This is a genomic window from Streptomyces sp. NPDC020742 (genome assembly GCF_040641675.1).
Lineage (GTDB): Bacteria > Actinomycetota > Actinomycetes > Streptomycetales > Streptomycetaceae > Streptomyces.
On the sequence record NZ_JBFAEA010000023.1, the window covers coordinates 1 to 110697 of the forward strand.

105 protein-coding genes, 1 tRNA gene and 5 pseudogenes are annotated in these 110697 nt (G+C 70.2%); 56 read left to right on the forward strand and 55 right to left on the reverse strand.

Going from position 1 to position 110697, the window contains the following annotated elements; genetic code table 11:
* Nucleotides 1–119: 119 nt before the first annotated feature.
* Together AB0G84_RS28835 and AB0G84_RS28840 are read right to left on the reverse strand one after the other, a co-directional pair.
* Entirely contained in the window at nucleotides 120–533 is a 414-nt protein-coding gene (locus tag AB0G84_RS28835) for a hypothetical protein (RefSeq protein ID WP_361326950.1), read from the reverse strand.
* Nucleotides 534–764: 231 nt separating this feature from the next.
* Nucleotides 765–1052 (reverse strand): hypothetical protein, encoded by a 288-nt coding sequence (locus AB0G84_RS28840; protein WP_361326954.1) that lies wholly within the window; start codon nucleotides 1050–1052, stop codon nucleotides 765–767.
* 118 nt (nucleotides 1053–1170) lie between these two features.
* Between AB0G84_RS28840 and AB0G84_RS28845 the strand changes: the two genes are divergently transcribed.
* The 3 genes from AB0G84_RS28845 (at nucleotide 1171) to AB0G84_RS28855 (ending at nucleotide 4768) form a co-directional block, all read left to right on the forward strand.
* Nucleotides 1171–2319, forward strand: coding sequence for a site-2 protease family protein (locus AB0G84_RS28845; RefSeq protein WP_361327232.1), 1149 nt, complete (start codon nucleotides 1171–1173; stop codon nucleotides 2317–2319).
* Nucleotides 2320–2334: 15 nt separating this feature from the next.
* Entirely contained in the window at nucleotides 2335–3075 is a 741-nt protein-coding gene (locus AB0G84_RS28850; protein ID WP_361326957.1) for a PP2C family serine/threonine-protein phosphatase, read from the forward strand.
* A 220-nt stretch (nucleotides 3076–3295) separates the two neighbouring features.
* Nucleotides 3296–4768 (forward strand): protein kinase, encoded by a 1473-nt coding sequence (locus AB0G84_RS28855; protein ID WP_361326960.1) that lies wholly within the window; start codon nucleotides 3296–3298, stop codon nucleotides 4766–4768.
* A 60-nt stretch (nucleotides 4769–4828) separates the two neighbouring features.
* Here AB0G84_RS28855 and AB0G84_RS28860 read toward each other — a convergent pair whose 3' ends face one another.
* From AB0G84_RS28860 to AB0G84_RS28870, 3 genes are all read right to left on the reverse strand, one after another.
* Nucleotides 4829–6127 (reverse strand): HAMP domain-containing sensor histidine kinase, encoded by a 1299-nt coding sequence (locus tag AB0G84_RS28860; protein ID WP_361326963.1) that lies wholly within the window; start codon nucleotides 6125–6127, stop codon nucleotides 4829–4831.
* A complete protein-coding gene (locus tag AB0G84_RS28865; protein WP_361326966.1) occupies nucleotides 6124–6834 on the reverse strand; it encodes a hypothetical protein in 711 nt (236 codons plus the stop codon). Before AB0G84_RS28865 ends, AB0G84_RS28860 begins: the two co-directional genes overlap by 4 nt.
* Before the next feature lie 114 nt (nucleotides 6835–6948).
* Nucleotides 6949–8484 carry a nitrilase-related carbon-nitrogen hydrolase gene (locus AB0G84_RS28870; protein ID WP_361326968.1) on the reverse strand — a complete coding sequence of 512 codons (1536 nt, stop codon included), beginning with the start codon at nucleotides 8482–8484 and terminating at the stop codon, nucleotides 6949–6951.
* A gap of 172 nt (nucleotides 8485–8656) precedes the next feature.
* Here AB0G84_RS28870 and AB0G84_RS28875 point away from each other — a divergent pair, with 172 nt between their 5' ends.
* A complete protein-coding gene (locus AB0G84_RS28875) occupies nucleotides 8657–9868 on the forward strand; it encodes a sensor histidine kinase (RefSeq protein WP_361326971.1) in 1212 nt (403 codons plus the stop codon).
* On the forward strand, nucleotides 9865–10593 hold the full coding sequence (locus AB0G84_RS28880; protein WP_361326974.1) for a response regulator transcription factor: 729 nt from the start codon (nucleotides 9865–9867) through the stop codon (nucleotides 10591–10593). Before AB0G84_RS28875 ends, AB0G84_RS28880 begins: the two co-directional genes overlap by 4 nt.
* An 87-nt stretch (nucleotides 10594–10680) precedes the next feature.
* Here AB0G84_RS28880 and AB0G84_RS28885 read toward each other — a convergent pair whose 3' ends face one another.
* Together AB0G84_RS28885 and AB0G84_RS28890 are read right to left on the reverse strand one after the other, a co-directional pair.
* Nucleotides 10681–12204 (reverse strand): serine/threonine-protein kinase, encoded by a 1524-nt coding sequence (locus AB0G84_RS28885; protein ID WP_361326977.1) that lies wholly within the window; start codon nucleotides 12202–12204, stop codon nucleotides 10681–10683.
* A gap of 520 nt (nucleotides 12205–12724) precedes the next feature.
* Nucleotides 12725–13807: a hypothetical protein gene (locus tag AB0G84_RS28890; protein WP_361326980.1), complete on the reverse strand. Its 1083-nt coding sequence runs from the start codon at nucleotides 13805–13807 to the stop codon at nucleotides 12725–12727.
* Nucleotides 13808–14214: 407 nt separating this feature from the next.
* On the opposite strand from AB0G84_RS28890, the gene AB0G84_RS28895 reads away from it, so the two are divergent.
* From AB0G84_RS28895 to AB0G84_RS28915, 5 genes are all read left to right on the forward strand, one after another.
* Nucleotides 14215–14685, forward strand: a complete 471-nt coding sequence (locus AB0G84_RS28895; protein ID WP_361326983.1) for an Hsp20/alpha crystallin family protein — start codon at nucleotides 14215–14217, stop codon at nucleotides 14683–14685.
* 208 nt (nucleotides 14686–14893) lie between these two features.
* A complete protein-coding gene (gene ftsH / locus AB0G84_RS28900; protein WP_361326986.1) occupies nucleotides 14894–16849 on the forward strand; it encodes an ATP-dependent zinc metalloprotease FtsH in 1956 nt (651 codons plus the stop codon).
* A 271-nt stretch (nucleotides 16850–17120) separates the two neighbouring features.
* Nucleotides 17121–17357, forward strand: a complete 237-nt coding sequence (locus AB0G84_RS28905; protein WP_361326989.1) for a DUF1918 domain-containing protein — start codon at nucleotides 17121–17123, stop codon at nucleotides 17355–17357.
* 418 nt (nucleotides 17358–17775) lie between these two features.
* Complete coding sequence (locus AB0G84_RS28910) at nucleotides 17776–18279, forward strand: DUF6153 family protein (RefSeq protein WP_361326992.1); 504 nt, start codon at nucleotides 17776–17778, stop codon at nucleotides 18277–18279.
* Between the two features lie 155 nt (nucleotides 18280–18434).
* Nucleotides 18435–19157 (forward strand): DUF305 domain-containing protein, encoded by a 723-nt coding sequence (locus AB0G84_RS28915; RefSeq protein WP_361326995.1) that lies wholly within the window; start codon nucleotides 18435–18437, stop codon nucleotides 19155–19157.
* A 190-nt stretch (nucleotides 19158–19347) separates the two neighbouring features.
* Here AB0G84_RS28915 and AB0G84_RS28920 read toward each other — a convergent pair whose 3' ends face one another.
* On the reverse strand, nucleotides 19348–19983 hold the full coding sequence (locus AB0G84_RS28920; RefSeq protein WP_361326998.1) for a TetR family transcriptional regulator: 636 nt from the start codon (nucleotides 19981–19983) through the stop codon (nucleotides 19348–19350).
* A 387-nt stretch (nucleotides 19984–20370) separates the two neighbouring features.
* Between AB0G84_RS28920 and AB0G84_RS28925 the strand changes: the two genes are divergently transcribed.
* A complete protein-coding gene (locus tag AB0G84_RS28925) occupies nucleotides 20371–20673 on the forward strand; it encodes a MoaD/ThiS family protein (protein WP_361327001.1) in 303 nt (100 codons plus the stop codon).
* A gap of 113 nt (nucleotides 20674–20786) precedes the next feature.
* On the forward strand, nucleotides 20787–22175 hold the full coding sequence (locus tag AB0G84_RS28930; protein WP_361327003.1) for an aminotransferase class V-fold PLP-dependent enzyme: 1389 nt from the start codon (nucleotides 20787–20789) through the stop codon (nucleotides 22173–22175).
* A gap of 61 nt (nucleotides 22176–22236) precedes the next feature.
* Here AB0G84_RS28930 and AB0G84_RS28935 read toward each other — a convergent pair whose 3' ends face one another.
* From AB0G84_RS28935 to AB0G84_RS28950, 4 genes are all read right to left on the reverse strand, one after another.
* On the reverse strand, nucleotides 22237–23196 hold the full coding sequence (locus AB0G84_RS28935) for a LysR substrate-binding domain-containing protein (protein ID WP_361327006.1): 960 nt from the start codon (nucleotides 23194–23196) through the stop codon (nucleotides 22237–22239).
* 238 nt (nucleotides 23197–23434) lie between these two features.
* On the reverse strand, nucleotides 23435–23767 hold the full coding sequence (locus AB0G84_RS28940) for a hypothetical protein (protein WP_361327009.1): 333 nt from the start codon (nucleotides 23765–23767) through the stop codon (nucleotides 23435–23437).
* 3 nt (nucleotides 23768–23770) lie between these two features.
* Nucleotides 23771–24481 carry a hypothetical protein gene (locus AB0G84_RS28945; protein WP_361327012.1) on the reverse strand — a complete coding sequence of 237 codons (711 nt, stop codon included), beginning with the start codon at nucleotides 24479–24481 and terminating at the stop codon, nucleotides 23771–23773.
* A gap of 28 nt (nucleotides 24482–24509) precedes the next feature.
* Nucleotides 24510–24815 (reverse strand): hypothetical protein, encoded by a 306-nt coding sequence (locus AB0G84_RS28950; protein ID WP_361327015.1) that lies wholly within the window; start codon nucleotides 24813–24815, stop codon nucleotides 24510–24512.
* A gap of 644 nt (nucleotides 24816–25459) precedes the next feature.
* Here AB0G84_RS28950 and AB0G84_RS28955 point away from each other — a divergent pair.
* Nucleotides 25460–27031 carry an IPT/TIG domain-containing protein gene (locus AB0G84_RS28955; RefSeq protein ID WP_361327018.1) on the forward strand — a complete coding sequence of 524 codons (1572 nt, stop codon included), beginning with the start codon at nucleotides 25460–25462 and terminating at the stop codon, nucleotides 27029–27031.
* 262 nt (nucleotides 27032–27293) lie between these two features.
* On the opposite strand, the gene AB0G84_RS28960 is transcribed toward AB0G84_RS28955, so the two are convergent.
* From AB0G84_RS28960 to AB0G84_RS28980, 5 genes are all read right to left on the reverse strand, one after another.
* Entirely contained in the window at nucleotides 27294–27638 is a 345-nt protein-coding gene (locus tag AB0G84_RS28960) for a hypothetical protein (RefSeq protein ID WP_361327234.1), read from the reverse strand.
* A 293-nt stretch (nucleotides 27639–27931) separates the two neighbouring features.
* Nucleotides 27932–28576 (reverse strand): hypothetical protein, encoded by a 645-nt coding sequence (locus AB0G84_RS28965; protein ID WP_361327021.1) that lies wholly within the window; start codon nucleotides 28574–28576, stop codon nucleotides 27932–27934.
* A gap of 149 nt (nucleotides 28577–28725) precedes the next feature.
* Nucleotides 28726–29358 (reverse strand): hypothetical protein, encoded by a 633-nt coding sequence (locus AB0G84_RS28970; RefSeq protein WP_361327024.1) that lies wholly within the window; start codon nucleotides 29356–29358, stop codon nucleotides 28726–28728.
* 380 nt (nucleotides 29359–29738) lie between these two features.
* The gene (locus AB0G84_RS28975) at nucleotides 29739–30941 is read right to left on the reverse strand and encodes a hypothetical protein (RefSeq protein ID WP_361327027.1); all 1203 of its coding nucleotides are present in this window, start codon (nucleotides 30939–30941) and stop codon (nucleotides 29739–29741) included.
* A 560-nt stretch (nucleotides 30942–31501) separates the two neighbouring features.
* Entirely contained in the window at nucleotides 31502–32014 is a 513-nt protein-coding gene (locus AB0G84_RS28980) for a MarR family transcriptional regulator (RefSeq protein WP_361327030.1), read from the reverse strand.
* 114 nt (nucleotides 32015–32128) lie between these two features.
* Between AB0G84_RS28980 and AB0G84_RS28985 the strand changes: the two genes are divergently transcribed.
* The gene (locus AB0G84_RS28985; RefSeq protein WP_361327033.1) at nucleotides 32129–32506 is read left to right on the forward strand and encodes a DoxX family protein; all 378 of its coding nucleotides are present in this window, start codon (nucleotides 32129–32131) and stop codon (nucleotides 32504–32506) included.
* Nucleotides 32507–32749: 243 nt separating this feature from the next.
* Here AB0G84_RS28985 and AB0G84_RS28990 read toward each other — a convergent pair whose 3' ends face one another.
* Together AB0G84_RS28990 and AB0G84_RS28995 are read right to left on the reverse strand one after the other, a co-directional pair.
* Nucleotides 32750–33427, reverse strand: coding sequence for a response regulator transcription factor (locus AB0G84_RS28990; protein ID WP_361327036.1), 678 nt, complete (start codon nucleotides 33425–33427; stop codon nucleotides 32750–32752).
* Nucleotides 33424–34737: a sensor histidine kinase gene (locus tag AB0G84_RS28995; protein WP_361327039.1), complete on the reverse strand. Its 1314-nt coding sequence runs from the start codon at nucleotides 34735–34737 to the stop codon at nucleotides 33424–33426. Before AB0G84_RS28995 ends, AB0G84_RS28990 begins: the two co-directional genes overlap by 4 nt.
* Nucleotides 34738–34920: 183 nt before the next feature.
* Here AB0G84_RS28995 and AB0G84_RS29000 point away from each other — a divergent pair, with 183 nt between their 5' ends.
* A complete protein-coding gene (locus AB0G84_RS29000) occupies nucleotides 34921–35496 on the forward strand; it encodes a hypothetical protein (protein WP_361327041.1) in 576 nt (191 codons plus the stop codon).
* Nucleotides 35497–35611: 115 nt separating this feature from the next.
* On the opposite strand, the gene AB0G84_RS29005 is transcribed toward AB0G84_RS29000, so the two are convergent.
* Nucleotides 35612–36691, reverse strand: a complete 1080-nt coding sequence (locus AB0G84_RS29005; RefSeq protein WP_361327043.1) for an amidohydrolase family protein — start codon at nucleotides 36689–36691, stop codon at nucleotides 35612–35614.
* A gap of 98 nt (nucleotides 36692–36789) precedes the next feature.
* On the opposite strand from AB0G84_RS29005, the gene AB0G84_RS29010 reads away from it, so the two are divergent.
* Nucleotides 36790–37461: a TetR/AcrR family transcriptional regulator gene (locus AB0G84_RS29010; RefSeq protein WP_361327045.1), complete on the forward strand. Its 672-nt coding sequence runs from the start codon at nucleotides 36790–36792 to the stop codon at nucleotides 37459–37461.
* A 29-nt stretch (nucleotides 37462–37490) separates the two neighbouring features.
* Here AB0G84_RS29010 and AB0G84_RS29015 read toward each other — a convergent pair whose 3' ends face one another.
* The 3 genes from AB0G84_RS29015 to AB0G84_RS29025 form a co-directional block, all read right to left on the reverse strand.
* Nucleotides 37491–37805: a transcriptional regulator gene (locus AB0G84_RS29015; protein ID WP_361327048.1), complete on the reverse strand. Its 315-nt coding sequence runs from the start codon at nucleotides 37803–37805 to the stop codon at nucleotides 37491–37493.
* The gene (locus AB0G84_RS29020; RefSeq protein ID WP_361327051.1) at nucleotides 37792–37989 is read right to left on the reverse strand and encodes a hypothetical protein; all 198 of its coding nucleotides are present in this window, start codon (nucleotides 37987–37989) and stop codon (nucleotides 37792–37794) included. The genes AB0G84_RS29015 and AB0G84_RS29020 overlap by 14 nt, the downstream gene beginning before the upstream one ends.
* A 172-nt stretch (nucleotides 37990–38161) precedes the next feature.
* Nucleotides 38162–38638, reverse strand: a complete 477-nt coding sequence (locus AB0G84_RS29025; protein ID WP_361327054.1) for an ArsI/CadI family heavy metal resistance metalloenzyme — start codon at nucleotides 38636–38638, stop codon at nucleotides 38162–38164.
* A gap of 79 nt (nucleotides 38639–38717) precedes the next feature.
* Between AB0G84_RS29025 and AB0G84_RS29030 the strand changes: the two genes are divergently transcribed.
* From AB0G84_RS29030 to AB0G84_RS29045, 4 genes are all read left to right on the forward strand, one after another.
* Nucleotides 38718–39125, forward strand: coding sequence for a metalloregulator ArsR/SmtB family transcription factor (locus AB0G84_RS29030; protein ID WP_361327057.1), 408 nt, complete (start codon nucleotides 38718–38720; stop codon nucleotides 39123–39125).
* The gene (arsB, locus tag AB0G84_RS29035; protein WP_361327060.1) at nucleotides 39122–40252 is read left to right on the forward strand and encodes an ACR3 family arsenite efflux transporter; all 1131 of its coding nucleotides are present in this window, start codon (nucleotides 39122–39124) and stop codon (nucleotides 40250–40252) included. The genes AB0G84_RS29030 and arsB overlap by 4 nt, the downstream gene beginning before the upstream one ends.
* Nucleotides 40245–40664 carry an arsenate reductase ArsC gene (locus tag AB0G84_RS29040; RefSeq protein ID WP_361327063.1) on the forward strand — a complete coding sequence of 140 codons (420 nt, stop codon included), beginning with the start codon at nucleotides 40245–40247 and terminating at the stop codon, nucleotides 40662–40664. The genes arsB and AB0G84_RS29040 overlap by 8 nt, the downstream gene beginning before the upstream one ends.
* 272 nt (nucleotides 40665–40936) lie before the next feature.
* Nucleotides 40937–41515 carry a VC0807 family protein gene (locus tag AB0G84_RS29045; RefSeq protein WP_361327066.1) on the forward strand — a complete coding sequence of 193 codons (579 nt, stop codon included), beginning with the start codon at nucleotides 40937–40939 and terminating at the stop codon, nucleotides 41513–41515.
* Between the two features lie 174 nt (nucleotides 41516–41689).
* Here the strand turns inward: AB0G84_RS29045 and AB0G84_RS29050 are convergent, their stop codons facing one another.
* The 3 genes from AB0G84_RS29050 to AB0G84_RS29060 all read right to left on the reverse strand — a co-directional run bounded on the left by AB0G84_RS29050 (nucleotide 41690) and on the right by AB0G84_RS29060 (nucleotide 43988).
* On the reverse strand, nucleotides 41690–42157 hold the full coding sequence (locus AB0G84_RS29050; protein ID WP_361327069.1) for a hypothetical protein: 468 nt from the start codon (nucleotides 42155–42157) through the stop codon (nucleotides 41690–41692).
* Nucleotides 42158–42614: 457 nt separating this feature from the next.
* Nucleotides 42615–43484: a hypothetical protein gene (locus AB0G84_RS29055; protein WP_361327072.1), complete on the reverse strand. Its 870-nt coding sequence runs from the start codon at nucleotides 43482–43484 to the stop codon at nucleotides 42615–42617.
* Between the two features lie 129 nt (nucleotides 43485–43613).
* The gene (locus AB0G84_RS29060) at nucleotides 43614–43988 is read right to left on the reverse strand and encodes a peptidase inhibitor family I36 protein (RefSeq protein WP_361327075.1); all 375 of its coding nucleotides are present in this window, start codon (nucleotides 43986–43988) and stop codon (nucleotides 43614–43616) included.
* A gap of 171 nt (nucleotides 43989–44159) precedes the next feature.
* Between AB0G84_RS29060 and AB0G84_RS29065 the strand changes: the two are divergent.
* The 8 genes and pseudogenes from AB0G84_RS29065 to AB0G84_RS29100 form a co-directional block, all read left to right on the forward strand.
* Nucleotides 44160–44390, forward strand: a pseudogene (locus AB0G84_RS29065) (site-specific integrase); the annotation flags it as partial.
* A 258-nt stretch (nucleotides 44391–44648) separates the two neighbouring features.
* Nucleotides 44649–46268, forward strand: a complete 1620-nt coding sequence (locus tag AB0G84_RS29070; RefSeq protein ID WP_361327078.1) for a histidine kinase — start codon at nucleotides 44649–44651, stop codon at nucleotides 46266–46268.
* Nucleotides 46261–46959: a response regulator transcription factor gene (locus tag AB0G84_RS29075; protein ID WP_361327081.1), complete on the forward strand. Its 699-nt coding sequence runs from the start codon at nucleotides 46261–46263 to the stop codon at nucleotides 46957–46959. The genes AB0G84_RS29070 and AB0G84_RS29075 overlap by 8 nt, the downstream gene beginning before the upstream one ends.
* A gap of 187 nt (nucleotides 46960–47146) precedes the next feature.
* Nucleotides 47147–47929 carry an ABC transporter ATP-binding protein gene (locus AB0G84_RS29080; RefSeq protein WP_361327084.1) on the forward strand — a complete coding sequence of 261 codons (783 nt, stop codon included), beginning with the start codon at nucleotides 47147–47149 and terminating at the stop codon, nucleotides 47927–47929.
* Between the two features lie 124 nt (nucleotides 47930–48053).
* Nucleotides 48054–50621, forward strand: coding sequence for an FtsX-like permease family protein (locus tag AB0G84_RS29085; protein ID WP_361327087.1), 2568 nt, complete (start codon nucleotides 48054–48056; stop codon nucleotides 50619–50621).
* 157 nt (nucleotides 50622–50778) lie between these two features.
* Nucleotides 50779–50940: pseudogene (locus AB0G84_RS29090) on the forward strand (site-specific integrase); the annotation flags it as partial.
* Between the two features lie 147 nt (nucleotides 50941–51087).
* The gene (locus AB0G84_RS29095) at nucleotides 51088–52149 is read left to right on the forward strand and encodes a peptidase inhibitor family I36 protein (RefSeq protein WP_361327090.1); all 1062 of its coding nucleotides are present in this window, start codon (nucleotides 51088–51090) and stop codon (nucleotides 52147–52149) included.
* A gap of 101 nt (nucleotides 52150–52250) precedes the next feature.
* Nucleotides 52251–52634: a hypothetical protein gene (locus AB0G84_RS29100; RefSeq protein ID WP_361327093.1), complete on the forward strand. Its 384-nt coding sequence runs from the start codon at nucleotides 52251–52253 to the stop codon at nucleotides 52632–52634.
* 1051 nt (nucleotides 52635–53685) lie between these two features.
* Here the strand turns inward: AB0G84_RS29100 and AB0G84_RS29105 are convergent.
* Together AB0G84_RS29105 and AB0G84_RS29110 are read right to left on the reverse strand one after the other, a co-directional pair.
* Complete coding sequence (locus tag AB0G84_RS29105; RefSeq protein WP_361327096.1) at nucleotides 53686–53919, reverse strand: hypothetical protein; 234 nt, start codon at nucleotides 53917–53919, stop codon at nucleotides 53686–53688.
* Nucleotides 53920–54162: 243 nt separating this feature from the next.
* A complete protein-coding gene (locus tag AB0G84_RS29110) occupies nucleotides 54163–54774 on the reverse strand; it encodes a UTRA domain-containing protein (protein WP_361327099.1) in 612 nt (203 codons plus the stop codon).
* Here AB0G84_RS29110 and AB0G84_RS29115 point away from each other — a divergent pair.
* Nucleotides 54716–55507: pseudogene (locus AB0G84_RS29115) on the forward strand (FtsK/SpoIIIE domain-containing protein); the annotation flags it as partial. The gene AB0G84_RS29110 and the pseudogene AB0G84_RS29115 overlap by 59 nt on opposite strands.
* Nucleotides 55506–55799 (forward strand): annotated as a pseudogene (locus AB0G84_RS29120) (site-specific integrase); the annotation flags it as partial. The pseudogenes AB0G84_RS29115 and AB0G84_RS29120, both read left to right, overlap by 2 nt.
* Before the next feature lie 398 nt (nucleotides 55800–56197).
* Here AB0G84_RS29120 and AB0G84_RS29125 read toward each other — a convergent pair.
* Nucleotides 56198–56896 (reverse strand): tectonin domain-containing protein, encoded by a 699-nt coding sequence (locus AB0G84_RS29125; protein ID WP_361327102.1) that lies wholly within the window; start codon nucleotides 56894–56896, stop codon nucleotides 56198–56200.
* A complete protein-coding gene (locus AB0G84_RS29130) occupies nucleotides 56889–57494 on the reverse strand; it encodes a serine hydrolase domain-containing protein (RefSeq protein ID WP_361327105.1) in 606 nt (201 codons plus the stop codon). The genes AB0G84_RS29125 and AB0G84_RS29130 overlap by 8 nt, the downstream gene beginning before the upstream one ends.
* A gap of 345 nt (nucleotides 57495–57839) precedes the next feature.
* Here AB0G84_RS29130 and AB0G84_RS29135 point away from each other — a divergent pair, with 345 nt between their 5' ends.
* Nucleotides 57840–58331, forward strand: coding sequence for an SMI1/KNR4 family protein (locus AB0G84_RS29135; protein ID WP_361327108.1), 492 nt, complete (start codon nucleotides 57840–57842; stop codon nucleotides 58329–58331).
* A gap of 83 nt (nucleotides 58332–58414) precedes the next feature.
* A pseudogene (locus AB0G84_RS29140) lies at nucleotides 58415–58752 on the forward strand (IS5 family transposase); the annotation flags it as partial.
* Between the two features lie 473 nt (nucleotides 58753–59225).
* On the opposite strand, the gene AB0G84_RS29145 reads toward AB0G84_RS29140, so the two are convergent.
* The 9 genes from AB0G84_RS29145 to AB0G84_RS29185 all read right to left on the reverse strand — a co-directional run bounded on the left by AB0G84_RS29145 (nucleotide 59226) and on the right by AB0G84_RS29185 (nucleotide 67557).
* Nucleotides 59226–60359, reverse strand: a complete 1134-nt coding sequence (locus AB0G84_RS29145) for a hypothetical protein (protein WP_361327111.1) — start codon at nucleotides 60357–60359, stop codon at nucleotides 59226–59228.
* A 4-nt stretch (nucleotides 60360–60363) separates the two neighbouring features.
* Nucleotides 60364–60867 (reverse strand): DUF4365 domain-containing protein, encoded by a 504-nt coding sequence (locus tag AB0G84_RS29150; protein ID WP_361327114.1) that lies wholly within the window; start codon nucleotides 60865–60867, stop codon nucleotides 60364–60366.
* Between the two features lie 1248 nt (nucleotides 60868–62115).
* Nucleotides 62116–62712, reverse strand: coding sequence for an ATP-binding protein (locus AB0G84_RS29155; RefSeq protein ID WP_361327117.1), 597 nt, complete (start codon nucleotides 62710–62712; stop codon nucleotides 62116–62118).
* Nucleotides 62713–62925: 213 nt separating this feature from the next.
* The gene (locus AB0G84_RS29160) at nucleotides 62926–63663 is read right to left on the reverse strand and encodes a methyltransferase domain-containing protein (RefSeq protein ID WP_361327120.1); all 738 of its coding nucleotides are present in this window, start codon (nucleotides 63661–63663) and stop codon (nucleotides 62926–62928) included.
* 58 nt (nucleotides 63664–63721) lie between these two features.
* Nucleotides 63722–65113 (reverse strand): hypothetical protein, encoded by a 1392-nt coding sequence (locus tag AB0G84_RS29165; RefSeq protein ID WP_361327236.1) that lies wholly within the window; start codon nucleotides 65111–65113, stop codon nucleotides 63722–63724.
* A gap of 2 nt (nucleotides 65114–65115) precedes the next feature.
* Entirely contained in the window at nucleotides 65116–65880 is a 765-nt protein-coding gene (locus tag AB0G84_RS29170) for an HD domain-containing protein (protein ID WP_361327123.1), read from the reverse strand.
* A 40-nt stretch (nucleotides 65881–65920) separates the two neighbouring features.
* Entirely contained in the window at nucleotides 65921–66505 is a 585-nt protein-coding gene (locus AB0G84_RS29175; protein ID WP_361327126.1) for a hypothetical protein, read from the reverse strand.
* Nucleotides 66506–66668: 163 nt separating this feature from the next.
* Nucleotides 66669–66968 (reverse strand): hypothetical protein, encoded by a 300-nt coding sequence (locus tag AB0G84_RS29180; protein WP_018088334.1) that lies wholly within the window; start codon nucleotides 66966–66968, stop codon nucleotides 66669–66671.
* A 79-nt stretch (nucleotides 66969–67047) separates the two neighbouring features.
* Nucleotides 67048–67557 carry a nucleoside-diphosphate kinase gene (locus AB0G84_RS29185; RefSeq protein WP_361327129.1) on the reverse strand — a complete coding sequence of 170 codons (510 nt, stop codon included), beginning with the start codon at nucleotides 67555–67557 and terminating at the stop codon, nucleotides 67048–67050.
* Nucleotides 67558–67959: 402 nt separating this feature from the next.
* Here AB0G84_RS29185 and AB0G84_RS29190 point away from each other — a divergent pair, with 402 nt between their 5' ends.
* The 3 genes from AB0G84_RS29190 to AB0G84_RS29200 all read left to right on the forward strand — a co-directional run bounded on the left by AB0G84_RS29190 (nucleotide 67960) and on the right by AB0G84_RS29200 (nucleotide 69725).
* Complete coding sequence (locus AB0G84_RS29190) at nucleotides 67960–68619, forward strand: NUDIX hydrolase (protein ID WP_361327132.1); 660 nt, start codon at nucleotides 67960–67962, stop codon at nucleotides 68617–68619.
* On the forward strand, nucleotides 68616–69029 hold the full coding sequence (locus AB0G84_RS29195) for an NUDIX hydrolase (protein ID WP_361327135.1): 414 nt from the start codon (nucleotides 68616–68618) through the stop codon (nucleotides 69027–69029). Before AB0G84_RS29190 ends, AB0G84_RS29195 begins: the two co-directional genes overlap by 4 nt.
* 138 nt (nucleotides 69030–69167) lie before the next feature.
* Nucleotides 69168–69725 carry a flavoprotein gene (locus AB0G84_RS29200; protein WP_361327138.1) on the forward strand — a complete coding sequence of 186 codons (558 nt, stop codon included), beginning with the start codon at nucleotides 69168–69170 and terminating at the stop codon, nucleotides 69723–69725.
* Between the two features lie 235 nt (nucleotides 69726–69960).
* On the opposite strand, the gene AB0G84_RS29205 is transcribed toward AB0G84_RS29200, so the two are convergent.
* The gene (locus AB0G84_RS29205) at nucleotides 69961–70962 is read right to left on the reverse strand and encodes a tyrosine-type recombinase/integrase (protein WP_361327141.1); all 1002 of its coding nucleotides are present in this window, start codon (nucleotides 70960–70962) and stop codon (nucleotides 69961–69963) included.
* 720 nt (nucleotides 70963–71682) lie between these two features.
* Between AB0G84_RS29205 and AB0G84_RS29210 the strand changes: the two genes are divergently transcribed.
* Complete coding sequence (locus tag AB0G84_RS29210) at nucleotides 71683–72465, forward strand: hypothetical protein (RefSeq protein WP_361327144.1); 783 nt, start codon at nucleotides 71683–71685, stop codon at nucleotides 72463–72465.
* A gap of 204 nt (nucleotides 72466–72669) precedes the next feature.
* Nucleotides 72670–73467 (forward strand): TetR/AcrR family transcriptional regulator, encoded by a 798-nt coding sequence (locus tag AB0G84_RS29215; RefSeq protein ID WP_361327147.1) that lies wholly within the window; start codon nucleotides 72670–72672, stop codon nucleotides 73465–73467.
* Nucleotides 73468–73508: 41 nt separating this feature from the next.
* Here the strand turns inward: AB0G84_RS29215 and AB0G84_RS29220 are convergent, their stop codons facing one another.
* The 4 genes from AB0G84_RS29220 to AB0G84_RS29235 all read right to left on the reverse strand — a co-directional run bounded on the left by AB0G84_RS29220 (nucleotide 73509) and on the right by AB0G84_RS29235 (nucleotide 78511).
* The gene (locus AB0G84_RS29220) at nucleotides 73509–75218 is read right to left on the reverse strand and encodes a mobilization protein (protein WP_361327150.1); all 1710 of its coding nucleotides are present in this window, start codon (nucleotides 75216–75218) and stop codon (nucleotides 73509–73511) included.
* On the reverse strand, nucleotides 75215–75556 hold the full coding sequence (locus tag AB0G84_RS29225) for a plasmid mobilization relaxosome protein MobC (protein WP_361327239.1): 342 nt from the start codon (nucleotides 75554–75556) through the stop codon (nucleotides 75215–75217). Before AB0G84_RS29225 ends, AB0G84_RS29220 begins: the two co-directional genes overlap by 4 nt.
* Before the next feature lie 385 nt (nucleotides 75557–75941).
* The gene (locus tag AB0G84_RS29230; RefSeq protein ID WP_361327153.1) at nucleotides 75942–76790 is read right to left on the reverse strand and encodes a DUF2637 domain-containing protein; all 849 of its coding nucleotides are present in this window, start codon (nucleotides 76788–76790) and stop codon (nucleotides 75942–75944) included.
* Between the two features lie 260 nt (nucleotides 76791–77050).
* Complete coding sequence (locus tag AB0G84_RS29235) at nucleotides 77051–78511, reverse strand: DnaB-like helicase N-terminal domain-containing protein (protein WP_361327242.1); 1461 nt, start codon at nucleotides 78509–78511, stop codon at nucleotides 77051–77053.
* Between the two features lie 361 nt (nucleotides 78512–78872).
* Here AB0G84_RS29235 and AB0G84_RS29240 point away from each other — a divergent pair, with 361 nt between their 5' ends.
* The 3 genes from AB0G84_RS29240 (at nucleotide 78873) to AB0G84_RS29250 (ending at nucleotide 80966) form a co-directional block, all read left to right on the forward strand.
* Nucleotides 78873–79391, forward strand: coding sequence for a helix-turn-helix transcriptional regulator (locus AB0G84_RS29240; RefSeq protein WP_361327156.1), 519 nt, complete (start codon nucleotides 78873–78875; stop codon nucleotides 79389–79391).
* Between the two features lie 199 nt (nucleotides 79392–79590).
* Complete coding sequence (locus AB0G84_RS29245) at nucleotides 79591–79815, forward strand: excisionase family DNA-binding protein (protein WP_361327159.1); 225 nt, start codon at nucleotides 79591–79593, stop codon at nucleotides 79813–79815.
* Complete coding sequence (locus AB0G84_RS29250; protein ID WP_361327161.1) at nucleotides 79815–80966, forward strand: site-specific integrase; 1152 nt, start codon at nucleotides 79815–79817, stop codon at nucleotides 80964–80966. Before AB0G84_RS29245 ends, AB0G84_RS29250 begins: the two co-directional genes overlap by 1 nt.
* Nucleotides 80967–81015: 49 nt before the next feature.
* Here AB0G84_RS29250 and AB0G84_RS29255 read toward each other — a convergent pair whose 3' ends face one another.
* The 3 genes from AB0G84_RS29255 to AB0G84_RS29265 all read right to left on the reverse strand — a co-directional run bounded on the left by AB0G84_RS29255 (nucleotide 81016) and on the right by AB0G84_RS29265 (nucleotide 84375).
* Complete coding sequence (locus tag AB0G84_RS29255) at nucleotides 81016–83664, reverse strand: serine protease (RefSeq protein ID WP_361327164.1); 2649 nt, start codon at nucleotides 83662–83664, stop codon at nucleotides 81016–81018.
* An 8-nt stretch (nucleotides 83665–83672) separates the two neighbouring features.
* A complete protein-coding gene (locus AB0G84_RS29260) occupies nucleotides 83673–83999 on the reverse strand; it encodes a trypco2 family protein (RefSeq protein WP_109890824.1) in 327 nt (108 codons plus the stop codon).
* Between the two features lie 302 nt (nucleotides 84000–84301).
* A tRNA-Gly gene (locus AB0G84_RS29265) sits at nucleotides 84302–84375 on the reverse strand.
* 644 nt (nucleotides 84376–85019) lie between these two features.
* Between AB0G84_RS29265 and dcd the strand changes: the two genes are divergently transcribed.
* Complete coding sequence (gene dcd / locus AB0G84_RS29270; RefSeq protein WP_361327168.1) at nucleotides 85020–85595, forward strand: dCTP deaminase; 576 nt, start codon at nucleotides 85020–85022, stop codon at nucleotides 85593–85595.
* A gap of 65 nt (nucleotides 85596–85660) precedes the next feature.
* Nucleotides 85661–86158 carry a phosphoribosyltransferase gene (locus AB0G84_RS29275; RefSeq protein WP_361327170.1) on the forward strand — a complete coding sequence of 166 codons (498 nt, stop codon included), beginning with the start codon at nucleotides 85661–85663 and terminating at the stop codon, nucleotides 86156–86158.
* A 464-nt stretch (nucleotides 86159–86622) separates the two neighbouring features.
* Here AB0G84_RS29275 and AB0G84_RS29280 read toward each other — a convergent pair whose 3' ends face one another.
* The 3 genes from AB0G84_RS29280 to AB0G84_RS29290 form a co-directional block, all read right to left on the reverse strand.
* Complete coding sequence (locus tag AB0G84_RS29280) at nucleotides 86623–87546, reverse strand: Yip1 family protein (RefSeq protein WP_361327245.1); 924 nt, start codon at nucleotides 87544–87546, stop codon at nucleotides 86623–86625.
* A 99-nt stretch (nucleotides 87547–87645) separates the two neighbouring features.
* Nucleotides 87646–88158: a GNAT family N-acetyltransferase gene (locus AB0G84_RS29285; protein ID WP_361327173.1), complete on the reverse strand. Its 513-nt coding sequence runs from the start codon at nucleotides 88156–88158 to the stop codon at nucleotides 87646–87648.
* 241 nt (nucleotides 88159–88399) lie between these two features.
* Nucleotides 88400–90667, reverse strand: a complete 2268-nt coding sequence (locus AB0G84_RS29290) for a (Fe-S)-binding protein (protein WP_361327176.1) — start codon at nucleotides 90665–90667, stop codon at nucleotides 88400–88402.
* A gap of 289 nt (nucleotides 90668–90956) precedes the next feature.
* Between AB0G84_RS29290 and dnaK the strand changes: the two genes are divergently transcribed.
* From dnaK to AB0G84_RS29310, 4 genes are read left to right on the forward strand one after another with little or no spacing between them, the layout of a single operon-like run.
* Nucleotides 90957–92819, forward strand: a complete 1863-nt coding sequence (dnaK, locus tag AB0G84_RS29295) for a molecular chaperone DnaK (protein WP_361327179.1) — start codon at nucleotides 90957–90959, stop codon at nucleotides 92817–92819.
* Nucleotides 92816–93466: a nucleotide exchange factor GrpE gene (grpE, locus tag AB0G84_RS29300; RefSeq protein ID WP_361327182.1), complete on the forward strand. Its 651-nt coding sequence runs from the start codon at nucleotides 92816–92818 to the stop codon at nucleotides 93464–93466. Before dnaK ends, grpE begins: the two co-directional genes overlap by 4 nt.
* A gap of 45 nt (nucleotides 93467–93511) precedes the next feature.
* A complete protein-coding gene (dnaJ, locus tag AB0G84_RS29305) occupies nucleotides 93512–94681 on the forward strand; it encodes a molecular chaperone DnaJ (protein WP_361327184.1) in 1170 nt (389 codons plus the stop codon).
* Nucleotide 94682: 1 nt separating this feature from the next.
* Nucleotides 94683–95135, forward strand: a complete 453-nt coding sequence (locus AB0G84_RS29310; RefSeq protein ID WP_361327187.1) for a helix-turn-helix domain-containing protein — start codon at nucleotides 94683–94685, stop codon at nucleotides 95133–95135.
* 77 nt (nucleotides 95136–95212) lie between these two features.
* Here AB0G84_RS29310 and AB0G84_RS29315 read toward each other — a convergent pair whose 3' ends face one another.
* The 4 genes from AB0G84_RS29315 to AB0G84_RS29330 all read right to left on the reverse strand — a co-directional run bounded on the left by AB0G84_RS29315 (nucleotide 95213) and on the right by AB0G84_RS29330 (nucleotide 96982).
* Nucleotides 95213–95617 (reverse strand): hypothetical protein, encoded by a 405-nt coding sequence (locus AB0G84_RS29315; protein ID WP_361327190.1) that lies wholly within the window; start codon nucleotides 95615–95617, stop codon nucleotides 95213–95215.
* Between the two features lie 488 nt (nucleotides 95618–96105).
* Nucleotides 96106–96510, reverse strand: a complete 405-nt coding sequence (locus AB0G84_RS29320) for a pyridoxamine 5'-phosphate oxidase family protein (RefSeq protein WP_361327193.1) — start codon at nucleotides 96508–96510, stop codon at nucleotides 96106–96108.
* A gap of 29 nt (nucleotides 96511–96539) precedes the next feature.
* Nucleotides 96540–96860 (reverse strand): Uma2 family endonuclease, encoded by a 321-nt coding sequence (locus tag AB0G84_RS29325; protein ID WP_361327196.1) that lies wholly within the window; start codon nucleotides 96858–96860, stop codon nucleotides 96540–96542.
* The gene (locus AB0G84_RS29330; RefSeq protein WP_361327199.1) at nucleotides 96857–96982 is read right to left on the reverse strand and encodes a hypothetical protein; all 126 of its coding nucleotides are present in this window, start codon (nucleotides 96980–96982) and stop codon (nucleotides 96857–96859) included. Before AB0G84_RS29330 ends, AB0G84_RS29325 begins: the two co-directional genes overlap by 4 nt.
* Before the next feature lie 219 nt (nucleotides 96983–97201).
* On the opposite strand from AB0G84_RS29330, the gene clpB reads away from it, so the two are divergent.
* Nucleotides 97202–99841: an ATP-dependent chaperone ClpB gene (clpB, locus tag AB0G84_RS29335; protein ID WP_361327202.1), complete on the forward strand. Its 2640-nt coding sequence runs from the start codon at nucleotides 97202–97204 to the stop codon at nucleotides 99839–99841.
* Nucleotides 99842–99981: 140 nt separating this feature from the next.
* On the forward strand, nucleotides 99982–100512 hold the full coding sequence (locus AB0G84_RS29340) for a YbjN domain-containing protein (protein ID WP_361327205.1): 531 nt from the start codon (nucleotides 99982–99984) through the stop codon (nucleotides 100510–100512).
* Between the two features lie 95 nt (nucleotides 100513–100607).
* Here AB0G84_RS29340 and AB0G84_RS29345 read toward each other — a convergent pair whose 3' ends face one another.
* The gene (locus tag AB0G84_RS29345; RefSeq protein ID WP_361327208.1) at nucleotides 100608–101795 is read right to left on the reverse strand and encodes a pyridoxal phosphate-dependent aminotransferase; all 1188 of its coding nucleotides are present in this window, start codon (nucleotides 101793–101795) and stop codon (nucleotides 100608–100610) included.
* A gap of 233 nt (nucleotides 101796–102028) precedes the next feature.
* Between AB0G84_RS29345 and AB0G84_RS29350 the strand changes: the two genes are divergently transcribed.
* The 8 genes from AB0G84_RS29350 (at nucleotide 102029) to AB0G84_RS29385 (ending at nucleotide 110566) form a co-directional block, all read left to right on the forward strand.
* On the forward strand, nucleotides 102029–102319 hold the full coding sequence (locus tag AB0G84_RS29350; protein WP_361327211.1) for a hypothetical protein: 291 nt from the start codon (nucleotides 102029–102031) through the stop codon (nucleotides 102317–102319).
* Nucleotides 102320–102683: 364 nt separating this feature from the next.
* Nucleotides 102684–103205, forward strand: coding sequence for a DUF2617 family protein (locus AB0G84_RS29355; protein WP_361327214.1), 522 nt, complete (start codon nucleotides 102684–102686; stop codon nucleotides 103203–103205).
* 333 nt (nucleotides 103206–103538) lie between these two features.
* Complete coding sequence (locus tag AB0G84_RS29360) at nucleotides 103539–105203, forward strand: polyamine aminopropyltransferase (RefSeq protein ID WP_361327248.1); 1665 nt, start codon at nucleotides 103539–103541, stop codon at nucleotides 105201–105203.
* A gap of 89 nt (nucleotides 105204–105292) precedes the next feature.
* The gene (locus AB0G84_RS29365) at nucleotides 105293–106162 is read left to right on the forward strand and encodes an SRPBCC domain-containing protein (protein ID WP_361327217.1); all 870 of its coding nucleotides are present in this window, start codon (nucleotides 105293–105295) and stop codon (nucleotides 106160–106162) included.
* Between the two features lie 68 nt (nucleotides 106163–106230).
* The gene (locus tag AB0G84_RS29370) at nucleotides 106231–107073 is read left to right on the forward strand and encodes an aldose 1-epimerase (RefSeq protein WP_361327220.1); all 843 of its coding nucleotides are present in this window, start codon (nucleotides 106231–106233) and stop codon (nucleotides 107071–107073) included.
* Nucleotides 107074–107184: 111 nt separating this feature from the next.
* A complete protein-coding gene (gene pyrE / locus AB0G84_RS29375) occupies nucleotides 107185–107727 on the forward strand; it encodes an orotate phosphoribosyltransferase (RefSeq protein ID WP_361327223.1) in 543 nt (180 codons plus the stop codon).
* A 219-nt stretch (nucleotides 107728–107946) separates the two neighbouring features.
* Nucleotides 107947–108969 (forward strand): class II fructose-bisphosphate aldolase, encoded by a 1023-nt coding sequence (gene fbaA / locus AB0G84_RS29380; RefSeq protein ID WP_361327226.1) that lies wholly within the window; start codon nucleotides 107947–107949, stop codon nucleotides 108967–108969.
* Nucleotides 108970–109057: 88 nt separating this feature from the next.
* Nucleotides 109058–110566, forward strand: a complete 1509-nt coding sequence (locus AB0G84_RS29385; protein WP_361327229.1) for an MFS transporter — start codon at nucleotides 109058–109060, stop codon at nucleotides 110564–110566.
* The last annotated feature ends 131 nt before the right edge of the window (nucleotides 110567–110697 follow it).

Sequence of the window (110697 nt, forward strand, 5' to 3'; positions counted from 1 at the left end):
GCCCCGCCGGGCGGGGCCCCCCCCCCGCCGGCCCCCCCGCGGGGGGGGGGGGGGGGGGGGGGGGGGGGGGGGGGGGGGGCGGGGGGGGGGGGGGGCGGGGCCCGCGGCGGTGGGGCGGCTCAGTAGAGGCCCAGGCCCCGGAAGATCCCCTGGATGTTGTTGCTGCTGCCCACCGACGAGCCGGAAGCGGAATTGGCGCTGTTGGTGGAGCCGTTGGTGCTGGAGAGGTTGCCGCTGTTGTTCGGGTTGCCGTGGTTGATGAAGTTGCCGCTGTTCAGGCTGTTGCCGCTGCGTACCGGACCGTTGATGCACGGGTGCGGCGACTTGAAGACCGGGGACTTGTAATTGAAGTCCGCCAGGCGGTTGTTGCAGACCACACCGGAGACCATGCCGGTGATGTCGCCGACGTCCGCGCCCACGGCGGCCGACAGCAGGGACTCGCCCGGAACGGTCACCGCCTGCGCGACCCCGGTACTGAGCAGCACCAGCCCGCACGCTCCGATCACACTTCCTGCCTGCGCAATTCTTCTCACGATGCTCCTCGCCTGTTCATCGTTCCGATGCCAGACGTATCGTGCTGCCGTTGGCCATCCGCGACGTCGTTCAACCCGCAGGGAGTAAAACGCCGGGCGGCCAGAATCAGCCGGGTGGCCCAACAACCCGTGAGCCCCCGGGCCGTTGGTGCCACGGCTGCGCAGGCGGACCGGAGAGCACCTCCGGGTGGTGGCCGGCGCCCCCGCGGGGCAGGAGCGCGGCCCCGGTCGTCACAGCACCAGCCGCTCCGGCATCGGCTGCTCCACACCGTCCAGCTCCAGCGTGCAGCGCGGCACGGAGGGCACCAGGCGTGGCTGGCGCAGCAGCACGCGGAACGGGTGCGCGGGCTGGTCGGGCAGCTCGCCGGTCAGGACGTTCATCCCCGGCTCGTGCTCCTTGCGGTACGCGACGACCTTGCCGTTGACCAGGAGCTCGATCTCGCCGTCCCGCCCGGGGCCGACGTTCACGGTGATCGAATGGCCGCCCTGATCCAGGTGGAAGTGGTGGCTGTGTCCCATGGCGCGCCTCCGTACTCCAGCGATCCCCCGTACTCCAGCCGTCCCCCGTACTCCAGCGGTCCCTCACTACCTCCAGCGTAGATTCCGCGAGCGACAATTGGGGTGGATGGCGACGACGATGAACGGATCATTCCGTGTGGGACAGGTTGTCGGGGTGCCGCTGCGGATGCACTGGAGCGTGCCCCTGCTGGTCGGCCTGTTCGCATTCGGGCTCGGCCGGCAGGCGCTGCCCGTCTGGACCCCGGGGCGCTCGTCCGCCGTCTACGCCCTGGCCGGGGTGGTGGGGGCCGCACTGCTGACCGGCAGCCTGCTGCTGCACGAGGCCGCCCATGCGGCGACCGCCCGCAGGAAGCAGATCCCGGTCGAGGACGTCACGCTGTGGGCGCTGGGCGGGATCACCCGGATGGGCCGGCCGCAGAGCGCGGGGGCGGCCTTCGCTGTGGCCGTCAGCGGCCCGCTGACCAGCCTGTTCCTGGGCGGCGCCGTGCTGGGTGCCGGCCTTGGGCTGGCACGGCTGGCCGGCTGGGCGGAGATCCCGGCCGTGGTCCTGGTGTGGCTGGGGTGGGCCAACCTCTTCCTCGGGGTCTTCAACCTGCTGCCCGCCGCTCCGCTCGACGGCGGCCGGGTGGTGCTGGCGCTGTGGTGGTGGCGTACCGGGGACCGTGAGCGGGCCGAGCTGGTGGCCTCCCGCAGCGGCCAGGTCATGGGCGTCCTGCTGGTCGCCGTCGGCTGGATCTCGGTGCTGCGCGGGTCTCCGGGCGGGTTGTGGATCGTCTTCGTCGGCCTCTTCATCATGGTCGTCGCCGGGGCGGAGCGGCGCCGGGCCTCGCTGCGCACCTCACTGCGGGGCGTCCGGGTCGCCGACGCGATGACCAGCCCGGTGATCACCGGAGCCGACTGGCTCACCGTCCGGCGCTTCATCGACGAGGTGGCGCTGCCCGCCCACCACTCCGCCCTCCCGCTGCTCGACTTCGAGGGCCGCCCCAGCGGTCTGGTCCAGCTCAGCCGGCTGGCGTCGGTACCGGGGCCGAGCCGGGAGACGCTGCGGGTGCGGGAGGCGGCGACCCCGCTGTCCCAGTGCGCCGTCGCCGCGCCCGACGAGTTGCTGAGCGACGCCCTCGACCGGCTCACCCTGCGCTCGGGCCCCCGTCTCCTCGTCGTGGACGCGGGCCGGCTGGTGGGGATCGTCACCGGTACGGACGTCTCCCGGCTGATGCGGCGGCGCAGCCTGAGTTCGAGCGGAACCGATGCCAGGACCGACGACTGAGAGAGGCGGACCCCCATGCCGTACATCACCGTGAGCGCCCTGAGCCATCCCGGTCTGCTGCGCGACCACAACGAGGACAGCCTGGTGGCCGGTCCGTGGACGCTGTGCGGGACGGTGACCGAGAACCCGCAGACGCTGGTCTTCCCGCTCGGCACCCCGCTCGTCGTGGCGGTCGCCGACGGCATCGGCGGCCAGCCGGCCGGCGAGGTGGCCAGCGCGCTGACCGTACGGCAGCTGGCCGCGGTCGGGCCGTCCCTGGACAGCGAGCAGGCCGTCCGGGAGGCCCTCGCGCTGTGCAACCGCGCGGTGTACGCGGCCGCCGGGCACGACCCCGACCTGCAGACGATGGGCACCACGGTCGCCGGCGCCGTCGTCCTCGCCGAGTCGCTGCTGGTCTTCAACGTCGGCGACAGCCGGGTGCTGAACGTCACCGGGGACGACCTGCGGCAGGTCAGTGTCGACGACAGCCCGCCGCTGGAGCCGGGCCGCCGCACCACCTCCCTGGTCACTCAGGCGCTCGGCGGCGCCCCGGAGTTCAGCGCCATCACCCCGCACGTCTCCAGCGCACCGCTCACCCCCGGCGACCGCTATCTGATCTGCACCGACGGCCTGACCGACCCGGTGCCCGAGGACGCCCTGGACACGCTGCTGCGGGCCCATGACACCGGCCGGGCCGCCTTCGAGCTCTGGCGCTGTGCCATCGAAGCCGGCGGCCCGGACAACATCACACTGGCGTTGGTCGGCATCGGGGACTGAGTCGGCCGGCATCGGGACTGAGGCGCGTCCGGGGCTGCGGGGGCGTCTGGGGCGTCTGGGGCGACAGCGGCGGCAGAGGCGGCCGGGACGGCGGGGGCGTCCGGCAACTGTGGGGGACTCCGGGGCTGGTGGGGTGCCCAGGACCGGTGGGGCAGGGGAACCCTGGTGGGCCGCACGACGTCTTCCGGCGTGTTGGTGTCGGCGGTCCGTGGAGGAACCGGTGGAGAGCAGAATATTGGGGGGCCGCTACGAGCTGGTGCAGCAGCTCGGGCACGGTGGGATGGGGACGGTCCACCGGGCCGTCGACCGCCGGCTACGCCGGACCGTCGCGGTGAAGACGCTCTCCGCCGAACTGGCGCTGCAGCCCGAGTTCCTCGCCCGGTTCCAGCGTGAGGCGCATGCCGCCGCCGCGCTCAACCACCCCGGCGTGGCCACCGTGCACGACGTCGGCGAGGACGCCGGCGGCGGGGCCGCCGAGCCCTACCTGGTGATGGAGTACGTCGAGGGCCGGCCGCTCAGCCAGGTGCTGCGGGAGGGCCGGCTGTCGGTCGACCGGGCGGCCGACGTCGTGGGGCAGGTGCTGGACGCGCTGGACCACAGCCACCGGCACGCCATCGTGCACCGGGACATCAAGCCCGCCAATGTGATGCTCACCGGCGCCGGCACGGTCAAGGTGGTCGACTTCGGCATCGCCAAGGCGCTCAGCGAGGTCGCCACCCGGCTGACCGGCACCGGGGTCGCGGTCGGCACGCCCGCCTACCTGGCCCCGGAGCAGATCAACGGCGCCGAGACCGACCACCGCACGGACCTGTACGCGGTGGGCTGTCTGCTCTACGAGCTGCTGACCGGGCGTCCCCCGTACACCGGGGACTCCCCGTTCTCGGTGATGCACCAGCACCTGTCCGCGGAACCGGTGCCGCCCTCGCGGCTGCGCCCGGAACTGCCGCCCGCGGTGGACGAGGTGATCCGGCGGGCACTGAGCAAGGACCGGGCGGAGCGGTTCGCCGATGCGGGCGCGATGCGCGCGGCGCTCGCGGAGGCGGCCCGGCCCGCGCCGGCCCCGACGCCCACCGCCCTCGACCCCCGGGCCGCGGCCCCGCAGCAGCCCCTGGCCCCGCAGCCGCCGCCGGCCGTGCAGCGCGCCCGCCGGCGGCCGGCCGGGGTGGTGTTCCGCCCCACGGCCGAGGGCGCGATCGCGCTGCTGGGCTGTCTGCTGTGCCTGGTGATCTCCCGCAGCGAGGTGATCGAGGTCGGTCAGTTCTCCCGGGTGGCGCTGCTGGCCGGGGTGGTCGGGGCGGTACTGCTGCTGTGGTCGGCGCGGCTGGCCTGTGCGGTGGTGTGGGGCCCGGTCGCCGAGGGGGTGGCCGTCTGGTCCGAGATGGCCCGCGGCTACGTCGGCTGGGACACCCACTACGTCGTGATCGCCCTGCTCCTGGCGGTGGTCTCCGCGCTCTGCTTCGTCGCCGGCTACCGGGACACCCGCTCCGGCGGCTTCGCGCTGGTGGCGTTCTGGTGCACCGGGCTCGGGGCGGTCTGGTTCTTCCTCGACGACCTGCGCAAGATCGGCGTCTTCTACGTCCTGCTGCTGGGCGTCACGCTCGCCATCGGCGCCCAGGTCCTCAAGGCCCGCACCCGGCTGTCGCAGGCCAGGGCACGGATGCCGGTACCGGGCACGGCGGCCGGGACGGACTGACCGCCGGGCAGGGGACGGCCGGCGCCCCGCCCGGCCGCCCGTTCGCCCCCGGAAAACCGCCTACTCCCCGGTCCCGGACCCGGCGTCGTCCGCTCCGGTGAGGCGGAGGGCGGCGACCGCCCCGCCCTCGGGGGCGTTGGAGAACCGCAGGGCTGCGCCGAGGACCCGGGCCTGCCCCATGGCGATGGTCAGCCCCAGGCCGTGCCCGGTCTTGCGGCCCTTGCCCGGATCGGTCTTGAAGCGCTGCGGGCCCTGGTCGAGGAGGTAGCCGGGGAATCCGTCGCCGTGGTCCCGGACGGTGATCAACGGCCCGTCGACGGTCAGCACCACCGGCGCCCGGCCGTGCTTGTGGGCGTTGGCGACGAGGTTGCCCAGGACCCGCTCCAGCCGGCGCTGGTCGGTCTCCACCCGGGCGTCGCGGACGATGCGGACCTCGGTGACGGTGCCGGTGGCCCGCACCGCGCGCTCGGCCAGCGGCCCCAGCGGGTGGAGGTCGAGCTCGGCCCGTTCGACCTGGGCATCGAGCCGGGAGATCTCCAGCAGGTCCTCGGTCAGCCGGCGCATGGTCGCGACCCGCTCCTGCACCATCTCGGTCGGGCGGCCGGGCGGCAACAGCTCGGCCGCGGCGTGCAGCCCGGTGAGCGGGGTGCGCAGCTCGTGGGAGACATCGGCGGTGAAGCGCTGCTCGCTGTGCAGCTTGGCCTGCAGGGTGGCGGCCATCGCATCGAGCGCCGCCGCCACCGCCGCGGCCTCGTCCTGGGCGTGCCCGGGTTGCCGCGCACGGGGGTCGCTCACCCGGGCGTCGAGGTCGCCGGTGCTGATCCGGCGCGCCACCCGGGCGGTGTGGTGCAGCCGGCGGGTGATGCGGGAGACCCCGACCAGCCCGACGAGCAGGGTCACGCCGATCGCGGCGGCCGAGGAGCCGATGATGGCCCGGTCAAGGCCCCGGGTGGCGGCGGCCCGGTCGCTGTAGTCGAGGCGTACGGCCAGCGCCCGGCCGCCGTCGACCGGCGCCACCGCCCACATCGTCGGCCGGCCGTGGTGGTCGGCGAGCTGGGTGCCGCGCTCCTTGTGCCGGGCCATCTCCCGCAGGGCGCGGGGCAGGTCCGGCGGGTCCACCGCGGTGTCGCGGCCCAGCGGTTCACCGGCGACGTAGGTGGCCACCGCGTTGTCCAGGTGGTCCAGCACCGCGCCGCGCGCCTGGCTCTCGGTCTGCCGGCCGACCAGCACGTGCACCAGGACGCCGAGCAGCGCGGCGAGGGTGCAGCACATGACGGTGATGAAGACGGCGAACTTCCAGTAGAGGGTCGCCGTCCAGGCGGGCAGCCGCAGCGCGGCCCGCGGCCGGGCGGCGCTCACCGCGTGCGCTCCGGCGACGGCGAGGAGACCGCGTGGTCGAACTCCACCGCCCGGATCTCCATCGTCCGCCGTCTCGCGTCCCAGGCGTAGACCGTGCGCATCTCGTACCCGGGCGAGCCGGTGGGCTCCCGCATGAGCACTTCGCCGTCCGCCACCTCCACCGACAGCGGGGTGCCGGCGGTGTCCAGGATCCGGTTCACCACCCCGTCGCGCAGCGTGTAGGCCCATATGGCCAGGGTGTGGCCGGTTCCCTCGATACCGACGATCAGCTCCGGCTTCCCGTCGTGCGTCAGGTCCTGGTACTCGGGGGCCCGCACCGGGCAGTGCACCCCCGCGGTGGTGCAGGCGTCGATCTTCCGCTCGGTGGCCCGGGAGAAGGCCGGCTCGTCTGCGCGACGGTCCGCGGTGTTCTGCGCCCGGACGACGGAGAGCACGTCGAGTTTCCGGATGTTCCCGGACCCCTCCCGGTGCAGCCCCGGGACCGGCGAGGGCCCGTCCTGGCCGCTCTTGTCCGTCGGGGGCTGCGGGGCGGGCGGCCGGTCGGGCCACAGCCGGGCCGGGGACGAGGCGACCTTGGTGGGACCGGCGTTCTCGGGCCGCCCGGTGCCCGTACACCCCGCCAGCGCCAGTGCCGCCCCCGCCACCGCGAGGACCAGCGAGGCGGCCCGGACCGGGCCGGGGACGGGCAGGGGGCGGGGGTGGGGCACGGGTACTTCCAGGGGCGCAGCCGGCAGGGTATGCGGATGATGATGCTTCCTGCCCCGTATTACAGCAATCCGGCGGTTGCGTTACGACCGGCCATAAGGAGGCGAACAGTGCCTTTACGCCGGTCCGTCGTGCGGGGCGGGGGCCGGTCGGCGCCCGGCCCTTCGCCGCGCCCGGGGAGCCGCTCCGGCGACGGCGCACGCGCCGACGGCGGCCAGGCACAGCCAGGCGAAGGCGTCGCCGATCCGGTCGTAGACGGTGGTGGTGCCGCGGACCGGCACCGCGGCCACCATCGTCTGCCGGCCGCTGGTGAAGTAGTCGGCGGACGCCAGCGGGCGGCCCTGCGCGTCGAAGGCGGCCGACAGCCCCTCGGAGTCCTGGCGCACCACCGCATAGCCGCCCTCGATGGCCCGCAGCGCGGCCTTCTGGGTGTGGGCGCGCCCGTACTCCTGCCAGTCGTGCGAGGGGACGAGCAGGATGTCGGCGGGCACCCGCATCAGGGCGGGGAAGTCGGCGTCGTAGCAGATGACGTTCGCCAGCCGGCCGTACGGCGTGCCGACGACGGGGACCTTGCCGTCACCGGGGACGAAGGGCTCCGAGCCGGGGATGGGGTGGGCCTTCTGGTAGGTCCACCGCACGGTGCCGGAGGGGTCGATCAGGAGCGCCTCGTCGCGGCCGGGACCGGTGGTGTCGTAGACCTCGACGCCGATTTCCAGGTAGATGCCCGAACGGCGGGCCTGGTGCCGGGCCGCGGCGAGGGTGGCGCGCTCGTCCGCCGCGAGCGTCTTGACGGCCTCCTCGGGCCAGACCACGATCTTCGCCCCGGCCTTCGCCTCCCGCGCGGTGGCGGCCAGCAGGCTGTCCCGTACCGCGGTCAGGGCCGGGCGGAGCGCGGCGGGGGAGGCGGCGCTCGCCCGGCGCCCGCCGGGTATCCGGGCGAGCGCCGCCTTCTGGGCGCGGATCGTCGCCGCGTCGGCGGTGACCCCGGCGATCCGCACGGTCGGTGCGTCGGGCGGGAAGAGGGCCAGCCGGGCCCCGCCGCCGAGCACGACCGCCAGCAGCGCCGCGGCACAGGTGGTGACGCCGGCCCGCGCCGCCCGCCACGAGCCGGTCTCCCAGAGCCGGTTGGCCGCGCCGGCGCACCAGCCGATCAGGAACCCGATCCCGTAGCAGCCGGTGACCGAGACGATCTGGAGCAGCGGCAGAGCGCCGTACTGGGTGGCCGCCAGGGCGCCGTAGGCGGTGCCGAACGGGGACAGCAGGGTGATCAGGAACTCCGCCCCGGCCACCGCGGAGGGGAAGAGGAGCATCGCCGCCCACGGGCGCAGCCGCCCCACCAGCAGCCGGTCCAGCAGGAACGGCAGGGTCAGCAGGGCGGCCAGGGCCACCGCCCCGCCCAGGGTGACGGGGCTGAACCCCATCGCCGACTCGAAGAGCCAGCACACCGCCGCCGCGGTCTGGGTCGCCCAGATCCACAGGGCGCCCGACCACGGGCGGGTGAGGCGGGTGAAGCGCAGCAGGAGGACCGGGAAGATCCAGGCCGCGGCGGCGATGTCCCAGCGGCCGCCGACCGCGAAGAAGTGCCCGGCGGTACCCAGCGCCAGCAGTGCGAAGCGCCGCCAACCAGGCGCCGGGGAACGGTCGTTGGCCATGGTGTGCATCGAACCCTTCGGTGTGGGGTGTCCGTTGGGGTCCGACGCTAGGAGCGCGCCCGCCCCCGGTCCGTCGTCCCGGGGGCCGATCCGCCGGGGGCCCGCGCACCCATGGATGCGTCCTCGGGGAGGAGTACGCCCCGCCCGGGGGTCGCTAGCCTTTCGGCCGGAGATGAACACACACCCGATGGCCGCCCTGCGCGGCGCCCGCCGCCGCCTGGCCGGCCGCCCGTGGGCCGCCGACCTGGCCCTCGGCGTCGGACTGACCGCCTTCGACGTGGTGACGCTGCTGCTCAGGGATCCGGCACCGGGCCCGGCCGGTGCGCTGCTCTGGGGGCTGCAGACCGTTCCGCTGTGCTGGCGGCGCAGCCGTCCGTGCGCGGTCCTGGGCGCGATGACCGCCGTCTTCGTCCTGTTCGAGGTGCTCGACCCGGTGCCGGGCAAGTTCCCCGGCCCCTACCTGCTGAGCCTCGCGGTGTTCGCGGTGGCCCGCTGCACGCCTTGGGCGGTGAGCCTGCCGGGCGCGGCGCTGTCGCTCCTCGTGGCGGTGGCGACGGACCTGCTGTGCGGACGCTCCGGGCCGCCCCATCCCGGTTCGCTGGAGCCGGTCACCGCCACCACCTTCGTCGCGTTCTACGGCGTCGCCTGGCTGCTGGGGTACGGACGGCGCCGGATCGGGCTCCAGGCGGGCCGGCTGAGCGAGCTCAACGCCCGGCTGCGCGCCGAACAGGAGACCAATGCGCGACAGGCCGTCATCGCCGAACGCGCCAGGATCGCCCGCGATCTGCACGATGTGGTCGCCCACCACGTCAGCGCCATCGCCCTGACCGCGCGGTCGACCGGGGAGGCGCTCGGCGACGGCCCTCCGGAGGGTCGGCAGGGGGTGGCGCGGATCGCCGAGACCGCCGACACCGCGCTGGTCGAGATGCACCGCATCCTCGGCCTGCTGGCGGCCGGTCGCGAGGACCTCGCGCCGGAGCCGTCACCGGCGGACCTCGGCCCGCTGGTCGACGCGGCGACCGCAGCCGGCTGCCGGGTGACCACCACCGTGGACGACGCGGTCGGCGGTCTGCCGCCCGCGGTCCGGGTGTCGGCCTACCGCATCGTCCAGGAGGCCCTGACCAATGTGCGCAAGCACGCCGGCCCCACCGACGTGGTGATCACCCTGCGCCGGGACGCGGCGGCGCTGACCATCGAGGCGGTGAACGGGCCGCCGGCCGCCGGGCACCGCCCGGTGCCCGGCTCGGGCCGCGGGCTGCTCGGCATCCGCGAACGCGTTGCGGCCTTCGACGGCACCGTGCACACCGGCCCGCATCCGCACGGCGGTTGGCAGGTCCGTGCGACCCTTCCGCTCGTCCCGGTGCCGGGAAGGGGGCCACTGTGACCATCGAGGTGCTGCTCGTCGACGACCAGGAGATGGTCCGGGACGCGCTGCGGGCGGTCGTCGAGCGCCGGGCGGACTTCCGGGTGGTGGGCGCAGCGGGCGACGGTGAACGGGCGGTGGCCCTGGCCCGTGAGCTCCGGCCCGACGTGGTGCTGATGGACGTCCGGATGCCGGGCATGACCGGTGTCGAGGCCACCCGGCGCATCCTCAGCGGCTGGCCGCATCCCGGGCCCCCGCCGCGGATCCTGGTCCTGACCACCTTCGACCTGGACGAGTATGTGCACTCCGCGCTGCGGGCCGGCGCCTGCGGCTTCCTGCTGAAGAACAGCCCGCCGGACCAACTCGCCCATGCCATCCGGGTGGTGGCCGCCGGCGGGGCCATGCTCGCCCCCAGCGTCACCCACCGGCTGATCGGCACCTTCACCGCGCTGCCCGCCGCACTGGTCCCCGGCACGCCGCCGGCGCCGGCCGGCCGCAGCCCGCTCCTGGACGTCCTCACCACCCGGGAACTGCAGGTCCTGGTCCTGGTCGGGCGGGGGCTCTCCAACCGGCAGATCGCCGATGAGCTCGGCCTGACCCAGGTCACGGTGAAGAGCCGGGTCCACCGCCTCCTGACCCGCCTCGGCCTGGACAACCGCGTCCAGGCCGCGCTCCTGGCCCACGAGGAGGGGCTGCTCGCGGACGGGGCGAGTCAGGGGCTTCACGGAGGGGACCTCTCAGGGTGACCTCTGCGGGGCAACGGGCCGTAGGTGCCGAAGAGTTGGCGGTGGTGGCACCGGGGTGGGGCCGCTCAGGGCCGCCGGTCCACAGCCCTACCGGCCGCTGAGGCGGATCCCCTTCACCGCGGTGTCGAAGGCCGGCCGGTACTGGTTCCACTGCGCGTCCGGCGCGGAGAGGTAGACCACGTACTGGGTGCCGTCCTGCCCGGAGAAGGCCAGCTCCACCGCCCGGTACCGGCGCTCCCGGCCGTTGAAGGTGAACTCCCAGTAGCCCGCGGGCCGTCCGCGGAACGTGGTGCGGCTCATCCGCACCCGCTCGTACCCCGGGTTGTCCCGGCGGGTCTGGGCTTCCTCGGTCTCCCGCCAGTGCCGGAGCGGATCGGACGCGGCGAACTCCACGACGTCGATCCGCAGGCCCACCAGCTTGCTCGGGTCGACGTACGCGACCTCGCTGCCGGGCGGATCCCGGCGGGTCCAGCCGTCCTGCACGGGGAGTGCGAAGCCCTGCCCCTCCTTCTCCAGGTGATAGCCGGCGGGCAGCGGTGGCGGTGGGGACGGGCTGGCGGACGGCCGGTTCCCGGCGGAGCGGGTCGTCGAAGGCCGGGCGTCCGCCGTGGCGCCGTCGCCGGTGAGCCACAGCAGCACGGCGCCCGTCGCGGCGGCGCCGGCGGCGGCCACCGCCGCCACCGGCACCAGCCAGCGGGCCCTGCGGCGCCCGGGCCGGTCCGGGCGCGCCTCGCGCACGGTGTCCGGCACCCGTTCCTGTCGGGTGAGTTCCTCGGTGGGGGCGCCACCCGCACCGGCCGCCCGCTCCAGGAGACGGCCGACCTCGGGGGCGTCCATGCGCTGCGTGGGGTCCTTGACCAGCAGCCCCTCGATCACCGGGCCCAGGGCGCCGGCGTCGCGCGGCGGGGGGTGGTCCTCGGCGGCGATGGCGTACGCCGTCTCGATCGCGGTGTCCCGGCGGAACGGCGGGCGCCCCTCGACCGCCTGGTACAGCGTTGCTCCCAGGGACCACAGGTCGCTGGCCGGACCGGGCTCGCCCATCGAGCTGCGCAGGCGCTCCGGTGCGAGGTACTGGATCGAGCCGACCAGCTCTCCGGTCCGGGTCAGCGACGGCGTCCCGGGCTCCACGGCGATCCCGAAGTCGGTGAGGACGATCCGGCCGTCGTGCCCCAGGAGGACGTTGGCGGGCTTGACGTCGCGGTGCAGCACCCCGGCGTCGTGCGCGGCGCGCAGCGCCGCGGCCATCGCGCCGCCGATCCGGGCCGCCTCCTGCGGCGGCAGCGCACCCTGCCGCTTGAGGAGGTCGCTCAGGGTCAGCGAGGGGACGTACTCCATGACGATGCACGGCAGGCCCTCGTCGTCGACCACGTCGTGCACCACGATCACATGGGGGTGGGTGATCCGGGCCGCACTGCGCGCCTCGCGCCGGGTCCGCTCGTGGAGGGTGCGTACCTCGTCGTCCTGGAGGTGCGGCGGCACATGGAGCTTCTTCACGGCGACATGGCGCCCGAGGACCTCGTCCTCGGCCCGCCAGACGGTGCCCATACCGCCCTTTCCCAGCCGCTCGACCAGCCGGTACCGCTGGGCTATGAGCCGCCCCGGTTCGGACACCGCCGGACCTCCTTCTCGGCGCGCCGCGCCAACAGATTGCGGGAGCACCTTAGCTCCTGCCCATGAAGGGCCGGCACACCGGATTTACCGGTTCCGCATGGCCCGCCGGGCGGGGGAAGGCCGGGCCCCGCCGTGGTCGGCCGGCGCCGTGCGGGACCGTACGGGGCCTCGCCCGGGCGGCGGAGGCGGTCCGTCCGGTTCGGCGGAGGTGCGGGGCGCGCCCGGCCGCCAGGGTCGGAGTGGAGCAACGTCCCGTGGGGGTACCGGACTTCCCGCGTACGGCCTGGACCTCTCGTCCGGGGGACGGCGGGGGACGCTGTCACGAGGCATGGCGCGCCGGCCGCCGACGGGCCGGTGGCCGAGGGCGGTTACCGGCTGCCGGGCGAGGGCTCGCCGTACTGAACGGCTGGTGCCGCAGGGGCCAGGGACATCGCAGGTGCAGCTGGTTTCACAGGTGCAGCCGGTGTCACACGTGTAGCTGGTGTCACTGGTGCAGCCGGTGTCACAGGTGCCGCGGGTGTCACGGGACGCAGACAAGTCCCAGCAGGCACACCTGATTCGGGTCCGACGGCTGTCCGGCCGCCGGCGGCGTCTGTGCCGGCTGCGTGGCGGGCGCCGACGTGTCACCGGAGGACCCCGACGACCCCGACGACCCGGAGGAGCCCGAGGAGCCGGAACCCGAGGAGGGGGCCTGCGAGCGGGACCCGCCGGTGGAGGTGGAGCCGCTCGAACGCGGCGCCGCGGCGGGGGCGGTGTCGTGGTGCGCCGTGGCGGCCGGTGCGGACGCGGTGTGCGGGGCCGCCGCCGGCGCCGTGGAGGGGTGGGCCGGGGCGGCGGACTGCGGCGTCCGGCCGGCCGCGGCCGCCGGGGCGGTGACGGCGCGCTCGTGCTGCCGGCCGGCCTCCGACGGGCGGGAGTCGAGGTGCCGGGAGGCCCGGGAGTCCGGGCGGTCCGAGGCCGCCCCGGAGTACGGGGTCCGCGGTGTGCCGGAGAGTTCGGGGTCGGGCGCCGCGGCCGCATGGGTCTGGCCGGTGGACGGCTTGGACGGCAGCAGCGACACCGTCAGGGCGCCGCCGGCCAGCGCGAAGGCCGTGGCCGCTGCGGCCCGACGCCGGTGCTTCTTCCACCGCGCCAGTTGCCGGCGGCGGGCCGCCCGGCCCTGCCCGGTGGCCGAGCCGTCCCGGGAGCCGGCGGCGGCGACCACGGTGGCGTCGGCGTCGGGGCCCTCGGCGGGATCGGCGGCACGCTCCGCCGCGGCTCCCGCGGCTCCCGCGGCTCCCGCAGCTCCCGCGGCGCCGACGGGGGCCGCCGGTGCGTCGAAGTCGGGGGCGTCCGTGTCGTACGGGGCACCGGTGGCGAAGGTCCCCGCCGTGGACCAGGGGTCCCACCCGGCAAGGGCATCGGCCGCGGTCCCGGCCGTGGTGCCAGCCGTGGCGCCGGTCGGGGTGCCAGCCGCGGTGTCGGTCGTGGCAGTGGCCGAGGCCGCGGACGTGGCGCCGCGCCGGTGGCGGCCGAAGGGGGTGATATCCGGGGCGTAATCGCCACATCCCGGGCAGACCAGGGCCCCGTTGAGGTTCCGGTGGCACGAAGAGCAGTAGTCCATCTGCGATCTTTCTCTGCTGACCGCGCCCCCAGGGGCGCCGGAGACCTGTTCACATTCGCACGAGCGAACGAGCGGCCAGCAACGTTAACGGCACGGACCGAAGGCATCGAGCAGAGCATGTGAGGCTTCCGTGCAGATTCCCCGACCCCGGCCCCGTGCGCTCCCGACATGTCGCCACGAATGCCGGGATGCTCCGCCGGGCTTCGGGACGGCCCGCCCGCTCCGTGCGGCGGTGCACCGGCCTCGGTGTCCCGTCCGCGCCAGCACAGGGCGGATACGGGGGGTACGGCTCCGGCCACGGTGGGTGCGCGTCAGGGCCCCGCGCCGTCGAGTCGCCGGGGGCGCCGACGGTGGCCAGCATGGAAGGAGCAGAAGCGTTCTGCTACCTGTCCGGGAGGTGACGTGTGATGACCCTGCCCATACGCCGGCACGGGAATCCCGCGGAGCGCGGACTCCGCTGGCCCGAGCCGATGGCGGCCGACTTCGAGGACCTCTTCGACCGGATGAACCGGTTCCTGGAGTCCGCCTCGATCCCGCCGTCCCTGACCGAGGCGACGACCTGGGCCCCGCTGGCGGACCTGCACGAGACCGACGAGGCGTACCGGGTCGAGTGCGAACTGCCCGGCCTGCGCCGCGAGGACATCGATGTCGAGGTCGGCGAGCACGAGCTGAGCATCTCCGGAGACCTGAAGGAGCGCGAGCGGGAAGGCGTGCTGCGCCGCCGCGGCCGCCCCACCGGGCGCTTCGTCTACCGGGCCCTGCTGCCCATGGACGTCAAGGCCGACGAGGTCACCGCGCAGCTCTCCGACGGAGTGCTCACCGTGACCATTCCGAAGGCGCAGACGGCCAAGCCGCGCCACATCGAGATCCAGGGCTGACCCGTCGGGCGGCCGCTCGACGGCCGGGCCGCTCACCGGCCGGAGCCGCTCACCGCCGTACGGGGCGCGTACCGGCCGTACGGGCCGCTCACCGGCCACCCGGCCCGCTCACCGGCCGCCCAGCCCCTCGCCCGGCTCGGGCACGGGCGCCGCCGCCGGGGGAGGGCACCGGCGCCCGACGGGCCGCCCCGCGCCAAGGGAGCCGTCAGTGATCACCGCAGTCCGCCTGCCGGCGCGGCACGCCACCCGCTCGGCGAAGCCGGGGCCCCCGCGCGAGCCGCCCAAGCCCTCCACCACACCGCCCCGCCCCGGGTGGCGGCCCTGGCTGCTGCCGCTCGCCCTGCTGATCATGTTCGTGATCATCCTCGGCAGGTCCCAGACCCCGCCCGGAACCGCCTTCTCCTACAGTCACTTCCTCGGCAAGGTGGACACCGGCCAGGTCAGGACGGTCGACATCAACGACAAGGGGAACGTCAGCGGCACCCTCAAGGACGGCCGGAAGTTCACCACCCGCATCCCGACCGCACTGGACAACGGCGGCCTCGAACAGGAGCTGCGCGCCCAGAAGGTGGACATCACCGCGTCCGGCGGCGGGGGCGGCAGCTGGCCGGTGACGCTGCTGGCGGTGCTGCTGCCCTTGGTGCTGCTCGGTGCGCTGTTCCTGTGGACCGGACGGCAGGCGGCGCGCACGCTCTCCGGCGGGCTCACCGGGATCGGCCGCTCCCGGGCCAAGATCATCGAGGCCGAGCGCCCGACCACCCGCTTCCCTGATGTCGCCGGGTACGAGGGCGTCAAACAGGAGATCAGCGAGGTCGTGGACTTCCTGCGGCACCCCGAGCGGTACGCGGTGGTCGGTGCCAAGGGCCCGCGCGGGGTGCTGATGGTCGGCCCGCCGGGCACCGGCAAGACCCTGCTCGCCCGGGCGGTTGCCGGTGAGGCCGAGGTGCCGTTCTTGTCGGTGACCGGATCGGGGTTCGTGGAGATGTTCGTCGGGGTCGGCGCCTCCCGGGTGCGTGACCTGTTCGCCGAGGCCCGCAAGCGCGCTCCCTCGATCATCTTCATCGACGAGATCGACGCCGTCGGCAGCCGCCGCGGCGGGGTGCGGCTGGGCGGCAACGACGAGCGCGAGCAGACCCTCAACCAACTCCTCGCCGAGATGGACGGCTTCGACCAGAGCAGCGGCATCGTCGTGCTCGCCGCGACCAACCGTCCCGAGGCGCTCGACACGGCGCTGCTGCGGCCCGGCCGCTTCGACCGGCATGTGACCGTACCGCTGCCCAACCAGACCGAGCGCGCAGCGATCCTGAACGTCCACGCCCGCGGCAAGAAGCTGTCGTCCGACGTCGAATGGGGCGTCATCGCACGGGCCACCCCGGGCTTCTCCGGCGCGGACCTCGCCAACCTCGTCAACGAGGCCGCCATCCACGCGGTGCGCTCCGGCGGCTCGGTGATCACCGCCCGCGACCTGGACGACGCCCGGGACCGGGTGCTGCTCGGGCGGCGGGAGACCTCCAACGCGCTGCTCCCCGAGGAGCGGCACGCGGTCGCCGTCCACGAGTCCGGCCACGCGCTGGTCGCCGCCCTGTGCGAGCACGCCGACCCAGTGGCCAAGGTGACGATCCTGCCCTCCGGCCCCGCCCTGGGCGCCACCGAGCAGCTCCCCGAGGCCGAGCGCCACCTCTACAGCGAGGGCTATCTGACCGATCTGCTGACCGTCCGCCTGGGCGGCCGGGCCGCCGAACTCGTCGCCCTGGGCGAGGGCTCAACCGGTGCCGCCGACGATCTGGCCGGCGCCACCCAGATCGCCGGCCGGATGGTCCGCGACTTCGGGTTGTCGCCCGCCCTCGGCCCGGTCGGTTACGCATCGGGCGCCCCGCGTCACCTCGGCGAGGAGCCCCCGGGCGACACCCTGCACCGGCCCTACTCGGAGCAGACCCAGCGGCTGATCGACGAGGAGGTCGCCCGCCTGGTCCGGCAGGCCGAGCAGCGCGCGCTCGGCCTGCTGCGCGACCACCGGACGGCCCTGGAGAGGCTCGCCGAGCTGCTGACCACCCGCGAGACCGTCGGGGGCTCCGTCGTCCTGGACGTCCTGCGGGAGCACCCCGGGTCGGCCGCGGGGGAGGGCCCGGCGGCGGACGGTCCTCCCACCGCGCCGGCGCCGTAACCGGGGGCTCCGGGCGTACGTCGGGCACCGGGCGGCCGGTGGGCTCCGGGCGTACGTCGGACACGGGGCGGCCGGTGGGTACCGGGCGCGCGGTGGGCACCCGGGCGGTCGCCGGGCACGAGGCACCCGGTGGGCCCCGGCCCCCCCGCGGGACCGCCCGGCGGGACCCGCAAGATCGTCATGCGGTCCCGGCGGGTGCCCGCACACTGGAAGCAGAGGCCGAAAGGCGTGTGCGAGGGAACACCGACGTGGCAGGGAAGGGTGAGCGGCGATGCAGGTAAAGGCGGGCGACGTCCTGCGGTTCACCGGACGGGTGGTCGGAACGCCGGAGCACCGGGCCGTCGTGCTGGAAGTGCTCGGGCCGCACGGGGAACCCCCGTACCGGGTGCGCTACGACGACGGCCATGAGACGGAGATCTTCCCCGGCCCCGGCTGCGTGCTCGACACCGATGCGGCGGCGCACCCGGCCGAACGCACCCACCGCGCACACCGCGAACACACGGTGTAGAGCCGATGGGACGGCGTACGGCGGCGGCCCGGCACCAGGGCCCGTCCACCGAACCCGGCACGCCCGGACCGGCTGCGGCATCCCGTGCCCCCGGCCCGTCCGGACAACCCGTGCACCCCAACGGCCGCCCCGGCGGACGGCTACCGCCCCACAAAAAGGAGCCCAAGCGCCCCGTCCGGACCATCCGCGTCCGCAGCCTCTTCGGCTGACGGCCCACCGGACTCCCCCTGGCCGTACGGCGATCCACCCGCGCCGCCCCGCCCGGCTCGGCGCCGACCTGCTGCGCGCCGCCCCGCCTCGCTCGGCCCCGTCGTGCTGCGCGCCGCCCCGCTCCGTGCCGACTGCTCCGTGCCGACTCGCTCCGGCGGCCCGCATGCTGCCCGCGGGCCCGGCCGTTGACACGCCTACCATGTGACCCGTGAGCATCCGCCGGCACACCTCGCCCCCGCAGCCGAGGCTGCGGCCGAAGGTGCTGCTCGTACTCACCGTGCTGGCCGGTCTGTTGGGCATGCACGGCGTGGGCAACGCCAGCCCCCTGCCGTCCGCCCACCCCACGACGCACAGCGCCCACCAGCTCGGTACGGCGGGTCCCGAAGGGTGCCATGGAATCCCGGCCGCCCGGGGCGAGGCCAAGAGCCACACCAAGGGCCACACCACAGGCCACGCCGCGGCCCCCAGCAAGGGGCACGGGGGTCGCCTCGGCGACGGTCACGGAGACAGCCCTGGCGGCGGTCACGGCAGTCACGCCGATCCGACCTGCGCCTCCGGTGCGATTCCCGGTAGCCCCGCCTCCCCCGTATTGGCCGCTTCCCTGACCGGCCAGGCCGACACCGTGGCGCGGCCCACGGGCCGGGCGGCACCCGAGGCGGCCGGTGCCCGTGCCCCGCCCACCCTCGCCCAGCTCCAGATCCTGCGGATATAGGAAGACGCCCCCGCGGCGCAGCACCCCTGCCTGCCCGGCACGTCCGTCCCCTGCCTTCCTGCCCGACCCGGCGCAGCCCAGCAGGTACGGACGGTCCGCGTCGCGGCCACGTATGCCGTCATTCCCTGATCCAACGATCCCAGGAGCACTGCGTCATGCACGCATCCCGTACCCGTACGCGTACCCGCACCCGCATCCGTACCCGTGCCGCCCGTGCCTTCCCGTCCGCCCGTCCCGCCCGAACGGCCTTCCCCCGACGGGCCGTTCTGGCCGCTGCCCTGACCGCTGCGGCGCTCACGCTCACCGCCTGTGGCGGCAGCGGCAGCGCGGACCACGCCTCCCCCGGCCACGGCGCCTCCGCAACGGCGGGTGCCACCGCGGGCAAGCACAACGCGGCCGACGTCTCCTTCGCCCAGCAGATGATCCCGCACCACCGCCAGGCCGTGGCGATGGCCGAACTGGCCGCCACCCGCGCCGGGTCCGGTGAGGTCAGGTCCCTCGCCGCCGCGATCAAGAAGGCCCAGGACCCGGAGATCAACACCATGTCCGGCTGGTTGAAGTCCTGGGGCGAAACGGTCCCCCAGGACCACGGCACGGAGGGCATGCCGGGCATGGAGGGCATGCATCACGGCAGTGGTGCGGCGATGCCCGGCATGATGGACGACCAGGAGATGACCCGGCTGAAGAACGCCTCCGGCAAGGCCTTCGACACCCAGTTCCTGACCTTGATGATCAAGCATCACGAGGGCGCGGTGACGATGGCCGCGGCCGAGCAGAAGCGGGGTGCCTACGGCCCGGCCAAGAAGCTCGCCGGTGACATCAGCACCGCCCAGAAGGCGGAGATCGCCACGATGCGGAAGCTGGCCGGAACCCACTGACCCACCGCCGCGGCGCCACACCGTACGACGGGGCGGGCACCCCAACCCCTGGGGCGCCCGCTCCCCTCGGCCGGCGCGCCCTCCGTTCCCCGGCCGGCGCCCTCCGCTCCCTTCGACGCCGCCTTCGACGCCCCGCCTGGCACCCCGTGCACCCCATATCCCGACCGATGAAACCCGTCGCCGGGGGTGGTCAGGCCACGGCGTAGTCCGCAAGGGACGGCTCCATCAGGTCAAAGACCCGGGTGGCCTCGTCGGCGACCCGTCCGGCGATGGCGTCGTTGCCGTGGCCGGCCAGAGTGAGCGCCTGGATGCGCTCGAAGAGCAGCCGGTACGCGGAGCCGAGCTGGGCCGCCGCGGCGGCCGGGGTGATGTCCTCGGCGTCCGCTCCGGTGGCCTCCCGGAGCGCCCGGGTCAGGGCCTCCTGCCGTAGATCGTGCAGATCGCGCAGCCGGGCGGTGAGCGTCGGGCTGTCGGCGACCATGCGGCTGAAGTCGGGTCCGGCGAAGCCGGCCACCGGGCTGCGCCGCGCCACATCCTCCGTGAACGCCCGGCGCAGTGCGGACAGCGCGGACTCACCCGGCGCGCGCCCGGACACCGTGCCGGCGAGCGCCGCAACGAACTCCTCCTGGTGGTCGAGGGCCAGGTCCTCCTTGCGCGCGAAGTAGTTGGTCACCGTCTTCTTCGCCACCCGGGCCGCGCCGGCGATCTCCGAGATCGTCGTGGCCTCGAAGCCCTGGGCCATGAAGAGCCTGGTCGCGTGGTCGGAGATCAGCTGCCTGGTCTCCTGCTTCTTGGCCTCACGGAGGCCGGTCGTCCTCGTACCCATGACGAAAAGTTACCACCGACGTAAAAATTTCCTTGACGCGCAATGTAGGACCGACATACTTTTACGCCCGACGTATCTTTCGGGTTCTTTGAGGGTGCCCCGTGAAGAGCCCTGGGGCGAACGCCTCTTCCAGACGACCGACCCCAACGGCGTCGTGGTCGAACTCGTTGCCTGGTCCGCCCCGGCCACCGGCTGACCACGCAGAGGTGCGCGGTGGGCCTCGCACCGTTCCCCCGCGGTTCTTCGCCCAGTGCCGAAGGCGCCGCCCGCGCTCCGGAGAATTGTGGCGGCCCGGGCGATAAATCATGCCCGTATTGGACTTTCCCCTGCTTTGCCCACCCGTCGTACGGTCGACAGCACACTGCATCGAGGGGAGAACGGATAACCATGTCCGTAACCGTGCGTATACCGACCATCCTGCGCAGCCACACCGCCGGCGCCGCCGAGGTGACCGCATCCGGCGCCACGGTCGCGGAGGTGCTGGAGTCGCTGGAGGGCCGGTTCCCGGGTATCCGCGAGCGGGTCACCGAGGAGGACGGCGAGATCCGCCGGTTCATGAACGTCTACGTGGGGGACGACGACATCCGCTTCGCCGATGGGGTCCGTACCGCCGTCACGCCCGGGGCGATCATGTCGGTCATCCCGGCGGTGGCCGGGGGCCAGGAGACCGCCCTGCTGCCGCGTCGGTGAACGGAACGCGGGACGACGGGGAAGCACGCCCCGGGCAGCGCGACGGGGGAAGCGCGACCGGGGATGCGCGACCCGGGCAGCACGACGGGGGAAGCACGACGGGGGATGAACCGATGAGGAAGATGGCACTGGTGGGGGACCGGCAATGGGTGCCCCTGGTGACCGGCGGAGAGGTCCGCCGGCTCGATCTCGACTACGCCGCGACCGCGCCGTGCGCCCTGCAGGTACGTGATGCGGTGGACGAAATACTGCCCTGGTACGGCAGTGTGCACCGGGGGGACGGATTCCCCTCCGCCGTGTGCACCGAACTGCAGGAAGCCTGCCGGGAGTCGGTGCGCGCCTTCACCGGTGCCCGGCCCGACGACACGGTGATCTTCACCCGCAACACCACCGACTCGCTCAACCTGCTGGCCCATGCGCTGCCGGAGGACGGCGAGGTGTTCGGGTTCGCCACCGAGCACCACGCCAATCTCCTGCCGTGGGACCGGCGCACCGTGCACCGCCTGCCGGTGCCCGACAGCCCGGCGCACGCCCTTGAGCTCCTGGACGCCGCGCTGGCCTCGGCGGCGCGGGCTGCCGGCCGGGGCGGCGGCGCCCGCCTGGTGACCCTCGCGGGGGCCTCCAACGTCACCGGTGAGGTCTGGCCGGTCGCCGAACTCGCCGGTGTGGCACGCCGGTTCGGCGCACGGACCGCGGTGGACGCCGCACAGCTCGCGCCGCACCGGCCACTCGACATGGCCGGCTGGGACGTCGACTACGTCGCCTTCTCCGGGCACAAGCTCTACGCCCCCTACGGCGCCGGCGCCCTGGTCGGCCGCCCCGACTGGCTGGACGCCGCGCCGCCCTACCTCGCGGGCGGCGGCGCCACCCGGCAGGTCGACCTGCCGGCGGTGGACTGGGCACCGTCCCCCCAGCGGCACGAGGCCGGGTCGCCCAACTTCCTCGGCAACTACGCACTGGCCACGGCGTGCGAGCTGCTGCACGCTCCGCTCCGCTCCGGCCTCGTCGTACAGGAGCAGCGGCTCGCCGCCCTGCTGGAGCGGGAGCTCGCCCGCATCCCCGGCCTCACCGTCCACCGCATGTGGGACGCACGGCATCCCAAGGTCGGCACCGTGACGTTCAGCGTGCGGGGCGTGGCGTCCGGCCTGCTGTCGGCGGCGCTCTCCGCGGAACACGGCATCGCCGTCCGCACCGGGCGTTTCTGCGCGCACCCGCTGGTCAAGCACCTGCTGGGGGAGGGCCATGCCGACGGTGCCGCGCTCCGGGCCAGCATCGGTGCCGGGATCACCGAGCAGGACATCAGTGATTTCGCCTGGGCGTTGGCCCGTCTCGTCGAGCGCGGTCCGGCGTGGTCCTACCGGAGGGACGGGGCACGGTTCGTACCGGACCCCGATCCCCGGCCGATGCCGGCGCTGAGCCATGGTGCGCGGGTGCAACTGCGTGCCGCCGAACGGCGGGCCGAGGCCCCGCTCGCCCCCGTCGGGGCGGCCTGCGGCGGCTGAGCAGGGGGCGAGGTCGGCCGCCCCACCGCGGCCGACCCCGGGCCGTCGAGGCCGGCCCGGGTCAGCCCACGCGGCCCCGGAGGCTCCGGGTGAGGGTGCCCATCGGATCGGTGATCATGCTCAGGAGGTGCGGCTGGGTACGGCAGACCTGCTGCACCGCCTTGGCGAAGGCCGCCACCGCCGGATTGGTGGCACTGCGCGACCAGGCGAGTGCGACGGTACTGGGGCTCACGCCCTCCACCGGCACGTAGACGATGCCGGAGCGCGGGTAGAAGCGTGCGGCCGCGGCCGGTGTGATGCTGATCGCCCGGCCGGCTGCGACCGCCTGCAACTCGTCGTCCGCACTGGAGACCTCGACCAGCCGCGGCATGTCCAGCCGCCGGCGGTACTCGGCGCACATCCAGTAGTCCGTCCAGACCCGGTCGGGGCTGCGGCGCAGGACGAAGGGCTCGCCGAGCAGTTCGGTGATGTGGACGTGCGGGCGGGTCGCGAAGCGGTGGCGATGCGGCAGCACCGCGACCCGGGGCTCCTCGAACAGCGGCTCCATCTTCAGGTCGCGGGCCTGGAACGGCGGCCGGACGAACGCCGCGTCGACCTCCTGGCCGTTGACGCCCGCCGAGGGATCGTCCCAGTCGTAGCGGCACATCTCGACTTCCACGCCCGGACATCGGCCCTCGAACGCCTCGAGGATCAACGGTGTCAACTCCAGCGCCGCCACTCCTTGGAAGCCCACCTTGAGCCGGGCTCTCAGGCTGCTGGCCGCCTCGCGGGCCTGGCGCAACGCCTCTTGGTGGTGGTGCAGGGCGTGTTCGGCCTCGGCCACGAACCTCTTGCCGGCCTCGGTCAGCTCCACCCGGCGCGTGGTCCGGTGGAAGAGCGCGACACCGAGCTCCGCCTCCATCTCCTTGATCCGTGCCGACAGCGCCGACTGGGCGACATGGAGGCGTTGGGCGGCACGGGTGAAGCTGAGCTCTTCGGCGACGGCTATGGCGTAACGGAAGTGACGCAATTCGATATTCATGTGTCCACCACGGATGAGGAAGGAAAGGTCGGCCGCCCATCGACGGGCGGCCGACCTTCAACGGCCCCAGTTCCCCAGGTGGAAGTTGTGTGCCACCAGACCGGACCCCCCGTACAGCTCAAGCGACGCCCTCACTGTAAACCACCCCCCAAAAATCACCCGATGGTTCAACTTTGGAGGAATACAAGGGTGTTGAGCAGATCAGACGGAAGGTCCGAAGCGGTGGTCCCCGCGGTGGTCACGGCGCGAAGGCGAGCCCTAGCCCGGCGAGCGCCTCCTGGGTGTAACGGCCCTCGACCGTCGCCTCCACGTCGAACGCGCCGTGGACGACGGGTGGATAGCCGATCAGCTCCGCCGCGCGGCCGGGCAGCGGCTGGGCCGCGGCCTCCCGCGACTCCCACAGGAGCACCGCACCCCAGCGGTTCGCGGCCCGGTCGGAGATCCAGGTCTTCAGGCGCAGCCCCGGTACCTCAGTGAAGGCGGCGACGGACTCGTCGCGGAGGTAGGTCCGCAGCGAATCGATGGTCTGGGACGACTCGGCCAGATCCCACCAGGCGATGACGATGTGCATCGTTCACCTCACCCTTTCGATCGGGGGGAGCCGCAGCGCGTCCCCTTCCAGGAGTTCGCCCACGCTGTCGCGCACCCGCAGTGCGAGCGGTGCACAGGCGCCCGGTGCGCCCTCGCCGGGCACGTCGTGCGGCGGCGCCCAGGCGGCCAGGGTCGGCAGCACGACCCCGTCCCGGCCCTCCAGGTAGCAGATCATGTTGATCGGCCAGCGGGTGTTGGCGAACATATGGCGGTCCATCGGCGTCGTCTGCTCACTGATCCGCATGCCGCGCTCGTGTTCCGGGCCGATCCGGTGCCAGTCGGGGTGCAGATGGATGGAGCCGATGATGTCCAGGCCGTCGCGCTGGGCCTCGCGGTCGATGCGCAGGAGGTCACGCGCGTCGCACCAGTAACCACGGCGCTTGTTGTTGTACGCGGCGCCGAAGCAGGGCACGATATTGGCCGCGAATTCCGCCTCGGCGATGACGTCGGACGCCCTGACGTTACGGGCGAACTCCAGCCGGCTGATATGGGCGATGTCGCCGAAGAGGGAGCCGACGAGAACGGCGAAAAAGCCTGGCGGATCCTCTGGAGTGCAGCTCAGGTATTCCTCGGTGCTCAACTCCAGGAAGGTGTCCAGAGACCGTATGTCCATGAGCACCGTGCGCGTATGGGTGCCCTCCAAGGCGAGGAGGGCACCCCCGCCCTGATCTTTTTCGGGCAGGAGTGGTGACATGCGGTGGTTCCCCCGTTTCGATGTCGATTCAGCTGGTGGGCCTCGATCGCGGCGCCGCCGGCCTCATCAGCGGTCCGGCCAGCTTGGTCAGTGCCGGGAAGACGACGTACGTGGCGAGCGGTGCGATGACCGCGACGATGATCAGTACGCGGAGCGGAAGGGCGAGGGCGGCCAGGTCCTTTCCCCAGATCAGCTGGAAGACCGTCAGCATCGGGTAGATGCCGACGAAGGTGAGAATGGTCTGCTTCCAGCGCGGGGGGCGCCCGGGCGGAGTCGGGCGGGCCGGTGCTGCCCGGTGCTGAGTGATCTGCTGCTCTTCCGACGTGGTCGTCACGAATGCTCCCAGGTATTCCATGCGGCCGGGTGTCCGTCCCTATGGAAAGCACCGAGCCGACTCGACGAATCGACGATAATCGCGCCGTAGGTCGGAAGAGAAAGACCAGTTGCGGGCCGATTTATCGCAGCACCGCGCATAATCGGCCGTTTTCCCGTTACCGCGACTCTAGAGCCGTCTCCCGGAGGCAGTAAAAGACCGGAACGGGAAGGATTAATTACCGGAAGGGAAAGAATCCGGCGTCGGTTCGGGACCGCCGGGGGTCCGGGTGCCGGGTGCCGGGGCAGGGAGCGGCTCCGGCGCCCTCGTCCGGCCGGCCCGCTCGCCGTCACCCGCACGTCGGGGAGCGCCGCGGGCGAACGCCCGGGTGTCCCTCGGCCTGATCGGCCCCGACCAGCGGCGCCCGGATGTCGGGGTCGTCGACGCGGTGCCGCCGCCCCCCCGCCCGAGGCTGGGCCATGAGCCTGAAATCCGTCGCTCCGCGGGGCCGCAAGGCTTCGGGAGGCCGCACCGCGAAAAGGGATGAAAGTGACATATCGCTGCTTGAGCGGGGCGCATCCGCCAGCGCGCGGGTCCGGGGCCGAGTGCCCAGGGCCCGTACACAGCTGCCGCGTCCCGCTCCGCTGACATCCCTAGGAGCACCCATGACGACGGCACCCCGGTCGAACGCGACCCCCGCCCAGGTCACCATGACCCTCTCCGCCATCGCCGCCACGGCGGCGACCCCCCGCCCGTCGGGGGAGACCCTGCAGGAGCAGACCCAGCGCGCCCGGCTCGGCATCACCGCACAACTGAACAACGCCGCGCTCGCCACCCGCAGCACCTGGCAGTTGCGGTGGCTGGCGCTCAGCCCGGACAACGCGAACCTGGTCTATCTCGCCTGGAATTCCGACGGCTCGAACCAGATCGCCGTGGCCGTCCGCGGCACGATCGACAATCCGACCGACATGATGGAGGACCTCGACGTCGGCACGGTGGTGCCGTTCAGCGCCGGCGGCTCGGCGAACGTCGCCGTCTCGGCCGGCGCCATGGACGCCTTCACCCAGGTCGTCACCGCGCGCGGCATCACCGCGGCGTCCGGCGAGCAGGCGCCGGACGGCGGGGCCGGCTGGTCCGACGCCCTGGTCCCCGCGGGCGGCACGCTCCCAGAGGTGCTCGCCGCCCTCCTCGGCTACGTGCCGACCACGCCCCAGCCGACGGTCTTCGTGACCGGCCACAGCCTCGGTGGCAGCGTCGCCACCACACTGGCCAGCTACCTTCAGGCCCAGACCTGGCCCACGAACAAGCCGAAGTTCGCACTCGTCACCTTCGCCGCCCCCACCGCCGGCCTGAAGAGCTTCGCCGACAACGTCGACGCCCGGCCGTGGAGCCTGCACGAGCGCTGGGTCAACGCCTACGACGTGGTCCCGCGGGCCTGGTCCGACCTGTCCACGGCCAAGTCGTGGTACCCGGCCCCGGGCCCGACGGCGAACGAGGAGGTGAAGATCCTGCTGTCGGAGATCGACCTGCTCCGCAAGGGCAACGTCTACGTCCAGCCCAACGCCAACAGCCCCAAGACCGTGAACGCGGACTACTCGATGTACGACAAGGACCTGGTCAACGAGACCACCGCTGACTACCTGGGCCAGGTCGCGTTCCAGCACGCCAACGCCACGTACCTGACCCTGCTGGGCGCGCCCGTCGTACCTCCCGGGCCGGTGGTGACCAGGGTGAGCCCCACCGCAGGGCAGGGCGGCACGCTGGTCACGATCACCGGCAGCGGATTCAGCAAGGACAGCGTGGTCGACTTCGGCCCGATCCCGTGCACCGACTTCTCCATCGACACCTCCGGTACGCAGATCAAGGCGACCGCGCCCGAGGGGCACGGCATCGCCGACGTCCGCGTCACCACCATGCTCGGCACCTCGCCCGCCGTTCCGCTGGGGCGGTTCGCGTACGACGGGGGACCCGCGCCCGTGGTGGTCAGCGCGGTCAGCCCGCGCGGTGGGAAGGCCGGAGACCAGATCACCCTCACCGGCTCGGGCTTCGCCTCGGGGGCGGCCGTGCGGATCAAGGACACCGCCCTGACCTCGGTCACCGTGGTCTCCCCGACCCAGATCACGGCCAAGGTGCCGCTGCGGCGGCCGGAGTGGCCGAAGACGGTGGACGTCACCGTGACGGTCGGCGTCGCCACCTCACCCACCGGCCCGGCCGACGAGTTCACCTACGCGGGGTGAGCCAGGGCGAGCCGGCCGGGCCCCTCCGGGGGCACCGTCCCGCCCACGGGTCCCCTTCGTAGGCGGACGGCAGAGCGGGAGCCGGCCGGGGGCCCGGAGAAGCGAGCCCAAAGGACGTGACCGGTGCGCGAACGGCCCCGCCTCGGGGACCTGCTCGCGCACCGGCCACGTATCCGCGCCGCACACCGGCTGTGTATGCGTGCCGCGCACCGGCTGCGCCTCCCCCCACCGGCCGCGTATCCAGGCTCCGGCCCGAATCCGGTCAGAGGCGGCGTACTCGTGCGGCGGTCCCATGGCCGAGCAGAAGGTAAATCACGGCGGGCAGACCGTAATTGAGGAAAACGCGCAGACCCTCGGTGTTCATGGTGAAGATGTCCTGCGACCAGCCGGCGAGCCAGTCGGCCACGCCGTGCACAAAGCCGACGAAGACATTTCCCTGGTTCGCCTCCAGCAGATACAGCAGGATCCACAGGCCGAGAAATCCTGCGGCGATGTCCGCGATCGTGTGGATGATCAGCGCTGCCCGGTTTGCTCCTTCACCGTCCCGGTTGCGCCTATAGGCGTCCTGGTTACGGTCATAGGGGTGGTAGGGGTCGTTTACGGGCATGGGTTCATGGGGATTGCTCATGCCCTGCTTGCTTGCCTCGCGCGAGTGCGCGAAACCACTTTCAAACCTGCGATTGCATATCGGTTCTGGATCTTGAATGGCGCGCTGCGCACGAGCGGCTGAGGCAGGACGGCATATCCAGCGATTCTGGAGAAAGGCACGGCGGATCACGCACATTCCGGTGTCCGGCACTCGTGGAAAGGGTGTGCAACAGGTGCCGGTTGTGCGAGATTTCGGTGAGGCGTTCCGAAGGAACACCGTACGCCGTCGGGTTCACCGCACAGCCGACGGGCTCACCGCTCCCAGTACTTCGCCACCGCCTGTGCGTACGCCACCCGGTGATCGAGCCGGTCCCCCCGGACCCGGAAGCGGCCGCGTACCGACTCGGTCAGCGTCGCCCGGCCGAACAGCTCTCCCGGCCGCTTCCAGGCCGTCCGCAACGGGGCGGTGATGTCGTCGGTGGGGAGGTCGGTGAGAGCCAGCCCGACCTGGTACACCAGGGCGAAGGGCAGGATCACCAGGCACAGGAGCAGCGACGGCACCGTCCCCTCCCGCCCGCGCAGCACCGTCCCGTCGGGCAGGCGGATCTCGTACGCGGGCCGCCACCGCTTCTTCCGCGGTGGTAGCCGCAGTTCGGCCAGGTGCGCGTGGTCCGGGGTGAGCACGGCGAGGTGACCGCCGTCCTTCCGGACGACCACGGCGAGCGGCGAGGCGCCGGCGGGATCCGCGGCGAGGGTGAAGCGCGCCTTGCACCCCTCGGGCAGCGCGCGGCCGTCGGGGGCGCCACGGCGCACATGGACGGGTGCGGAGCCTCGGGGGCGCAGTTCGTAGCGCTTGGGGTTGCGGTCGCGGGTGAAGGTGAGCGTCATCGAGTGTCCCGTCTCGTCGTGCTGGTCCTGGACGCCGTTGCCGGCGACGGAGCGCAACAGGCGGGACAATCCTCGGTGTTTGGACCCCCATCGCTCAGCTTCACGACGTCCGCGGTTGGAAGGCGCCGACCACCACGACGACGCTCCTGCACGACCAGGCCGTAGTCCGACCAGCGCCTTCTCTTACGGCCTGCGGATACTACTGCGCAGGGGTGTCATCATATCCCGTACGCCACCTTTGGTTCCCGCTCAAGCAGCTTGGCGATGCCCGCCTGTTGCGCCCGCTCGATCCGTGCGGCATCGGCTTGCGCGCGTTTCAGGTCGAGCTTCTTCCAGTTTGCGGGCTGCATGAACAACATGTCATTGCTACCAGGGACGATCAGGACCCCGCCGAAGAGAGGGTCACCGGCGACCCAGGCGCCTTCGTCCTCGGCGCCCTTGGGCCAGCGGCGCACAGCCGATGCGTTGGTTGCGCGCATGTAGGCGGCACCGTGCTGGCCGCGGCTGGAGGCCTTGACCGTGTACACAGTGCCCAGGAGCAGCCACTGCGCCTCTTTCCTGTCCAATCGCGTGCGGTACTCAAGCGGGTAGGCGCATAGGACCTTCTTGCACACGCCCAAGCGCAGACCATTGGCGATTCGGACCACCAGGAAGAAGAGCACCCACAATCCGGCGAGCATGGGGAGCATCAGGAAGAAGGATGGCGTACCCGGTGCCGGCCACACGAAGGGCAGCACGAGCAAGGGGATGCCGATGGCGAGGCGTCCTGCGACATGCTGCTTCAGCAGTTTGGAGTTGTGCTTCAGAACCTGCTCGATATCAGGTGCCACCTGCTTGTTCAACGGGTCCATGACACCATCATCCGAAGACGTTCCTCACTGCCGCAACCACAGAATCGGGTTCCGGCTCCGTGTCCCCTGCACCGCCCTGGCCTGTGACGCGTGCCGGATCGGTGAAGCTCAGCGGGCGGCCTGGGGCGATCGTGCGCCGCTCCTCCTCGGAGAAGAAGGCAAGACCGGCCCGCAGTTGCAACGGCGCGCAGCCTCGTCAGGCGGGTAGCCGGTCGCCCCCGCGATACCGGCGATGACTGTCTTGGCGGTAACTCCGTGCGCCGGCACGGTCGAGAACGTGATGACGGAGGTGGCGGCGCTGCCATCCTCGTCGAGGTGCATGCCGCATCTGCCGGGTAACGGCCGTGCGGAATCCCTGCTGAGGGGCTCTCCCGGTGTCGTCAGCCGCGTCCGGTGAACTGCTGGCCGACCCCGAGTCGGCGCAGGTCGGCGAGGACCTGCGGGTCTTGGGCGTCGAGCCAGTCGCAGAGCTGGCGGAAGGAGACCAGCCGGACGTCCTTGTGCTTCTCGTCGGCGATGTGCTTGACCGCCTCCTCGACGGCGTCCATGTAGATGCCGCCGTTCCACTGCTCGAAGTGGTTGCCGATGAAGAACGGCGCCCGGTTGGTCTCGTAGGCCCGCTGGAAGCCGGCGATGTAGGCGCCGGTGGCCTGCTTGCGCCAGCCCGGGTAGTTGGCCGGCGGGGCCTTGGTGGAGTTCTTCGACTGGTTGGCCAGGATGTTGTAGTCCATCGAGAGGACCGGGAAGGAGTGGCCGGGGAACGGTATCCCCTGGAGCGGGAAGTCCCACAGGCCCTGCTTCTTGGTGGGCCAGACCTGGAGGCCGCCGGGCGAGCTGGCGTCGTACCGCCAGCCGCGCTTGCGTGCCGTGGGCAGCAGGTTCTCCTGGCCGAGCAGGCACGGCGTACGGCCGCCGACGAGTTCCTTGCTGTAGTCGAAGGGCAGCGGTTCGAGGTCGGTGAAGCCGGTGTTGGTCCGCCACTTGGTGACGAAGTCCATGGCCTGCTTGATCTCGTCGTCCCACTGGGCGGGGGTCCAGTGTGCCACCGAGCCCGAGCTGGTGCCGCAGAAGTGGCCGTTGAAGTGGGTGCCTATCTCATGGCCCTCCAGCCATGCCGCGCGCACGTTCTTCAGCGTCTCCTTGATGTGGGCATCGGTGAGGTAGCCGATGTCGGAGGCGCCGACGCGGTTGTTCGGCGGGTGGTACAGGCGCTTCTTCGACTCGGGCAGCAGATACAGCCCGGAGAGGAAGAAGGTCATCGAGGCGTTGTGGTCCTTGGCGAGCTTGCGGAACCGCGGGAAGAGGCCGTTGCCCACCTCGCCCGCCCCGTCCCAGGAGAAGACCACGAACTGCGGTGGCTTCTGGCCCGGTTGCAGCTTCTCCGGTGCGGGCGGCTGGTTGGGTTGCTTCCCGGTGTACGCGGTCGAGCCGTCGCCGATCGGCTTGCCCTTCGGCGCCTTTCCGGGACCGGTTCCGACGGTGTCGGAGGACGACGACCCGGATATCGAGCAGCCGGCGACGGAGAGCGCGGCCGCCGCTCCTACCCCGAGTCCCAATATGCCCCGGCGGCTGAATTCACGCATAACGGTACCCATTGCATTCGTGAGAAGTTCTGGAACAGGGGACGCCCGAAGAAGTGGGACGCCCTGAGAGATGGGGGGCGGGTGCCGAGGCTCGGCTTCGGCCCCGAAGGAGAGTGCACAACGCAGAGCCGCGGGCGATGCATTCTCCGAGGCCATGGCAAAGGCCCCGGGAATCCCGCACTCCGCAGCGAACTACGCGGTGGTCAACCTCGAACAGGAGAAGGCAACCGGCTGCGCTGTCCCGCTGCCGCTCGAGGGACGGTCCACCCCGGTGAGGCACGCATGCTCCATGGCGCATGTCGCCGCAGCCGCAGCCTTCCCGGCCCCACCGCCAGTGACCGGCGTCTTCTTCCGCATAGCGTGCTCCCCGTTTGATGGCGGGCCAGAAAGCTGAAGGCCTCAGCGGACCCCAACCAACCCCTTGGACGGGTACGACTCTCACGGAGAGCGCTAGCGCACCGGTAACGCCTCACTAACAACCGCTGCCAACAACCTTTGCCGCACCGGCTCTACGTTGCGGTTCTCGTGGGCGCCGCCGCCCGCCGGCCTCCGGGACGCGGTTACTTCTCGGGGCGGAGTCGGTCCAGCGTTCCGGTGGCGAGTGGGTGCTGGGGATCGACGGCGCCGACGATGCGGCGGCCGATCGTGGTCAGTTGGCGTACCTGTGCCTTGGTGAGTGCGTCGAAGACGCAGCTGCGTACGGCCGCCACGTGTCCGGGGGCGGTGGCGACCACCTTGTCGAAGCCCTCATCGGTGAGGGTGGCCACGGTGTAGCGGCCGTCGGTGGGGTCGGGGTTGCGGCGTACCCAGCCGCGCTTCTCCAGCCGTCCGACGACTTGGGACAGCCGGGGAAGGGAGCCCTCTGCGAACGCGGCGAGCTCGCTCATCCGCAGGGTGCGCTCGGGGACCATGGAGAGCCCGGCCATCACCTGGTACTCGAAGTGGCTCAGGCCGGCGTCGCGCTGGAGCTGTGCGTCCAGTGCCGCGGGGAGCCGCATCAGCATGCTGCTGAGCGCGATCCATGCCTGATCTTCCTCGTTGTCCAGCCAGCGGGGTTCCTGTGGGCTCTCCATGCTGGCGAGTATAGCTTCACGCATGAAGTGATCAACTTGATGGATGACTTGCATCTTGAAGTGAGTGCACCCTAGCCTTCGCTTAACGGTTTAAGTCATTGAAAGGTGTTGATCATGATGAACGTGCTGTTGTGGGTCCTCGCGGGCGTGCTCGCTGTGGCGTTCCTGGCGGCCGGGGCGATGAAGCTGTCCCAGCCGAAGCAGAAGCTGGCGGCCTCGGGCATGGGCTGGACCGAGGGTGTGAGCGCGGGGACGGTGAAGCTGATCGGAGGCGTGGAGGTGCTGGCCGCGCTCGGCCTGGTGCTGCCGCCCGCGCTCGGTATCGCGCCGGTGCTGGCGCCCTTGGCGTCCCTCGGTCTGGTGCTGGTCATGCTCGGCGCGATGGTCGTGCATGCCCGTCGCAGCGAGGCGCAGATGATCGCCGTGAATCTGGTGCTGCTCGCGCTCGCGGCCGTCGTGGCGTGGGGCCGGTTCGGCCCGTACGCCCTCTAGGCCCGGTCGGAGATCCTTGCGTGAGCTGGTTCTTCTCCGGTGGCGGCGGCGCCGGGCAGTGGCGTGGTGGCGTCTGCGCCGGTGGGACCGGCGCAGGGCGCGCGCTGCGCCGCCGCGCTGGGCGGTAACGGGAGCCCTCGCCGCGCCGGCCGCATCACTCGGCGTCGCGGTGGAGTGTGGAGGGGCCAACTTCCGTACGGTATGCGGCAGTTGAGGTGCGGCAGCCCGGCCGCGTACGTACGGTCAGGCCGACGGCTGCGGGGGCGGTGCGTAGCCGTGGCCGTGGGCCCAGGCGACGGCCTCGGCCCGTGTGCGGGTGCCGAGCTTCGCGAACAGATGGTTCACATGGGTCTTGACGGTTGCCTCACCGATCACCAGACGCCGGCCGATCGCGGCGTTCGACAGCCCCTGGGCCATCAGGCGGAGCACGTCCTGCTCCCGCGTGGTCAGCCCTACCGTGTCCGCCGACCGCCCGGGCCGGGGGGCGGCGGCCGGAGCGGTCCGGACGGCCGCGTCCAGGAGCTGCTGGTGGACGGCAGGGGCCAGGGTGGTGTGCCCGGTGACGGCCGCCTCGATCGCACGGACGATCTCGGCCTTCCCGGCGTCCTTGGTCAGGTAGCCGCGGGCACCGGCCCGCAGGGCGTCAAGGATGAGGGGTTCCTCGGCATACGTGGTCAGCACGACCACCGCGGTGTGCGGGTGGTGCTGGGTGATACGGACAGTGGCGGCGATCCCGTCGGTGCCGGGCATGTTGAGGTCCATCAAGATTGCATCCGGTCGCAGGGCGGCGACCTGTTCCAGTGCCTGCTCGCCGTCGACGGCGCCGCCGACTACGTCGATGCCCGGCATCAGGTCGAGCAGGGTCATCAGGCCCTCGCGGATCACCTCCTGGTCGTCCGCGACCACGATGCGCAGGTTCATGCCGCTACCTCCGCCCGGACGGTCCAGCCCTCGGGTCCGGGGCCGGCGGCAAGGGTGCCTCCGATCAGCTGTAGACGCTCCCGCATGCCGGCCAAACCGTATCCGCCGGGCGCGTGCCCAGCCGTAGGGGGGCCGTCGGATGCGGGCAGGGCGGAGCGGACGGTCAGCCGCACCCGGGCCGGTTCGTAGGCCAGGACGAGTTCCGCCTCCTGGCCGGGCGCGTGCTTGGCCACGTTGCCGAGGGCCTCCTGGGCGACGCGCACCAGGCACAGCGACACCTCGTCCGGCAGTGGCCGCACCACGCCGGTGACCTCCGCGCGCACCGGCCCGGTGTGGCGCTCCCGAAGACTGTCGGCCAGGGTGCGTACGGCGTCCGCCAGCGGGGCGGTGTCCGTACGCAGTGCGGTGATCGCACGGCGCGTCTCGGCCAGCCCCTCCACAGCGATGCGGCGGGCCTTGCGCACCCGTTCGGCGGCCTCCTGGGTGCGCGGGGGCTCGGATTCCATGAGGGCATCGACCACTTCGAGCTGCACCGACAGGGCGCCCAGGGAGTGCGCGAGGACGTCGTGGATCTCCCGGGCGATGCGGGCGCGTTCGTCCAGAGCAGCGGTCCGCTGCCGCTCCTCCTGCATCTGTCTGCTCTGGTCGAGCAGGAGCTGGGCCTGCTGGTGCTGGACGCGGGCACTGCGCCGGGTCAGGCCGACCAGCTGGAAGATGATCAGCGTCAAGGTCCAGACGGCGACGCTCCACTGGCCGGTGGAACCCGGTGCGGTCAGCAGGTCTCCGCACACCAGCGCCAGCACGCCGCCGGCGAGCAGTCCCGTACTCACTGGGACCGGCAGCCCGGCGGCGCCCGACATGACGGCCGCGAACAGCAGCGGCGCGGCGGCAGCCGCCAGCGGCGGCGCCCAGGTCAGCACGAGGCCCTCCGCCAGTACGGTGCCCCCCAGCAGCAGGAGTTGCGCCACCGACCGCTTCGCATCGGTGCCGCGGGCGGTGGCCAGGAAGGCGAGCACGGACCAGGCGGCGAACGCCACCCACCCCACGGCCGCCACCCACCCCGCCGCCAGCGCCGCCTCGCCCACCAGCCAGGCGCGCCCCCCGGCGACCGCGGCCGCGAGCAGCACCAGACACAGCGCCAGGCTCCTGGCCGCCAGCGTCGACCAGGGGAGTCCCCCCTGCTCATGGGGGTCCCCCCGCTCGACCGAAGCCGAGAGTGGGGGAGGAGCCGAGAGCTTGGAGCAGGCCCCGTCCGCCCGCTGGACGATCCGGCGCGCCCGGGCGGCGTATGCAGAGGTGATCAGGCGCATACGGTCACCCTGCCACGGTCCTGACCTCGTCGTTACGGGAGCAGGGGGCCCGCAAGGTGGAGAAGGGTGGAGGAGGGTGGAGGCCCGGGCCCTCCACCCTCCTCGGCTGCCGGGCTGATGTGTGCGGATGCCCGATTCCGGATGCTCGAAGCGTCACATCGTCCCCCTCCGGAGTCACCTGCCATGAGTCTGACCAACGCCCTCCTCATCAATGCCGTCGTCCTGGCCGCCACCCTCGGTTCGGACCTGGGGCGCCGCACGTACAACGGCCGGCGGATCTGGGTGTCCCTGATCATCTGCACCGCCGTCGTCCTGACCTTCGGCAGCACCCTCTACACCAGCGGCGTCGGCCTGACCGCGGAGATCATCGGCGTGGCGGTCGGCGTCCTGATCGGTCTGCTCGCCGTCAGCCTCATGAAGGTGAGCAAGCGGGCCGACAACACCATCGTGACCGTCGCCGGCGTCGGCTACGCCCTCGTCTGGGTCGCCATGGCGCTCGTCCGTTCCCTGCTCTCCATCGGTCTCACCTACTGGTTCGGCACCGACGTGGGCACCTGGCTCGTCAAGCGGGGCGCGGCGCTCACCGACGTCACCGGGATCATCACCAACTTCCTGCTCTTCATGGCGGTCACCGCGGTGCTCTCCCGCGCGCTCGTCATCCGCGCCCGGGCCGCAACCCTCTCCACCCCCGCGACCCTCGCTCCCCCCGCGACCGTCGACCCGGCCAACGACGCTACGACCGGCACCCCTTCGCACTGAGCCGAAAGCCGGTTGCTACGTGGCGAATTGGCTACCAGCGCGGGCAGAAGGAGCGCTGGAGCGTCGGGCCCAGCGCCGCTCCCGGACGGCGAGCGGCGCGGGCCGGCACCATGACTCAGGAACGGAGCGGGGCCGGGACGACGGCATGGCCGCCGCACCAGATGCTGCGGATGTTGCGGGTGGCGGTGATGTCTGCCAGGGGATCGCCGTCGATGAGGACGAGGTCGGCACGCAGGCCCGGCGCGAGGGCGCCGCGGTCGGTGAGCCCGAAGGCCCGCGCGGGCAGGAGGGTGGCCGCCCGCAGCGCCTCCGCAGCGGAGGCGCCCGCCTGGACGAGGCGTTCCAGTTCGTGGTGGAGGCTTTCACCGTGCGGGACGGCGAAGGGGGAGCCCGGCTGGCTGTTGGCGTCGGTGCCGGCCAGGACGCTGACGTGTGCGCGGTGGAGGCCGGCGACGCTCTTGAGCACGTGGGCGCTGGACGCCTTGTCTGCCACCGCGCCCTCCATCATGGTGATCGTGGGGATGGCGATCTGGCCTGCCGCCGCCATCCTGGCGAGGTCGGACTCCGCGATGACCCCGTCGACCGGGACGTGGGTGAGGAAGTCCGCGCCGGAGTCGACGGCCATCGTGAACGCCAGGACGCTGGCGGCGTGGATGACCGTCTTCAGTCCGTGTGCGCGGGCGGCGGTGACCAGGGCCCGCAGGCTCTCGCTGTCCGGGCCGCCGTTGCCGGGGGCCTCGGCGATGCCCTTGATGTAGTCGACGCCCTCCGCCACGCGGGCGGCGACATGGTTCCGGGCGTCCTGCGGAGTGCGGATGACCGCCTCCGACGGCAGGAACCGGGCGTGCATGCCGCCGGGCCCGATGGCCGGCAAGCCGGCGGTGCGGAAGTCCGCGTAGCCGGTGACCTTCCGCAGCCTGGCGACCAGCTCGGCGGGCCAGGTCGCCATGTCGAGGCCGGTGGTCACACCGTAGGACGCCAGTTGCTCCAGCGTCTGGGCGCCGTGGAGGTGCACATGACTGTCGATCAGTCCCGGCAGCGCGATGGCGCCGGCCGCGTCGAGCTCCTGTGCGCCACGGGCGTCGGTGCCGAGCACGCCGCCGTCGATGACGACGGTGCAGGGTGCGGACAGTTGCCGGCCGTCGAAGACGCGCACGTTGTTCAGCGCGGTCTTGGCAGCGGAAGCGGTGTTCATACAGCACCTCCAAATAGTGGACAGTTCTGTCCACTAACTCGCACGCTACCACCGTCGCTGTTCGACGCACCGAGGCGGGCCCGGCTATAACGGGAGGGGTGACCGGTCTTCCTGGGGCTTCCGCCGACCCGCATTCCCCTGCCGCTGCGGAGGGAGCGAGTGACGCCTCGGCTGCGCCTGCTCCCGCCGGCAAGTCGTCGCGTCGGCGCGGAAGTGCCCTCACCCGGGCGATCTATGAGGCGACCTTCGAGGAGTTGGCCGACGTCGACTTCGAAGGGCTCGCCTTCGACAAGATCGCCGCTCGCGCGGGGACCGGGAAGTCGGCGCTCTACCGTCGTTGGTCGACCCCGGCGGAACTGGTCCTGGCCGCCCTGGCCGATCCCGTCGCGGGCTTCGGCACCCCCGTCACCCCCGAGACCGGAACGCTGCGCGGCGATCTCATCGTCATGCTCGACGCCTTCGCGCGCGTACTGGACGAGCCCCGTGGGCGTGCCCTGGTGCCCTTGCTGACGCAGCGGACGCGCCACCCCGAACTGTTCACCCAGGTCCAGAGGCTGGTCACGCTGCCCCATCAGGAGATCTTGCTGCGCATGCTCCGGCTCGCCGTCGACCGGGGCGAGGCGGACCCGCGGTGCGTCACGCCGCGGGTCGCCTCGGTGGGCCCGCGCATGATCTTCGCCGAGGCGATGGCCAGGGGAACGGCTTCCGAGCAGGAGGTCCGGGCGATCGTGGACGAGGTGCTGCTCCCCCTCATGGCGCCACGGAGGTAGACCGGGCGCCACGCCTGCCCCATGGCTACCTAGGCGTCCCCGCCCGCCGTACGCCGTGACTCCTCGACGATCCGCTGCAGGGCCGCCGCGTGCGTCTCCAGCGCTGCCCGCCCGCCGTCGCTGAGGTTCACCCAGGTGCGGGGGCGGTTGCCGACGTACCCCTTGCGCACCTCGACGTACCCGTGCGACTGCAGCGTACTGATCTGCTTGGACAGGGCGGAGGGGGACAGTCCCGCCGACTCCTTCACCCAGCCGAACTCGGCCCACTGCACGCCCGCGAGCAGCGACATGATCGTCAGCCGGGTGGGATCAAGGAGTACGGGATCGAAGTCAGCGTGTGCCATGGACGGCGCTACCCCCTGCACGACGGCCGCCGCGCACGGCGACCGAGAGCAGCGCCCGCTGGCAGCGCGGCCCGAACAGGGCCAGGGCGCCGCCGGTCACCGCGCCCACCGCGGTCCGCCAGTACGGCACGTCGAGGTGCCAGTGCGGTTGCAGCAACTGGACGGCGACGCCGACCAGGACCACGGCGAGCAGCGTGAGCAGCGCGTACGTGCGGAAGCGCCCGGAAATCTCCTGCCCCCGTCGACCAGGGGCGTCGCGCCCCTGACGGTCCAGGACTTCTCTGTCGTCCCGCCAGGTCCTTCTCGTCCGGGGCCTCCAAGGTGCAGCTGGTGCTGAGCGGTCTGAGGTCCGGGCGTCAGCTTCCACAGGTGCGGCCCGGTACGGGATCCGCATCGGTCGTCCCGCTCGCGCAGCAGTCGTCGTTGCCGGTGCCTCCGGACAGGGCGGCGCTCTTGCCCAAGGTGTCGGCGTCGGCCTTGACGACGTAGACCTCCCAGGGCTCCTTGCCGGGGCCGTGTACCCACACCTTGTCCTGGAGGGCGTAGCAGCAGGAGGTGTCGTTCTCCTCGAACGTGGCGAGGCCGCCGTCCTTGAGGCGGGTCGTGGCAGCCGTCACCTGGTCCGTGGACTCGACCTCCACGCCGAGGTGGTCGAGGCGGGTCTCCTGGCCGGGCTCGCCCTCGATCAGCACGAGCTTGAGCGGCGGCTCGGTGAGGGCGAAGTTGGCGTAGCCCTCGCGTCGCTTGGCCGGTTCGGCGCCGAAGAGCTTCGAGTAGAAGGTGATCGACGCTTCTAGGTCGCTGACGCGCAGGGCGAGCTGTGCACGAGACATGGAGGCACCCCGATCGGCTTGCATTGATGTCTATCGATTCGAGGTTGCCTCCTGATTCGAGAAGCGTCAACATAGAGGAATGTCGAATCAAGAGCTTGAGGTCCTCGGGCAGACCGACCAGGGCGATGCCTGCTGCCCCGGCCTCCTGTCGGCACCGCTCGACGAGGACCAGGCCACCGAACTGGCGAAGGTGTTCAAAGCGCTGGGCGACCCCGTGCGGCTCCGGCTGCTGTCGATGATCGCCTCGCGCGCCGGGGGCGAGGTCTGCGTCTGCGACCTCACCCCCGCCTTCGACCTGTCGCAACCGACGATCTCGCACCACCTCAAGCTGCTGAGGCAGGCCGGCCTCATCGACTGCGAGCGGCGCGGCACCTGGGTCTACTACTGGCTGCTGCCCGAGATGACGGACCGCCTCGCGGGCATCCTGGCCCGCCCCGCAGGCGAGCCCCTGGCCGCCCCCGCCGAGACCGCCGGGGCCACCGCGTGAGCGCCGCGCCGGAGAAGGCGGTCGCGGGCCGCCTGTCGTTCCTCGACCGCTACCTCGCCGTGTGGATTCTCGCCGCGATGGCGCTGGGTCTCGGCCTTGGGCGCCTCGTCCCCGGCCTCGGGGACGCGCTCGCCGAGGTCACCGTCACCGGGGTGTCCCTCCCCATCGCGCTCGGCCTGCTCGTGATGATGTACCCGGTCCTCGCCAAGGTGCGTTACGACCGGCTCGACACCGTCACCCGCGACCGCCGCCTGCTGCTGCCCTCCCTGCTGCTGAACTGGATCGTCGGCCCGGCGCTCATGTTCGCGCTGGCGTGGCTGTTCCTGCCGGATCTGCCCGAGTACCGCACGGGCTTGATCATCGTGGGGCTGGCCCGCTGTATCGCCATGGTGATCATCTGGAACGACCTCGCGTGCGGCGACCGCGAGGCCGCCGCCGTCCTGGTAGCGCTGAACTCCGTCTTCCAGGTCATCGCGTTCTCGGCGCTCGGCTGGTTCTACCTGTCCGTGCTGCCCGGGTGGCTCGGCCTTGAGCAGTCCGGCGAGATGGGGCCTCCCCTGCTCGGGCAGAGCCGAGGGCTTGCGGACGTCTCCGTGTGGGAGATCGCCCGCAGCGTGCTGATCTTCCTCGGCATCCCGCTGGCCGCCGGCTACCTCACCCGCCGGATCGGTGAGAAGGCCAAGGGGCGGACCTGGTACGAGGCGAGGCTGCTGCCGCGCCTCGGCCCGTTCGCGCTGTACGGCCTGCTGTTCACCATCGTCATCCTCTTCGCGCTGCAGGGCGACGCGATCACCTCGCAACCGCTCGACGTCGCCCGCATCGCCCTCCCGCTACTCGTCTACTTCGCCCTGATGTGGGCCGGGTCCATGGCACTCGGACGCTCCGTCGGACTCACCTACTCCCGTGCGACGACGCTCGCGTTCACAGCCGCCGGCAACAACTTCGAGCTGGCGATCGCCGTGGCCATCGCTACCTTCGGCGCCTCTTCCGGCCAGGCTCTCGCCGGCGTGGTGGGCCCCCTCATCGAGGTGCCCGTACTGATCGGCCTCGTCTACGTCGCGCTGTACACCCGCCGTTTCTTCACCTCCCCTGCACCCCTGACCGAGGAAGCTCCCGCCCGTGTCTGAAGTCGCCCTGCCTTCCGTGCTGTTCGTCTGCGTCCACAACGCGGGGCGTTCGCAGATGGCTGCCGCGTTCCTGACGCACCTTGCGGGCGACCGCGTACAGGTGAGGTCCGCCGGGTCCGCCCCCGCCGACGCCGTGAACCCGTCCGTCGTCGTGGCGATGGCCGAGGTGGGCATCGACGTCTCGGCCGAGGTGCCCAAGGTGCTCACCTCCGAGGCCGTGCAGGCATCCGACGTCGTCATCACGATGGGCTGTGGCGACACCTGCCCGGTCTTCCCCGGAAAGCGTTACCTCGACTGGCAGTTGCCCGATCCCGCCGGGCAGGGCGTCGAGGCCGTACGGCCCATCCGTGACGACATCGAGCAGCGGATCCGCGGACTGCTCGACGAGATCGCCCCTGAGGGACAGGCATGAGCCTGCCGCCAGCCCGCCGACGCCGGAGCGGCGGCGGCTTCCTCCTCAAGTGACGTGCACGCATGACATTTGTACTGCCTGACCGGTGATAGTCGGACCTGCCGGCGCCTCGCCACCGCGCGAAGAATGGGTTTCGCCTGGGGAGGAACGAGACCATGAACATGCGGACGCCGGCGAGCATCGCCGAGAAGAGCCCAGTGCCGACCGGTGATGCGGCGGCTTCGCGGGCGGGCGAACCGGCAGTCGGCCGACGATGCACTCCCAGCCGGGAAATGGTCCGGACCTTCCTCGGGGAGGTGGCGGTCCCGCTCTGCCTCTACTACGGCCTACGCCTGGCGGGGGTTAACCAGTGGTTGGCGCTCGTACTGAGCAGTGTGGTGCCGGTCGTCCAGTTGATACGGCGGCTGGCGACTGAACGCCGGGTCAGCGGGGCGACGTTGTTCACGCTGAGCCTCACGGCGTGCAGCGCCGCGGTAACCCTGCTCACCGGTGATCCGCGGCTTCTCCTCGCCAGGGAGAGCTACTTCACCGCGCTCCTGGGGCTGTGGATGGCAGGCTCCGTTCCCACCCGGCGCCCGTTCGTGTACACGGCGACCGTCAAACTGCTCCCCGATGCCACCGCCCGCGAGTGGGAAGCCAGGTGGGAAGGGTCACCCGGCTTCCGGCGAACCATGCGCGTGATGACCGGGGCCTGGTCCGCGGCGTTCCTGCTGGACTCCGCGGCACGCGTGGTGATGGCCTACACCCTGCCGGTCGACCTGGTCCCGGTGCTCAGCTCCGCCCTGCTGGTCGCGATGCTGATCGTCGTAGTACGGCTCGGAAAGGTCTACGGAAAGCGCCGACTGGCCTGATGACCGGGGCCCCAGGGCGACCGCACTCAGGCGGTGGGCCAAGGTGAGCGACGACTTGATCGGTCTGGACAGTGACGTGCGGTGGGCGACTGTGCCGAGCCCGTCGTCGCCCACCGCAACCAGCGGACCCGGTGGCAAGGGAAGCCACCAAGAGGTCCCGTCCCGCTCGGTCGTTCAGTTCTGCGCGGTCGCGGTCTGGCTCTTGTACTTAGGGGTGTTGCCCTTCCAGGCTATGGCGATGAAGTTGATCTGCCGGCCCTCCCTCATCTCGCGGGAGAATTCGCAAACCGTCCAGCCCGCGGAACTGCCGAGGGAATCCCTGCACTCGAAGATGGTCTGCGTGTTGCCGCCGTACAGGGCGCGCATATCGATGGTCATTCCGTCGGCCATCGTGTCCTTGACCCAGAACTTGTCGCCGTTCGGCTCGAAACACACTTCACCGCGGGTCTTCACGCCGCCGTCCGACACGACCCAATTGCATACGATCCCGTTGTGACCCGGACGCGGCGCACCGGTGTCGGAGGCGTCCCAGGCGTTCTTCACATGCCAGCCACCCCCGTCTCCAGCGTGCCGCACCGCGGCCGGGGAGGTGGAGGCGGTGGACGCGGAGGCGGCGGGCGCCGCGACCGCCGGTGCGGCCATCAGGCCGAGGGTGAAGCCGCCGGCGGCGACGAGGGCTCCGGCTGATGTGAGAGTGCGCATTGATTCCCCCTGTGGATATCGCGGATCACGCAATTGGCCGTTTCTGGGCGGGTCGCCATTTCGAAGGCCCCAGCCCCTTAACGGGAAAGTGATCGAACTGACGCTTTTTCACGATGTCGGAATGCGGCAGGGGAATCGTTAGCCCAGAGCGCACAACTGTGTTGGTGATGAGTGCACTTGTGGCTGTGGAGGGCTTGGTGCCGGTGGCTCTTGGGCGTGGCGCCGTAGGAGGCTGAATGTCGCAGCAGTCGCAGCAGTCGCAGCCGGGGCGGCAGCCGCAGCCTTCGGTTCGCTTGCCGACGGACGGCACGGTGGCGGTGACAGGGGCCGCGCAGCAGCCTTCGCCCTGCCAGGCGCCGCGGCCTCGGACACGCCTCAGGCGCACCGTGGCCCTGCCTCAGCCGCGGTCACGGTTCAGGACGCGGCGGGCGGCTGCCAGCCAGCGGTCCTTGCGGGCTTTCGCCTCGTGCAGGCGGTCGGAGTTCTGCTGGATCAGGCGGCGCTGGGTGCGGGTCTCGGCCGCTGCCCAAACCGTCACCAGCTTCGCCGACTTCTGACACGCCACGTCCCTGCGGGCGGTGGCGCGTTCGGTCACCGTGGGCTCGGCCGTCTCCCAGCGCTCGCTGCCGGCTGCGGCATAGGGGTCCGGGTAGTCGAAGCCTGCCGTGGCCATGCATGCGTGCCATGTGTGCAGGGCGTCGCGTACTTCGGGGGCACGCCGGGAGGTCTCCAGCGCGGTGCCGGTCAGCTGGTTGAAGGCGTGGTCGTCGGGCGCAGCGGTGTCGCCGACCAGTTGCTGCTGGGCGGACTGGAGGCAGCCGCCTTTGCCGGAGCGGCCGTAGGCTGCTTGCTGGACCTCGGCGGGGAGTGCGTCGCGCTCGTCCCAGGCGCGGTTGCGCCGTGCCAGCGCTGGCGGGTCGGGGCGCGGGTGGTACCCGTAGCGGACGGCCGAGGCCTCGTCTGCTCCGTATCGCCGGAGGTTCGGCGGCTTGGTGTCCCGGGGATCCACCCGCGGCAGGGTCTTCCACTCCATGCCCAGGTCGTTCATGCACCGACGCACGAGGATGTCCTGGGCGTCTTCCACGAGGTGGGTCTCGGCCACGGTTGATGCATAGGCGTCCAGTGGCAGCCGGAGCTGCCCGGCCTGCCGGGACACGGGCGGGGAGTGCGGGGCGGGCGTGGGCTCGTGCTCCGTGGCTGTGCAGGCGGCGGTGGCCAGGAGCAGCAGTGCGAGCGCGGTGGTGGCCCGGGCGCGGGAGGGCGACATGGTTGCCTCTCGTCGTGCGGTGCGCGGTGCGCGGTGTGTGGCGCGTGGGGTCCGGCGGCAGGTGGGGCGGGGTGCGGCTCCAGTCGCCGCACCCCGCCCGTCGGTGTTCGTTACTGAACGGACCTGCGGTCAGTTGAACTCGATGGAGCTCGTGGCGTCGCTCATGCCCGAGTGGTGGCCGAAGTGGGCCTCCTCGTGGTGCGGCTTCAGGGAGAAGCTGGCGCCCGTGTAGCCGGCGTGCTGGTAGAACGTGACCGTGCGGTTGCCCAGGTTCTTGGCGGAGCTGATGGTGTCGTTCCAGCCATCGTGCTTCAGGTTCCGCATGTTGTGAGTGAAGGTCGTCCTCCGATTCTTGAACTTGGCGTCCTGGTAGACCTTGACCTTCGTGACACGGCCCTTGGCCGCGGCGACGTCCGCGTGGGCATCGGCGGAGGCCGGCAGCGCGGCACCGAGCGTGAGTGCGGCAGCGGCGGCGCCGGCAGCGGCTATGTGACGGATACGCACGATGTGTTCCCCTTTTGGTCATGCTCACGTGATGCACGTGATGTTGGTCGTGTGCTGGCCGGTCCGCCCATGCCCCGAGGCGGGGAGCGCGGCCCGTGCAGCACGATGATTCAAGCCCTCGATACAGCGCGACAAAAGGTGATTCGAGGAGGTTCGAATGATCAGTGAGAGGCGTTGCGCACCTGGCGTGCCGAGCGGCTCCAGGCAACGGCGCGACGACGGTCGCCACGTCCTACCGGCCCCCTGAGGGCCGTCATGGAGACGGCGGCAGACGACGAGCTGATCCGCCGCAACCCCTGCCGGATCAAGGGGGCGGGCAGCGAGAAGGCCAAGGAGCGGCCGACGGCCACCGTCGAGCAGGTCGACTCGGTCGCGGACGCCACGGGCCCGCGGTGGCGTTTGACCTGCTGCGGCGCCGGGCCGCCTCTGGCCCGAACCTTGCCCGTACTCGTTCCGCTGCCTTTCGGTGGGGCCTCTGCCGTTCGGTGGGGCCTCTGCCTTTGGGTAGAGGCGGGTCGTCCCCAAGGCGCAGGGCGTCCCTGAAGGAAGACCCCGATAATCGGCGTTATGCCGTCCAGCGCTCCACCTGCCACCGAGAACCGCCGTGTCCGAAGCCCCTTCGCCGGGCCCGGGGAGAGCGGATGGCAACTGTTGCGGGCAGTGGGTGAGGCGGTCCTGGCCGGGGTGCTGGTGCTGCTCGTCTACACGGTTGAGTCGCCGATCGACGCGAGTCTGGAGGGCGGAGGGGTGGCCCTGGGGCTCGTCGGCATCGCGCTGGTGCTGGTGCGGCGCAGGTTCCCGGTGGTCAGCCTGCTCGGGCTGGCGGTGCTGATGGGGGTGATGCCCGCCGTGGCGCTGCTGACCGCGGTAGCCGCCTACACCGCGGCCCGGCACTTGGAGACGCCGCGGCAGCGAGCCAGGCTATTGCTCGGTGCGGCTGCCGTAACGGTGGCCGTCTGCGCGGCGTCCGCGCCCGTGCTGGAGGTGGGCAGCAGGTCGTTCGGTCTGATGCTGAGTGCGGTGCTCGTCACCACCACGGTGGTCATTCCCGGGCTGGTGGGCACCGTCGCAGGGCAGCAGGATCGGCTGCTGCGGGCGTTGCGGGAGCGCACGGCCGCCGCCGAGGAGGCGCGGCGCCTGGCAGACAGTGAGTCCCGCATGCGCGAGCGGTCGCGGATCGCGGCGGAGATGCACGATCTGGTCGGGCATCGCCTGAGCCTGGTCTCCCTGCACGCCGGCGGGCTGGAGATGGCGCTGTCCAGGGAGGCGCCCGGACTGCAGGACGAGGCCGCCGTGGTGGGCCGTGCCGCCCGGGACGCGATGCAGGAGCTGCGGGGGGTGCTGGGGGTCCTGGGCCTGTCGGGGCGGGACACCGGCACCGATGCACTGACGGAGGCGACGGGAACGCGCGCGGACATCGAGGCGCTGGTCGAGGAGTCACGCCGCGGCGGCATTCCCGTCGAGTTCTCCTGGGAGGGGCCCGATCTCGACGCCCGGCCGGCCCGGGTGCGGCGGGCGGTCCACAGGGTGGTGCGCGAGTCGCTCACCAACGTCCACCGGTACGCGGCCGGGGCCCATGTGACCGTCGCCGTCCGGCACGCCGACGAGCGGGTGGAGGTAGCGGTGCGCAACGGCGTGCCGCCCGTGCCGCCCACTGCCACGACCGGGCTCGGCACCGGGCGCGGGCTGATCGGGCTGCGGGAGCGGGTGGCGCTGCTCGGCGGTGGCCTGGAGGCACACCGTACGCCCGGTGGCGGCTTCGCCGTGGCGGCCGACATCCCCGCCGACCCCGGGCCCGGCGCGGAGACGGCGGACACGGACCCATACGACGCCAGACCGGCCGCCGTCGACGGGCCCGGCAGCGAGCTCTCCGCCCTCCAGCGGCGCCTGGTCAGCGCCGTCACCGGGCTGCTCGGCCTGGCGGGGGTGGGCGCGCTGATGTTCTTCGGGGTCGCGCTGCTGGCCTTTGCACACCGCGGTTCGGAGCACCGGACCCCCGAGCAGCCCCGGGTAGGAATGACCAGGGAGCGGGTGGAGCGCGCCGTGGCACCGGACGACCAGGGGGTGCGCGCGGCCGCCGCCGGGCGCGAGCCGCCGCGGCCGGCCTCCGCCACGGACTGTCTGTACCCGTTCCCGCGCGGGATTCCCAAGGGCGAGCGGCTGGAGATCGTCCGCTACTGCTTCCGGTCCGACATCCTGATTGCGATCGACCGCTTCTCGGTCCCCATGGTGACCGAGAAGGCGACCGAACCACCCCGTGGGAGAAGGACGCATGACTGACCAGGCCAACTCCGCCGACTCCGGGGCGGGTTCCGCGATCCGGGTGCTGCTCGCCGACGACGAGGAAATGATCCGGCACGGCGTCCGGCTGATCCTCCGGCACGCCGACGGCATTGAGGTGGTGGCCGAGGCGGCCGACGGGGCCGGGGCCGTCCGGCTCGCCGCCGAGCTCCGGCCCGATGTGGTGCTCCTCGACATCCGTATGCCCGTACTCGACGGGCTTGCGGCCGTCGAACCGCTGGTCGCCCTCGCCCCCGCGCCGCAGGTGGTCATGCTCACCACCTTCGGCGACGAGGAGAACGTGCTCCGGGCCCTGCGGGCGGGCGCCACCGGCTTCCTGCTCAAGGACGAGGGGCCGCAGGCGCTGATCAGCGCGGTACGGGCGGCGGCCGCGGGGGACGCGGTCCTCTCGCCCGGCGTCACCGGGACCGTCGTCCGGCGGATGCTGAGCGGCGGCGGGGCCGGCGCCGGGGCCGCCGCCCCGGACGGCAGGTTGGCGGGGCTGACGGACCGGGAGCGGGGGGTGCTGGTCATGCTGGGGAAGGGGCTGTCGAACCAGGAGATCGGCAGACGCCTCGGCATCGGTGTGGGGACGGTCAAGACCCATGTCCGGTCGATCCTGGCGAAGACGGGGTGCGGCAGCCGGGTACAGGCGGCGCTGCTGGCGCACCAGGCCGGGCTCATGGGCTGAGCCCTCCCCGGCGGGGCCGTCGGGTCTCTCTTTGGGCAGAGGGGCCATGGTCCGTGCGGGTGACACGGCCGCGGCGGGTCTGCCCTTCGGTAGGCGGCGTATTCCCGACCCCAGAGCGACGCATGCGGGGGTGGGCCGCGGCCACGATGGTCGGGAGTTCCGCACCGCACCACCGCGAGGAGTCCCGATGTCGCAGCCCGCCACCCGTAACCCTGGCCTCCGGGCCCCCGTGGACGTCGCTGCTCGCGCAGCGGAGCTGACCAAGGTCTATGGCGAGGGCGAGACCCGCGTCCTTGCCCTCGACTCGGTCTCCGTGGAGTTCGGCCGTGGTCAATTCACCGCGATCATGGGGCCGTCCGGCTCCGGCAAGTCGACGCTGATGCACTGCATGGCAGGGCTCGACTCGATCTCCAGCGGGTCTGCTCGTATCGGTGACACCGAACTGTCCGGCCTGAGCGACCGGCAACTCACCAGGCTCCGGCGGGAGAAGATCGGCTTCGTCTTCCAGGCGTTCAACCTGCTGCCCACGCTGAATGCGCTGGAGAACATCACGCTTCCGGCGGACATCGCCGGCCGTAAGCCCGACCAGGATTGGCTGGAGCTGATCGTGGGGACGGTCGGTCTTTCCGAGCGGCTGCGGCACCGTCCGTCGCAGCTGTCCGGCGGCCAGCAGCAGCGCGTCGCCGTGGCCCGCGCGCTGGCCGGACGGCCGGAGATCGTCTTCGCCGACGAGCCGACCGGCAACCTCGACTCCCGTTCCGGCGGGGAAATCCTGGGCTTCCTCCGGGAATCGGTACGCGAGTTGGGGCAGACGGTGGTGATGGTCACCCACGACCCGGTAGCCGCCTCCTACGCGGACCGGGTGGTCTTCCTTGCCGACGGGATGCTGATCGACGATCTGTCCGACCCCACCCCCGAGGCCGTGCTCGACCGTATGCGGCTCTTCGACACCGAGGAACGGACGAGCTGACGCGTCCCGCTCGCACGGCTCCCCCGCTCGCACGGCTTCCCTCCCGTTCGGCCTCCCTCCCGTTCGGCCTCCCTCCCGCACGGCCTCCCCATCCCGACCGCGTACCTCCAGGACTGGCTCCGACATGCTGCGTACAGCCTTGCGCAACGTCCTTGCGCACAAATCCCGACTTCTCATGACCGCACTCGCGGTCCTCCTCGGTGTCGCCTTCGTCTCCGGCACCCTTGTCTTCGGCGACAGTGTCGCCGGCTCCTTCCACAACGCCGCCGCCAAGAACCTCAAGGGTGTGGCCGCCTCCGTACAGGCCGATGGCGCCTCCGGGCCCGGCGGCTCGGAAGGCAAGCCGATCACCGTCCTTGACACCGGGCTGGCGCAGAAGATCAGCGCGCTGCCCGGCGTCGCCTCGGTGCGCCCCACCGTCAACGGCACGGCCACCTTGGCCGCCAAGGACGGCAGCCCGGTCAACGCCGACAACAACTGGCAGAACCTGGCCACCAATTACCTGCCCGGCAAGGACGGCAAGGACAGCCGTTTCCCGCTGACAGCAGGCCGCGGTCCCGCAGCCGAGGGTGAGCTGGTGCTGGACACCAGGACCGCCGAGAAGACCGGCTACCGGATCGGCGACACCGTCCGCTTCGCCATCGACGGGCCTGCCCTGACCAAGAAGCTGGTCGGTACCGTCTCCACCGACGACCCGCGGGTCGCCGCTGGGGGTACCCTCACCCTCTTCGACACCCCGACCGCGCAGAAGCTGTTCCTCCACGCCGGTCAGTTCGACGAGATCACGGTCGCGGCCAAGGCCGGTACCGATGAGCGTGCGCTGACCGGCCGGGTGCAAACGCTGCTTCCAGAGAAGGGCGCCAGGGTTGTCAGCGGTGCCGACCTGGCAGCCGAGCAGTCCTCAGGGGGCTCCGGGGACAGCGGGTTCCTCCCCAAGCTGCTGATGGTGTTCGCCGGCATCGCGCTGTTCGTCGGCGTGTTCCTCATCGCCAACACCTTCACCATGCTCATCGCCCAGCGCAGCCGCGAGATCGCGCTGATGCGGGCCGTGGGCGCCTCGCGCCGCCAGGTCGTACGCTCCGTCCTCGCCGAGGCCGCCCTCCTCGGCCTCGGCGCCTCCGCCGCCGGATTCGTGCTCGGTCTCGGCATCGCCGCCGCCATGCGCCCGCTGCTCAACGCGACCGGCGCCGATTTGCCCGACGGGCCGCTGGTCATCTCGGCCTCGACCGTTGAGTCTTCGCTCGCGGTCGGCGTCCTCGTCACCGTACTGGCCGCCTGGCTGCCGTCCCGCAAGGCCGCGAAGATCGCCCCCATCGAGGCGCTCAGCAGCGTCGACCAGGCGCCGCCCACCCGCGCCCTGGTGATCCGCAACGTGCTCGGCGCCCTGCTCACCGGGGCCGGGGTACTGGTGATGCTCCACGTCTCCACCTTCCGGATCACCTCCAAGGAGCACCTGCAGATCGCGATGCTCGGCTCCGGGCTGACCCTGAGCGGCATGATCGTGCTGGCCCCGCTGCTCTCCCGGCCGCTGATCACCCTGGCCGGCAAGGTCACCACCCGCTGGTACGGCGTCACCGGCAAGCTGGCCAAGGAGAACGCGCTGCGCAACCCGCGCCGCACCGCCGCCACCGCATCGGCCCTGATGATCGGGCTCACCCTGATCACCGCTCTGACCGTCGCCGGGTACTCCACCCAACAGGCCATGGACAAGCAGGTCGCCCAGGGACTGACCGCCGACTACACGGTCTCCAACAGCTTCCACCGCGGCGGTCTCGAAGTGGGCGCGGCCGACAAGGTCGCGAGGGTGCCCGGGGTAGCCGCGGCCGTTCCCGTCACCTCGACGGGATTCGACACCAAGAGCGGGCCCGCCGCCATCACCGGCACCGACCCCAAGGCGTTCGGCAAGACCGCGGAGCTCGATTTCCACGCCGGGTCGCTGCGTGACATCGGCCCCGGGAAGATCGCGGTCTCCGACGCGTTCGCCGAGAAGGCCGGCCTCACACTCGGCGCCACCCTCGACGTCGGCACGGACACCGGCAAGACCAAGAAGAAGCAGCTGACGGTCGTCGGCATCTACGCCCAGACCCGCGCTGCGCGGGATGCGCTGGGCACACTCGCCGACGTCTTCCCGTCCTCCGGCACCAAGAAGCTCGACAAGGTACTGGTCAAGGTCGAGCCCGGCAAGGGCGCGGGCCTGGAGCGGAAGATCCGTGCCGCGCTCGGCGACAGCCCCCTGCTGAAGGTCGAAAGCCAGGAGCAATTCATCAAGGCGGCAGGCGGGGCAATGACCACGGCACTCAACATGATGTACGGGCTGCTCAGCATGGCCGTCGTCATCGCGGTGCTCGGTGTCGTCAACACCCTGGCCATGTCGGTCTTCGAGCGCACCCGGGAGATCGGGATGCTGCGGGCCATCGGCCTCGACCACGCCGGAATCAAGCAGATGGTCCGGCTGGAGTCGATAGTGATCTCCCTGTTCGGCGCGGTACTCGGGATCGGCACGGGCATCTTCCTGGCCTGGGCCGGAGGCAGCATGCTGGCGTCGTCGGTGACGACGTACGAGATGGCGCTGCCGTGGGGGAGGCTGGGGATCTTCCTGGTGCTGGCCCTGGCGATCGGCGTCCTGGCCTCGATCTGGCCGGCCCGCCGGGCAGCCCGCCTGAACATGCTGAGCTCGATCCAGTCGGCCTGAGGCCCAGATCGCCGAGCTGCCGGAGAAGGCAGCCGAGGAGAAGGCCCCCCTGCCGAACGCCGAAGGGACCCGGCGGCGCCTCAGCCACGGCCTGGACCTGACCAGCCGTCTCACCGTCGGCGACTGGCTGGACATGTGGCCGGCTGGCACCCTTCACTGGAAGCGCACCGGCGAGAAGCCCTCACCCGTGATGCTCCGGACGCCGGAGCACACCAGCCGCTTCCTCGACCACGTCGCGGAGGACCGCCTCTACGCGCTGCGGCACCTGATCGTCTTCCGTGGACTGCGGCGAGGCGAGGTGTGCGGGCAGAAGTGGAGCCCGCACCCCCCGACCGCCTCCTCGGCCGAGAACACACCAGCCCCAGGTCATTGACCTGGGGCTGGTGCCGTGGAGCGGGCGGCGAGCACGGCCCCGGCAGGAGACGGCCGATGCCGCAAAGTTGGCGTTCCAGGTGCCGCCGCGCCGTTGGGGCACGCCGGCGTCGACGAGGGAGTGGTGTGGATCAGGCGCGCCGCGCCGGAGCTGACCAACGGCAAGAAGGTCATCGGCGATCCGAAGTCGCGGGCGGGCAAACGTGCGGTGTACCTGCCCGACTTCATCGTGCCCGAGCTGCGTCGCCACCTTCAGTGGTTCGCCGAGAAGGAACCGGACGGACTCCTCATCGTGGGCGAGCGCGGGGCCGCTCTGCGACGGTCCGCAGCACCGTGTCTGGATACGGAAAATCCTGCGGCCCACACCACTCCAATTGTAGGATTAATGGTCGCGAGACACTCAACTGGGGCAGTTTTCCTTGAAGTTACTCAAACCATCGCCGTTCTGGGCATGGGTGCCATGGTGGCGCTCGGTGTGACGGGGACCGCGATGGCCAGCGAATGGCCGCTCACCTCGGAGCAGGTGAACACGGGCAAGGCCGACCAGGCCGACCGTGAGCGCGACGCCTCCGCCCGCAAGGGACCGGTCATCGCCACCTACAAGGGAAAGAAGATCGACCTCGGCAAGGACTGGGGCGGGGCCATGGTGTGCTCCGAGTACCCCGACCTGTCGGTGAAGTGCTTCGACACCGACACGCAGGCCAGCGCCGACATGACCGCCTACAAGAAGGCGCACCCCGGCGACCTCCCCGACGCTCCCCCCAAGGGGCGCGCGGACATCACCGCGGCCAACACAGCCAAGGCCGAAGCCAAGGGCAAGACCGCTGCAACCAGCAAGGTGAATACCAAGGCAGCTGCCAACTGTGCGTTCGGGTGGGTGTGCCTGTACCAGCACAAGAACTACGGCGGGCGCAAACTCCAGTGGTCCGAGGACGGAGTCAAGACCCTCGGCCAATACAACTTCCGCGACCGGGCCTCGTCGGGCTGCAACAACGACGAGATGGGCGGATCGCCCATCATCGACTACCGCAACATGATGCCCGACCCGGAAATGATCATGCCCCTGGGTAACTGCTTCAGGAACTACGCCGACATCGACTATTCGGGGGTTGGGTCCGGGTCGTGGAACGACCGGGCTGACGCCGTGAAGGTTTAAAGCCCTCAAGCGATGCCCCGGCGCGCGGTACGGGGCCGGGGCGTTGTTCCCTGCCCGCCCGCCCGCTTTGGAGCACCCATATGCGCCGTACACCCCTACGCTTGACCCTGCCCGCGGCCGCTGCTGCCTGTCTGCTGGCGGCGGGTTGCAGCACCGAACCCCAGGGTGATCAGGCGATCCCAGCCACCCTGCCCTCCCAGCCGCCCGGCGACGACACCGGCAACCACGCGGACGCCGCCACCTTCACCGCATCCCTGATGCCCAAGGACAGGCCCACGCTCGGTGTGGAGCAGATCATCACGACCGTCCACGGCGACGAGCCCTACACCTACCTCGTCATCAACGCCAAAGGCACACCAGCGTCGGAGAAGATCAATGAGCTGATCACCCACTACATGGCGTGGAAGGACAGGGGCACCAAGCCCGTCATGGTTGGCGTGTTCAACGCCGAAGGCAAGCGCGTCGGCAGCGCAGTCACCGGCTGACCCGCCGGCCTATCCCGGCCTCAGGTCCGGAATAGCTCATCTGGTTACCTTCGTGGTGCGGGGCCGTACTGGGGCAAGAGCGACGACTGCGGGGCTGGCGGTGCGATCGAGCGGGGCGGGGACGGGCTGTCCTACTTGGATGCCACGGGCAGGGTTGCGCGGCAGCGGAGGGGGGCCGGGGGTGCCGGCGGTCAGCGGCTCCTCGCTGAGATGGGTCGCCCACAGCAAATCCTGGTCTTCCCCGACGTCATCACCAGCCGCAGCAAAGCAAGGCGTTCACCAAGCGGCGGGCACGGGCCGAACAGGGCATCGCCCGTCTCAAGGACTTCCAGGTCCTATGCCAGCACTGCCGAAGCGGCGACATGATCAACCAGACCAACTGGGCCGTGGTTGCGCTCCACCGTCTCAAGATCGACTGCGCCTGAATTACGGATCAAGTCTTAGAGACTATGCATGGCGAAGGCAGGATCGGTCAGCAATGCTGGTCTTGCCTTCGCCGCGCTGTGCTTTCGGCGGAGCGCGTTCGCCCTCCGGAGCGCAGGCAAGGCGCCAGGCGAATGCCCTTACCGCAGGCCCATTTTGCATCCACAATCTCACGACAACTCAGACGCAGCTGACCCAAGCCACAGAAGCAGCGCCTCGCCATTCGAGACGCTTGGCCCTCAAGGTGCATGCGTCAGTGCGGGAGTTCGCGAAGTCGGCCCCTCCGTCAGCGGATAGGGCTGGTCGAACCGAAAATGGTCTAGACGGCAAACAAGGCCCAGGTCGCTGACCTGGGCCTTCGCCATGGAGCGGGTGACGGGAATCGAACCCGCGCTCTGAGCTTGGGAATCACCGGCCGTTTGCCGCACTTATGCGCGCTGACCAGGTGAAACGGCTGACCGCGGCACGGCAGCGAACCCTCGGGCCGAACCCCTCTTGACCGTGGTTCTCCGCCCCAACTGGTGCGCTTCTGGTGCGCTGGGGCGTCTCCGGTGAGTCACCCCATGACCCACCGGACAGCTCCTATGGAGAGCCTGCGCTCGCCGACCACCTACGAGCGGGACCTACATCAGCCCTTGTCTTTCTTCACTTTGTACAGTTCGAGGTCTCTGTTCACGAACAGGTGCACATAGCCGCAGCTCCAGCAGATCAGCCCGGTCGCCGACTCGTTCGCCCAGCCGAAGTTCATGAGCTCCATGCCGGAGCTGTTGAGCTTCACCTCACGGTCCCGAAACAGATCGCCCTGACAGAAAGTGCACTTGATCCACACCTTCCCGACAGCCGCACGCACAGGCTTGGCCATACCCACACCTCTCCCAAGAGCAACCGGAGTGGCGCAACCGTCTCGCACCCACCGCGCAGCGGTCAGCATAGTCAGAGCCTCGAACAGGGCCGCGACCTGGAGGGGCCGCGGAGCGCCCCGGCTACCGCGTCATCCCGGCGACCACCCAACGGTCAGCTTCGCCGAGGGGCGCCCGTAAGTCGCCCGTCCCATCGGACAGGTCCCTGGGCGTGCGGCAATATCGGGCGGCGAGCGCCCGGCCCCCTAGCGGCTGACGGGGATCTCGTAAACGATCTCGCACAGGGCCGCAGGGACGACGATGTCCGCCGTCTCCACGGGCCGTCCCTCGTCGCTGTAGTACGTCCTCCGGATGTGCGTGACGAGACTGGCCTTCTGGATGCCGAGGAGCGACGCTTCCTCGGCATCCGCTTGCCGCGGCTCGGGCTGCTCGACAGCGTGGCTGACCGTGATGCCGATCTCGGCCATGCGGTTCACCACGCCCACGCCGGCGTGCGGCCCACCCTCCGGGAGAACGACGAGCGTGCCGCCGGTGAGGTCGTACGGCTCCCAACTCGTCGACAGCTGCACCGGCTTCCCGTCGGCGAGGAACTCGTACACGGTGCGGACGCACAGCTCACCCTCGCCGATACCGAGGCGTGCCGCGATCTCAGCCGGCGCCGGCACCTTCGCCTCGGTCCGGCTTTCCCAATCCCCCAGCTTGCCCACGGCCTTCATGTCCGCGCGAAATGGGGAGCCGTCAGGCTGCTCGCGCGCCGAGGAGCGGACCATGCGTACACGCTGACGAGGGGCGGCGACGATGGACGCCTGCGGTCTGACCGTCCCGCCCCCGCGCTGGCGGCTCGCGCTCTCCCGCATGACCGACCGCCCGGCCCCCGAGTCGCGTGCCCCGCGCATCCTCCGCCTCCGGCCGACCCGTACTGGGCTCGTCCTGCGGCTCAAACTCCGGCCCGGCCAGGACGCGTTCGACGTCTCCGCCGCCACCGACCGGCTCCGGCACTCCTTCGGGGTGTACGGCGTCACCGCCCGGGAGATCCGCTCCGGCGTCGTCGAAGTGCGGATGACGGGCTACGACGTTCTCCGGCGCGTGCAGATGCCCGCCAAGGTCGATCGCGCACCGATGCGTGTCCCCGTCGCGCTGCGGGAGGACGGATCGGTCCACTACCGCGACTACCGGACCGTCCCGCACGGACTCACGCTCGGGGCCACCGAGTCGGGCAAGTCCGTCTACCAGCGCAATTTGGTGGCCGGTCTCGCCGCTCAGGACGTCGCACTCGTCGGTATCGACTGCAAGCAGGGTGTTGAGCTGTTCCCGCTCGCCCGCCGCTTCTCCGCCCTCGCGGACGACCAGGACACCGCTCTCGAACTGCTCGAAGCGCTGGTGTCCCACATGGAGTCCGTCTATCAACTCATCCGCGAACAACAGCGCATCAGTGTGGACGTCCCCGACGCGGAGATCGCCGCCGACATCTGGGACCTGGCCGAGGATCTGCGTCCGCCTCCCGTTGTCGTCCTGGTGGACGAGGTGGCCGAACTTGCGCTCTTCACCTCCAAGGAGGAGGAGAAGCGCAGGGACCGGACCATCACCGCGGAAATGGCGCAAGGCACGGGCGACCGTCGGCATGCCGGAGGGCCTCCGCTTCTACGACCTTCGTCACACCGGTCACACACTGGCGACGCGATCCGGGGCCACCCTCAAGGACACGATGGTCCGCGCTGGCCAGTCCTCGGAGAAGGCGGCACTCATCTATCAGCACTCGGATCTTGAGCGGCAGCAGGAAGTCGCGAGCGGGCTGGACGACCTCGTGCGGGCCGCCCGCAGCAAGGCCCGTCAGGCGTCTTCCGGAGAGCCTTCTGGTGCGGATCTGGTGCGCGACGCTTAGCCCGGTCTAGACAACAAACAAGGCCCAGGTCGCTGACCTGGGCCTCAACTATGGAGCGGGTGACGGGAATCGAACCCGCGCTCTGAGCTTGGGAATCAACGGGGCCTGGGACGATCATTCGGCGCTGACCTGGGGAAATGTTGCTTGCCTGCGTCGTCCTGCGGTGTCCCGTCGTGCCCCTCGTGACCGGTGTTGACCGGGCTGAAGGGCACGGATGGGGCACGGCCGTTCGCGACACTTGTGGTGTGGCGTCTTTGGCTGCCGGTCGGTGATGAAGGATGGCTTCCAGGAGCCCGCCGTACCGTCAGATTGCGCACGCAACGCTGCTAAGCCTCCAGGGGCTTCCACATCGTCCCGCCACGCCTTGCCGTCCGGGGCCTCCTGGTCGCAGCTAAGAGTCAGCTCGGCTGGTCTCCGGTGTAGCGGTAGATCGCGCCGTCGGAGTTGACGTGCCAGACGGTGCCGTCGGCGGCCACGCCGATGTCCACTGCCTTGCCGGGGATGCCGACCCAGGGGTTGGTGTCGTGTCCGGTGTACCGGTACATCTGGCCCAGGGAGTTCACCCCCCACACGTGGGTCCTGGATCCGACGGAGATTCGGGTGAGGCCACCGGAGACGGCAACCCAGTCGGTGGAGCCCTGATCCCCGGTGTAGCGGTAGATCCCCCCGGCAGAATTGACGTGCCAGACGGTGCCGTCGGCAGCCACGCCGATGTCCACGGCCTTGCCGGGGATGCCGACCCAAGGGTTGGCGTCGTGTCCGGTGTACCGGTACATCTGGCCCAGGGAGTTCACACCCCACACGTGGGTCCTGGAGCCGACCGAGATGCGGGTGAGGCCACCGGAGACGGCAACCCAGTCGGTGGAGCCCTGATCCCCGGTGTAGCGGTAGATCCCCCCGGCAGAATTGACGTGCCAGACGGTGCCGTCGGCAGCCACGCCGATGTCCACGGCCTTGCCGGGGATGCCGACCCAAGGGTTGGCGTCGTGTCCGGTGTACCGGTACATCTGGCCCAGGGAGTTCACACCCCACACATGAGTCCTGGACCCGACCGAGATCGTCGTGAGACCGCCAGAGACTTGCTTCCAGTCAGCCATGTTCGTGTCCCCTCCTTGGCTCGAACGTTGCAAGGAGGAATCTGGTACTCGACAGGTCCACCCAAACGACCAGATATACGGATTGACTGCTGAGATAATCCAAAAATCGCTGTTTGTTCGCTTTAGCGCCCAGTATGTCCAGGCAGCGGCGCGCCTCCATCGCAAGCAGGAGACCGGAAACGCCGTAACCCACAAGGCCCAGAACGGAGGCCCTCCGGCGACCTGGCGTAGCCGGGCTGCCGGGGCCGGGCACGTGGTGCCCGCTACCCCCGGCCTCGCCGGGCGGGCGGTGCAGGGCCTCGTGGAGGACTCCGTCACGGATGCCCTGGGCGTCGCCTCCGTAGAGGTTCTTGAGGTTGGCCCGGAGGGGGAGGCCGGCGGCGTGCGTCAGGAGGTGATGGGCGGTGGCCTGACCGAGCGGGTGGCCGTTGACCTCGGGCCAGAAGGCGCACAGTGGCTCGTCCAGTTGGAGTTTCCCGTCCTCGACGAGGGTGCCGATCGATGCCCGGACGGCGAGGACCTTGGTGAGGCCGGCGACGTCGAAGATCGTGTCGAGTCGCATCGGCCGGGCTGCATCGGTCGAGTAGCCCGACGGCACCGTTCGCCTTTGTGCCGGTGGCGTCACCGAGGGCCCAGACGGCACCGGGGTAGACCTTGTCGCCGACGCCGGCATGCAGGAGTTTGTCGATGCTGTCGATATCGAGCGTCATGGTCTCCCGGTCGTGTGCCGTGGGTGCCCTGTTGGTCAGGGTAGTGAGGCAGCCGGGTTCACCGGGTGCGGACCGGTGTTCAGCGGCGTGACCTCCGGGGCGTCCTGTCAGTGGCGGGTGCCAGGATCATCGCAACGCATCGCCGAAGGAGTTCCGTCAGGTGCCCGACCACCCCACTGACTGTCTCCGAGTGGCGCGAGTTCCTCAGCGCGTACAGCGCCAAGTCCTTCGCGTTGAAGGAGTTCCGGGCTGCTCTGGATGAACGCAGGGCACCGTGGTTCACCGAAGCGCACCGGGAAGCCGGGTGGCTCGGCTGCGAACCGGCGAGCGAGGCGGCCGTCGCCGCCGCCGAGGAGCGGCTCGGGGTTCGCCTTCCCCCGAGCTACCGCAACTTCCTGCTGACCAGTGACGGCTGGAACTCGATCGGCCTCCTCGACCTGCTGGAGGTCGAGGAGATCGGGTGGTTCGCCGACAAGGCGGCCGACCTCCTCGAAGTGTGGGAGGAACTGGAGGACTTCACCGAGGAGCCCGCGATACTCAGGCGGTGCCTGCTGATCTCCGTCGACGAGGGCGGCAGCGGCGGCAACTGGCTTCTGGACGCGGACAGCGTCGGGGAGGACGGCGAGTGGACCGCGTACGAGTGGTGGCCCGGCCACGGCGGGGACCCCGAACCGTACGAGGACTTCGCCGCGATGGCGAAGCACGCGTCGGACGCGGTCACCTGAGGCGTCGCGCACGCCCGGGGCGGCGGCTAGGACTTGCCCGGTCGATCACGCGACCTTCATTCGATCGGATCGTTCTACGTGTCATGGGGCGGGGTGATCTGACGGATGCCGAGTGGGAACGGCTGCGGCCGTTCCTGCCGGTCAGCAATAGGCGTTGTGGCCGGTGGCGGGATCACCGGCAGGTGACCGGAGGATTCTGCGCCGGGTGCGGACCGGTGTTCAGTGGCGAGACCTCCCCGAACGGTTCGGGCCGTGGAAGACGGTCCACGAGCGGCACCGGCTGTGGTCAGCCGACGGAACCTGGGAACGCCTGCTCCAGCAGGTCCAGGCCGAAGCGCACGCGGCCGACGGCATCGACTGGGACATCTCCGTCGACTCCACCATCGTGCGAGCCCACCAGCACGCGGCCGGCGCCCGCAGGCCTACCAGAAGCCTTCCGGTGAGCCTTCTGGTGCGGATCTGATGCGCGACGCCTGAACTGGTCCAGACAACAAACAAGGCCCAGGTCACTGACCTGGGCCTCAACTATGGAGCGGGTGACGGGAATCGAACCCGCGCTCTGAGCTTGGGAATCAACGGGGCTTGAGAGACGGAACTACACCTGGCCTGGAGGAATGCAGACTGACGGGGGCTCCGGAGCGGGTGTGATTGCACCGCTAGTGACCGTGATTGTCTGCTCTGTTGGGCACGGATAGGGCACGCGCACATTGCACCTCTCTGCGTGCCGCCGCGATCGGTCATTGATGGCGAGGAAGCCACAAGGTGTGGAGGGCCCAGCCTCTGATTTGCAGATGCGAGGTGGCCGGTTCCATACGCGAGGCGCAGAGCTTGACTGCAAGCCCTCGTGCGCGGGCGCACCCCAATCCATCGCGAAGTGGCTCGCTGCCGAGGCGTTCACTCGTTCGTGCCCAGCGACGGGTCTGGGCCGAATTCACTGACTTCCATGGTGGCGTGCCCGCCTGGTGGGCTACTGAGTACGCCCCGAACGCGCACCGGGACGCCTAGGTCATGGCAGCGGACTGCTTGGTGGTAGTTCCTGTCAGGGAGGTCGATCCAGACCGTCCTGCGGCGCCGTTTGATCAGCGTTTCAATGCCTACCCGGCCGGTCTCGTCCTCAGGACGTCGGCTGAGGTCGGTGATGACGCCGTAGATGATGTGCTCGTGGGTGTAGAGCTGGGTCTTCAGGTGGTTTGATACGCGATTCACAATGTTGATCGCGGCCTCGTTGAACTCGACGCGAGGCGAGGAACCGGGAGGTGGGGCCGCAACTTGAGACCAGTTGAAGGTGATGTCTAGAGCGGCGACGGAGTCGGACTTGACCACTTTGCTGAGTGCCTGGCATAGCTCGTACGAGACGCCTTCGCCGACCGAGTCGGCGATCTCGCTGGGCGTGGGTTCCCTTTCGGCGCTGGCCATCTCCTCCAGCACACCGAGGGCACGGGACATGGTGGCGGTGACGCGCCGGTCGAAGAGCGTCTCTTCGACTTGGATGTCGATGTGCTCCTGCTGAGGGGCGTATACGTCTTCTGGAGAACGGGCCTGGCTGATGATGGGAACGATGTACGAGCCGCGGCGAGTCTGGCCCAGTCGAACCTCGCGGGCCTGGTCGCGGGCCCGGGTGGGGAAGTTGCGGAAGTGCCCCTGACGACGGATCGCCGCTGCTGCCGATGCCACGCGCAGGCGTCTGGCGGAGAGGAACAGCTCGTACCCAGCCTCTAGCGGAATGGAGCCGTCGCTCAGGGACGGGTGGGAGGCCCTGAGGTCGGTGACATCGTGGTAGATGGTCGCGATGGCGGAGTGCACGGCGTGCACCGTCCGAGATTCGATCCGGGCCAGATCCTCCACGAGGATGCGGGACCGCTTGTCGAAGTCTGGGGCACCGGGTTTCATCGGGACCAGAACGACTTCTTCGGCCGGCCCGGGCAGGCTCCACAGTTCGGCGAGGGGCCCGCCGGACACAGGAGACCAGCCGGTGACCTTGAGGTAGCTGCGGATCTCCTCGGGAGCGAAGTCGAGCTTGCTGTGCATCACGTCAGTTCACCCCCCAGCCAGCGGCATTCGTCATGCGGCGCGCCGCGTCGAACATGGTGCCCATGGCCTTCACCGTGAGCGACTGGTGTTCGGGCAAATGGATCGCCGTGGTGACACTGCTATTCGCCTCGGCCATACCCTGAAGGGAGGCCCAGTAGCCGTGGCAGGCCAGGACGATCGATTCCGGCTGGTGGGTCACCCAGCGGCCGATGTCCGGCGGGACGATCAGCAAGGCGAGGTGGCCGGGAGCAGAGCGTTCTGGGTTGCGTAATTTGTTGTACGTTTCGACGTCGAGCGCAAAGCTGTATCCGCCGCGGACGGCACGCGGGCTCTGCGTGCACTTGAGCTGGATGTCCACCATCAGACCGCGCGAGCGAAGGGTGATGTCGACGCCGTCCTTGTCGACGTTCCAGTCGCAGATCGTGTAGCCGCCCTGCGTGGCGAGCGCGTGCACGTAAGCACGGCTGACTTGCTCCTTTTGCCAGCTCGTCGCGTCTGCCGCCACCGGCGCCCCTCCCCATCGCGTGATCGTGAGGATAGGGGGACGAGGTCGAGGGGGGAATAGTGCCTGCGGAATGTGCATGTCAGTGCCGACTAGGACCTGAGCGTTGTACATGAGCCACCCCTTAAATCGAACGCATGACCCTATTCCTTTGTTTACCAGCGAGGTCTGACAGTGGAGTTCACTGCGGATGGCTCAGCTGACGTTGACGTGTAGAAGGCGCAGTACCGTCGGCTTCGGTGAGAAGTCCCAGGCGTCTCATGGAGAACCCCCGAAATAGGGCTACTGCTCCGATGGCTCGTTACCTGGTGAGTGGGCTGGGGCAACCCCAGCCGTGAACCACTCTCGAAGATCGCCTGAGGGCATCGCTGTCGTCTGGCCGCTGGTTCAGCTCACCGCTGGCGGCTGACGTACTGGTGGAGTGTGATCACCTTTCGGCGCTACGGCGGTATGCCTCGCCGGGGCTGGCCTACTCGCGTTGCCTTGTCCCCTACAGCCACGCCCCGCTCGCCGGCCGCTTTGGGGAGCAGTTGTGGCGATCCCGCGGTGCACGCTGCGAGCACTGCCTTCAGGGGCCGGGATGACCCCTGCCAGCTTCGTTGAGGGACCTTGGGCCCTTGGTTAGGTACCGGTATGAGCACGGGCGATAGGCAGTGATGTGGAGAACGACACGTGCCTGTCAGACGTAGATGTCACCATGGCCAGCATGGCTGCCAAGAGGTGTGACCGCTGTGATCTGTACATCGGGGAAGGCTGCGACTGCCCAACAGACGGCTCGGCTCCGCGGGCCGACGGCACAGCCGCTTCCCTGCGGGTCGGGCAACAGCGCGTTGCTCCTCCCGACAGGATTCTGATCTCTCCACACGGGGTGGCTCACCTTCCGGACGCGTGCAACCACCATCCGGAGGAGAGTCATCGAGACGCAGGGTGGGGATGGATCCCACGGCCGGCGAAGGGGCTGTGGGAGAACATCGGCCCCACGCGCCCTGTGCAGGCCACGGAGGGGGATACGACTCTCGTCGCCCATCGCCGGTGTGGCAGCTGCCTGTCATAGTCAGCGAACAACCATGATCGCCATGTGGTGCTCTTCCGCTGGGGCCTGCGAGATCGTGCCAGGGGGGACGCACGACTGTGTCGTATCCCGTTTCCTTGGCCATAGGGCGCTGTCCACGTCGTGGGAGCGACGCCCGGTCCAGGTATCCACCGCCTAGAGGCCGCCGAGCTCAGCAGCCACGGAGGGCCACCCCGGTGTCACGGATCTGCGGCGGGTGCTCGGGGACCAGGCCGCAGGGCTGAGGATCTGTGCGTAACAGCCGACGAACGGCGCCCGTGACCAGCACGGTTTCCTGCACGTACGGTCGTCAGGGGCTGGCGGGCTGTGCCCAAACGGCGGGCGATAGCTCGGGCGGCCCGTCGAGGGCGGAGAATGAGCCGTTGACGGGTGACTCGCTGTGGGGGCATGGCGATCTCTGCCCAGACGCATTTGCCGCAGGTGGTGTGCTCGGCCCCGTGGCAGAGGGACAGGCGGTCGATGAGTGCCATACCGCGCCCGGATTCGTCCTCGGAATCGGCCCAGTGAGGCACAGGGAGGACGAGCGAACCGTCGTAGACCTCGACGAGGATTCGCCGTCGGCTGAGGTTGGCGGACACCGTGATGCTGAGTACCGTGCCGGTGCCGTGCCGCACCGCGTTGGTGACCAGTTCCGAGGTGATGACGGTCAATGCGGTATCGGAGGATTCGTCGAGGCGGAGCCCCCACTTTTTCACCAGATCCTGGAGACGGCGACGGCTGATCGGCACCGAGGTCGGATCGCGGACCAGAAGGAAGCTTTGGCTATGGCAGCGCATGACAGAGACCCTTCGACGGTTCTTCAGACCGGGGGTTGAGGCGAGGGGAGCCCCTGAGCGGCAGGCCGACGTGATTCACGGGGGGATGCCTCCCTCAGCGGGGACGGCTGTGCGTGGTGGGCGCCGCATGCCGACCGTTGTCGGTACGGCAGAGCCCAGGGGGAGTGAGGCCGGGGAAGTCGCTATCCGGGTGATCGGTGGTCTACGTCGTCGCTACTTCGTGGCGACGACGTAGACGCTGCCCCAGCGACGCTTCGGGTTTGCGATCGTGGGGTCGAAGGTCCACGGCTCTACGGTGGCGAAGCCTGCTTCGGTGAAGAGCTGGACGAGCTTCTCGTAGTCGTAGGCCCAGAGGTGCGGGGTGTACCTGGGGTCATCGTCCTGGTCCCGGAAGACGAGGTTGACCAGGTCGAGCCGGGTGTTGATGTCGTTGCGGCAGTCGCGCTTGGCGTACCAGCGCTCGACCATCTCGTCGGTGGGGTTCAGCGGTCCGGGGTACTGGCTGAGCGCGAAGGCGGCGTCGGGGACGCCGGTGATGATCTTGCCGCCCGGTGTGAGTGCGCGGTGAGCCTCGCGGACGTAGTTCTTGGCGGAGCGGGGGTAGTCGATGTGCTCCAGGAAGTGCTCGGAGAAGATCAGCTCGACGGTGTCGTCGTGCAGGGGGATGCCTTCGCGGACGTCCCAGAGGAGGTCGGCCGGCGGGACGGCGTCGATGTTGAAGAAGTCCTCGATGCGGTGGGTTCCGCCGCCGATCTGGACTTTGGAGGGTTTCTGGTCGATGCGGCCGTCGGGCCAGGCGCGCTGGCTGGCGTGGTGGTAGCGGTGGAGTTCGATCTCCCAGGCGGCAGCACGAAGTGCTCGGGCCAGGCCGTGGGTGGTGGAGGGGGCGCCCAGTAGGGCGTCGATCTGCTCGCCGAGGAGATCGACGGAGGGCATGCCGAAGTAACTCATGGCGGGGCTCCTGGGGAAGAAGAGGCAGCAGAGCAGCTGTTGGTGAGGGCAGTGGGGGTTACGCGGCGCTGGGCGCCGGGGCGGTCCACTGGTTGTTGCGCATGAGCGTGTACTTGATGTCCACCAGCCGCGGGGCGATGGTCAGGGAGAGCTGCTCGGCCGGGTGGAGGTGGCCGGCGTCGTCCTGTTCGGCGCGCCAGATGCGGTAGTCGAGGTTGGGGTAGGCGGGGTTGATGCCGATCTCGCCCTTGGGCATCGTGCCGTTGAACGGGGCGACGATGTCCATGTGGTTCCAGTAGTTCCAGGCTTGCAGGGCCTTGTACTGGTCGAAGTAGAAGTAGAAGTCGGGGTAGCGGCCGAAGGTGCGCAGTTCCCGGTGGATGAGGTGGCCCAGCAGGGGGCCGAGCTGGGTGGAGAGGGCGTCGAATTCCCAGCGTTTGTGGTGCCAGGCTTCCGGGGCCTCTCCGGGGGCGAAGAGCCGGGCTGCGACGAGGTGGCTGATGCGTTCGACCAGGTAGTGGGTCGCGTGGTTGATCTCGATGGTCGGGTCGACCTGGTGGATGAGGTCGGCCAGCTGGCTGGGCCTGGGGCGGAACCTCGCGAGGTCGAACTTGCTGGCCATGTTCGGGTAGGAGGCGAAGAGCATCTCCTTGTAGAGCCAGTTGTTCAGCTCTCCGATGTCAGCCAGGCGTCGTGTGGGCTGCGAGGTTGAGTGGAGCATCAGGTACTCCGCCAGAGCCTCGAAGTACAGGTAGCCGAGGATCGGTAAGCGGGGGATGGTCTCGTCGAGCAGGTCGAGGAAGGGCCTGGCGGCGATGCGCGTGCCTCGGTAGGCCACGGCCGCCGCGGTGGCGAGGAAGGCGGCGGAGTTCTTCACCCTGGCCACGATGGTCTCGCGTAAGCGGTGGCGCTCGCTCTTGCTCAGCAGGTATTCGAGGTGGCAGTAGATCCGTAAGTGGATGAGGCCCAGCCGGAGATAGTCCACTCCCGCCAGGCCCTGGTACGCCTGCGGTGGGGTGTTGATCTCGAAGATCAGCGGGGTGGGTACCCGGTCGGTGACGCCGAGCTTGGCCAGGAAGGCCGGCGCCTCCTTGGTCAGGACGTACGCGGCCAGGTTGTGCATCCGCAGGCCCCGGTCCGTAGCCGTGAGCGGGGCGCAGTAGATGCTGCCGACGAGGCAGCCGCCGGACGGGTAGAGGACGCCTTGCTCGTTGATCTGCTCCAGGGCGTGGGTGACGTGGAGGAGGTGCAGTGTGCCGTTTCCGTTGAGGGCGTCGAAGAGGGAGTTCTGCCGCAGCAGGGGCCCATTCGGTGTGGCGGCGAGCCGCTCGTCCCAGGTTGCCGACTGCCGGGACAGCGGGTCGTTTGTGTCGGCAGGGCTGGGGATGAGGGTGGTGTCGTAGAAAGCGTGGGCGTCGGCCCAGAGGTGGTAGGCGTCGAGGAAGTCCATGGTCACGCCAGCTCCTTCTCTGCAAGCGCGTACAGGACGGCCGCCGGGCTGTGGGCACCGGCAAGGTGGGCCTTCTCGGAGATGGTCACGAGGTCGAAAGCGAGGCTGCGGAACGTGTCGAAGGCGGGCTCTTTGACGTGCTGGGCGTTCGGCCACCACCTGGTCTTCGGCAGGCGGTATCGGTCCAGGGCATCGGCGGCCTTCACCGTGTCGCAGATGATCTGGGCCCGCAGGTAGTCGGCCTGGTCGTCGGGGCTGAATGCGCCGTAGGGCACGTCGTGCAGTCGGATGGCGGTGGCGGCCCTTGTGACGCGGCGCGGTGTGGCCGTGAGGTCGAAGCGGCCCCAGACGGTGTCCGCATTGGCAGCGAGCCATATCGCCGCGCGTTCCCCGTGTCCGCGGTCGTCCTTGTCGTGATGGCGCTGGCAGTCGTGGACGGCGGCGGCAACGATGGCGGTGGTGGTGTCGGCGTCGTCCAAGCCGTTCGCCTCGGCGAGGACGGCGGCCAGTGTTGCGGTGCGCATGGCGTGCCGGACACCGTGGATCGATTCGTACAGACGGGGCTCGGCCATCCAGTCGCGTGGTAGTCCGGTCCGCCGCAGGAGGTACTGCGCGATCGGCCGAAGGGCCGGTTGCGGTGAGGGCTGGAGGTCAGGCCGATGGGTGGTGATCCAGTCGATGGTGGCCCGGTCCATGTACTGGTGAAGTGGTAGCTGCCCTCGGGCAGCAAGGTCGATCAGGCTTGCGGTCGTTGGGGTCGTGCTCATCAGTGCCCACCCCCTCGGTGGTCTCCGCGGTGACGTGTTCCTACCGGATCGGCGCGGCCTGCCGCTCGCGCTCCTTGCGTTCCTTCTCAGCGGCTTCGAAGGCGGCGGTGAACTCGGCCAGCTCCTGCTCGGTCATCAGGGTGACGCCCAGCTCATCGGCGACGTCCGTGATCTTGGCGGCTGCCTCGGCACGAGCGGCGTCGGGAGCGGCGTCGTCCAGCAGGACCTCGAATTCGGCGTGGTATCCCCATGCCTCGCTCCACTTGACCGCGATCTCGACACCGTCGAAGCGGAAGTTGTGCCGGAGATTGGACGCCTCGTGCATCGCTTCCTCGAACCCGAGAGCGTTGAACAGTTTCACCGCGGCGCCCACGTCGGCCGGGGCGATGGCGAACTCCGTCTCCGCGAATGCGGCGCCCTGGCCGATCCTGCTTCCCTTGAGGGTGATCTTGGCGGTGCCGGCGGCCGTGTTGTCGGTGACCTTCAGCAATTGGTCCGGCAGTACGTAGAAGTAGATGTGCTTGTCGTCGGGGCCCAGGTCCTCGCCGTCCCTTTTCAGACGGTCGACGAGCTGGTCACGGGTCTCCTTGCCGAAGCGGGCACGCATCTCGATCTCGATGGGCATGGGGGTATCGCCTCCTGAATCAGGCATGACTGAGCCAGCCGGACCGGCGCCAAGGGGGTGGGTAGCCGGTTCGGGCGGCTGCTGCTTATGCGGTTGTGGGTCAGGGCGGGGCGGTGGGGCCGTTACTCGGCCCGGCTCACCACCCCGCCGGATGGATCACTGGTCAGTCCAGGTCGCCGAAGCGTTCCCGGACTACGCCTTCGTGCAGGTAGGTGGGGAGCTGGACACCGCCCACCGAGGTTCGGCTGGTGGCCACCTGCTCTTCGGTGTCGCTGGGGAAGCCTTCCAGGAGCCGCAGGCACTGCTGTACCCACTCACGGGACTTGGGCCGGTCTCCCAGGTCGCGGTGGCGTACTGCCAGGGCGTACGCGGTCTCGGTGGCGGCCCACCGGTCTGTCGTCAGTTCGCGCTGGAAGACGGACTCCAGCTCCTCGGCGGAGGCCAGGCGGGTCTGGATGGTCATGGTTTCCCCTCTGAAGTTCGGTCGTGCACTGGTGGTGCTCAACGCATCGGCGTCCCCGTGGTGACGCTGTAACCCGCCGCTAGTAGGTGTAGATCTCCGCGAGGGTCTTGTAGTCGTGCAGCTCGTCCTTGTCGAACCACAGCTCGACCTCCTGCTGCGCTTCCTCCTTGTTGCCGGAGGCGTGCACGAGGTTGGCCACGGCCTTGCCCGAGGCGATGCTGCCCGCGGCGCTGTAGTGCGAGAAGTCGCCCCGCACCGTCCCCGCCGGCGCCTCGTTCGGGTACGTGCTGCCGACGATCTTCCGCACCGTGGCGATGGCGTCGAACCCTTCCAGCACCAGAGCGATGACCGGCCCCTGCTGCATGAACGTTGACGTGACGCGGTAGACGTCCGATCCCAGCCGCTCCTCCAGGTCGAAGTAGTGCCGCCGGGTGAATTCCTCGTCCATCCACTTCATCTTGGTGCCGACGATCTTCAGCGCGGCTTCCTCGAACCGGGTGAGGATCCTTCCCGCCAGGCCACGCACGAGGGCATCGGGCTTGAGCAGGACGAGCGTGCGCTCAACGGGGTGTGCTTGTTCCTCAGCCATGGAGTCCCTTTCGGCTTGTATGCATGGGGATTGACGGCACATCAGCCGCCAGGTAGCTGAGGTTACCGGCGCCCACTTGCTCGACCGGGCGCTCGCACCTTCCCCCGGATGGTGGACGCCGGAAGGCGGCACGATAGGGCTGAAAACAGGGGCTCGTTTCAGCCAAGTGCGTTGTCCCGACTACTCGTTGGGGTCGCTCACCTAGACTCTCCCTTTGGTCAACCGGCGCTCTGGAGCGCAGTCGGATTGGCCGCTCAGGGCGATTCCTGCGGCTCACTCGGCCCTGGCAACCATCATTCTTCCGAGTCACCTACGGGACAGCCATGAAGCGCCAGTGCAGCGGGAGTGCACCTTCAGTGCGCAAGTTCCTGCACTGAGGACGGCGGCGAAGGAGGGGTAGAGGTGGATGTGATCGAGCTCTGGAATGGCCGCCATGCTTGCCTGCTGCAGTCCGCTCTGCGCCTCACCAATGAACAGTTCGCGGCCCGGCTCGGCATCGCGGTACGGACCGTGGCGGCCTGGCACTCCGACCCAGGCGTAGTGCCGCGCAAGGAGATGCAACAGCTCCTCGACACCGTCCACGAGAAGGCCCCGCCAACAGCACGACAGCGGTTCGCGCTCCTGGTCTCCGGTGAACGGGGCCCGTCCGCACACGGCCCAGCAGGTGCGCAAGCCCTGCGCGTCGCGATCGCCGTGGTCATCCGTGACAGCGAGGTGCTACTGGTCTGCCGACGAGACGATGACGCAACGGGCCTCAGCTGGCAGTTCCCGGCAGGCGTGATCAAACCAGGTGCCAAGGCCGAGACGGCGACCTTGCGAGAAACGCTGGACGAGACCGGCGTGCACTGCGCGATCCGGCAGCATCTCGGAAACCGGCTTCACCCGATGACCGGCGTCCTGTGCGAATACTTCCTGTGCGAGTACCTCGCAGGCCAGGCCACCAACTCCGATGCCGTCGAGAACATCGACGTGATGTGGGTTCCCAGAAACGCGGTGACCCGTTTCATCCCCGTCGATACGATCTTTCCGCCCGTGCTTGCCGTCCTGGAGGAGCAGACGTGACGCAGCAGACAGCCGATGAGCGACCCGGCATTGCAGCGGCCATCATCGTGCACGAAGGACGCGTTCTGATGGTCCGGCGCCGGGTCAGTGAGGGGAAGCTCTCCTGGCAGTTCCCGGCCGGCGAAGTCGAGCCCGGCGAAACCCGCGAGGACGCAGCCGTGCGGGAGACCAAGGAGGAGACCGGGCTGAACGTCTCCGCCGTCAAGCTGCTGGGCGAGCGTGTCCATCCGGCAACGGGCAGGCTGATGTCCTATACCGCCTGCGAAGTGGTTAGCGGCACCGCGCACGTCGCGGACACCGAGGAACTGGCCGAGCTTGCCTGGGTGACCCACGGCCAGATCCCCGAGTACGTCCCGTACGGCCTGTTCGGGCCGGTGCAGGAGTACCTGGATGCAGCCCTCGCCAGCTAGCCGGCGACCCCACGCTGTCTCCTGCGTAGGGCCTGAGAGGCGACAGGGGAAAGCCGGATCCTTCTGCGCGAGCGGGAAGGACCTCAGCCGTGCCGTGGCTGAACTGCATCACTTCTGCCAACAGCTTGGACTCCCCGCGTGAGCGATCAGCCTGACCAGCAGACCAAGAAGCGGTTCCTGTACGTCGTCGTGTGCGCGGCCGGAATCGCCGGTGACGTTGGCAAGCTGATCACGGCTGCCCAGGAAGCGCACTGGGACGTCGGTGTCATTGCTACCCCGCAGGGACTCGGCTTCATCGACGCCAACGCTGTGGTGGCTCAGACCGGCTACCCCATCCGCTCGGCCTGGCGCTCACCCGGTGACCCCCGCCCCCTGCCGCCCGCCGACGCGATCGCGGTCGCGCCGGCCACGTTCAACACGATCAACAAGTGGGCGGCAGGTATATCCGACACTCTGGCCGTGGGCATCCTGTGCGAGGCGTACGGCTTCGGTATCCCCACCGCGGCTCTGCCGTACCTGAACTCGGCCCAGGCTGCCCACCCCGCGTACCGGCAGAGCTTGGACCGGCTGCGCGAGATGGGTGTCCTGATAGGTGGGGGCGAGCCTCATCGGCCGAAGGCCGGCGGCGGGGCCGACCGTTTCCGGTGGGAGGAGGCACTGGAGCTGCTCACACCGGCGGTGTCGGGGCGGTCGTGATCAACGGGTATCGCCGAGGTAAGCCTCAAGCCGCTAATAGTTGGCCTTCAGCCCCCTTGCGCCGTACAGCTGGGTCGCGCTGGGCGACGGGTGCGGCGACGACGTCCGGCCGTGCCCTTCCAGGGGATCGCCGAGAGAAGCCCAGCGTGGGGCCACGGGATGATCTTGAAGTGGACGCGCCCGCAGTCAGGCCGTGCTGCGGCGCTACGGCCTGGCGTACGAGCCGCCTGGGGTGTCACGTCTGGCGACGCGCGGCAGGGTCACGCTCTGCGACGTGCCGGGCGACGGCGTCGACGCCGGGGCGTGCGTGCCGCTCCAGGGACCGCACGGAGGCATGCCGTGAGCGGGCCAGCAGCATTGGTGTGGACGTGCCGTCCTCCGCGTCGTGGGTGAGAGCGCTGTGGCGGAGCCGGTGCAGTGTCCAGCCTTCCAGCTCGTCGAAGTCGTCGGGGCTGGCGAGGGGGTTGGCCAGCAGTCGGGTGCTCTCCTCGAAGATTTCCTCGGCGCGGCGGTAGGACAGTCTCGCGCGGCCGGTGGCCGGACAGATGTCCAGGCTCGGCGTGCGGGCAGGGGCTCTGCGGTCGGTGAGGAAGAGCGGGCCCTGCGTACGGCTGGCGATGAGGCGGGGCAGAAGCTGGGCGGTGCCGGACTGCCAGTGGATCCACTCGATGGCGCCGCCTTTGGAGACGACGCGTCCGCGGTTGTCGGCAGGGAACAGCTCTTCAATGTTCAGGCACAGGATTTCCTCCGCCCGTGCCGCGCTCTCATAGAGGAGCTTCCAGAACGTCTTCTCCCGCACGGGCGCGTCCAGTTGCCATAGGGAGGTGATTTGGGGCCTGGACAGCGCCTTCGTGAGGTCCGGCGGCGCCGGGCGGCGCTCGATCCCGATCGTGGGGTCGGCCTCGATCCAGCCCTGGGCCTGCCACCAGCGGATCGCCTTGCGCGCGATGGACAGTTCGCGATTGACGGTGTCGGCGTCCATCTCGTCCGCCCGTGCCGCGGCGAGTTCGGCGAGCGCCGGCGGCAGCTCCGGGTTGTTGAGCGCGGCCAGTTGGAAGGGGGTGGGCTTGGCGCCGCGGCGGGCCGGTCCGGTCGGTGCCGGTTCGCCGCGCAGCATCCACCCCCAGGTGGTGAGCGAGATCCGGTAGATCCGTGCGGAGGACTTCGCGATGCCCGCACCGGTGAGGTACCGCTCGACCGCAACTTCGTACGACGGGGTCGGGGCGGACAGTGGCACGACTCGGCCACGCGGCAATCGTAATGCGCCCTCGTTCCCCGGCACGGCTGCCTGTTCGATCGCCACCCGTCCGCCCTTCAGCTCTGTCGCAGTAATGCGTACACCTCGCGCCATCGCGATCCTGGTGAGTGACCGAACGACAAGGTCACTGGAGGGAGTCGAGGGGAGGGTATCGGCGCTGCCGCAGTAAATCCGGCGTTTACTGCGGCAGCCACAGAATGCTCACGCCCAAGCGTCCCTCTCGGTGCACGCAACTAAGGAAAGGATCTTAAAGGTGCGCTACTTTTTAAAGCCCATTTAGTTGGAATCGTTGCGCACGCGGGGAGAAGAGATGTGGAAGCGCAATCTGTGCTGGGGCCTGGTGTGCCTCGGGGCGCTCGTAGCCGTGGGCCTCATCGCTTGGGCACTCCTTGGCGATCTGGATCAGGCCGACCAGGTGGCGAGCGTTTGCGGAGCGATCGCGGGTGTCATCTCTGCTGTGGTCCCGCTGGTGATCCTTCTGCGGACCACGAACAGCTCGCCCTCGGTCATCACAATGCGCGCCGGTCGTGGCTCACTCCTCGCTCAAGGAAGCATCGAGCGGTCACATGCCCAAGCGCCTCGTGATGGCTCCTCGCACGTCGACGCCGGTGAGGGTGTGCACATGGCTGCGGGTGACGGCTCCGTTCTCTCCGGCGCTGACCTTCGCGACGTATCCGCTGGAGAGGAGAGCCCCAACTCATGACACAGAAACCAAACTTCGAAGCGCAGCCCGATCAGGCGCGGCCCGTGCCGTCGCCTCCTGCGCATCCTCCCTCCATCATGTTCACCGCAGGCGACGGGGCGATGATGGCCGGCCGGGACATCACGAATCCGGTAAGCGGCCCATCGATCGGCGGGGACAACTCGGGCACGGTCGCGGGCCGGGACATCAACACCACTACTCATCACACGACAAAGAAGGGGGGCCGCGGCCACTGGTGGATCGCGATCGTGATCCTTCTGGCGGCTGGAACAGGCGGCGGTGTCTACTGGGCCACGCAGGGAGACGGAGACTCCGTCTCCGAGATCGGGGCTCAGCCAGGCGAAGCGGGCGTACGCGATGCGTGGGCTGCGACGTCCGAGGCGCTGCGGAAGGGCGATGGGGAGACGCTGTGCGCCCTCATGACTGTGGACTCCCGCGCAAAGCTGGAGCAATCAACCCCGGGCACGTGTGCCGAGGCCGTCGATGAACTGTTCGCCAGCTCGGAGTCATCAACGCTGAACGATGCTGGTTCCGGCCGCCTGCAGAAGGTGACGGTACGAGGGAGATGGGCAGAGCTTGCGGAGGCAGGGCAGAGCGCCGGGGAGCCGTCGTACAGCTACATGGAACGGTTTGGTGACAGATGGCGCTGGACTCATCGGGTCCTTTTCTCCGAATTCCATCCAGACGAGTGCCCTGGGGTCAACTCGTACAATTTCGCGTCGCAGGACCCCAGGTGCAGCCAGACCTCGATCCTCCCATCCAGTACTTCCGGGCAATAGCAGCGTCCCGTACAGGGAGTGCAACGGCCGTTGAGGAGCCGGCTGGCCTCGGCGCCGTCAGCTCCTGTACAGCCGGCCCAGCCGAAGCTCAGGGCACTTCGTGGTCCGCGGACGGATTTCCGTGTTCGGCAACCACATCGACTTCTCGTACACGCGATGACGTAGCGTCCTCCCTGAGCGCAAGGTGTAAGGAGGGCCGAGCGAATGGGGACACCGAAGCGCCGGGAACGGATGCGAGCTCAGATGTCCGCGGAGGTGCGAGCCGCTGCTCGCCACATCATCACTCACCAGGGCATCAATGCCCTCACCCTTGCCGAGATCGCTCGACGCGTCGGTGTAACCCCTGCTGCGCTCTACCACCACTTCGAGGGCGGATTGCCAGAGATCGTGTACCAGGTCTCGGAGGACATCGTCGATGACCTGGTACAAGCCCTTCGGGCCGCAGCAGATTCCCATCCCGAAGACAACTTCGCGATGCGGATGATCGAACCGGTGCGGAGGCTCCGAAACTGGGCACTCACGCACCAGCCCGAATTCAACCTGCTGTTCGGTACACCGTCCACAGCCGCCGGCGATGCCCATGCTCAGCTGACCAGCGCCTGGGTACGGCGCCTTGCCGCCGTCTGGGGCTCGATTTTCGTGCAGCTCTGGGCGAAGCGCCCATATCCGGTTCTCGCCGAGAATGAGATGGATCCGCGGCTGCGGCAGCAGATGCTGGACTACAGCGCAGACACAGGCGTGGACCTTCCCCCTGGCGCGATGGTGGTGATGCTGAGCTGCTGGCGGTCGCTCTACGGCCAGATCGCGCTAGAGGTCTTCGGGCACTTTGCCCCTCTCTTCTCCGACCAGGAGCCCATGTTCGAGCTGCTGATGCAGGAACTGGTGGGGGGCATGGGCCTCGGAGACATGTACCAGCCGCCGACCCGTCAAGCCGGCAGCCTGGAATCCCTACCGTCACAGGGGTGCGGCCGAAACGGCGGTCCAGGCCGAATGCCGATGTAGTTCGCCACTGCTCGTCGTGAGCGCGGGTCAATCAAGGCCAGTCAACGGCGTCGCGGCCGGGGCGTCTCCAGGCGGACGGCTGCCGCTGGGGCAGGAACGGTAGCGGGACTGCTACGCGGACGCTGTGGCCCGGGCGCGGGCGGGGTGATGTAGCCGAGGTGGTGCAGCCGCCAGACCAGGACCTCGCTGATCGACTCAGCACTGTCGAGTTCGCGGGACGAGGCGGCTTGGGTCAGCAGGGCGGCGGTGTCATGACCGGCGCGCTCGGCTTGGTCGAGGACAGCAGTCAGCGCGTCCCTGCCAGGCTCGACGTCGAGACGGTCGGCGAGGTGGGGGAGCACAGCGCGGATCGTGGCGGCGTGGCGGCTCCGGGCCGAGGCGGGCAGACGTTGTCCATAGGCGCGCATGGCGGCCAGTGGACCGGCGGCGGTTGCCTGGTAGGCCGTGCGTAGGCGGTCTGCGGCCCGCTGAGCGGCCTCGGCCTGTTGGGCATGGCCTCGGGCGGCGTGCCAGCGGGCAGCGGTGATGACGGCCAGGAACATGACGTCGAGGACCAGGGCGGTGGCGGCACCGTCCTGACCGCGGCCGAGGGCGAGCCCAGAGTGGACGATCTGGTTCGCCGCGCGGCGCAGGGCGTACATCTCCTCATTCTTGGCGCGGATGTGGGAGCGAGTGGCGCGCTCGAAGTGTCGAGCGGCTTCCCGCAGTTCGGCCTGCGTGGGGCCGAGCGAGGTCTGGGCGAGGGCGTCGAGGACCTCGCCGACCCCGATCAGCTGGGCGGCTGCCGCGCTGTCGTCGTCTGATGCCATCGATGCCAGGACCCAGTCGGTGGCCTTGGCGGCGAAGTGGCGGGCGCGGACCGGTGCGGAGGCTCCGCTGCGTTCCAAGGCTGCCGGAGGCTCGGGCATGTCAGATGCGCCGGCGAACCGATTCCGGATCCTGGGCAGGGACAGGTCCGGGGCGAGCTTGGAGCCGGAGAACCAGATGGGCTCCTGGTCGGCATTGCGGTCGCCGACCATGGCGACCGAATAGCCCAGGACGTCGCCGGAGGGCGCGATCCGCTTCTTGATCCGCACGCCTTCGGCAGCGAGCCGGTCGAAGAACTCGACCTCACTCATCGCCCCGGACAGCGCCCGATGGACACGCTCACGAAGGAGTTCGCGTGAGGTCCTGTCCTGGCCGCGGCGTTCGGCCTTGTGGCGTTCGACGCTGGTGGGGCGCTTGGCGGCGGTGCCATCGCCCGGAGCGATGCGGCGGAGGCCGTAGTCAGCCTCGATACGGCGAGCCTCGGTCTGGGCGCGGCGAGCTTCGTTGTGGAGGCGCGGGCGGCGGCCGTCGTCGCGCACCAGGGTGGCGATGATGTGGATGTGGTCGTCGGCGTGACGGACGGCCGCCCACCGGCAGGCTTGCTCGTCGCCCTCGGGGGCGATTCCGGTGGCGGCGACCGTGCGGCGGGCGATGGCGGCCCAGTCCTCGTCGGACAGCACCGGGTCCTCGGGGCTGGCCCGCACGGAGATGTGCCACACGTGCTTGTCGGGGCGACGGTTCTTGGGCAGGGCGTTGACGGGCTGGTCGAGCAGGCGCTGTAGCTGCTCATAGGTGGCACTGAGGTCGCGGCCGGGATCCGGGGTGAGCGGGTCGAAGGCGGCAACCAGATGCGGGTCGATGTGCTCCTCGTGGGTGCCGGGGCCGAAGAGGTAGCGGATCAGACCGATCGTTTTGCTGCCGCGCTTGTGGATGCTGGGGATCACGCCGGGGCCCCACCGTCACGGTGGGCGAGCAGGGCATCGGTGGCGTCCTCCATGCGGCGGGCCGCGTTGTGGACCGCGTGTGCGGTGGCGTCAAGGTGGGGTGCGTCGGCGCCGGAGTTGAGGGCCTTGGCGACCTGGTTGAAGAGGCCGTGTATGCGGCCCAGGTGCCGGCGGGCGGCGAAGATCTCGTCGAGGACTTCCCGTTCGGTGGCGATCTCGGAGGCGGTGCGGGTCAGGTCGCGGGCGGCCTTGTCGACGGCGTAGGCGAGGAAGGCGGCGTTGGTCATCTTGCAGTGGGCGGCTGCGGCGGTGAAGCGCGCGTACTCGGGCTCGTTCATGCGGCAGCTGGGCTGGTGCAGGCGCTTGAGCGGCTTCGGCTGACGGGCGCGCTGACGCTTCGGCGAGAGCGCCTCGGGCCGCCGTTCCCCTCCAGGCTGCGGTCCGTCCTCGGCCGCAGCTTGCCGGTTCGGCGCCTCCTGGCGTCGGTCCGCTCCCGCCACCTGCGGGGCGGGAACTCCGGGAGCATTGCTCCCGGGACAACTTGCTCCGTCTGTGACCGTAGTGGTCAGGTCCTGCTGGTCGGTGGGGGGCTCGGGGTGCTGGTCGTGCACGGAATGGTTCTCCTTGGGGTCGGCGGCCTGGGGTGCCTCGTCCCCCTCGCGTCACATGCCGGGTCAGGGCGAGGACGAGGGGCTGAACGTAGGCACGGTGCGGCTCGGAAATTCAGGCGGCCTCGGCGAGAGCGCGGTCGAGGTCGGCCTGTAGGCGGTCCTTGACCTCGTTCAAACGGTCCTTACCGATGGGGTAGCCCTTGGCCCGGATGGCGGCCTCGATGTGGCGGCGGGAGACGCGGCCGTTGCGTCCCAGCGGCGCGGTGCGGCCGATATCCATGAGCGCTTCGGTCGTGGCGCTGGGCTGTCGGCCTTTGGGCTTGGAGGGCCGAACCGGGGATTCCGGCACAAGGGCCTCGTCGTCCGCCACATGATGGGTGCTGGCTTCCGCCACATCGTCAGCTGGGGCTTCCGATGTGGCCGTTGGCTGCTCGGGCTTGCCGATTGAGTGAGGGAATTGCTGGTGGCCGTCAGCGCCGCTGCGGTGGTCGGCGGGGGTGACGTGGCTGTGTGTGGCTGCTTCTGGCTGCTGGCGCTGGGTGGCGAGGTGGCGGCGTATGACTAGGTAGAGGTGGACGGCTCCGGCGAGGGCGAGGGGAGCGATGGCGGAGAGCGCGCCTACGGTGACGTCGTCCAGGTGAAGACGGGTGCGGTGGTTGAGGTGGATGGCGTGTAGTGCGTTGGCCCAGATGCTCGTGATGGTGGCGGTCCCGACGAGCGTCCACACGTACAAGCGGGAGCGCAGCGGTGCGGTGCGCAGGATGATCAGGGCGCAGATGCCGATGGCGATGAACCCGTCGATCACAAGAGGGAAGGCATAGGTGAGCGGCCCGCGGATGTGGATGGCGAGGGCCATCTGACGCAGTGCGTCGTAGGAGAGCGCGAAGCCGATCGCGCCGAGCAGCGCGATGCCGAAGCGGATGGTGGCGGTACCCGGCAGGGAGGCCGGAGTGGAAGGCATGTGGGTGGTGCTCCAGGGTGGTGCGGGCTGGAGAGGTAGGGCGTTCACGGCGTTCACGAGGGGGGCGTACACGCGAGCCCCCTTCTAAAGGGGGGCTCGCGCGTGAACGCTCTGTCGCGTGTACGGCGTGTACGGTCGCGTGATCGCCTGACCTGGGGTTTTGTCGCGAGCGTGAACGGTGCGAGGGCCTCGTGAGGGCACGTTCGCGCAGGGGGCGCGTGTACGGTCGCGTGAACGGTCCGAGCGTCGGTGCGGTGGCCTCAGGAGACAGCGGTGATGTGGCGGACCGCGGTGTAGTAGCGGGCCTGCTGCCCGCCTCCGCTGCCTCCGGCGACGCCTTCGGCCTTGGTGGCCTGTCCGGTCTTGACCAGCCGCTCCAGGTCGCGTCGGGCCTTCTCGACGGCGCCACGGCTGGGCGTTGGCTCGCCGCTGAGGATGGTGGCGAGGTCGCGCGTGGTCAGGCCGCCGGGGTGGGCCCGGAGGAGCCCGGAGGGGTCCAGAGCGGGGTCGACGGTCGTGGTGCCGCGCACGTGGTCGTGGATGACCTGAAGCGGGCCGATCTCGCCGGTGACCGTCTTGAGGTGGTGGACGGTCACGGCTGGGTCTCCCGCCTCCCCGGCGATGAACAGGACGCTGCCGGCACCTGAGGTGAGCCAGGTGGAGCCGTACACCCGGTCGAGGCTGGGCCGTTGGCCCCGTGGGGCGTCGGCTGCCGCCTTGCGCTGGTGGTGCAGCTCCATGATTTGGACGTCGTTGCGCAGAGCGCGGCTGCGGGCGTTGTGGAAGGCGACCGCGAGGGCGTCGTCGACCAGGGTGCTGACCGCGTCCTTCAGGCTGTCGATCACGATGGTGTCGGCCTGGTGCGCGGCGGCCAAGTCGGCGAGGAGGTCGGGCTCCTTGTCGAGGGTGGCGGGCAGCGGGCCCTGCCAGACGGCGAGCCGGTCCCGCAGGATCGTTTCGTCGACGATGGGGTCGATGCGGCGGGCCATAGCGCGGGCGATCTGCTGGGGGCGGTCCATGGCCAGGTACAACACCCGTTTGCTGGGGGTGACCGGCATGTCCAGGACGGTGTTCTGGAGGCCGAGGCGGGCAAGGATCACCTGGTGCGCAAGGGTGGTCTTGCCGACGCCTGGCGGTCCGACGATCATCAGGCTCTCCCCAGAAGCCCACGCGGTCTTCTCGGGGGTTCCCCACAGCGGCTTCGTCTCTGCACCGGTCTCGCTGACGAACCGATAGCCGTCTACGAGATAGCGGGACAGGCGTCCTTGGCCGGAGGCGAGCGCACGCTCGCGCTCGGCGCGGACGTCCGCCTCGATCTCGCTGCGTATCGCATCGGGATCGGCGCCCGGTTCCTGGGCGCGCTGGACGATGCGCAGTCCGGAGGCGAGCTGATGGCGCAGGTCTGCCTTTTTGCGCACGATCGACGCGTGGTACGTGGCGCCGCTGATGCCGGGGGAGGCTCCGGCGAGCTGGTGGGTGTAGGCCGGGCCGCCGACGCGCTGGAGGTCACCCTGCTCGCTGAGGCGGTCGTTCACGGCGATCGGGTCGGTCGGGTTGTCCTCGCTGTGCAGGGCGAGCAGGACGCGCCAGATCGTCTCGTGGGCGGGCCGGTAGAAGGCGCCGTCGCCGAGCACGGGCCGCACCTCATTGATGGCCTCGCGGCTGTGCATGCAGGCGCCGAGAACGGCCAGTTCGGCGTCGATGTTGTGCGGCGGCTGCATGGAGGCGTCGACCGGCGAAGGGGGTGCCGCTCCCGTGGCGGGTGACAGGTGCGGCGGCGGGGTCGTACTGTGGGGCACAGAGCTCCTCAACTGCGGGCCATCGGGGCGGCAACCCCGGCCATGCAGGTAGATCGTTCAGGGATGGGCGGTTGGTGAGGTTTGCGCTTGAGCCCTCGGTGCTGGCAGGCACCGGGGGCTTTTTTCGTGGATCCGAGCGGTCTCCTGCGGTCATGTGGGGGTGGCGGGGGTACCAGCATGCCACATGAATGCAGATTGCAGAAGCTCTCTGCGCATTGCAGAATCCGTGTTACAGTTAAGGGGCGATGCAGCCCGCAGCGCAGCCAAGGCAGAAAGGAGGTGTGTGGTGGCAGAGGACGAGCTGGACGAGGGGGTCCTGCTCCGCGGCGAGGAGAACGTTGCCCTGCGGCTCAGGATCGAACGCGAGGCGCGTGGGTGGAGCACCAACGCCCTGTCGGACCGCCTGGTTGAGGCCGGGTACGAGATGAACCCGTCCGCCGTGTGGCGGATCGAGAACGGCAAGCGCCGGATCAACCTCGACGAGGCGATCGGGTTCGCCGAGGTGCTCGGCGTCTCCCTGCAGAACCTCGTCGGTCCACCGCAGCTCGCTGCGAAGGCACGGGCCATGGAGCTGATCGACGACGTCGTCCGCGCCTTCCGGGAGACCCAGCGGGCCGGCGTCAGCCTTACGCGGGCCCGTGATGCCCTGGACGCCTACCTCGCCGAACACCCCGACATCCGCGAGGAAGCTGACGTCATGGTCTCCAACGCCATGGCCGAGGAAGCCATCGCCAACTTCGCGATAGGGCCCTACGACGCCCCGCCGCCCGGCGAATACCCCGACGACGAGCAGCGCGACTGAGCCGTCCAGGATCGGTCCCTGTTCGCCTCCTGCCCTGAGCCCGCAAACCCTCAGTGGCTGGGAGATCTCACCGCCCATCCCTCCAGAACGACCCGGCAGTTCGGTGTTGCCGCACCACACCTGCCAGACGAGGACTCAACCCTTGCGCCAACCGGCAATAGCCCATGCCTCCGCCCACTCCCTGCGTGCTGGGAAGGAGGTGATCACACCCGATGCCGGTGCCCTCCTGACCGTTGACGAGGCCGCCGAGCGCCTCCGGACCGGCGTCCGCTTCATCCGGCGCCTCATCCAGGAGCGTCGCATCCAGTACGTCAAGGTCGGCCGACACGTCCGTATCCCCGATGCGGCGCTGAACGCCTACATCGCGGAGAGGACCGTTCCGTCCCTCCGCGAGGCGCGGTCCTCCTACCGGAAGGCGGCCTGATGGCGGGCCGCAAGCCGCAGCGGCGGCGCGAGTTCGGCACCGTCCGCCAACTGCCCTCTGGTCGGTGGCAGGCGCGGTACTGGGCACCGGACGGCAGCCGCCGCACCGCCCCGGAGACCTTCTCCACGAAGACCGATGCGCAGACCTGGCTGACCCTCACTCAGGCCGACATCGAGCGCAATCACTGGATCGACCCCGACGCCGGCGCCGTCAACTTCGAGGTATACGCGCTGAAATGGGTCGACGAGCGCGGCCTTTCGGCGACGACGGAGGAGCTCTACCGCAGGCTCCTGCGGCTGCACATCCTGCCCGTCTTCGGAGCAATGGACCTGGACGAGATCACGCCGCCTGGTGTGCGCACCTGGCGTGCCGAGCGACTCCAGGCAACGGGCGCGACGACGGTCGCCAAGTCCTACCGGCTCCTCAAGGCGATCATGGAGACGGCGGCCGACGACGAGCTGATCCGCCGCAACCCCTGCCGCATAAAGGGTGCCGGCACGGAGAAGGCGAAGGAGCGACCGACGGCCACCGTCGAGCAGGTAGATGCGGTCGCGGACGCCATGGGGCCGCGGTGGCGTCTGATGGTCTACCTCGGGGCGTACGGTCCAATGCGGCCGGAGGAGCAGGCGGCGCTGCGACGGCCCAGCGTCACATTGGAACCCCTCGCTGTGAAGGTCAGCGAGGCGGCACCAGAGCTGACCACCGGCCGACGCGTCGAGGGCGACACCAAATCGGATGCGGGCGTGCGCACCATCTATCTGCCCGCGTTCCTCTATATCGAGGTGAAGCGGCACCTCGACTGGTTCGCCGAGAAGGACTTCAACGGTCTGCTGTTCGTCGGCGAGAAGGGAGCCCCCTTCCGGCGCTCCACCTTCGGCCGCAAATGGCGCCGAGCCCGCGCCAAGGCCGGCCTGCCGGAGGACTTCCGTTTCTACGACCTCCGCCACACCGGGCATACGTTGTCCACCCAGGCCGGAGCCACGCTCAAGGACACGATGGTCCGGGCCGGCCAGTCCTCGGAGAAGGCGGCGATGATCTACCAGCATTCTCCTGACGAGCGGCAGCAGGAGGTTGCTGGGGGCATCGACGCTAGGGTGCGAGCTGCGCGCGATAAGGCGGCGTCTCAGCGACAGATCGCCAAGGAAGCCTGAACTTCCCCGGGGGGGCGACAACGCGTCGTCCCCCGGGGAAGTAGATGGGCTACTCGTCTGGGTCTTCCGGCCCGCTGCGGTAGCGATCGTCCTGCAGACGGAGGAAATCACCGAGCGACATGTAGCTGCCACCCTGGCCGACCCGGCCCGTAGGCGGGGAGGGGCGGGGTCTCGATTCTGATGCTCGGACGCTCCTCGCAATGGCGACCACGCGGTCTACTGCTTCGCTGAGTGCGCGTGTGTGCCTGTCGTCGAAGGGGACGCCAGCAATGGCGTGGCAGGCATTGGCGATGCCGATGACCACTGGCTTGTCAGCAAGGCACTCCACTTTGCCCCCGAAGGTGTCCTCTACAACGGTTGCGTCGACACGCGCGCCGATGATCCAACTGAGCTGCGCGATCATGTCGGCGATGCGCTCGGAGGAACCAGACGAGTCGTCCTGGGAACTCAGGCCGTACCGGATGGCGCGGGACCGACCGTCTTGCAGCAGAGAGAGGACCTGCTGGGCCTCGGCATGGACGTCTGCCCAGTCTGGGGGCCCGGTGAGGGGCGCTGGCTCGGCTGCAGCAGCTGATCTGGTGCGAAGCCTGTTCAACGCGTGCTGGGTCATGCTGACCGCCCACTTGGAGAGGGCTGGGTCTGTGGCGGCTTGCTGCGCCCGGTGCTCTACCGCTGTCTTGATCTCAGTGATCCACTGCAGCGCAGAACTCTTGCCCAGTTGATCGGCGACTTCGTGAGTCGCCAGCGAGAGGAGTACATCAGGTGCCTCCGCGACGGCCTTCGCGGCACTCACTGCGAGTATGGGTTGAGCGTCAGCAGCTCGAGAGATAACTGTCAGTCCCTGCTGCCGCTGTTCCTGCGCCAGCGACGGATGCTGGAGGAGGCTGGCGATGAATTGGTGGTCGCTTTCCTCCTCGACCTCGCTGATGACCTCTCCGGCGAGCAGATCCGGGCCGATGGACCCCCACCGCGCGCCGCTGCCGGACGGATAGAGCACAGCGAGCATGTCCTCAACGGCGTCGACGAGATGGGCATCTGGACCGGCGCCTGTGGAAAGTCCATGGTGATGGGCTTCCAATCCCGCGGCGATGGCTGCTCGTGCTTGTGCTCGATCGCCGGCACCGGCCAGACTCTGCGTCGCGACCATGGTGCGCAGGAGACCAGGCTGACGCTGGAAGGTCCCGTCCAGGCCGCGAGCACGGGCAATCCGCTGCCAGTAGCGCTCCTCGTGGGCCAAGAGCACGTCGACTGGGTGCCCGTACGTGGCGAATGCTGGATTGATCTCGGCGAGTAGATCCGCAAGAGCTTTCATGTGCAAGGTCAGGACGCTGGAGTGTCTTTCGGGCGGCGCAATGCGCCTTGGCGTTGCCGGTGTGGCTGCCGCGGAATCCCAGTCGTCCTCAATCCCTGCCCCCTTCAAGACGCGGATGCGCTCCGCGAAGGCATTCCTTGCGGCTTCGTATGCAGATCCAGGGGCGGCAGCGTCGATGCAGTCGTTCACCTCTACACTGAGACCCGCCCCCATCGACGCAGTGCCCCGGCGCGAACGGCGAAACGGCTGCCACCAGCTACCTTGATCGCGGGCCAGCAGCAGGAGCCGAATGGGCTGAGCGGTGCCGCCGCTGCTGCTCACGATGTTCAGCAGCTCGTCGACCTGAGCGAGGCGCGTTTCGGCGTAATCGACGATCAAAAGCAACGGTCGGTTCGCCGTGGTGAGGGCCTCGTATTGCGCCGTCCGCAGCGGCGTTTCGGAGAGAAACCCGCCTGCCCAGGGCCGTGGTGAGTCGATGCTGGTCTGGGGCTCGCCCACATGGCGTAGCAATTCGCTGGCGAGCCGAGTCTTGCCGACGCCACCGGTGCCGGTGACCGCGGCAACGTCGATCCGGCGTCCGCTGTGACACCACTGCGCCAAGCGTTCGGACTGCTCTTCTAGCCCTGACATGGGCACGACCTGGGCCTGGGCCGAGAGCAGGTAGGAAGCAGAGAGTCGTGGGTCAGGGGTGTCGTCGAGAAGTGCTTGTAGATCGGCAGGCTGAAGCTGGGCTGGCAGTCCAGTGGCAGCGCTGACCGATTTGGCGAAGCCTTCGGCTGCGAGGAGCCACGAGATGGGAGTTGCCAGGAGGAGCGATGCGTCCCAATTCTCGGGTGCCTGCGTTGCCAGACCTACCAAAAGTCCCTCACAGAAGATGCCGGCACCGGACATCCCCTGCCACAGGGTGGGCTCGGATGGACGTGCGTCACTCACTTCGAGTGCGTAACGCTGGGACCGGGCCGCCGTCGTCGGGTAGATGTACCCGTTGACGACCTTGGGATCGCTGACCACGACCTCCGGTGACCTGCGGAGGAAACGTCGCCGCATCGCCCTGGGGAAACCGATTGCTGTGCAGACAGGCCGTTCGGCTGGATGCTCGCAGGTGAGTTCACCCCACCTCACGATCGGTACGTCCACACCGAGTTGTTGCCGATCGGTTTGCAGGATGGCGCTGTCGAGGCCCTGGTCATGCCAAGTCACCTGCGCATTGACTGCCGGTCCTCCGTCGAGGGCACGGACCAGCACAGGCTGACCATCTGGACCCTGGCGACATGCGACATGGGCTGCGGTGAGCACGAGGCCAGGCGCGATGATGGTTCCTGAACCGAATGTCTTGTCACGGGGATTGCTGACTTCTACGGCCCGCTGGCGGAGGTGTGCGCTCACTCGGGCCCTCAGCCCAGCGGCACTTCGCCAGGCAGGGGATCGAAGCCGCGTCCCTCATCCCCGATGAGGTTCTCGTCTGGCCGATCCACCTGCAGATTCACGGTCAGCTTTTGTGTCTCCGCCTTTGTCCGTTCACCACGTGTGTCAGCAGAGACGACGAAAGCCTTGACCCCGCCGCTCGCAGACGCCGAGTGTCGCAACTCGATGCTGAGTTCGAGCGTGACATCACTGACTTTGAAGCGGAGAGATGACCCCTCGCCATCGCGTTGTGCTGCTGCGAGGCCCTCCCGAACGGCCCTTAACGCCTCGGCCAGTTCCGTTCCGCTCGACTCCATACGTTCCCCCTCGTAGACCTGAACTCCAGTAGGCCAGTCAGCTACTGATGGGCGCTACCTAAAGCCCGGAAACCGCCCTCTTTGCAGACGTGAGTTCACACCCACTTGACGCGTTAGTGGTGCAGGTCACAGGAATCCCGTCTCGGGATTCGAGACGCTGCTCGACGCGTGGCTTCAGCGGTGTCGTGCGGCCCCTCTCTGTGCGACCCGTAGAGGGGAGTTGGGGCACGCGGAGGGCACGCCCACCCAGGAGAGGCCTAGACAACAAACAAGCCCCAGGTCCCTGACCTGGGGCTTCCATATGGAGCGGGTGACGGGAATCGAACCCGCGCTCTGAGCTTGGGAAGCTCATGTTCTACCATTAAACTACACCCGCGTAATCCCGCCTCGATCGAGAGCGGAACATCGTCGCACACTCTACCCCATTGCCGGCCTGTGGTGCATGGAGCATGCCCGGCCGGTTCTGTGAGCGGGTTCACGGTGGTGAGTGGGGTTCCTCCGGAGGGGCTCAGGGGTGCATCCGAGGCGCCGTTCCGGGGGCTGGTCGTGGCGTTTTCTGGGTGTATCCGGGGTGTGCCCGGGGCGTGGTCCGGGGTGGGATGCGGGTGTGCGGGGCGGGAGTTGGGGCGTACCGTTGGGCATCGGAGTGCCGCGTGTGAGCGCGCCCAGTTCATCCCCTAATGTGGCTTTCGTTGTCCGCGTAGTTGGGAGAGGGACTTGATGGAGCGCACCGTCGTACGTTGTGCCGAGGGCCACGTGTTCAGCACCGCTTCGTTCCCGATGCAGACCACCGACCGGCTCGGTCCTGGACGGCTGCTGCGCTGCCCGCGCTGCGCCCGGCTGCGGCATTCGGTGCCCGTGGCGCACGCGAAGCGTTAGTCGCCGGCCAGGACGCCGGTGGCCTGGTGCCGGTGGCGTCGTAGCGTCGTGAAGGGGCCCGGTCTCGCTGAGGCCGGGCCCCGCGTCGTACCGGCCACTCGTCGTGCGGCGGGCCTGGTGCGGGCGCGTATCCTCTTGTGCGTGCTTCTCTCAGACAAGGACATCCGGGCCGAGATCGATGCTGGTCGGGTGCGTATCGACCCCTTTGACGAGTCGATGGTGCAGCCGTCCAGTATCGACGTGCGCCTCGACCGGTTCTTCCGGGTGTTCGAGAATCACCGTTACCCGCACATCGACCCCGCTGTCGAGCAGCCCGATCTGACCCGTGAGGTCGTTCCGGAGGGGGACGAGGCGTTCATCCTGCACCCGGGCGAGTTCGTGCTGGCCTCGACGTACGAGGTCATCTCGCTGCCCGACGACATCGCCTCCCGGCTCGAGGGCAAGAGCTCGCTGGGGCGGCTGGGGCTGCTGACGCATTCGACCGCTGGGTTCATCGACCCGGGGTTCAGCGGGCATGTGACGCTCGAGCTGAGCAATGTCGCCACGCTGCCGATCAAGCTGTGGCCGGGCATGAAGATCGGGCAGCTGTGCATGTTCCGGCTGACCTCGCCGGCCGAGCACCCGTACGGCAGTGAGCGGTACGGCTCCCGTTACCAGGGGCAGCGGGGTCCGACTCCGTCCCGGTCGTTCAAGAACTTTCACCGTACGCAGGTGTGAGCAGGCAGAGCGGGGCGGGGAGGGCGAGCGCCTCGCGGTGGACACAGAAGGTCTGAGAGAGATACGTGAGTGACGTGCGGGAGAACCTGACGTACGAGCGGTTCGGCGGGGCGATCCGCGAACTGGCGCAGACGATCGCGGACGACGGGTACGAGCCCGACATCGTGCTGTCGATCGCGCGCGGCGGTGTTTTCGTCGCGGGCGGGCTGGCGTACGCGCTGGACTGCAAGAACATCCACCTGGTGAATGTGGAGTTCTACACCGGGGTGGGGACCACCCTGGAGATGCCGGTCATGCTGGCGCCGGTGCCCAACGCGATCGACTTCTCACAGAAGAAGGTGCTGATCGCCGACGACGTCGCCGACACCGGCAAGACGCTCAAGCTGGTGCACGACTTCTGCGTGGGGACCGTGGCGGAGGTCCGCAGCGCGGTGATCTACGAGAAGTCGCACTCGCTGGTGAAGTGCGAGTACGTGTGGAAGCGCACGGACGAGTGGATCAACTTCCCGTGGAGCGTCGAGCCGCCGGTCGTACGGCGGGACGGCCAGGTTCTCGACGCCTGAGCCGGTGCCCGGACGGTGACGGTCCGGGTGCGGTGGTCCAGCGGCGGTGGCCCGGGTGGTGACGGTCCGGGTCGGCGAGGCGTTGGGGCGACGGGGTTGAGGCGCGCCGTGCCCGAGTGGGCCGGGGGATGAGGGAGTTGGCCGAGGGGCCGGCTCCCTCGTGCGTTTTCCGGGTGGTGGCTCGGTCTTGCGTCTTCCGGTGTCTTGGTGCGTCTTGAGGCGTCGTGAAGCGTCTTGAAGCGTCTTTCCGGGGCTCTCGGGGGCTCTCGGGGGCTCTCGGGGGCTCACGGCTCCGGTGGGGCCGCGGGGCCTCTTCGCGTGGGACGAGAGGTGCGTGAAACGAGAGGCGCGTGGGACGAGAGGTGCGTAAGACGCGAGGCGCGTAGGACGAGAAGGGCCCGTCCAGGAGCGGGGTGCTCCGGGACGGGCCCTTGGGGTGGCCGGGGTGGTGTTACAGCGTGCTGTTACAGCGTGCCGAGCTTCAGCAGGCCCAGCAGGGCCACCAGCTGGATCGCCGAGGCGCCCAGGGCCTTGGGCCACGGCAGGTCGTGCGACTTGCTGACCATGGAGGTCAGCAGGTAGCCGCAGGCCAGCCAGGTCAGCCAGCCCAGGACCTGGACCAGGGTGGAGTCGCCGCCGAGGAACATCGCGAACAGCAGCCGGGGCACGTCCGAGATGTTCATGATCAGCATGGAGAGGCCGATGGTCGGCTGCCAGGCGCCGTCGCCGCCGAGCTGGCGGGCCAGGGTGTGGGTGACCGTGCCCAGGATCAGGCTGCCGATGATGAACATCACGGCGGTGATCCCCACCCAGGGGATGCTGTTGGAGAGCGTGGCGTTCAGCACGTCCGCGCGGGCCTTGTCGAAGCCGAAGACCGCGAGCAGGCCGTAGACGAACGTGACGATCAGCGCCGGGCCCCAGACCTGGTGGTCGCGCATCTGCCAGAACGTGGCGTCGGGGCGCAGCACGATGCCGGACAGCAGCTGCTGCCACTGCAGCCGGGGGCCGGCCGGAGGCGCGGAGCCCTGGCCGGCGTGGTAGCCACCGTTGTCCGGGGTGCCGTACTGGTCGGGGTGGTCACCGTAGGCGTCCGGAGCCTCGCCGATGCTGAACTGCCGGGTGCTGCCGGGGTTGTTGTCGCCGCCGTACGGGGCGTAGGACTGCTGCGGCGGTTCGTAGCCGCCGTCGCCGAAGTACTCCGGCTCGCCGTACTGCCCGGGCGCCGGTCCCTGCGGCCCGCCGCCGTACTGCTGCGGGGCCTGCTGCCACTGCCCGTGCTGCGGCGGGGGCTGCTGTCCGTACGGCCCCTGCTGCCCGTACGGCGCCTGCTGCCCCTGTTGCCCCTGCTGTCCGTTCTGCGCGGGGCGGGCATCCCGTCCGCGACCCATCCTGAATCCAGCCACGCCTTCGAAAGTACCTGGTCCGTGGGGAAACGGGTGGCCGGGCTGGGGGACTGGGCGTCGTTTGCTGCTGACCTGTGACATCCCTTAGGGGGACCCCGGCGGGGATGCCGGGGCCGGGGCCGGGGTCCAGCGGAGGGTGAGCTGCGGCAGGTTCTCCATGTTCGCGCTGCCGTCGTCCTCGGCCGTCACCCGGAATCCGTGGTGGGCGTAGAACGCCCGCGCCTCGGCGTTGAGTTGGAAGACGTGGAGGGTGAGCCCCTGGGGGCTCAGGCGTCGGACCTCGGCGAGCAGACGGGTACCGATGCCGGTGCGGCGGACGTCGGGGCGGAGGTAGAGCTGGTCGAGGAGTTCGCCGCGGAGCGTGGCGTAGCCGAGGACCTCGGGGCCCCGGGTGGCAACGACGGTGCGGCTCTCCGGCAGCACGCACGCACGGATCCAGTGGGTGACCTCGTCGTGGGTGTGGCGCTGGGGTGGCAGATACGGCATGGCGACGCGCCGTGACTCCTGGTGCACGGTCGCGATCGCGGGCGCGTCGGAGGCGACGGCCGGGCGGAGGGTGAGCGGAGGCGTGTCCATGCCGTCGTGTTCGGCGTCCATGCCGTCATGGTCGGCGGCGTTCCGGTGCCGGGCAAGCGGATTACGGCCCCGGGGCGCGGGGCGTCCGGGTGGTCCCCGGCCCTGCCGTGGAGCGTCCAAGGCGGTCCCAGGTGCCGTGTTGCGCCGTGTCACACCACACCGCGCCGCGCCACACCGCGCCACACCGCGCCGCGCCGCGCAGACGCCGACGGCCGGCCCCCGTGGAGGGGACCGGCCGTCGTCAACGTCCGGGAAAGAGCGGCTACTTCGCCGGCTCCGGCTCGGGAGCGTCCTCGGACTCCGGTTCGTCCGACGGGTCGACCGGCGTCTTGACCGAGTCCAGCAGCAGCTGGGCCACGTCGACGACCTGGACCGACTCCTTCGCCTTGCCGTCGTTCTTCTTGCCGTTGACCGAGTCGGTCAGCATGACGAGGCAGAACGGGCAGGCCGTCGAGACGATGTCGGGGTTGAGGGAGAGCGCCTCGTCGACCCGCTCGTTGTTGATGCGCTTGCCGATGCGCTCTTCCATCCACATCCGGGCGCCGCCGGCGCCACAGCAGAAGCCGCGCTCCTTGTGGCGGTGCATCTCCTCGTTCCGCAGGCCCGGCACCTTGGCGATGATCTCGCGCGGCGGGGTGTAGACCTTGTTGTGGCGGCCCAGGTAGCAGGGGTCGTGGTAGGTGATCAGACCCTCGACCGGGGTGACGGGGGTGAGCTTGCCCTCGTCGATGAGGTGCTGCAGCAGCTGGGTGTGGTGGATGACCTCGTACTCGCCGCCCAGCTGGGGGTACTCGTTCGCGATGGTGTTGAAGCAGTGCGGGCAGGTCGCGACGATCTTCTTCGACGCCTTCGGCTTCTTGGTCGACTCGTCTTCGTCGTCCTCGCCGAAGGCCGCGTTCAGCGTGGCGACGTTCTCCGCGCCGAGCTGCTGGAAGAGGAACTCGTTGCCCAGGCGGCGCGGCGAGTCACCGGTGCACTTCTCGTCGCCGCCCATGATCGCGAACTTCACGCCGGCGATGTGCAGCAGCTCCGCGAAGGCCTTGGTGGTCTTCTTGGCGCGGTCCTCCAGGGCGCCGGCACAGCCGACCCAGTAGAGGTACTCGACCTCGGTGAGGTCCTCGACGTCCTGGCCGACGACCGGGACCTCGAAGTCGACCTCCTTGGTCCAGGCCAGGCGCTGCTTCTTGGCCAGGCCCCAGGGGTTGCCCTTCTTCTCCAGGTTCTTGAGCATCGTGCCCGCCTCGGACGGGAACGAGGACTCGATCATGACCTGGTAGCGGCGCATGTCGACGATGTGGTCGATGTGCTCGATGTCGACCGGGCACTGCTCGACACAGGCGCCGCAGGTGGTGCAGGACCACAGGACGTCCGGGTCGATGACGCCGTTCTCCTCCAGGGTGCCGATCAGCGGGCGCTCGGCCTCGGCCAGCGCGGACGCGGGCACGCCGGCCAGCTGCTCGGCGGTCGCCTTCTCGTTGCCCTCGTCGTCCTTGCCGCCGCCCGCGAGCAGGTACGGCGCCTTGGCGTGCGCGTGGTCGCGCAGCGACATGATCAGCAGCTTCGGGGAGAGCGGCTTGCCGGTGTTCCACGCGGGGCACTGCGACTGGCAGCGGCCGCACTCGGTGCAGGTGGAGAAGTCGAGCAGGCCCTTCCAGGAGAAGTGCTCGACCTGGGAGACGCCGAACTGGTCGTCCTCGCCCGGGTCCTCGAAGTCGATCGGCTTGCCCGCGGAGGTCATCGGCTGCAGCGCGCCCAGCGCCACGCCGCCGTCCGCCTCCCGCTTGAACCAGATGTTGGGGAAGGCCAGGAAGCGGTGCCAGGCCACACCCATGTCGGTCTTGAGGGAGACCGTGATCATCCAGATGAAGGACGTCGCGATCTTGATGCCGGCGAAGAGGTAGGTGAGGTTCTGCAGGGTGGCGAGGCTCAGCCCCTTGAAGAACGCGACCAGCGGGTACGAGATGAAGTACGCGGCCTCGTAGTGGTCGACGCCGTGCTGGGCGCCTTCCAGGGCGTGCAGCGTCACGATGCAGATGCCGACGATGAGGATGACGGTCTCGACGAAGTACGCCTGGCCGGTGTTGGAGCCGGCGAAGCGGGACTTGCGGCCCGCGCCGCCGGGTCGGCTCAGCTGCCGGATGACGATCAGGACGACGATGCCCAGGGTCGTCAGGGTGCCCATCGCCTCGACGTACATCTCCCACGGCAGCCAGTCGCCGATGAACGGGATCAGCCAGTCGGCCTGGAAGAGCTGGCCGATGGCGTTGACGATGGTCAGCAGCAGGGTGAGGAAGCCCACCGCAACGAACCAGTGCGCCACGCCGACGACGCCCCAGCGGTTCATCCGGGTATGGCCGACGAACTCCTTGGCCACCGTGACGGTCCGCTGTGCGGGGTCGTTGGTACGGGACCCGGCGGGTACCGACTGGCCCAGTCGGAAGTGGCGGTAGATCTGCAGGAGGGCGCGGCCGAACAGCGCCGCGGCGACCGCGATGAGCACCAGCGACACGATGATCGCGGCGAGTTGCATGGGAGGCTCCTCGTGCCTGCGAGAGCGGAAAACGGAGAGAACTACTAAGCAGTAACTTTTTGGGTCTGCCGCTGAGGTTACCCATTCTCCTCTGTGCCATGAAGCCGCCCGGCCGGTGATCTGTGTCGCGAAGGCAACCCTCTCCGGGGCCTCCGGCGTCTTGGGTGGCGGCCGGGTGACGATAAGGCTGACATAAAAGTTGAGTGCGCCCGGCTCAGCTCTGTTGACAGGTTTTCCTAGGTGCTGCACTCTTGAGCCTGTTCCACTCAAGTCAGCTGGAGGAATTGACATGGCACGTGCGGTCGGCATCGACCTGGGCACGACGAACTCCGTCGTCAGCGTTCTGGAGGGCGGTGAGTCCGCCGTTATCACCAACGCCGAGGGCGCCAGGACCACGCCGTCCGTTGTCGCCTTCGCCAAGAACGGCGAGGTGCTGGTGGGCGAGGTCGCCAAGCGCCAGGCTGTCACCAACGTCGACAGGACCATCCGGTCGGTCAAGCGCCACATGGGCACCGACTGGAAGATCGGCATCGATGACAAGGACTTCAACCCGCAGCAGATCAGCGCCTTCGTGCTGCAGAAGCTGAAGCGGGACGCCGAGGCGTACCTGGGCGAGAAGGTCACGGACGCGGTCATCACCGTGCCGGCCTACTTCAACGACGCGGAGCGCCAGGCCACCAAGGAGGCCGGTGAGATCGCGGGCCTCAACGTCCTGCGCATCGTCAACGAGCCCACCGCGGCCGCCCTGGCCTACGGCCTGGAGAAGGACGACCAGACCATCCTGGTCTTCGACCTCGGCGGCGGCACCTTCGACGTCTCGCTGCTGGAGATCGGTGACGGCGTCGTCGAGGTGAAGGCCACCAACGGTGACAACCACCTCGGTGGTGACGACTGGGACCAGCGCGTCGTCGACTACCTGGTCAAGCAGTTCCAGAACGGCCACGGCGTCGACCTGTCCAAGGACAAGATGGCGCTGCAGCGTCTGCGTGAGGCTGCGGAGAAGGCGAAGATCGAGCTGTCGTCCTCCACCGAGACGACGATCAACCTTCCCTACATCACCGCCTCCGCCGAGGGCCCGCTGCACCTGGACGAGAAGCTCACCCGCTCGCAGTTCCAGCAGCTGACCGCGGACCTCCTGGAGCGCTGCAAGACCCCGTTCCACAACGTCATCAAGGACGCCGGCATCCAGCTGTCCGAGATCGACCACGTGGTGCTGGTCGGTGGCTCGACCCGTATGCCGGCCGTCGCCGAGCTCGTCAAGGAGCTGACCGGCGGCAAGGACGCCAACAAGGGCGTCAACCCGGACGAGGTCGTCGCCATCGGCGCCACCCTGCAGGCCGGTGTCCTCAAGGGCGAGGTCAAGGACGTCCTGCTGCTGGACGTCACCCCGCTGTCCCTCGGTATCGAGACCAAGGGCGGCATTATGACCAAGCTGATCGAGCGGAACACCACGATCCCGACCAAGCGGTCCGAGATCTTCACCACCGCCGAGGACAACCAGCCGTCCGTGCAGATCCAGGTCTACCAGGGCGAGCGCGAGATCGCGGCGTACAACAAGAAGCTCGGGATGTTCGAGCTGACCGGTCTGCCGCCGGCCCCGCGCGGCGTCCCGCAGATCGAGGTCTCCTTCGACATCGACGCCAACGGCATCATGCACGTGACCGCGAAGGACCTGGGCACGGGCAAGGAGCAGAAGATGACCGTCACCGGCGGCTCCTCGCTGCCGAAGGACGAGGTCGACCGCATGCGCGAGGAGGCCGAGCGCTACGCGGACGAGGACCACAAGCGCCGCGAGGCCGCCGAGACCCGCAACCAGGGCGAGCAGCTCGTCTACCAGACCGAGAAGTTCCTCAAGGACAACGAGGACAAGGTCCCCGGTGAGGTCAAGACCGAGGTCGAGACCGCCATCGGCGAGCTGAAGGAGAAGCTCAAGGGCGAGGACACCGCCGAGATCCGTACCGCCACGGAGAAGGTCGCGGCCGTCTCGCAGAAGCTGGGCCAGGCCATGTACGCCGACGCCCAGGGCGCGCAGGGCGCCGCGGGTGGTGCCGAGGGTGCCGCCGGTGCGCAGGCCCCGTCCGACGCCGCCGACGACGTGGTGGACGCCGAGATCGTCGACGACGAGAAGCCCAAGAAGGACGGTGCCGCGTGACGGAGGAGACCCCGGGCTTCGACGAGAAGCCTGACGTCCCCTCTGACGCCGCCCCCGAAGACGCGGCGCAGGCCGAGTCCGCCGAGAAGGCGGGCTCGGCCCCGGCCGGGGACGTACCGGACGTGGCACTCCAGGCGCAGCTGGACCAGGCGCGCACCGCGCTCAATGAGCGCACCGCCGACCTCCAGCGGCTCCATGCGGAGTACCAGAACTACCGCCGTCGGGTGGAACGGGACCGGGTCACGGTCAAGGAGATCGCCGCGGCGAACCTCCTGTCCGAGCTCCTTCCCACCCTCGACGACGTCGGCCGCGCCCGCGAGCACGGCGAGTTGGTCGGCGGCTTCAAGTCGGTGGCCGAGTCGCTGGAGACCGTGGTCGCCAAGCTGGGTCTGCAGCAGTTCGGCAAGGAGGGCGAGCCCTTCGACCCGACGATCCACGAGGCGCTGATGCACTCGTACGCGCCGGACGTCACCGAGACGACGTGCGTTGCCATCCTGCAGCCGGGGTATCGCATCGGTGAGCGAACGATCCGCCCCGCGCGGGTCGCCGTCGCCGAGCCGCAGCCGGGCGCGCAGGGCGCCAAGTCCGCCTCGGACGAGGAGACCAAGGCTTCGGACGAGGAGAGCGGTGGCCCGGACGAGGGCTGACGCGCGGGCGCTGAAGGAATCGGTACGGAAGGAGGGACGTCGGGGATGAGCACCAAGGACTTCGTCGAGAAGGACTACTACAAGGTCCTCGGCGTCCCCAAGGACGCCACCGAAGCGGAGATCAAGAAGGCGTATCGGAAGCTCGCCCGCGAGAACCACCCGGACGCCAACAAGGGCGACGCCAAGGCCGAGGAGCGCTTCAAGGAGATCTCCGAGGCCAACGACGTACTCGGCGACGCCAAGCGCCGCAAGGAGTACGACGAGGCGCGGGCGCTGTTCGGCAACGGCGGCTTCCGGCCCGGCCCCGGTGGGGGCGGCTCCTTCAACTTCGACCTGGGCGACCTCTTCGGGGGCTCGGGCGGGTCCGCCGGTTCTGCCGGCGGCTTCGGCGGCGGTCTGGGGGACGTCTTCGGCGGCCTGTTCAACCGCGGCGGTGGTGCGCGTACCCAGCCGCGCCGCGGTCAGGACATCGAGTCCGAGGTGACGCTCAGCTTCACCGAGGCGGTGGACGGGGCCACGGTCCCGCTGCGGATGTCCAGTCAGGCGCCGTGCAAGGCATGTTCGGGGACCGGCGACAAGAACGGTACGCCGCGGGTCTGCCCGACCTGCGTCGGCACCGGACAGGTCAGCCGGGGCGCGGGCGGCGGCTTCTCGCTGACCGACCCGTGTGCGGACTGCAAGGGCCGGGGCCTGATCGCCCAGGACCCCTGTGCGGTCTGCAAGGGCAGCGGGCGCGCGACCAGCGCCCGCACGATGCAGGTGCGCATCCCCGCGGGCGTCTCCGACGGGCAGCGCATCCGGCTGCGCGGCAAGGGCGCCCCGGGCGAGCAGGGCGGCCCGGCCGGCGACCTGTACGTGGTGGTGCACGTCGGTGCCCACCCGGTCTTCGGCCGCAAGGGTGACAACCTCACTGTCACCGTGCCGGTCACCTTCCCGGAGGCCGCGCTCGGCGGCGAGGTGAAGGTGCCGACGCTGGGCGGCCCGCCGGTGACGCTGAAGCTGCCGGCCGGCACGCCCAATGGGCGCACGATGCGGGCCCGCGGCAAGGGCGCCACACGGAAGGACGGCACCCGTGGTGATCTGCTGGTCACCATAGAGGTGGTCGTTCCCAAGGACCTCGGCGACAAGGCGAAGGAAGCGCTGGAGTCCTATCGCGAGGCGACTGCGGGCCCGGACCCGCGGGCGGAGCTGTTCCAGGCCGCGAAGGGAGCTTGAGATGGACAGCCGGGGCGGGCAGCGTCGTAACCCCTATGAACTGACCGATGAGTCGCCGGTGTACGTCATCTCCGTCGCGGCTCAGCTCTCCGGCCTGCATCCGCAGACCCTGCGGCAGTACGACCGGCTGGGGCTGGTCTCGCCCGACCGCACAGCCGGGCGGGGCCGCCGCTATTCGGCCCGGGACATCGAACTGCTCCGCACGGTGCAGCAGTTGTCCCAGGACGAGGGCATCAACCTCGCCGGCATCAAGCGCATCATCGAACTGGAGAACCAGGTCGCGGCGCTGCAGCAGCGGGTCGCCGAACTCCAGGGCGCCCTGGAGGGCGCGGCCAGCGCCATGCAGCAGCGGGAGGCGGCGGTGCACGCCTCCTACCGGAGGGATCTGGTGCCGTATCAGGACGTCCAGCAGACCAGCGCGCTGGTGGTCTGGCGGCCCAAGCGGTCTGAGTAGCGGGCGCGCCGGGCGTACCGCAGCACAGTGAAGGGCCGGGGTGGCACACCCCGGCCCTTCGCCGTGCTGAGGGGGCTTCAGCAGCCGTTGTACCCGGCCGTGGGCATCGACAGCCGGCGGTGCACCTGGGACTTCATCGCCAGGGTGTAGACCGGTTCGTCGAGGTCCGCGGTCTCCAGACGGACGCCGGCCGCGGCGCAGCGCTCGGTGAACTCGTCGGCCCCGTCGATGGCGGTCTCCAGCGCCCGGCGGTTGGGCGTCACGAACACGTCGACCAGGCCGTTCTCCACATCCCGCCACAGCGCGCTGTGGTCGGCGCGCAGGTGGTGCAGGCTGAGCCGGCAGGTGAGGTGGTAGTCACGCGCGGCCGCCCACTGGGTGCACATGTCGTGCTGGCTGCGGTCGTCGACCAGGAACGGATCCTCGTCCAGCTCGGACAGCGGCATCAGACAGGCGATCGCCGTGACTCGGACCGAGTTCATCGTGCCCTCCGGGGCGTGGCGAGTGTGGGGGCGACGATACCCCCGAAAATGGCCCGTGGTGGAGGGGCTGTACCGGGCGGTGAGGCGTATCCGCAGGCGTGGCAGATCTTCCAGCCGTCCTGGTTGACGGCGAGTTGGCCGCCGCAGCGGGGGCACTGCTCGGCGTGCGGGCACGGCCGGGTGGGGTGGGGACGGCGCGGATGCGTCGTCGTGGTGCGTGATGCCGACGCCATACGGCCTCCAGCTGCCGTCTTCTGCACGGGGCAGGTCCGATCCCGTCCGTCGAAGCGCGGAGCTGATCGGTTCCCGTTGGTACTTGGGTACCAGGTGGGACGGTCGGGCCGGAGGCGGAGGGGCCGGTTTCGGCCAGGGCCGGACCACGGGGCCACGGGACCACGACGGGGATACGGGGAGGGGCGGCAGCCCGTGCGGGCCACGGGCCGCCGGCTACGAGCGCTGCGCGGCCGGTCCGCCGCCGGCCACGGTCCTCAGGCCCGGCCCATCGCCCGGGTCACCGCGATCTCGATCATGACCCGGTCGGGGTTGGGGGCCGGCGTCCGGTTGTACCGCTCGGCGTAGCGGGCCACCGCGTCGGCCACCGATTCGGCGTCCGTCCGCACCCGGGCGATGCCCTCCAGCGTGGCCCAGCGCCCCCGGTCGACCTGGCACACCGCCACCCGGGCGCCGTCCGCGCCGGCCGCGAGCACGTTCTTGACCTTGGTGCTGTCCTTGCGGGTGATGATCCGCGCGATCCGCTGCTCCGCGTCGTAGGTGACGCCCACGGGGACGACGTGCGGCGTGCCGTCCGGACGCGGTGTGGTGAGCGTCGGCATCAGGTACTCCCGCCAGAAGGCGAGGTACTCCGGGCTGAGGGCGCTGAGGTCGTGGGCCATGGGGGCAAGGGTAGGCCGGGGCCCCGGGGTCAGAGGAAGTCGGTGGTTTCCAGCTCGAAGGAGAAGGGGGCGGGGAGGGGGAGGGGCTTGCCCAGGGGGGCGGTGTTGTTGCCTACGTAGTCGTCCCCGGAGGGATCACTGAAGAGCGTGATGGCAGCCTTGCTGCGGTCCACCAGCAGGTAGAGCGGGATACCGGCACGGGCGTAGCAGTGCCGCTTGGCCTTCCAGTCGCGCTCCGGATTGCTCGACGTGACTTCCATGACCAGGGCGACGCCATCGCTGGGCATCCAGGGCTCGGCGTCCAGGAACAGATCCAGTTCCGTGGGTGCGAAGGTGGCATCGGGGATCACGTAATTCTTCCGGTCGCCGGGGCGCAGCAGAGTCCCTTGCCCCCCGGAGACGTCAGGGCGAGGAAGTAATCCAGGAGGGTCTCGTGGTCCGTCGCCATCGGCTCGTGTGCCATAGCCGTCATGCTGCACCTCCTTGTGGTCGAAGGCCAGCGTCGCCATCCGACGACACACGAGGCGCGCCGTTGTGGCTCGTTCACCCGTACGAGGAGCCTTGAGTGGAATAGACTCAACTTATCGCACGTTGGTGTGAGCAGAGTTTGTCCGGCTGGGCGGAAAAGCGGCAGCTCAGCCGTGCAGGGCCGTACGGTGCAGGTACGAGTACGAGGAGGATCGCGAGGACTGTGGACGCCGAGCTGACCAACAAGAGCCGGGAGGCGCTCAGCGCCGCCAACGACCGGGCGATCACCGCCGGGCACGCGGACATGACGTCCGCACATCTCCTGCTGGCGCTGCTGGCCGGGCAGGACAACGAGAACATCATGGATCTGCTGGCCGCGGTCGAGGCGGACGCCGCGGCGCTGCGCAACGGCGCCGAGCGCCAGCTGGCCGCGCTGCCGAGCGTGCAGGGCTCGACGGTCGCCCCGCCGCAGCCCGACCGCGATCTGCTCGCCGCCATCGCGGACGCCACCGCACGCGCCAAGGAGCTGGGCGACGCCTATGTCTCCACCGAGCACCTGCTGATCGGGATCGCCGCCAAGGGCGGGCGCACCGGCGAGCTGCTGGGCCAGCAGGGCGCCTCCGCCAAGAAGCTGCTGGCCGCCTTCGAGGCCAGCCGCGGCGGCCAGCGGGTGACCAACCCCGACCCGGAGGGCACGTACAAGGCGCTGGAGAAGTTCGGCACGGACTTCACCGCCGCCGCCCGCGAGGGCAAGCTCGACCCGGTCATCGGCCGGGACCACGAGATCCGCCGGGTGGTGCAGGTGCTCTCCCGCCGGACCAAGAACAACCCGGTGCTGATCGGCGAGCCCGGCGTCGGCAAGACCGCCGTCGTCGAGGGGCTGGCCCAGCGGATCGTCAAGGGCGACGTCCCCGAGTCGCTGCGCAACAAGCGGCTGGTCGCGCTGGACCTCGGCGCGATGGTCGCGGGCGCCAAGTACCGCGGTGAGTTCGAGGAACGGCTGAAGACCGTCCTGGCGGAGATCAAGTCCAGCGAGGGCCAGATCATCACCTTCATCGACGAGCTGCACACGGTCGTCGGCGCGGGCGCCGGCGGCGACTCGTCGATGGACGCGGGCAACATGCTCAAGCCGATGCTGGCCCGCGGTGAGCTGCGGATGGTCGGCGCCACCACGCTCGACGAGTACCGGGAGCGGATCGAGAAGGACCCTGCCCTGGAGCGGCGTTTCCAGCAGGTGCTGGTCGCCGAACCGACCGTCGAGGACACCGTCGCGATCCTGCGCGGACTCAAGGGCCGCTACGAGGCCCACCACAAGGTGCAGATCGCCGACTCCGCGCTGGTCGCCGCGGCTACCCTCTCCGACCGCTACATCACCTCCCGCTTCCTGCCCGACAAGGCCATCGACCTGGTCGACGAGGCCGCGTCCCGGCTGCGGATGGAGATCGACTCCTCGCCGGTCGAGATCGACGAGCTCCAGCGCGCCGTGGACCGCCTCAAGATGGAGGAGCTGGCGCTGAAGAATGAGACCGACGCCGGTTCGGTGCAGCGCCTGGAGAAGCTCCGCAAGGACCTCGCCGACAAGGAGGAGGACCTGCGCGGACTGACCGCCCGCTGGGAGAAGGAGAAGCAGGGCCTCAACCGCGTCGGTGAGCTCAAGGAGAAGCTCGACGACCTGCGCGGCCAGGCCGAGCGCGCCCAGCGCGACGGCGACTTCGACACCGCCTCCAAGCTGCTCTACGGCGAGATCCCGGCCGTCGAGCAGGAGCTGGAGGAGGCCGCCGAGGCCGAGGCCGAGCAGGAGGCGTCCAAGGAGTCCATGGTCAAGGAGGAGGTCGGCCCGGACGACATCGCGGACGTGGTCGGCGCCTGGACCGGCATCCCGGCCGGCCGCCTGATGGAGGGCGAGACCCAGAAGCTGCTGCGCATGGAGGAGGAGCTCGGCCGGCGGCTGATCGGCCAGAGCGAGGCCGTGCGGTCGGTGTCGGACGCGGTGCGCCGCAGCCGCGCCGGCATCGCCGACCCCGACCGGCCCACCGGCTCGTTCCTCTTCCTCGGGCCGACCGGTGTCGGCAAGACCGAGCTGGCCAAGGCGCTCGCGGACTTCCTCTTCGACGACGAGCGGGCGATGGTCCGGATCGACATGTCGGAGTACGGCGAGAAGCACTCGGTCGCCCGGCTGGTCGGCGCCCCGCCCGGCTATGTCGGCTACGAGGAGGGCGGCCAGCTGACCGAGGCGGTCCGGCGCCGCCCGTACAGCGTGATCCTCCTCGACGAGGTGGAGAAGGCGCACACCGAGGTCTTCGACATCCTGCTCCAGGTCCTCGACGACGGCCGGCTCACCGACGGCCAGGGCCGCACCGTCGACTTCCGCAACACCCTGCTGATCCTGACCTCCAACCTCGGCTCCGCCTTCCTGATGGACCCAGCTCTGAAGGAGGACCAGAAGAAGGAGAGGGTGCTGGAGACGGTCCGCTCCTCCTTCCGCCCCGAGTTCCTCAACCGCCTGGACGACGTGGTGGTCTTCCACCCGCTGGGCACCGCGGAGCTGCAGCGGATCGCCCGGATCCAGCTCGCCCACCTCCAGCGCCGGCTCGGCGACCGCCGGCTGACGCTGGACGTCACCGACCGTGCGCTGGCCTGGCTCGCCGGGCTCGGCCAGGAGCCGGTGCTGGACGCCCCCGCCCCCGACCTGTCCTACGGCGCCCGTCCGCTGCGCCGCCTGGTCCAGACGGCCATCGGCGACCAGCTGGCCCGGGCGATCCTGGCCGGCGAGGTGCTGGACGGGGACACCGTACGGGTGGACGTGGACGGCGAGAACGGGCAGGGGCTGGCCGTGGCCGCGGAGCGGCGGGCCAGGGCCTGAACCGGCGGCTCCCCGGCGGTCCGCCGTACCCCGCGGCCGGCGCCTTGACCGACACCTTGCCCGCACCGCCCCGTCCGGGGTTGCCAGGACGGGGCGGATGTGGGGGAGGATGGCAGGGACCATACGAAGGGAATTCCACGGTGAGCATCGACCCGTCCTCGATTCCGAATTTCGGGGGCCAGCCCGAACCGCAGCCGTCGGGGCCTGATGGTCCCGTCGTGCCCGACCAGGACCTGGTCAAGCAGCTCCTCGAACAGATGGAGCTGAAGTACGTCGTCGACGAGGAGGGTGACCTCGCCGCCCCGTGGGAGCAGTTCCGCACGTACTTCATGTTCCGGGGCGAGGAGGAGCAGCAGATCTTCTCCGTCCGCACGTTCTACGACCGCGCCCACGGCATCGACGAGAAGTCGAAGCTGCTGGAGGCGATCGACGACTGGAACCGCCGGACGCTGTGGCCCAAGGCCTACACCCACACCCATGACGACGGCACGGTCCGTCTGATCGGTGAGGCATCGATGCTGATCGGCACCGGTGTCTCGCTCGAACACTTTGTGTCGAGCACGGTCAGCTGGGTACGTGCCTCGATCGAATTCGACAGGTGGATCGTCGAGCAGCTCGGCCTGGAGGCCGAGATCGAAGGCGACCAGAAGCCGGGCGACGACGAGGACTGAGCGAGTCCTTTCGCCCCAGCCGCCTGGCTGCGCGGGCCCCGGAGCTGTCGGCTCCGGGGCCCGCGTCCGTGTCGGGGACCGCCCCTGGCCCCGTCCTATGCGCCCGCCAGGGCCTTGAGCCGCCCCGCCGCCTCCTCCAGGACCCCGAGGCCCTTGCAGAAGGCGAAGCGGACGAACGGGGCGCCCTGGTCCTTGTGGTCGTAGAAGACGGCGTTGGGGATGGCGACGACGCCGGCGCGCTCGGGCAGGGCCCGGCAGAAGGTGAAGCCGTCGGTCTCGCCGAGCGGACGGATGTCGGTGGTGATGAAGTACGTACCGGCCGGGCGGAAGACCCCGAAGCCCGCGTCGGCCAGGCCGGCGCTCAGGACGTCGCGCTTGGCGCGCAGGTCCTCCCGCAGGCCGGTGTAGTAGCTGTCGGGCAGGGCCAGGGCCTCGGCGACGGCGTACTGGAAGGGGCCGGCCGAGACATAGGTGAGGAACTGCTTGGCCGAGCGGACCGCGCCGATCAGCTCCGTGGGCGCGGTGACCCAGCCGACCTTCCAGCCGGTGAAGGAGAAGCTCTTGCCGGCGGAGCTGATGGTGACGGTGCGCTCCCGCATCCCCGGGAACGACGCCAGCGGGAGGTGCTCGCCCTCGAAGACGAGGTGCTCGTAGACCTCGTCGGTGACCACCAGCAGGTCGCGCTCGACGGCCAGCTCGGCGACGGCGGCCAGCTCCTCGCGGGTGAGGACGGTGCCGGTGGGGTTGTGCGGGGTGTTCAGGAGGATCAGCCGGGTGTGGTCGGTGACCGCGTCGCGCAGTTCGTCGAGGTCGAGGCGGTAGGTGCCGGACTCGGCGTGCGCGCGCAGCGTCACCGGAACGCGCCGGCCGCCGGCCATCGCGATGCAGGCGGCGTAGGAGTCGTAGTACGGCTCCAGGGCGATGACCTCGTCGCCCGGTTCGACCAGGGCGAGCAGGGAGGCGGCGATCGCCTCGGTGGCGCCGGCGGTGACCAGGACCTCGGTGTCGGGGTCGTAGGAGAGGCCGAGGTGGCCGTAGAACCGTTCCTGGTGGGCGGCGACGGCGGTGCGCAGCTCGGGGACGCCGGGGCCGGGCGGGTACTGGTTGCCGCGGCCGTCGCGCAGGGCGCGCACCGCCGCCTCTCTGACCTCCTCCGGCCCGTCGGTGTCGGGAAAGCCCTGCCCGAGGTTGATGGAGCCGGTGCGGACGGCGAGCGCCGACATCTCGGCGAAGATCGTGGTGCCGAATTCGGCGAGGCGGCGATTGAGCAGCGGTCGGTCCATGGGCGCCATCCTGCGCCGAACCTCTGGACTTCCTCAACTGTGCTTTGAGACGCGGGGGACGGGGCATCAGCCCCGGATCAAGGACAGTGACGGTCGCCGACGGAGGTGGCCGGCGGCGCGGGACGGCGCCGCAGCGGCGCACGGGGCGCCGGACGGAGCGATGCGCCCCCACTGCCCAATGGGCGTGGGAGGTGCCTCCTCGCTTCGGGGGAAGGAAAGGAGTGTGAGGCAGAGTGGGAGTTGTGATCTTCCTGCTGATCTGCGCAGCGGTGATCGGGCTGGTGGCCCTGGCCTCGCGGGGTGGTAGCGGCGGTGGGCGCGGCGGCGGCTACCGCGGTTCCAGCGGCGGGAGTTGGTGGGCCGGCGGCATGGGGGGCTCCGGATTGGGCGGTGGCCACCACGGCGGACACCACGGCGGACACCACGGCGGTCACTCGTGCGGTGGCGGCTCCTCCTGTGGCGGGGGTGGTGGCTGCGGGGGTGGTGGCGGTGGCTGCGGCGGCGGTGGTGGTGGCGGCGGCTGAACCGCCCGCGCCACCTCTGTGACGAGGCCTCCCGGACCATTCGGGGGGCCTCTTCCCATGGGCACATGCAAGGGGCTCGTGCGCCGGCGCATATGAGTCCTGCGGAAGCTGATGTGCAGGCCAACACCCGCCGGGCGCACTGCCGTTGAACATATGAACTGCATGGCCCTCTAGGGGATGGAAACCCGGAGGGGATGGGTAAAAATGCTGTGGGCAAGTGGGCTTTCATGATTCCCTCTTCATTAGAGAATTCCCCCACGTTCTCCGATCCCGCGTGGGCACGAGCCGGCAGGCAGATGCACCTTTCTGATCCTTCACGGGCGGGCCGGCCCACCATTCCACTGCGTGCTTGCGGAGCCGACCCATGCTCACCACTCTGAAGACGGCGTACACCGATACCCGTGCATCCGACCTGGCCTGGGCGCTGGGCAGGGAACCCCTGCCGGCCCTTGCCGTACTCGACCTCGAACTCCACGGCGTACAGCTCCAGTTGAGGCTGCTTGGCGCCTCCCACCAGGTGCTCCTCGAAGAGGAGCGCGGCATGTGCTCCGAGACGGTCGCCTGCATGCCGGGCAGCAGCACCCCGCTGCCGCTCGGTGTGGCCAAGCGGCTGGGCGACTGGGAGTACGAGTTCGCCGCCCATGTCGAGACGCTCTCCCGCGGATCCTTCGCAGGCCGGGCGCAGGAGTTGCTCGCGCTGGTCGCCGAGCACCCTTACGGGCTGGCGGGCACCTTCCCCGGCTCACCGCACGCCTTCACCGCGATGCTGGCGCAGTGCGAGCAGGGTCAGGTGCGCTGGCGGACCTGGCATGCGTACCCACAGGAGGGCCGGCTGGTGGCCACCCGCACCCGGGTGGGCGTACGGGCGGCGGTCGCCGCGGTCTAGGGGGAGGTCGTCGGCGGTGCGGAGGCGGGCCGGCGGGGCCGTGGTGCGATCCGGGGGTGCGGGCGCGGGTGGGGTGCGAGGCGTGGCGGGGCGAGGGAGTGTGCGCCGGGGTATCGAAGGGGCGATGGGCGCGCGCCGTGTTGTGCGCGCCGGTTGCAGGGGGTGGTTCCGGGCCTCGGCCCGTGTGCAGGGACATCGCCTGTCCGGCGCGTGTAGCCCGCATACTGCACCCGTGTGGGTGACCAGGAGCGAGCGTATCGTCACGTAGCGTTTCCCGGCATGATCGAGCCGCCAGAGTCCGTTCTCACCGGCGTCGTCGGGCCGCCGGAGGCCATGACACCGGCGCGGCTGCCCGTGCCGGCCGGACTCGGCCGGCTGTTGGTCCTCGCCGTGGTCTTCGTCTGCGCCGCCTGCGGCCTGGTGTACGAGCTCGAACTGGTGGCGCTGGCAACGTACTTGGTGGGCGACTCGGTCACCCAGGCCTCGGTCGTGCTGTCCGTCATGGTCTTCGCCATGGGCGTCGGGGCGCTGCTCGCCAAGCGGCTGCGCTGCCGGGCGGCGGTCGGCTTCGGCGTGGTGGAGGCTGGGCTCGCGCTGGTCGGCGGGTGCTCGGCGATGGCGCTCTACGCCTGCTTCGCCTGGTTCGGTCAGTCCCGCTCCGCGCTGGTCGGCTTCTCGCTGCTGATCGGGGTGCTGATCGGCGCCGAGGTGCCGCTGCTGATGACGCTGATCCAACGGGTCCGCCGGCAGGACGCGGGCGGCGCGGTCGCCGATCTGTTCGCCGCGGACTACGTCGGTGCGCTGGTGGGCGGCCTGGCCTTCCCCTTCCTGCTGCTGCCCTGCCTGGGGCAGTTGACCGGTGCGCTGGTGACCGGCGTGGTCAATGCGGCGGCCGGCGGCGCGCTGGTGCTGTGGCTGTTCCGCCGTGACCTGACCGCCCGCGCCCGCTGGACGCTGCTTGGCGTCAACGCGCTGGTGCTCGCGCTGCTGGCCACGGGCATGCTGCTGGCGGTGCCGTTCGAACGGGCCGCCCGGCGCGCGGTATACGGCTCGCTGGCCCGGGTCGCGGTGCAGACCGGTGTCCAGGAGGTGGTGCTGACCGGCGGCACGGGGCCCGGAACCGGTGCGGCACATGGGAGGAAAGGTTCCGGCCGGCCGCTCGCGCTCTACCTGGACGGCCGGCTACGGGTCAGCGCGGACACCGAATTCCGCTACCACGAGGCGCTGGTGCACCCGGCGATGGCGGGCGGGCGGCGCGCCCGGGTCCTGGTCCTGGGCGGCGGCGACGGCCTGGCGGTGCGCGAGATCCTTCGCTACCGCGCGGTCCGCTCGGTGACCGTCGTCGAACTCGACCCCGGCGTCCTGCAGTTGGCGCGCACCGACGCCGGCCTCTCCCGCCTCAACCGCCACTCGCTGCGCGACCCCCGGGTGCATGTGGTGACCGCGGATGCCTTCGACTGGCTGCGGGAGCGGGGCCGGGAGCGCCCCGACCGGCGCCCGGCCCCGTACGACGTTATCGTCTCCGACCTGCCCGACCCCGGGATCGCCGCCAGCACCAAGCTCTACTCACAGGAGTTCTACGGCCTGGCCGAGCGGATGCTGGCCGACGGCGGGCGGCTGGTGGTGCACGCCGGGCCGCCGGCCGTCCGGCCGCGGATGTACTGGACGGTGGAGGCGACGATCCGGTCGGTGGGCCTGGCGACCGTGCCGTACCGGGTGCCGGGCCGGCCCGACGGCTTCTACGGCGGCCCGGACCGTCCGGCGCGCTCCGCGGAGGCGGCCGGGGACACCCCCGCGGCCGCGGCGACGGGGCCGCTCCGGTACTGGGGCTTCGTGCTGGCCTCTCGGCAGCGGCCGGTCTTCGGCCTGGCGCCCGACGCACCACTGCTGGCCGGTCTGACGCCCCAGGAGTTGCAGACCGGGCGGCGCCGGGAGGCCCGGTGCCGGATGCACGGCCTCCCGGCGTCGACGCTGCTGCATCCGCGGTACCTGGACTGAGCGGCCGTGGCGCCCCGGCGCGTGGCCGAGTGCAGAAAACCACGGTCGTCGGGCACGGGAATCCGGGGCGCTGGGTAGGCTCCCATGTCATGGAGCATGAGGTGTACGTTCCGTTCCCCGTCCGGACCGTGCTGCAGGCGCTCAGCGAACCGGAGCGGGTGGCGCGCTGTGTCCCAGGAGTCCAACTCGACGCCGACGCGGCCCCGCACCGCCCCGAGGGACGGCTCCGGCTGCGCATCGGAAGCTCCACCATCACCTACCGCGGGGCCCTGACGGTCGGCGTCGCCGACGACGGCAGACCTGGCGGGGACGGTGCGGAGGCCGCGGTCACCGTCGAGGCGGAGGGCACCGAGGCGCGGGGCGACGGAAGGGTCGCGCTGACCCTGACCGTACGGCTCGCCGCGGCCACCGAGCCGGGCCCGGGGGCCACGCTGACCTGTTCCGGCGCCGTCCGCACCGAGGGCCGGCTGGCCGAGGTCTCCGACCAGTCCGCCGAGGCCGTGGGCCGCCGGCTGCTGGACCGTTTCGCGGAGCACCTGGCAGAGGACCTAAGGCAGCGGCCGGTGGCGGACACCGGGCCGGCCGCCGGTGCGACCGGCACCGAGGTGCCGCCGCCGGCCCTGGACCCGCTCAGCGACGAGGACGCCATCGAGGCGGCGGAGCTGGACGCCGGTGGCGGCCTCGACGCCGCCGACGCCGTGCCCGAGGCGCCGGCCGGGCGTCCCTACGACGGGGGCGCGGACGAGGCGGCTCCCGCCGAGGCCGCCCATGCCCGCCGGACCATGATCGGGCGCAGCGCGGAGGAGGTCGACCACGCCCCGCCGCGCGGGCGGTACGCCCCGGTCCCCGCGGCGGAGACCGGCTCGACCTCGGCCGCCCTGCGGTGGGCTGCGCCGGCTGCGGCGGTCGTGCTGGCCTCCGCGGTGGTCGTCGGCCGGGTGCTGCGCCGGCGGCGCTGACGGGAGCCGCGGCGGGCCGTCCGCCGCGGATCACCGCACCCACCCTCACGGGCCCTTAGGGTCGGACCGTGAGCACCGACAGAGACACCCCGCCCGCGCCGCCCGCGGCAGGCGTGCGGCTGGCCGCCGGAGCGGCCGAAGTGACCGTCCGGCCGGACAACGGCTGCCGGATCAGCAGCCTCCGCATCGGCGGTACGGAGCTGCTGCGGCAGGGCGACCGGTACGGCTGTTTCCCGATGGTTCCGTGGTGCGGGCGGATGGACCACGGGCAGTTCCGCAACGGTGGTGAACTGCACCGGATGCCGGTGAACGCGGCCCCGCACGCCATCCACGGCACCGGCCGCAACCTCCGCTGGCGCACCGCCCGTTCCCGCGCCACGGAGGCGGCCTTCACCTACGACCTGAGCGATCCGGCCGCCCCCTGGCCGTACCCGGGGCGGGTCACCCAGCTCGTCGAGCTGGCCCAGGACGGCGGCTCGCTCACCCTCACCATGGGCGTCGAGGCGACCGCCGACTCCTTCCCCGCGCAGGCCGGCTGGCACCCCTGGTTCCTGCGCAACCTGGGCGAGGGCGGCGCCGACGTCACGCTGGACTTCGCGCCGGAGTGGCAGGAGGAGCGGGGCGCCGACCACCTCCCGACCGGGCGGCGGACCGTGCCGGCGCCGGGCCCGTGGGACGACTGCTTCGGCATGCCGGGCGGGGTGCGGGCCACCCTCACCTGGCCGGGCCGTCTGGAGCTGACGGTCACCAGCCGCGCCGAGTGGGTGGTGGTCTACGACGAGCAGGAAGCGGCGGTCTGCGTCGAGCCGCAGTCGGGGCCGCCGAACGGACTCAACACGCTGCCGCGCCTGGTCACGCCCATCGACCCGCTGGAGATCTCGACGACCTGGAGCTGGCGGACGCTGTCCTGAGTGCCCGGTGCCGCTCGGGCGCGGGGCCGGGCGGCGGGGTGGCGCCGCACCGTTCCGGCCGGCCCGCGGGCGGACGACGGGACGGTGCGGACACGGCCTAAGCTCATGGCCATGAGTGACGACGTGCGCGGCGCGCTGCTGCAGCAGATCAAGGACAAGGCCGTGGTGCACGGCAAGGTGACGCTTTCCTCCGGCAAGGAGGCCGACTACTACATCGACCTGCGCCGGATCACCCTGGACGGCGAGGCCGCCCCGCTGGTCGGGCAGCTGATGCTGGACATCACCGCCGACCTGGACTACGACGCGGTCGGTGGGCTGACGCTCGGCGCCGACCCGGTCGCCACCTCGATGCTGCACGCCTCGGCCGCGCGTGGCCGCCGGCTGGACTCCTTCGTCGTCCGGAAGGCGCAGAAGGCGCACGGGATGCAGCGCCGCATCGAGGGCCCGGACATCACCGGCCGCCGGGTGCTGGTCGTCGAGGACACCTCCACCACCGGCGGCTCGCCGCTGACCGCCGTCGAGGCGGCGCGGGAGGCGGGTGCCGAGGTGGTCGCCGTGGCGACGATCGTCGACCGGGGTGCCGAGGCGGCGATCGCCGAGGCCGGTCTGCCCTATATCACGGGCTACCAGCTCGGGGATCTCGGTCTCGCCTGACGGACGCCACGGGGCTTAGGTAGATCGGCTCATGCGGCTCTGACCAGTGCTTTCATCGAGGGGCACGCTGTTTCACGTGAAACGGCGTGTCCTCTTCGTGAGACGCCCGGGCGGGTGATGTGGAGCTGTTGGGGGAGTCTGGGAAGATGTGCAGCGGCGAAGTCCTCGCCCCCTGGTCAGGGCCAAGAACGCACACCCGCACACACAAGGAGCGGACAGATGCCCATCGCAACCCCTGAGGTCTACAACGAGATGCTGGACCGGGCGAAGGCAGGCAAGTTCGCCTACCCGGCCATCAACGTCACGTCGACGCAGACGCTGCACGCTGCGCTCCGGGGCTTCGCCGAGGCCGAGAGCGACGGCATCATCCAGATCTCCACCGGTGGTGCGGAGTTCCTGGGCGGCCAGTACAACAAGGACATGGTGACCGGCGCGGTCGCGCTCGCCGAGTTCGCGCACGTCGTCGCCGCCAAGTACGACATCACCGTCGCGCTGCACACCGACCACTGCCCCAAGGACAAGCTCGACGGCTATGTCCGCCCGCTGCTCGACATCTCCGCCGAGCGCGTGGCCAAGGGCCAGAACCCGCTCTTCCAGTCCCACATGTGGGACGGTTCGGCCGAGAACCTCGCCGACAACCTGGCCATCGGCCAGGAGCTGCTCGCCAAGGCCGCCGCCGCCAAGATCATCCTTGAGGTCGAGATCACCCCGACCGGCGGCGAGGAGGACGGCGTCACCCACGAGATCAACGACGAGCTCTACACCACGGTCGACGACGCGCTGCGCACCGCCGAGGCGCTGGGCCTGGGCGAGAAGGGCCGCTACCTGCTCGCCGCCTCCTTCGGCAACGTCCACGGCGTCTACAAGCCGGGCAACGTCGTGCTCCGTCCCGAGCTGCTGAAGGACCTCCAGGAGGGCGTGGGCGCCAAGTACGGCAAGACCTCGCCGTTCGACTTCGTCTTCCACGGCGGCTCCGGCTCCACCGAGCAGGAGATCGCCACCGCGCTGGAGAACGGCGTGGTCAAGATGAACCTCGACACCGACACCCAGTACGCCTTCTCCCGCCCGGTCGCGGACCACATGTTCCGCAACTACGACGGGGTGCTGAAGGTCGACGGCGAGGTCGGCAACAAGAAGACCTACGACCCGCGCAGCTGGGGCAAGCTGGCCGAGGCCGGTATGGCCCAGCGCGTCACCGAGGCCTGCGCCAACCTCCGCTCCACCGGCACCAAGATCAAGTAACCCGTCCCGTACGGGCCCCGGGCCCCGCACCCGCCGGGTGCGGGGCCCTCGCCGTGCGCGGAGCCCGGCGACCGGGCAAGCTCGCGGTATGGGTGCACCACAGCCCGCTCCCGGCGGCGTCCGGCTGGCCTCGGCGCAGGGCCGATGGGTGCTGGCGACGGCGGTGCTGGGCTCCGGCATGGCGCTGCTGGACAGCACCGTGGTCAATGTCGCGCTGCCGCGGATCGGTGCGGACCTCCATGCGGACCTGGCGGTCCTGCAGTGGACCGTGACCGCCTATCTGCTCACGCTCTCCTCCCTGATCCTGCTGGGCGGGGCGCTCGGCGACCGGTACGGCCGGCGCCGGATCTTCGTGCTCGGCGTGGTCTGGTTCGCCGCCGCCTCCCTGCTGTGCGGCCTCGCCCCGCACGCCGGGGTGCTGATCGCGGCCCGGGCACTGCAGGGCATCGGCGGCGCGCTGCTCACCCCCGGTTCGCTGGCGGTGCTGCAGGCCGTGCTGCACCCCGACGACCGGGCGCGGGCGGTCGGTGCCTGGTCGGGGCTGGGCGGGGTGGCCGCGGCGATCGGCCCGTTCCTCGGCGGCTGGCTGGTGGACGGCCCGGGGTGGCGCTGGGTGTTCTTCCTGAACGTGCCGCTGGCGGCGGTGTGCGTGCCGGTGGCGCTGCGGCATGTACCGGAGACCCGGGAGCGGGACGCCGAGCAGCGGGGCGGCTTCGACGTACGGGGCGCGGTGCTGGGGGCGCTGGCGCTGGCCGGGGTGAGCTATGCGCTGATCACCGCGCCGGCGAGCGGCGCCACTGCGCGCGTGATCGCCCCGGCGCTGGTGGGGCTGCTGCTGGGGGCGTTCTTCCTCCGCGTCGAACGGCGCAGCCCGGACCCGATGCTGCCACCGGCAATCTTCGGTATCCGGCTGTTCTCCGCGATCAACGCGGTGACGGTGTGCGTCTACGCCGCGTTCAGCGGCTTCTTCTTCCTGTCCGTGCTCCAGCTCCAGGTCGTGGCGGGCTACTCGGCGCTACAGGCCGGCACCGCGCTGCTGCCCACGACCGTGCTGATGCTGCTGCTCTCCGCCCGCTCCGGCGAGCTGGGACAGCGCATCGGGCCGCGGATCCCGCTCACCGTCGGCCCGGTGCTGTGCGCCGCCGGGATGCTGTTGATGCTGCGGGTCAGCCGGGACGCGGTGTACCTCACCGAGGTGCTGCCCGCGATGGTGGTGCTGGGCGCCGGGATGGTGACCCTGGTCGCGCCGCTGACCTCGACGGTGCTGGCGTCGGTGGACGTGGACCGGGCGGGCCTGGCCAGCGGCATCAACAACGCGGCGGCACGGGCCGCCGGGCTGGTCGCGGTGGCCGCACTGCCGCTGCTGGTGGGCATGGGCCCGGAGGCGTACCGCTCGGCGGAGGCCTTCGAGGCGGCCTTCCGCCGCGCCATGCCGCTGCTGGCCGGAGTCCTGCTGGCCGGTGCCCTGATCGCCTGGCTGACGGTACGCCCCGAGCCCGTACGCGACACCGAACCGGCCCCGCAGCCGCGCTGCCACCCGGAGTGCACCTACCACTGCGGGGTGAGCGCACCGCCGCTGGACCCTGGGGGGGCCTAGTCCCCCACGTGTTTATCTTTCTCGCCGTGCGTCGTCTCGCCGTTGCGCCTGCGGCGGGCGGTGCCGCTGCGCGGGGCTGTTGGGTGCGGTGACGGGCCTGCGGGGTCTGGTGTGTGGACTGCTTCGCTTTA

Bases quoted from the DNA above. Each gene is read 5' to 3' on its own strand.
- AB0G84_RS29155 (WP_361327117.1), bottom strand. From the start codon at position 62,712: ATGCGCTGCCATAGCCAAAGCTTCCTTCTGGTCCGCGATCCGACCTCG.
- AB0G84_RS29015 (WP_361327048.1), bottom strand. From the start codon at position 37,805: ATGGCACACGCTGACTTCGATCCCGTACTCCTTGATCCCACCCGGCTG.
- AB0G84_RS29105 (WP_361327096.1), bottom strand. From the start codon at position 53,919: ATGGCCAAGCCTGTGCGTGCGGCTGTCGGGAAGGTGTGGATCAAGTGC.
- AB0G84_RS28970 (WP_361327024.1), bottom strand. From the start codon at position 29,358: ATGGACCCGTTGAACAAGCAGGTGGCACCTGATATCGAGCAGGTTCTG.
- AB0G84_RS28905 (WP_361326989.1), top strand. From the start codon at position 17,121: ATGCAGGTAAAGGCGGGCGACGTCCTGCGGTTCACCGGACGGGTGGTC.
- AB0G84_RS29365 (WP_361327217.1), top strand. From the start codon at position 105,293: ATGGAGCATGAGGTGTACGTTCCGTTCCCCGTCCGGACCGTGCTGCAG.
- AB0G84_RS29210 (WP_361327144.1), top strand. From the start codon at position 71,683: ATGACACAGAAACCAAACTTCGAAGCGCAGCCCGATCAGGCGCGGCCC.
- AB0G84_RS29250 (WP_361327161.1), top strand. From the start codon at position 79,815: ATGGCGGGCCGCAAGCCGCAGCGGCGGCGCGAGTTCGGCACCGTCCGC.
- AB0G84_RS29145 (WP_361327111.1), bottom strand. From the start codon at position 60,359: ATGCACAGCAAGCTCGACTTCGCTCCCGAGGAGATCCGCAGCTACCTC.
- AB0G84_RS29355 (WP_361327214.1), top strand. From the start codon at position 102,684: ATGCTCACCACTCTGAAGACGGCGTACACCGATACCCGTGCATCCGAC.
- AB0G84_RS29045 (WP_361327066.1), top strand. From the start codon at position 40,937: ATGGTCCGGACCTTCCTCGGGGAGGTGGCGGTCCCGCTCTGCCTCTAC.
- AB0G84_RS28985 (WP_361327033.1), top strand. From the start codon at position 32,129: ATGATGAACGTGCTGTTGTGGGTCCTCGCGGGCGTGCTCGCTGTGGCG.
- AB0G84_RS29185 (WP_361327129.1), bottom strand. From the start codon at position 67,557: ATGGCTGAGGAACAAGCACACCCCGTTGAGCGCACGCTCGTCCTGCTC.
- AB0G84_RS29175 (WP_361327126.1), bottom strand. From the start codon at position 66,505: ATGCCCATCGAGATCGAGATGCGTGCCCGCTTCGGCAAGGAGACCCGT.
- AB0G84_RS28895 (WP_361326983.1), top strand. From the start codon at position 14,215: ATGACCCTGCCCATACGCCGGCACGGGAATCCCGCGGAGCGCGGACTC.
- AB0G84_RS29075 (WP_361327081.1), top strand. From the start codon at position 46,261: ATGACTGACCAGGCCAACTCCGCCGACTCCGGGGCGGGTTCCGCGATC.
- AB0G84_RS28890 (WP_361326980.1), bottom strand. From the start codon at position 13,807: ATGGACTACTGCTCTTCGTGCCACCGGAACCTCAACGGGGCCCTGGTC.
- AB0G84_RS29025 (WP_361327054.1), bottom strand. From the start codon at position 38,638: ATGTCTCGTGCACAGCTCGCCCTGCGCGTCAGCGACCTAGAAGCGTCG.
- AB0G84_RS29385 (WP_361327229.1), top strand. From the start codon at position 109,058: ATGGGTGCACCACAGCCCGCTCCCGGCGGCGTCCGGCTGGCCTCGGCG.
- AB0G84_RS29235 (WP_361327242.1), bottom strand. From the start codon at position 78,511: ATGCAGCCGCCGCACAACATCGACGCCGAACTGGCCGTTCTCGGCGCC.
- AB0G84_RS28875 (WP_361326971.1), top strand. From the start codon at position 8,657: ATGAACACACACCCGATGGCCGCCCTGCGCGGCGCCCGCCGCCGCCTG.
- AB0G84_RS29215 (WP_361327147.1), top strand. From the start codon at position 72,670: ATGGGGACACCGAAGCGCCGGGAACGGATGCGAGCTCAGATGTCCGCG.
- AB0G84_RS29160 (WP_361327120.1), bottom strand. From the start codon at position 63,663: ATGAGTTACTTCGGCATGCCCTCCGTCGATCTCCTCGGCGAGCAGATC.
- AB0G84_RS28925 (WP_361327001.1), top strand. From the start codon at position 20,371: ATGTCCGTAACCGTGCGTATACCGACCATCCTGCGCAGCCACACCGCC.
- AB0G84_RS28935 (WP_361327006.1), bottom strand. From the start codon at position 23,196: ATGAATATCGAATTGCGTCACTTCCGTTACGCCATAGCCGTCGCCGAA.
- AB0G84_RS29055 (WP_361327072.1), bottom strand. From the start codon at position 43,484: ATGTCGCCCTCCCGCGCCCGGGCCACCACCGCGCTCGCACTGCTGCTC.
- AB0G84_RS28870 (WP_361326968.1), bottom strand. From the start codon at position 8,484: ATGGCCAACGACCGTTCCCCGGCGCCTGGTTGGCGGCGCTTCGCACTG.
- AB0G84_RS28915 (WP_361326995.1), top strand. From the start codon at position 18,435: ATGCACGCATCCCGTACCCGTACGCGTACCCGCACCCGCATCCGTACC.
- AB0G84_RS28975 (WP_361327027.1), bottom strand. From the start codon at position 30,941: ATGCGTGAATTCAGCCGCCGGGGCATATTGGGACTCGGGGTAGGAGCG.
- pyrE (WP_361327223.1), top strand. From the start codon at position 107,185: ATGAGTGACGACGTGCGCGGCGCGCTGCTGCAGCAGATCAAGGACAAG.
- AB0G84_RS29320 (WP_361327193.1), bottom strand. From the start codon at position 96,510: ATGGCCCACGACCTCAGCGCCCTCAGCCCGGAGTACCTCGCCTTCTGG.
- AB0G84_RS29315 (WP_361327190.1), bottom strand. From the start codon at position 95,617: ATGAACTCGGTCCGAGTCACGGCGATCGCCTGTCTGATGCCGCTGTCC.
- AB0G84_RS29050 (WP_361327069.1), bottom strand. From the start codon at position 42,157: ATGGCCGCACCGGCGGTCGCGGCGCCCGCCGCCTCCGCGTCCACCGCC.
- AB0G84_RS29005 (WP_361327043.1), bottom strand. From the start codon at position 36,691: ATGAACACCGCTTCCGCTGCCAAGACCGCGCTGAACAACGTGCGCGTC.
- AB0G84_RS29290 (WP_361327176.1), bottom strand. From the start codon at position 90,667: ATGCAACTCGCCGCGATCATCGTGTCGCTGGTGCTCATCGCGGTCGCC.
- fbaA (WP_361327226.1), top strand. From the start codon at position 107,947: ATGCCCATCGCAACCCCTGAGGTCTACAACGAGATGCTGGACCGGGCG.
- AB0G84_RS28930 (WP_361327003.1), top strand. From the start codon at position 20,787: ATGAGGAAGATGGCACTGGTGGGGGACCGGCAATGGGTGCCCCTGGTG.
- AB0G84_RS29180 (WP_018088334.1), bottom strand. From the start codon at position 66,968: ATGACCATCCAGACCCGCCTGGCCTCCGCCGAGGAGCTGGAGTCCGTC.
- AB0G84_RS28845 (WP_361327232.1), top strand. From the start codon at position 1,171: ATGAACGGATCATTCCGTGTGGGACAGGTTGTCGGGGTGCCGCTGCGG.
- AB0G84_RS29085 (WP_361327087.1), top strand. From the start codon at position 48,054: ATGCTGCGTACAGCCTTGCGCAACGTCCTTGCGCACAAATCCCGACTT.
- AB0G84_RS29110 (WP_361327099.1), bottom strand. From the start codon at position 54,774: ATGCGGGAGAGCGCGAGCCGCCAGCGCGGGGGCGGGACGGTCAGACCG.
- AB0G84_RS29260 (WP_109890824.1), bottom strand. From the start codon at position 83,999: ATGGAGTCGAGCGGAACGGAACTGGCCGAGGCGTTAAGGGCCGTTCGG.
- dnaJ (WP_361327184.1), top strand. From the start codon at position 93,512: ATGAGCACCAAGGACTTCGTCGAGAAGGACTACTACAAGGTCCTCGGC.
- AB0G84_RS29225 (WP_361327239.1), bottom strand. From the start codon at position 75,556: ATGAACGAGCCCGAGTACGCGCGCTTCACCGCCGCAGCCGCCCACTGC.
- AB0G84_RS28995 (WP_361327039.1), bottom strand. From the start codon at position 34,737: ATGCGCCTGATCACCTCTGCATACGCCGCCCGGGCGCGCCGGATCGTC.
- dnaK (WP_361327179.1), top strand. From the start codon at position 90,957: ATGGCACGTGCGGTCGGCATCGACCTGGGCACGACGAACTCCGTCGTC.
- AB0G84_RS28960 (WP_361327234.1), bottom strand. From the start codon at position 27,638: ATGCCCGTAAACGACCCCTACCACCCCTATGACCGTAACCAGGACGCC.
- AB0G84_RS29360 (WP_361327248.1), top strand. From the start codon at position 103,539: ATGACACCGGCGCGGCTGCCCGTGCCGGCCGGACTCGGCCGGCTGTTG.
- AB0G84_RS29330 (WP_361327199.1), bottom strand. From the start codon at position 96,982: ATGACGGCTATGGCACACGAGCCGATGGCGACGGACCACGAGACCCTC.
- AB0G84_RS28940 (WP_361327009.1), bottom strand. From the start codon at position 23,767: ATGCACATCGTCATCGCCTGGTGGGATCTGGCCGAGTCGTCCCAGACC.
- AB0G84_RS29345 (WP_361327208.1), bottom strand. From the start codon at position 101,795: ATGGACCGACCGCTGCTCAATCGCCGCCTCGCCGAATTCGGCACCACG.
- AB0G84_RS28945 (WP_361327012.1), bottom strand. From the start codon at position 24,481: ATGTCACCACTCCTGCCCGAAAAAGATCAGGGCGGGGGTGCCCTCCTC.
- AB0G84_RS29310 (WP_361327187.1), top strand. From the start codon at position 94,683: ATGGACAGCCGGGGCGGGCAGCGTCGTAACCCCTATGAACTGACCGAT.
- AB0G84_RS28980 (WP_361327030.1), bottom strand. From the start codon at position 32,014: ATGGAGAGCCCACAGGAACCCCGCTGGCTGGACAACGAGGAAGATCAG.
- AB0G84_RS29030 (WP_361327057.1), top strand. From the start codon at position 38,718: ATGTCGAATCAAGAGCTTGAGGTCCTCGGGCAGACCGACCAGGGCGAT.
- AB0G84_RS29125 (WP_361327102.1), bottom strand. From the start codon at position 56,896: ATGGCTGACTGGAAGCAAGTCTCTGGCGGTCTCACGACGATCTCGGTC.
- AB0G84_RS29280 (WP_361327245.1), bottom strand. From the start codon at position 87,546: ATGGGTCGCGGACGGGATGCCCGCCCCGCGCAGAACGGACAGCAGGGG.
- AB0G84_RS28840 (WP_361326954.1), bottom strand. From the start codon at position 1,052: ATGGGACACAGCCACCACTTCCACCTGGATCAGGGCGGCCATTCGATC.
- AB0G84_RS29165 (WP_361327236.1), bottom strand. From the start codon at position 65,113: ATGGACTTCCTCGACGCCTACCACCTCTGGGCCGACGCCCACGCTTTC.
- AB0G84_RS29000 (WP_361327041.1), top strand. From the start codon at position 34,921: ATGAGTCTGACCAACGCCCTCCTCATCAATGCCGTCGTCCTGGCCGCC.
- AB0G84_RS28920 (WP_361326998.1), bottom strand. From the start codon at position 19,983: ATGGGTACGAGGACGACCGGCCTCCGTGAGGCCAAGAAGCAGGAGACC.
- AB0G84_RS29080 (WP_361327084.1), top strand. From the start codon at position 47,147: ATGTCGCAGCCCGCCACCCGTAACCCTGGCCTCCGGGCCCCCGTGGAC.
- AB0G84_RS29170 (WP_361327123.1), bottom strand. From the start codon at position 65,880: ATGAGCACGACCCCAACGACCGCAAGCCTGATCGACCTTGCTGCCCGA.
- AB0G84_RS29285 (WP_361327173.1), bottom strand. From the start codon at position 88,158: ATGGACGCCGAACACGACGGCATGGACACGCCTCCGCTCACCCTCCGC.
- AB0G84_RS28955 (WP_361327018.1), top strand. From the start codon at position 25,460: ATGACGACGGCACCCCGGTCGAACGCGACCCCCGCCCAGGTCACCATG.
- AB0G84_RS28850 (WP_361326957.1), top strand. From the start codon at position 2,335: ATGCCGTACATCACCGTGAGCGCCCTGAGCCATCCCGGTCTGCTGCGC.
- AB0G84_RS28990 (WP_361327036.1), bottom strand. From the start codon at position 33,427: ATGAACCTGCGCATCGTGGTCGCGGACGACCAGGAGGTGATCCGCGAG.
- AB0G84_RS29230 (WP_361327153.1), bottom strand. From the start codon at position 76,790: ATGCCTTCCACTCCGGCCTCCCTGCCGGGTACCGCCACCATCCGCTTC.